115 protein-coding genes, 4 tRNA genes and 1 pseudogene (2 of these 120 only partly in view) are annotated in these 110,800 nt (G+C 68.5%); 34 read left to right on the top strand and 86 right to left on the bottom strand.

What is annotated here, in order from left to right:
• From ACZ7SW_RS24700 to eccCa, 5 genes are all read right to left on the bottom strand, one after another.
• On the bottom strand, positions 1-266 hold the 5' portion of the coding sequence (locus tag ACZ7SW_RS24700; RefSeq protein WP_406640596.1) for a WXG100 family type VII secretion target. Its footprint begins 25 nt before the window's first position; the window shows 266 of its 291 coding nt (coding positions 1-266); the start codon lies at positions 264-266; its stop codon lies beyond the left edge, outside the window.
• A gap of 62 nt (positions 267-328) precedes the next feature.
• A complete protein-coding gene (locus ACZ7SW_RS24695) occupies positions 329-652 on the bottom strand; it encodes a WXG100 family type VII secretion target (RefSeq protein WP_009072357.1) in 324 nt (107 codons plus the stop codon).
• 241 nt (positions 653-893) lie between these two features.
• Positions 894-1,253 (bottom strand): hypothetical protein, encoded by a 360-nt coding sequence (locus ACZ7SW_RS24690; protein ID WP_470232730.1) that lies wholly within the window; start codon positions 1,251-1,253, stop codon positions 894-896.
• 10 nt (positions 1,254-1,263) lie between these two features.
• Positions 1,264-3,282, bottom strand: coding sequence for a type VII secretion-associated protein (locus ACZ7SW_RS24685; protein ID WP_470232729.1), 2,019 nt, complete (start codon positions 3,280-3,282; stop codon positions 1,264-1,266).
• A gap of 40 nt (positions 3,283-3,322) precedes the next feature.
• The gene (gene eccCa / locus ACZ7SW_RS24680) at positions 3,323-7,339 is read right to left on the bottom strand and encodes a type VII secretion protein EccCa (protein ID WP_470232728.1); all 4,017 of its coding nucleotides are present in this window, start codon (positions 7,337-7,339) and stop codon (positions 3,323-3,325) included.
• A gap of 329 nt (positions 7,340-7,668) precedes the next feature.
• Here eccCa and eccD point away from each other — a divergent pair, with 329 nt between their 5' ends.
• Entirely contained in the window at positions 7,669-9,069 is a 1,401-nt protein-coding gene (gene eccD, locus ACZ7SW_RS24675) for a type VII secretion integral membrane protein EccD (RefSeq protein WP_470232727.1), read from the top strand.
• A gap of 8 nt (positions 9,070-9,077) precedes the next feature.
• Complete coding sequence (locus ACZ7SW_RS24670; protein ID WP_470232726.1) at positions 9,078-10,736, top strand: S8 family serine peptidase; 1,659 nt, start codon at positions 9,078-9,080, stop codon at positions 10,734-10,736.
• A 137-nt stretch (positions 10,737-10,873) separates the two neighbouring features.
• Here ACZ7SW_RS24670 and ACZ7SW_RS24665 read toward each other — a convergent pair whose 3' ends face one another.
• The 3 genes from ACZ7SW_RS24665 to eccB all read right to left on the bottom strand — a co-directional run bounded on the left by ACZ7SW_RS24665 (position 10,874) and on the right by eccB (position 13,959).
• Positions 10,874-11,932: a WXG100 family type VII secretion target gene (locus ACZ7SW_RS24665; RefSeq protein ID WP_470232725.1), complete on the bottom strand. Its 1,059-nt coding sequence runs from the start codon at positions 11,930-11,932 to the stop codon at positions 10,874-10,876.
• Positions 11,929-12,237, bottom strand: a complete 309-nt coding sequence (locus tag ACZ7SW_RS24660; protein ID WP_470232724.1) for a hypothetical protein — start codon at positions 12,235-12,237, stop codon at positions 11,929-11,931. Before ACZ7SW_RS24660 ends, ACZ7SW_RS24665 begins: the two co-directional genes overlap by 4 nt.
• 90 nt (positions 12,238-12,327) lie before the next feature.
• Positions 12,328-13,959: a type VII secretion protein EccB gene (gene eccB, locus ACZ7SW_RS24655; RefSeq protein WP_470232723.1), complete on the bottom strand. Its 1,632-nt coding sequence runs from the start codon at positions 13,957-13,959 to the stop codon at positions 12,328-12,330.
• 807 nt (positions 13,960-14,766) lie between these two features.
• Here eccB and eccE point away from each other — a divergent pair.
• Positions 14,767-15,999: a type VII secretion protein EccE gene (eccE, locus tag ACZ7SW_RS24650; protein WP_470232722.1), complete on the top strand. Its 1,233-nt coding sequence runs from the start codon at positions 14,767-14,769 to the stop codon at positions 15,997-15,999.
• On the top strand, positions 15,996-16,715 hold the full coding sequence (locus tag ACZ7SW_RS24645; RefSeq protein WP_470232721.1) for a hypothetical protein: 720 nt from the start codon (positions 15,996-15,998) through the stop codon (positions 16,713-16,715). Before eccE ends, ACZ7SW_RS24645 begins: the two co-directional genes overlap by 4 nt.
• A gap of 54 nt (positions 16,716-16,769) precedes the next feature.
• On the opposite strand, the gene ACZ7SW_RS24640 is transcribed toward ACZ7SW_RS24645, so the two are convergent.
• From ACZ7SW_RS24640 to ACZ7SW_RS24445, 40 genes are all read right to left on the bottom strand, one after another.
• The gene (locus ACZ7SW_RS24640) at positions 16,770-17,192 is read right to left on the bottom strand and encodes a type II toxin-antitoxin system death-on-curing family toxin (RefSeq protein ID WP_470232720.1); all 423 of its coding nucleotides are present in this window, start codon (positions 17,190-17,192) and stop codon (positions 16,770-16,772) included.
• Positions 17,189-17,392, bottom strand: a complete 204-nt coding sequence (locus tag ACZ7SW_RS24635) for a CopG family transcriptional regulator (RefSeq protein ID WP_470232719.1) — start codon at positions 17,390-17,392, stop codon at positions 17,189-17,191. Before ACZ7SW_RS24635 ends, ACZ7SW_RS24640 begins: the two co-directional genes overlap by 4 nt.
• Positions 17,393-17,451: 59 nt before the next feature.
• Positions 17,452-18,288 (bottom strand): tRNA pseudouridine(38-40) synthase TruA, encoded by an 837-nt coding sequence (gene truA, locus ACZ7SW_RS24630; protein WP_470232718.1) that lies wholly within the window; start codon positions 18,286-18,288, stop codon positions 17,452-17,454.
• 72 nt (positions 18,289-18,360) lie between these two features.
• Positions 18,361-18,888, bottom strand: a complete 528-nt coding sequence (gene rplQ / locus ACZ7SW_RS24625; RefSeq protein ID WP_470232717.1) for a 50S ribosomal protein L17 — start codon at positions 18,886-18,888, stop codon at positions 18,361-18,363.
• A 42-nt stretch (positions 18,889-18,930) separates the two neighbouring features.
• Positions 18,931-20,004 (bottom strand): DNA-directed RNA polymerase subunit alpha, encoded by a 1,074-nt coding sequence (locus ACZ7SW_RS24620; RefSeq protein WP_009072342.1) that lies wholly within the window; start codon positions 20,002-20,004, stop codon positions 18,931-18,933.
• 172 nt (positions 20,005-20,176) lie between these two features.
• Positions 20,177-20,782: a 30S ribosomal protein S4 gene (rpsD, locus tag ACZ7SW_RS24615; protein WP_470232716.1), complete on the bottom strand. Its 606-nt coding sequence runs from the start codon at positions 20,780-20,782 to the stop codon at positions 20,177-20,179.
• 23 nt (positions 20,783-20,805) lie between these two features.
• Positions 20,806-21,210 (bottom strand): 30S ribosomal protein S11, encoded by a 405-nt coding sequence (gene rpsK, locus ACZ7SW_RS24610; RefSeq protein ID WP_009072340.1) that lies wholly within the window; start codon positions 21,208-21,210, stop codon positions 20,806-20,808.
• A gap of 18 nt (positions 21,211-21,228) precedes the next feature.
• Positions 21,229-21,414 (bottom strand): hypothetical protein, encoded by a 186-nt coding sequence (locus tag ACZ7SW_RS24605; protein ID WP_470232715.1) that lies wholly within the window; start codon positions 21,412-21,414, stop codon positions 21,229-21,231.
• A complete protein-coding gene (gene rpsM, locus ACZ7SW_RS24600; protein WP_009072337.1) occupies positions 21,411-21,791 on the bottom strand; it encodes a 30S ribosomal protein S13 in 381 nt (126 codons plus the stop codon). The genes ACZ7SW_RS24605 and rpsM overlap by 4 nt, the downstream gene beginning before the upstream one ends.
• 197 nt (positions 21,792-21,988) lie before the next feature.
• Positions 21,989-22,102 (bottom strand): 50S ribosomal protein L36, encoded by a 114-nt coding sequence (gene rpmJ / locus ACZ7SW_RS24595; protein WP_004558882.1) that lies wholly within the window; start codon positions 22,100-22,102, stop codon positions 21,989-21,991.
• Between the two features lie 37 nt (positions 22,103-22,139).
• Entirely contained in the window at positions 22,140-22,361 is a 222-nt protein-coding gene (gene infA / locus ACZ7SW_RS24590) for a translation initiation factor IF-1 (protein WP_004558881.1), read from the bottom strand.
• 238 nt (positions 22,362-22,599) lie between these two features.
• Positions 22,600-23,376, bottom strand: coding sequence for a type I methionyl aminopeptidase (gene map, locus ACZ7SW_RS24585; protein WP_354748220.1), 777 nt, complete (start codon positions 23,374-23,376; stop codon positions 22,600-22,602).
• A gap of 44 nt (positions 23,377-23,420) precedes the next feature.
• Positions 23,421-23,975 carry an adenylate kinase gene (locus ACZ7SW_RS24580; protein ID WP_116202460.1) on the bottom strand — a complete coding sequence of 185 codons (555 nt, stop codon included), beginning with the start codon at positions 23,973-23,975 and terminating at the stop codon, positions 23,421-23,423.
• Positions 23,972-25,279, bottom strand: a complete 1,308-nt coding sequence (gene secY, locus ACZ7SW_RS24575) for a preprotein translocase subunit SecY (RefSeq protein WP_470232714.1) — start codon at positions 25,277-25,279, stop codon at positions 23,972-23,974. Before secY ends, ACZ7SW_RS24580 begins: the two co-directional genes overlap by 4 nt.
• A gap of 589 nt (positions 25,280-25,868) precedes the next feature.
• Entirely contained in the window at positions 25,869-26,315 is a 447-nt protein-coding gene (gene rplO, locus ACZ7SW_RS24570; protein WP_009072329.1) for a 50S ribosomal protein L15, read from the bottom strand.
• Positions 26,312-26,497, bottom strand: coding sequence for a 50S ribosomal protein L30 (rpmD, locus tag ACZ7SW_RS24565; protein ID WP_004558875.1), 186 nt, complete (start codon positions 26,495-26,497; stop codon positions 26,312-26,314). The genes rplO and rpmD overlap by 4 nt, the downstream gene beginning before the upstream one ends.
• Position 26,498: 1 nt before the next feature.
• The gene (rpsE, locus tag ACZ7SW_RS24560) at positions 26,499-27,146 is read right to left on the bottom strand and encodes a 30S ribosomal protein S5 (RefSeq protein WP_067583695.1); all 648 of its coding nucleotides are present in this window, start codon (positions 27,144-27,146) and stop codon (positions 26,499-26,501) included.
• 31 nt (positions 27,147-27,177) lie between these two features.
• Positions 27,178-27,579 carry a 50S ribosomal protein L18 gene (rplR, locus tag ACZ7SW_RS24555; RefSeq protein WP_116204588.1) on the bottom strand — a complete coding sequence of 134 codons (402 nt, stop codon included), beginning with the start codon at positions 27,577-27,579 and terminating at the stop codon, positions 27,178-27,180.
• The gene (gene rplF, locus ACZ7SW_RS24550; protein WP_470232713.1) at positions 27,579-28,118 is read right to left on the bottom strand and encodes a 50S ribosomal protein L6; all 540 of its coding nucleotides are present in this window, start codon (positions 28,116-28,118) and stop codon (positions 27,579-27,581) included. Before rplF ends, rplR begins: the two co-directional genes overlap by 1 nt.
• Before the next feature lie 16 nt (positions 28,119-28,134).
• Positions 28,135-28,533 carry a 30S ribosomal protein S8 gene (gene rpsH / locus ACZ7SW_RS24545; protein WP_116204586.1) on the bottom strand — a complete coding sequence of 133 codons (399 nt, stop codon included), beginning with the start codon at positions 28,531-28,533 and terminating at the stop codon, positions 28,135-28,137.
• A gap of 106 nt (positions 28,534-28,639) precedes the next feature.
• A complete protein-coding gene (locus ACZ7SW_RS24540) occupies positions 28,640-28,825 on the bottom strand; it encodes a type Z 30S ribosomal protein S14 (protein ID WP_020662790.1) in 186 nt (61 codons plus the stop codon).
• A gap of 4 nt (positions 28,826-28,829) precedes the next feature.
• Entirely contained in the window at positions 28,830-29,393 is a 564-nt protein-coding gene (rplE, locus tag ACZ7SW_RS24535) for a 50S ribosomal protein L5 (RefSeq protein WP_116204584.1), read from the bottom strand.
• 1 nt (position 29,394) lies between these two features.
• Positions 29,395-29,709, bottom strand: coding sequence for a 50S ribosomal protein L24 (gene rplX, locus ACZ7SW_RS24530; RefSeq protein WP_116204583.1), 315 nt, complete (start codon positions 29,707-29,709; stop codon positions 29,395-29,397).
• Positions 29,709-30,077 (bottom strand): 50S ribosomal protein L14, encoded by a 369-nt coding sequence (gene rplN / locus ACZ7SW_RS24525; protein WP_004558867.1) that lies wholly within the window; start codon positions 30,075-30,077, stop codon positions 29,709-29,711. The genes rplX and rplN overlap by 1 nt, the downstream gene beginning before the upstream one ends.
• A gap of 75 nt (positions 30,078-30,152) precedes the next feature.
• Complete coding sequence (gene rpsQ, locus ACZ7SW_RS24520) at positions 30,153-30,431, bottom strand: 30S ribosomal protein S17 (protein ID WP_116204582.1); 279 nt, start codon at positions 30,429-30,431, stop codon at positions 30,153-30,155.
• Entirely contained in the window at positions 30,428-30,673 is a 246-nt protein-coding gene (rpmC, locus tag ACZ7SW_RS24515) for a 50S ribosomal protein L29 (protein ID WP_009072314.1), read from the bottom strand. The genes rpsQ and rpmC overlap by 4 nt, the downstream gene beginning before the upstream one ends.
• Positions 30,673-31,089, bottom strand: coding sequence for a 50S ribosomal protein L16 (rplP, locus tag ACZ7SW_RS24510; protein ID WP_009072313.1), 417 nt, complete (start codon positions 31,087-31,089; stop codon positions 30,673-30,675). Before rplP ends, rpmC begins: the two co-directional genes overlap by 1 nt.
• A gap of 3 nt (positions 31,090-31,092) precedes the next feature.
• Entirely contained in the window at positions 31,093-31,935 is an 843-nt protein-coding gene (gene rpsC / locus ACZ7SW_RS24505; protein WP_470232712.1) for a 30S ribosomal protein S3, read from the bottom strand.
• On the bottom strand, positions 31,935-32,348 hold the full coding sequence (rplV, locus tag ACZ7SW_RS24500) for a 50S ribosomal protein L22 (RefSeq protein WP_378301024.1): 414 nt from the start codon (positions 32,346-32,348) through the stop codon (positions 31,935-31,937). The genes rpsC and rplV overlap by 1 nt, the downstream gene beginning before the upstream one ends.
• A gap of 28 nt (positions 32,349-32,376) precedes the next feature.
• On the bottom strand, positions 32,377-32,658 hold the full coding sequence (gene rpsS, locus ACZ7SW_RS24495; RefSeq protein ID WP_003102083.1) for a 30S ribosomal protein S19: 282 nt from the start codon (positions 32,656-32,658) through the stop codon (positions 32,377-32,379).
• Positions 32,659-32,676: 18 nt separating this feature from the next.
• Entirely contained in the window at positions 32,677-33,510 is an 834-nt protein-coding gene (rplB, locus tag ACZ7SW_RS24490) for a 50S ribosomal protein L2 (RefSeq protein ID WP_037816266.1), read from the bottom strand.
• 15 nt (positions 33,511-33,525) lie between these two features.
• The gene (gene rplW, locus ACZ7SW_RS24485) at positions 33,526-33,837 is read right to left on the bottom strand and encodes a 50S ribosomal protein L23 (protein ID WP_009072304.1); all 312 of its coding nucleotides are present in this window, start codon (positions 33,835-33,837) and stop codon (positions 33,526-33,528) included.
• Entirely contained in the window at positions 33,834-34,523 is a 690-nt protein-coding gene (rplD, locus tag ACZ7SW_RS24480) for a 50S ribosomal protein L4 (RefSeq protein WP_116204578.1), read from the bottom strand. Before rplD ends, rplW begins: the two co-directional genes overlap by 4 nt.
• 2 nt (positions 34,524-34,525) lie before the next feature.
• A complete protein-coding gene (gene rplC, locus ACZ7SW_RS24475) occupies positions 34,526-35,176 on the bottom strand; it encodes a 50S ribosomal protein L3 (protein WP_370932197.1) in 651 nt (216 codons plus the stop codon).
• Between the two features lie 30 nt (positions 35,177-35,206).
• Positions 35,207-35,512, bottom strand: coding sequence for a 30S ribosomal protein S10 (gene rpsJ, locus ACZ7SW_RS24470; protein WP_003102098.1), 306 nt, complete (start codon positions 35,510-35,512; stop codon positions 35,207-35,209).
• Between the two features lie 419 nt (positions 35,513-35,931).
• The gene (gene tuf / locus ACZ7SW_RS24465) at positions 35,932-37,125 is read right to left on the bottom strand and encodes an elongation factor Tu (protein WP_470232711.1); all 1,194 of its coding nucleotides are present in this window, start codon (positions 37,123-37,125) and stop codon (positions 35,932-35,934) included.
• A 129-nt stretch (positions 37,126-37,254) separates the two neighbouring features.
• On the bottom strand, positions 37,255-39,354 hold the full coding sequence (gene fusA, locus ACZ7SW_RS24460; protein WP_470232710.1) for an elongation factor G: 2,100 nt from the start codon (positions 39,352-39,354) through the stop codon (positions 37,255-37,257).
• A 63-nt stretch (positions 39,355-39,417) separates the two neighbouring features.
• Positions 39,418-39,888 carry a 30S ribosomal protein S7 gene (gene rpsG / locus ACZ7SW_RS24455; protein WP_007031033.1) on the bottom strand — a complete coding sequence of 157 codons (471 nt, stop codon included), beginning with the start codon at positions 39,886-39,888 and terminating at the stop codon, positions 39,418-39,420.
• The gene (rpsL, locus tag ACZ7SW_RS24450; RefSeq protein ID WP_003102113.1) at positions 39,888-40,262 is read right to left on the bottom strand and encodes a 30S ribosomal protein S12; all 375 of its coding nucleotides are present in this window, start codon (positions 40,260-40,262) and stop codon (positions 39,888-39,890) included. The genes rpsG and rpsL overlap by 1 nt, the downstream gene beginning before the upstream one ends.
• Positions 40,263-40,935: 673 nt before the next feature.
• Entirely contained in the window at positions 40,936-41,088 is a 153-nt protein-coding gene (locus ACZ7SW_RS24445) for a hypothetical protein (protein WP_344270092.1), read from the bottom strand.
• 74 nt (positions 41,089-41,162) lie between these two features.
• Between ACZ7SW_RS24445 and ACZ7SW_RS24440 the strand changes: the two genes are divergently transcribed.
• Entirely contained in the window at positions 41,163-41,651 is a 489-nt protein-coding gene (locus ACZ7SW_RS24440; RefSeq protein WP_470232709.1) for a GNAT family N-acetyltransferase, read from the top strand.
• Here ACZ7SW_RS24440 and ACZ7SW_RS24435 read toward each other — a convergent pair.
• The 5 genes from ACZ7SW_RS24435 to ACZ7SW_RS24415 all read right to left on the bottom strand — a co-directional run bounded on the left by ACZ7SW_RS24435 (position 41,644) and on the right by ACZ7SW_RS24415 (position 46,711).
• Positions 41,644-42,129, bottom strand: a complete 486-nt coding sequence (locus tag ACZ7SW_RS24435) for an MmpS family transport accessory protein (protein WP_470232708.1) — start codon at positions 42,127-42,129, stop codon at positions 41,644-41,646. The two genes, ACZ7SW_RS24440 and ACZ7SW_RS24435, sit on opposite strands and share 8 nt — an antisense overlap.
• Positions 42,130-42,193: 64 nt before the next feature.
• A complete protein-coding gene (locus ACZ7SW_RS24430) occupies positions 42,194-42,427 on the bottom strand; it encodes a hypothetical protein (RefSeq protein ID WP_470232707.1) in 234 nt (77 codons plus the stop codon).
• A 33-nt stretch (positions 42,428-42,460) separates the two neighbouring features.
• Entirely contained in the window at positions 42,461-42,946 is a 486-nt protein-coding gene (locus ACZ7SW_RS24425) for a hypothetical protein (protein ID WP_470232706.1), read from the bottom strand.
• Positions 42,947-42,986: 40 nt separating this feature from the next.
• On the bottom strand, positions 42,987-44,747 hold the full coding sequence (locus ACZ7SW_RS24420) for a hypothetical protein (RefSeq protein WP_470232705.1): 1,761 nt from the start codon (positions 44,745-44,747) through the stop codon (positions 42,987-42,989).
• Between the two features lie 101 nt (positions 44,748-44,848).
• Positions 44,849-46,711, bottom strand: a complete 1,863-nt coding sequence (locus tag ACZ7SW_RS24415; protein ID WP_470232704.1) for a hypothetical protein — start codon at positions 46,709-46,711, stop codon at positions 44,849-44,851.
• Between the two features lie 571 nt (positions 46,712-47,282).
• On the opposite strand from ACZ7SW_RS24415, the gene ACZ7SW_RS24410 reads away from it, so the two are divergent.
• The 4 genes from ACZ7SW_RS24410 (at position 47,283) to ACZ7SW_RS24395 (ending at position 50,966) form a co-directional block, all read left to right on the top strand.
• The gene (locus ACZ7SW_RS24410) at positions 47,283-48,782 is read left to right on the top strand and encodes a hypothetical protein (RefSeq protein WP_470232703.1); all 1,500 of its coding nucleotides are present in this window, start codon (positions 47,283-47,285) and stop codon (positions 48,780-48,782) included.
• 123 nt (positions 48,783-48,905) lie between these two features.
• The gene (locus ACZ7SW_RS24405; RefSeq protein ID WP_470232702.1) at positions 48,906-49,487 is read left to right on the top strand and encodes a YbaB/EbfC family nucleoid-associated protein; all 582 of its coding nucleotides are present in this window, start codon (positions 48,906-48,908) and stop codon (positions 49,485-49,487) included.
• Complete coding sequence (locus ACZ7SW_RS24400) at positions 49,484-49,804, top strand: hypothetical protein (RefSeq protein WP_470232701.1); 321 nt, start codon at positions 49,484-49,486, stop codon at positions 49,802-49,804. Before ACZ7SW_RS24405 ends, ACZ7SW_RS24400 begins: the two co-directional genes overlap by 4 nt.
• A 13-nt stretch (positions 49,805-49,817) precedes the next feature.
• Positions 49,818-50,966 carry a hypothetical protein gene (locus ACZ7SW_RS24395; RefSeq protein WP_470232700.1) on the top strand — a complete coding sequence of 383 codons (1,149 nt, stop codon included), beginning with the start codon at positions 49,818-49,820 and terminating at the stop codon, positions 50,964-50,966.
• Here ACZ7SW_RS24395 and ACZ7SW_RS24390 read toward each other — a convergent pair.
• The 3 genes from ACZ7SW_RS24390 to rpoB all read right to left on the bottom strand — a co-directional run bounded on the left by ACZ7SW_RS24390 (position 50,927) and on the right by rpoB (position 59,231).
• A complete protein-coding gene (locus tag ACZ7SW_RS24390) occupies positions 50,927-51,640 on the bottom strand; it encodes a hypothetical protein (protein ID WP_470232699.1) in 714 nt (237 codons plus the stop codon). The genes ACZ7SW_RS24395 and ACZ7SW_RS24390 overlap by 40 nt on opposite strands.
• Before the next feature lie 85 nt (positions 51,641-51,725).
• Complete coding sequence (locus ACZ7SW_RS24385; protein WP_470232698.1) at positions 51,726-55,637, bottom strand: DNA-directed RNA polymerase subunit beta'; 3,912 nt, start codon at positions 55,635-55,637, stop codon at positions 51,726-51,728.
• A 90-nt stretch (positions 55,638-55,727) separates the two neighbouring features.
• Positions 55,728-59,231 (bottom strand): DNA-directed RNA polymerase subunit beta, encoded by a 3,504-nt coding sequence (gene rpoB, locus ACZ7SW_RS24380; RefSeq protein ID WP_470232697.1) that lies wholly within the window; start codon positions 59,229-59,231, stop codon positions 55,728-55,730.
• A 720-nt stretch (positions 59,232-59,951) separates the two neighbouring features.
• On the opposite strand from rpoB, the gene aroQ reads away from it, so the two are divergent.
• Positions 59,952-60,398, top strand: a complete 447-nt coding sequence (aroQ, locus tag ACZ7SW_RS24375; RefSeq protein ID WP_470232696.1) for a gamma subclass chorismate mutase AroQ — start codon at positions 59,952-59,954, stop codon at positions 60,396-60,398.
• A gap of 57 nt (positions 60,399-60,455) precedes the next feature.
• Here aroQ and ACZ7SW_RS24370 read toward each other — a convergent pair whose 3' ends face one another.
• The 13 genes from ACZ7SW_RS24370 to rplJ all read right to left on the bottom strand — a co-directional run bounded on the left by ACZ7SW_RS24370 (position 60,456) and on the right by rplJ (position 73,456).
• Positions 60,456-61,529: a VirB8 family type IV secretion system protein gene (locus ACZ7SW_RS24370; RefSeq protein ID WP_470232695.1), complete on the bottom strand. Its 1,074-nt coding sequence runs from the start codon at positions 61,527-61,529 to the stop codon at positions 60,456-60,458.
• A gap of 26 nt (positions 61,530-61,555) precedes the next feature.
• Positions 61,556-62,164, bottom strand: a complete 609-nt coding sequence (locus tag ACZ7SW_RS24365; RefSeq protein ID WP_470232694.1) for a hypothetical protein — start codon at positions 62,162-62,164, stop codon at positions 61,556-61,558.
• Positions 62,165-62,200: 36 nt separating this feature from the next.
• Positions 62,201-63,463 carry an MCE family protein gene (locus ACZ7SW_RS24360; protein ID WP_470232693.1) on the bottom strand — a complete coding sequence of 421 codons (1,263 nt, stop codon included), beginning with the start codon at positions 63,461-63,463 and terminating at the stop codon, positions 62,201-62,203.
• Positions 63,463-64,683, bottom strand: coding sequence for an MCE family protein (locus tag ACZ7SW_RS24355; protein WP_470232859.1), 1,221 nt, complete (start codon positions 64,681-64,683; stop codon positions 63,463-63,465). Before ACZ7SW_RS24355 ends, ACZ7SW_RS24360 begins: the two co-directional genes overlap by 1 nt.
• Positions 64,684-64,693: 10 nt before the next feature.
• Positions 64,694-65,875: an MCE family protein gene (locus tag ACZ7SW_RS24350; protein WP_470232692.1), complete on the bottom strand. Its 1,182-nt coding sequence runs from the start codon at positions 65,873-65,875 to the stop codon at positions 64,694-64,696.
• Positions 65,872-66,858, bottom strand: coding sequence for an MCE family protein (locus ACZ7SW_RS24345; protein WP_470232691.1), 987 nt, complete (start codon positions 66,856-66,858; stop codon positions 65,872-65,874). Before ACZ7SW_RS24345 ends, ACZ7SW_RS24350 begins: the two co-directional genes overlap by 4 nt.
• Entirely contained in the window at positions 66,855-67,883 is a 1,029-nt protein-coding gene (locus tag ACZ7SW_RS24340) for an MCE family protein (RefSeq protein ID WP_470232690.1), read from the bottom strand. The genes ACZ7SW_RS24345 and ACZ7SW_RS24340 overlap by 4 nt, the downstream gene beginning before the upstream one ends.
• Positions 67,880-69,211, bottom strand: coding sequence for an MCE family protein (locus tag ACZ7SW_RS24335; protein WP_470232689.1), 1,332 nt, complete (start codon positions 69,209-69,211; stop codon positions 67,880-67,882). Before ACZ7SW_RS24335 ends, ACZ7SW_RS24340 begins: the two co-directional genes overlap by 4 nt.
• Positions 69,208-70,044: an MlaE family ABC transporter permease gene (locus ACZ7SW_RS24330; protein WP_037360186.1), complete on the bottom strand. Its 837-nt coding sequence runs from the start codon at positions 70,042-70,044 to the stop codon at positions 69,208-69,210. Before ACZ7SW_RS24330 ends, ACZ7SW_RS24335 begins: the two co-directional genes overlap by 4 nt.
• 2 nt (positions 70,045-70,046) lie before the next feature.
• Positions 70,047-70,799: an MlaE family ABC transporter permease gene (locus ACZ7SW_RS24325; RefSeq protein ID WP_051165981.1), complete on the bottom strand. Its 753-nt coding sequence runs from the start codon at positions 70,797-70,799 to the stop codon at positions 70,047-70,049.
• A 32-nt stretch (positions 70,800-70,831) separates the two neighbouring features.
• Entirely contained in the window at positions 70,832-72,010 is a 1,179-nt protein-coding gene (locus ACZ7SW_RS24320; RefSeq protein ID WP_470232688.1) for an ABC transporter ATP-binding protein, read from the bottom strand.
• Positions 72,011-72,465: 455 nt separating this feature from the next.
• Positions 72,466-72,852: a 50S ribosomal protein L7/L12 gene (gene rplL / locus ACZ7SW_RS24315; protein WP_354740573.1), complete on the bottom strand. Its 387-nt coding sequence runs from the start codon at positions 72,850-72,852 to the stop codon at positions 72,466-72,468.
• 49 nt (positions 72,853-72,901) lie between these two features.
• Positions 72,902-73,456, bottom strand: coding sequence for a 50S ribosomal protein L10 (gene rplJ, locus ACZ7SW_RS24310; protein ID WP_470232687.1), 555 nt, complete (start codon positions 73,454-73,456; stop codon positions 72,902-72,904).
• A 318-nt stretch (positions 73,457-73,774) separates the two neighbouring features.
• Between rplJ and ACZ7SW_RS24305 the strand changes: the two genes are divergently transcribed.
• On the top strand, positions 73,775-74,791 hold the full coding sequence (locus ACZ7SW_RS24305; protein ID WP_470232686.1) for a hypothetical protein: 1,017 nt from the start codon (positions 73,775-73,777) through the stop codon (positions 74,789-74,791).
• 3 nt (positions 74,792-74,794) lie between these two features.
• Here ACZ7SW_RS24305 and ACZ7SW_RS24300 read toward each other — a convergent pair whose 3' ends face one another.
• From ACZ7SW_RS24300 to ACZ7SW_RS24275, 6 genes are all read right to left on the bottom strand, one after another.
• The gene (locus ACZ7SW_RS24300) at positions 74,795-75,604 is read right to left on the bottom strand and encodes an alpha/beta fold hydrolase (RefSeq protein WP_470232685.1); all 810 of its coding nucleotides are present in this window, start codon (positions 75,602-75,604) and stop codon (positions 74,795-74,797) included.
• Between the two features lie 69 nt (positions 75,605-75,673).
• Positions 75,674-76,393: a 50S ribosomal protein L1 gene (rplA, locus tag ACZ7SW_RS24295; protein ID WP_020662835.1), complete on the bottom strand. Its 720-nt coding sequence runs from the start codon at positions 76,391-76,393 to the stop codon at positions 75,674-75,676.
• 100 nt (positions 76,394-76,493) lie between these two features.
• Complete coding sequence (gene rplK / locus ACZ7SW_RS24290) at positions 76,494-76,925, bottom strand: 50S ribosomal protein L11 (protein ID WP_037360170.1); 432 nt, start codon at positions 76,923-76,925, stop codon at positions 76,494-76,496.
• An 82-nt stretch (positions 76,926-77,007) separates the two neighbouring features.
• On the bottom strand, positions 77,008-77,841 hold the full coding sequence (gene nusG / locus ACZ7SW_RS24285; protein WP_470232684.1) for a transcription termination/antitermination protein NusG: 834 nt from the start codon (positions 77,839-77,841) through the stop codon (positions 77,008-77,010).
• Positions 77,842-77,916: 75 nt separating this feature from the next.
• Positions 77,917-78,351, bottom strand: coding sequence for a preprotein translocase subunit SecE (secE, locus tag ACZ7SW_RS24280; protein WP_182890308.1), 435 nt, complete (start codon positions 78,349-78,351; stop codon positions 77,917-77,919).
• 32 nt (positions 78,352-78,383) lie between these two features.
• Positions 78,384-78,456: transfer RNA gene (locus tag ACZ7SW_RS24275), tRNA-Trp, on the bottom strand.
• 567 nt (positions 78,457-79,023) lie between these two features.
• Here ACZ7SW_RS24275 and ACZ7SW_RS24270 point away from each other — a divergent pair.
• Together ACZ7SW_RS24270 and ACZ7SW_RS24265 are read left to right on the top strand one after the other, a co-directional pair.
• Entirely contained in the window at positions 79,024-79,926 is a 903-nt protein-coding gene (locus ACZ7SW_RS24270) for a TIGR03619 family F420-dependent LLM class oxidoreductase (protein ID WP_470232683.1), read from the top strand.
• A 50-nt stretch (positions 79,927-79,976) separates the two neighbouring features.
• Positions 79,977-80,885 (top strand): SGNH/GDSL hydrolase family protein, encoded by a 909-nt coding sequence (locus ACZ7SW_RS24265; protein ID WP_470232682.1) that lies wholly within the window; start codon positions 79,977-79,979, stop codon positions 80,883-80,885.
• Between the two features lie 51 nt (positions 80,886-80,936).
• On the opposite strand, the gene ACZ7SW_RS24260 is transcribed toward ACZ7SW_RS24265, so the two are convergent.
• The 6 genes from ACZ7SW_RS24260 to ACZ7SW_RS24235 all read right to left on the bottom strand — a co-directional run bounded on the left by ACZ7SW_RS24260 (position 80,937) and on the right by ACZ7SW_RS24235 (position 85,128).
• A complete protein-coding gene (locus tag ACZ7SW_RS24260; RefSeq protein ID WP_470232681.1) occupies positions 80,937-81,335 on the bottom strand; it encodes a MaoC family dehydratase in 399 nt (132 codons plus the stop codon).
• Complete coding sequence (locus tag ACZ7SW_RS24255; protein ID WP_470232680.1) at positions 81,332-81,781, bottom strand: MaoC family dehydratase N-terminal domain-containing protein; 450 nt, start codon at positions 81,779-81,781, stop codon at positions 81,332-81,334. The genes ACZ7SW_RS24260 and ACZ7SW_RS24255 overlap by 4 nt, the downstream gene beginning before the upstream one ends.
• A 126-nt stretch (positions 81,782-81,907) precedes the next feature.
• Complete coding sequence (rpmG, locus tag ACZ7SW_RS24250) at positions 81,908-82,072, bottom strand: 50S ribosomal protein L33 (RefSeq protein ID WP_005152047.1); 165 nt, start codon at positions 82,070-82,072, stop codon at positions 81,908-81,910.
• A gap of 49 nt (positions 82,073-82,121) precedes the next feature.
• Positions 82,122-82,194: transfer RNA gene (locus ACZ7SW_RS24245), tRNA-Met, on the bottom strand.
• Positions 82,195-82,353: 159 nt separating this feature from the next.
• Positions 82,354-82,426 (bottom strand) — tRNA-Thr (locus ACZ7SW_RS24240).
• 80 nt (positions 82,427-82,506) lie between these two features.
• Entirely contained in the window at positions 82,507-85,128 is a 2,622-nt protein-coding gene (locus ACZ7SW_RS24235; protein ID WP_470232679.1) for a putative bifunctional diguanylate cyclase/phosphodiesterase, read from the bottom strand.
• 249 nt (positions 85,129-85,377) lie between these two features.
• On the opposite strand from ACZ7SW_RS24235, the gene ACZ7SW_RS24230 reads away from it, so the two are divergent.
• The 4 genes from ACZ7SW_RS24230 to lon all read left to right on the top strand — a co-directional run bounded on the left by ACZ7SW_RS24230 (position 85,378) and on the right by lon (position 90,513).
• Positions 85,378-86,319, top strand: a complete 942-nt coding sequence (locus tag ACZ7SW_RS24230) for a GNAT family N-acetyltransferase (RefSeq protein ID WP_470232678.1) — start codon at positions 85,378-85,380, stop codon at positions 86,317-86,319.
• A 35-nt stretch (positions 86,320-86,354) separates the two neighbouring features.
• A complete protein-coding gene (locus ACZ7SW_RS24225; protein WP_470232677.1) occupies positions 86,355-87,203 on the top strand; it encodes an SAM-dependent methyltransferase in 849 nt (282 codons plus the stop codon).
• Positions 87,179-88,024, top strand: a complete 846-nt coding sequence (locus ACZ7SW_RS24220) for an SAM-dependent methyltransferase (RefSeq protein WP_470232676.1) — start codon at positions 87,179-87,181, stop codon at positions 88,022-88,024. The genes ACZ7SW_RS24225 and ACZ7SW_RS24220 overlap by 25 nt, the downstream gene beginning before the upstream one ends.
• A gap of 86 nt (positions 88,025-88,110) precedes the next feature.
• Complete coding sequence (gene lon / locus ACZ7SW_RS24215; protein WP_470232675.1) at positions 88,111-90,513, top strand: endopeptidase La; 2,403 nt, start codon at positions 88,111-88,113, stop codon at positions 90,511-90,513.
• Between the two features lie 198 nt (positions 90,514-90,711).
• Here lon and rfbA read toward each other — a convergent pair whose 3' ends face one another.
• Positions 90,712-91,593 (bottom strand): glucose-1-phosphate thymidylyltransferase RfbA, encoded by an 882-nt coding sequence (gene rfbA / locus ACZ7SW_RS24210; protein WP_470232674.1) that lies wholly within the window; start codon positions 91,591-91,593, stop codon positions 90,712-90,714.
• 74 nt (positions 91,594-91,667) lie between these two features.
• Entirely contained in the window at positions 91,668-92,816 is a 1,149-nt protein-coding gene (locus tag ACZ7SW_RS24205) for an exo-alpha-sialidase (protein ID WP_470232673.1), read from the bottom strand.
• A gap of 196 nt (positions 92,817-93,012) precedes the next feature.
• Here ACZ7SW_RS24205 and ACZ7SW_RS24200 point away from each other — a divergent pair, with 196 nt between their 5' ends.
• Positions 93,013-93,708 carry a hypothetical protein gene (locus ACZ7SW_RS24200; protein WP_470232672.1) on the top strand — a complete coding sequence of 232 codons (696 nt, stop codon included), beginning with the start codon at positions 93,013-93,015 and terminating at the stop codon, positions 93,706-93,708.
• 39 nt (positions 93,709-93,747) lie between these two features.
• Here ACZ7SW_RS24200 and ACZ7SW_RS24195 read toward each other — a convergent pair whose 3' ends face one another.
• Positions 93,748-94,239: a YajQ family cyclic di-GMP-binding protein gene (locus tag ACZ7SW_RS24195; RefSeq protein ID WP_470232671.1), complete on the bottom strand. Its 492-nt coding sequence runs from the start codon at positions 94,237-94,239 to the stop codon at positions 93,748-93,750.
• Between the two features lie 118 nt (positions 94,240-94,357).
• On the opposite strand from ACZ7SW_RS24195, the gene ACZ7SW_RS24190 reads away from it, so the two are divergent.
• Positions 94,358-94,439: transfer RNA gene (locus ACZ7SW_RS24190), tRNA-Tyr, on the top strand.
• A 131-nt stretch (positions 94,440-94,570) separates the two neighbouring features.
• Here the strand turns inward: ACZ7SW_RS24190 and ACZ7SW_RS24185 are convergent.
• Complete coding sequence (locus ACZ7SW_RS24185; protein ID WP_470232670.1) at positions 94,571-95,041, bottom strand: hypothetical protein; 471 nt, start codon at positions 95,039-95,041, stop codon at positions 94,571-94,573.
• Positions 95,042-95,196: 155 nt separating this feature from the next.
• On the opposite strand from ACZ7SW_RS24185, the gene ACZ7SW_RS24180 reads away from it, so the two are divergent.
• Together ACZ7SW_RS24180 and ACZ7SW_RS24175 are read left to right on the top strand one after the other, a co-directional pair.
• A complete protein-coding gene (locus tag ACZ7SW_RS24180; RefSeq protein ID WP_470232669.1) occupies positions 95,197-95,682 on the top strand; it encodes a VOC family protein in 486 nt (161 codons plus the stop codon).
• A gap of 20 nt (positions 95,683-95,702) precedes the next feature.
• A complete protein-coding gene (locus ACZ7SW_RS24175) occupies positions 95,703-96,497 on the top strand; it encodes a MerR family transcriptional regulator (RefSeq protein WP_470232668.1) in 795 nt (264 codons plus the stop codon).
• A 224-nt stretch (positions 96,498-96,721) separates the two neighbouring features.
• Here the strand turns inward: ACZ7SW_RS24175 and htpX are convergent, their stop codons facing one another.
• Positions 96,722-97,573 (bottom strand): zinc metalloprotease HtpX, encoded by an 852-nt coding sequence (htpX, locus tag ACZ7SW_RS24170; protein ID WP_470232667.1) that lies wholly within the window; start codon positions 97,571-97,573, stop codon positions 96,722-96,724.
• A gap of 147 nt (positions 97,574-97,720) precedes the next feature.
• Here htpX and ACZ7SW_RS24165 point away from each other — a divergent pair, with 147 nt between their 5' ends.
• The 13 genes and pseudogenes from ACZ7SW_RS24165 to ACZ7SW_RS24105 form a co-directional block, all read left to right on the top strand.
• Entirely contained in the window at positions 97,721-98,683 is a 963-nt protein-coding gene (locus tag ACZ7SW_RS24165) for a YncE family protein (protein WP_470232666.1), read from the top strand.
• 39 nt (positions 98,684-98,722) lie between these two features.
• Positions 98,723-99,494: pseudogene (locus ACZ7SW_RS24160) on the top strand (LLM class flavin-dependent oxidoreductase).
• Complete coding sequence (locus ACZ7SW_RS24155) at positions 99,491-100,363, top strand: LLM class F420-dependent oxidoreductase (protein ID WP_470232665.1); 873 nt, start codon at positions 99,491-99,493, stop codon at positions 100,361-100,363. Before ACZ7SW_RS24160 ends, ACZ7SW_RS24155 begins: the two are co-directional and overlap by 4 nt.
• A gap of 279 nt (positions 100,364-100,642) precedes the next feature.
• On the top strand, positions 100,643-101,881 hold the full coding sequence (locus ACZ7SW_RS24150; RefSeq protein WP_470232664.1) for a methyltransferase domain-containing protein: 1,239 nt from the start codon (positions 100,643-100,645) through the stop codon (positions 101,879-101,881).
• A complete protein-coding gene (locus tag ACZ7SW_RS24145; RefSeq protein WP_470232663.1) occupies positions 101,878-102,666 on the top strand; it encodes a sugar phosphate nucleotidyltransferase in 789 nt (262 codons plus the stop codon). Before ACZ7SW_RS24150 ends, ACZ7SW_RS24145 begins: the two co-directional genes overlap by 4 nt.
• Positions 102,663-103,307 (top strand): PIG-L deacetylase family protein, encoded by a 645-nt coding sequence (locus ACZ7SW_RS24140; RefSeq protein ID WP_470232662.1) that lies wholly within the window; start codon positions 102,663-102,665, stop codon positions 103,305-103,307. Before ACZ7SW_RS24145 ends, ACZ7SW_RS24140 begins: the two co-directional genes overlap by 4 nt.
• A gap of 4 nt (positions 103,308-103,311) precedes the next feature.
• A complete protein-coding gene (locus ACZ7SW_RS24135; protein WP_470232661.1) occupies positions 103,312-104,334 on the top strand; it encodes an NAD-dependent epimerase/dehydratase family protein in 1,023 nt (340 codons plus the stop codon).
• Positions 104,334-105,599, top strand: coding sequence for a DUF4910 domain-containing protein (locus tag ACZ7SW_RS24130; protein WP_470232660.1), 1,266 nt, complete (start codon positions 104,334-104,336; stop codon positions 105,597-105,599). Before ACZ7SW_RS24135 ends, ACZ7SW_RS24130 begins: the two co-directional genes overlap by 1 nt.
• 40 nt (positions 105,600-105,639) lie before the next feature.
• The gene (locus ACZ7SW_RS24125; protein WP_470232858.1) at positions 105,640-106,932 is read left to right on the top strand and encodes a hypothetical protein; all 1,293 of its coding nucleotides are present in this window, start codon (positions 105,640-105,642) and stop codon (positions 106,930-106,932) included.
• Entirely contained in the window at positions 106,929-107,882 is a 954-nt protein-coding gene (locus ACZ7SW_RS24120) for a glycosyltransferase family 2 protein (protein WP_470232659.1), read from the top strand. The genes ACZ7SW_RS24125 and ACZ7SW_RS24120 overlap by 4 nt, the downstream gene beginning before the upstream one ends.
• Positions 107,879-109,060, top strand: a complete 1,182-nt coding sequence (locus ACZ7SW_RS24115; RefSeq protein WP_470232658.1) for a polysaccharide pyruvyl transferase family protein — start codon at positions 107,879-107,881, stop codon at positions 109,058-109,060. The genes ACZ7SW_RS24120 and ACZ7SW_RS24115 overlap by 4 nt, the downstream gene beginning before the upstream one ends.
• Positions 109,057-109,596, top strand: a complete 540-nt coding sequence (locus ACZ7SW_RS24110; RefSeq protein WP_470232657.1) for a dTDP-4-dehydrorhamnose 3,5-epimerase family protein — start codon at positions 109,057-109,059, stop codon at positions 109,594-109,596. The genes ACZ7SW_RS24115 and ACZ7SW_RS24110 overlap by 4 nt, the downstream gene beginning before the upstream one ends.
• A gap of 6 nt (positions 109,597-109,602) precedes the next feature.
• A protein-coding gene (locus tag ACZ7SW_RS24105; RefSeq protein WP_470232656.1) for a glutamate-1-semialdehyde 2,1-aminomutase crosses the window boundary here: on the top strand, positions 109,603-110,800 show its 5' portion. The gene runs 113 nt beyond the window's last position; the window shows 1,198 of its 1,311 coding nt (coding positions 1-1,198); it begins with the start codon at positions 109,603-109,605; the stop codon falls past the right edge of the window.

Below are 110,800 nucleotides of genomic sequence, written 5' to 3'. Positions count from 1 at the left end.
TCCGTCGCCTGGTAGCCGTCCGCGATCTGCGGCAGCACGGCGGCGATCTGCGCCAGAAGCTGGGTGAACTCGTCGAACTTCTGGTCCCACTCGTTCTGCGCCTGGATGTACTGGTCCTTCGCTTCACCGGTCCAGCTGTGGGTCAGCGGGTTGAGGTCGCTCTTCAGGTTGTCGAAGAGCGTCTTCAGCTCGCCACCGGTGGAGGTGCAGTCCTCCGCGGCGCGGTGGATGGTACCCGGATCAACAACAATGCGGCCGTCAGGCATGTCGAACTCCTGTCAGAAGAATGAATGAGGAAAAAGCCGAATCTGAACGGAAAAGAACTGGATCAGCCGAGAACGCCGAAACCCTTGTTGAGCGAGTTGATGTGCTCGTGCTGCGCCGCCTCGCTCTTGGCGTAGGTGGAACCCGCTTCCTGGAGCAGCTCACCGATGCGGTGCAGCGCGTCGTTCAGGCCGCGACCGCAGTCGTCGAAGCGGCGCATGACGTTGTCGAAGGCACGCTGCGCGTCGCCTTCCCAGCCCGCGCGGGTCGCTTCGATGTTGGAGCGCAGGTCGCTCAGGTTCTTGTTCATCCGGCTGGTCGCGTCGACGACGCGCCCCTCTGCCGCGGTGAATTCCTTCGGATCCCCAGTGAAACCGCCAGCAGCCATGGGAGCTACCCCCTTCGTCAGTGGTTGTGCGCGCCGGCTGGTGTTTCCGGCACTGCACCTACGACGAAGACATTGCCAGTTCGGTTCACACTTGTCGCGACTTCTTCGCAAGTAGTTGCTTGCGGAAACGCCGGATCAGGGAACCGCGGGGCAACGGCCGGGTGAACGGTCTCCACGCACCCCGGAAAAAACCTTGTCCACCAGCGTGGTTAGCACACGCACAGCCGGTTCCCGGAATATTTCAGGAGTCCCGGCTCATGATTCGCGACTGCGAAAAGTCCTCGTCCTCTTCACTCGTCCGTGTCTGTTCGGGCGAAATCTGGGGACGAACGGGAACCGGCTCGGGAGCGGCGGGTTCCACCGGCATCGGCAATCCGCGGGCCGCGCGGAACCGGCGGGCGGCCCCGCGCAACGCGGACGGCGCGGGTTCCGCGGCTCCGGAAAGCCGTCGCCTGCCGAACTCCTTCAGCAGTTCCCGGTTTTCGCCGCGGCGCCGTTCGCTGCGCGCGAGCGCGGTGCCCGCGACCCGGCGCGAGAAGGTGACGGCGTCCTGGCCTGCTCGGGTGAATGCCGCTGGCGCGGATTCCGGTTCGGAGGCCACGGGAACTCCTTCAGCTGGTGATCTTCAACGTGCGCACCACCTGCTCGCACGCGGCGTCGACGCGCTGCTGCACCGCCGGCGATTGGTACTGGCAGCCGACGTGCACGCGGATCCGCCCCTGTACGAGCACATACCAGCGGACGGTAATCCGATCCGGTTTGCTCTCGACGTAGCCGATCACGCTCCGGCCACCGTAGGTCAGATCGGGGCGGAACGCAGTGTAGTTCGCGTTTCCGCTGACCCCGGATTGCAAAGAATCGACGAGCTTCTGCCGGTCCGCGGTCGCGTCGTAGTCCATGACGAACTCCTGCGCGAGCACGAGATCGTTGCCCCGCTCGGCGTCCTGCGGGTGCAGGATCACTTGCCGGTCCGCGACCTCGTCGGTGGTTTGGACCCAGTCGCTCGGCGCGACGAGGCTGAAGTCGTATTGGGAAAACGAGCGGCCCTGATCGGAGCCGTTCCCGCTGCTGACGAAGTACCCGACCCCGCCCGCGATCAGCGCCACGACCGCCACCACCGCGGCGATCAGCCACAGCCGGCGACGCTTCTTCTCCTTGCCGCCGGAACCGCTCGACGCCTCCGCGGCGGGCGCGGAGAATATTCCGTTCCCGGAACCGTTCTGCCCCAACGCGTTCTTGCCCGGTCCGGTCCGCAGTGGACTCGGGCCAGCGGGCGTTACCGCACCGAACGGCGCGCTTTGCGGTCCCCTGACCGGATCGGCGGGCGAGAACCCGCGCGGCGGCAATGGCTGCCCCGGACCGTTCCGCGCGTTCGGCACCGGCGGCAGGCCGCGCCGGGTCGGCGCGTCCCCGCGGACGATCTCGGTGCGATGCTCGGCTTGCCCCGGGATCGACGAACCGGGCACCACTCCGGTGCGGTCCGGTTCCAGCAGCACCGCGCGGAGCGCGCCGCGCGCGACGACCGTCTCCGGCTGGTCCAGGCTCGTCGGCACCACACCGGTGCGCTCGTGCACCAGCCGGGAGATCATCGGGATCCGGCTCGAACCGCCGACGAGGAAGATCGCCGCGAGCTGCTTCGGGCGCAGGCCCGAATCGGCGATCGCGGCACTGGTCAGCTCGACCACGCGGCCGAGCGGAGCCCCGATCAGCCGTTCCAAGTCCACTCGGGTCACGTGCGCGTCCGCGAACGGCGGCGGCAACGGGACATCGGTGTACGTATGCCGCGACAGCGTCTCTTTCGCACCGCGGACGTCCTGGCGCAGCACCCGGCGTCGCCGACGCTCAGCCAGCTCCCGGCCCTCGACCAGCTGCTGCCACGCCTGCGGATCCGTGCCGGACACCAGCGACCCGACGTGCTCCAGCAACGCCTGGTCGATGTCCGCCCCGCCGAAGCTCGGGTCGCCCCGAGTGGCCAGCACCTGGAACCCGCCCCGCTGCGGCGGCGCGCCCGGCACTCGCGCCGCGCGCGCGGCCTCCGGCGACCGCTGGACGACGCTGACGTCGACCGTCCCGCCGCCGAGATCAAGCACCGCCAGCGCGTCGCCAGGACGGCCGGAAAACTCGACCGTCCGATCGCCCGGCGAAGCTTCCGGGGCGAAGGTGGCCGCGTGGTACACCGCCGCGGCCACCGGTTCCGGCACCAGCGCCACCTCGCGCGCCAGCCTGCCCGCGGCCTGGCGCAGCAGCCGGGTGCGGATCGCGCCCCAGTCCGCCGGGTGGGTGAGCACCAGCAGGTCCACCTCGGCCTCGCCCGCGACGCGCCGCGCCTCCGCGACCGCCCGGTCCAGCACCGCGTGCACGACGTCGATGACCCGCAGCACCGAATCGCCGAGCAGCAGATCGCCCTCGTCGATCCGCCGCTTCGGATTCGGCTCGTACCGCGACGGGTCGACGGCCGCCTGCCGCTCGGCCTCCTGGCCGACGAACAGCGTGCCGTCGGACGCCGCGTACACCGCCGAGGACATCAGCGGATGCCCGTCGACCACCACGACCTGCGGCTCGCGGCCGTTGACCGACACGACGACGCAGGTGCTCGAGGTCCCGAAGTCGACCGCGACCCGCACCGTCACCGGGCACCCCTTCCGTCAACCGCGACGGCGCCCCGGCCGGTCAGTCGGGCTGGATCCACGACACCTGCACGAGCTGCTTCCCGTTCTTGCGGCTCAGCATGTTGCCCCGGCCCGGCGGCATGGCGCTCGGCCGGATGTTGCCGATCAGGTTGCCCTCGTCGCGCGAACCGTTCATCACCATGCCGGTGGCCGCCAGCTCCTTGAGCTTGCCGATGATCGGGTCGTACGCCGCCCGCGACGCACCACCGGTGCGCCGGACCACGATCAAGTGCAGGCCGACGTCCTTCGCCTGGGCGAGGAACTCCGAGAGCGGCTTGAGCGGGTTGGTGGACTGCGTCGCCACCAGGTCGTAGTCGTCGACGAGGATGAACAGCTCCGGACCGGTCCACCAGGACCGCGTCTTCAGCTGTTCCTGGGTGACGTCCGGACCCGGCAGCCGCCGCGTCATCGACCCGTGCACGTCCTGGACCATGCTGTCCAGCTGCGCCGAGGAAACGGCGTAGCCGAGCAGCGCGTCGCCCTCGAGGAACCCGAGCATCGTGCGCCGGTAGTCGACCAGCAGGATCACGGCCTCCTGCGGCGTGTAGCGCTCGGTGATGCCGCGCGCGATCTGCCGCAGCAGGTTCGTCTTGCCGGACTCGCCGTCGGCGAACGCGAAGAAGTGCGGATCCGCGTCGAAGTCCAGGTAGATCGGCTGCAGGTCTTCCTCGTTGACGCCGATCGGGACCAGCTTCGTGTCCCGCTTCTGGTCGATCCGCAGGACCTCTTCGTAGGTGATCATCTCCGGCAGCAGGCGCACCTGCGGGGCCACCCGGCCGCGCCACGCCCCGCGGATCTTCGCGACCGCGTCCGCGACGCCCGCCGCGACCGTCTCCGGATCGCTCGACCCGTCGATCCGCGGCAGGCCGGTCAGCAGGTGCAGCTTGTCGCGGGTGAGCCCGCGTCCCGGCCGCCCGGCCGGGACGTTGACCGCGATCCGGCGGTCCATTTCGGACTCCGTCGGGTCACCGAGGCGCAGCTCGAACCGCGTGCCGAGCATGTCCTTGATCGCCGGCCGGAGGTCGGCCCACCGGTTGGCCGAGATGATCACGTGCACGCCGTAGGCGAGACCCTGCGTGGCCAGCCGCGTGATCGACGTCTCCAGCTCCTCGAAGTCGTCGCGCAGCGCCCGCCAGTTGTCCACGATCAGGAACGCGTCGCCGAAGGCGTCCTGCTCCGGCGTGATCTCGCCGCGGCGCTTCCGGTTGCGGAACTCCGTCATCGAGTCGACGCCCAGCGCCCCGAACCGGCCTTCGCGCTCGGTCAGCAGCGTGGTCAGCTCGGCCACGATCCGCCGCGCCTTGTCCGGCTCGCGCCGGGCCACCGCGACCCCGCCGACGTGCGGAAGGTCGGCGAGACCGGAGAGGGTACCGCCACCGAGGTCGAGGCAGTAGAACTGCGCTTCCTCGGGGGTGTGGGTGAGCGCCATCGACATGATCAGCGTCCGGAGCATGGTCGACTTGCCCGACTGCGGACCGCCGGCGATGACGCCGTGGCCCTGCGCACCGGCGAAGTCCGCCCACAGCAGGTCGCGCCGCTGCTCGTACGGCCGGTCGACGATGCCCATCGGCACCTGCAGCCTGCCGTTGCCGAAGAACCCGACCGGGGAGAGGCCGCGGTCGTCGGTGGGGTTGAGGTTCGGCAGCATCGTGTCGAGCGAGTTCGGCTCGTTCAGCGGCGGCAGCCACACCTCGTGCGCCGGCGGGCCCTGCCCGACCAGGCGGCTGACGATGACATCCAGTTCGCTGGGCTCGACGGCCTCTTCGGACTCCTGCTTCTTCGGAGCCTCTTCCTCGAAGACCGGTTCCGGCTCGGGTTCCTTCGGCAGTTCCACGAAGTCCGGCACGAACAGCTGCGGCCGCTTGTCCGCGCGCACCACCGTGGCGGCCGGCCCGGCCGCCTTGATGCCCGCGGGCCGGTACGGGCCCGAGACGTAGGAAGCCTTGAACCGCACCAGGGTCGAGGTGTCGTACTTCAGGTAGCCGCCACCGGGGACCGACGGCAGTTCGAACGCGTCCGGCACGCCGATCGCCGCGCGGGACTCCGCCGCGGAGAACGTCTTGAGGCCGATCCGGTAGGACAGGTGCGAGTCGAGACCGCGCAGCTTGCCCTCTTCCAGCCGCTGCGACGCGAGAAGCATGTGCATCTGCAGCGACCGGCCCAGCCGGCCGATGGCGACGAACAGGTCGATGAAGTCGGGCTTCGCCGCCAGCAGTTCGGAGAACTCGTCACAGACGATGAACAGCGCGGGCAGCGGGTCGAGGTCGGCACCGTTTTCGCGGGCCTTCTCGTACTCCCAGACGTTCTTGAAGTTGCCGCCGTTCTTCAGCGCTTCCTGGCGGCGGTTCATCTCGCCCGCCAGTGCGTCCTTCATGCGGTCGACCAGCGTGACCTCGTCCGCGAGGTTGGTGATGACCGCGGACACGTGCGGGGCCTTGTCCAGCCCCAGGAACGTCGCGCCGCCCTTGAAGTCGACAAGGACGAAGTTCAGCGTGCTCGACGAGTGCGTGGCCAGCATGCCCAGCACCAGGGTGCGGAGGAACTCCGACTTACCGGAACCGGTCGCGCCGATGCACAGGCCGTGCGGGCCCATGCCCTCGGCCGCGGCTTCCTTGATGTCCAGCTCGACCGGCTGGCCGTACTCGCCGACGCCGAACGGGACGCGGTAGCGGTCGCGGATCGGCCGGGGCCGCCACGCCTGCTGGACGTCGAACGTCATCGGGTCGCCCGGGATGCCGAGCAGTTCCAGCAGCGACGGGTTGGACAGCAGCGGCTCTTCCTCGCTGACGTCCGTTCCGCCGCCCCCGCCGACGCGGTACGGCGCGATGAGCCGGGCCAGCGCCTCGACCTCGACGACGCTGAGCTTGTCCGGACGGCCGAACCATTCGACCCCGCCCGCGCTGCGCGCGCCGAGCCGGTCCTCCTCGACCACGAGCCGGAGGCCGCGCCGGGCGGCGAGGTTGCCGACCGAATCGGAAAGGTCGACCAGGGTGACGCCGACCAGGCCCTCCTCGAGGATGATCTGCTCCTCGCGGGTGACCTCGGCGTCGTCCACGATGATCACGATGTGCGGCTGGTCCGGGGCGGGCGTCGCGTTGCGGGAGAACCGCTGCCGGTCGCGCAGTTCCTCGTCCAGCCAGTCCTCGATCTGCTTGAGCGAGCCGGCCATCATGCGCAGCTGGCCGATGCCGTCGGACAGCGTGGGGTGCTGGGAGTGCGGGAGCCATTTCGCCCACTCCCACTCCTCCTTCGCCCGACCCGCGGTGGCGACCGCGATCATCACGTCGTCCGGGCTGTGGAAGGCGACCAGCTGGGCCAGCATCGCGCGGGTCAGCGCGCGGGTGCGGTGCCGCTCGCCCTGCATGCTGACCGCCGCGAACCCGCGGAGGGTGATCTGGGTGGGCAGGTCGGGCACGATCGAATGCGCGCGCACGAACCGGCGCAGCGCGAGGGTGGCGATCGGCTCCAGTTCGTCCACCGGGCCGGTCTGGGGCGGGACCAGCCGGGTGGCGAGGCGGTGCGAGCTGCGGCCGACGCGCAGGTGCAGGAAGTCCTGGTCGTTCTGCCTGCGCTCCCACATCCGGCGGCTGGCCGCCAGCGACCACAGCGACTGCGGGTCCGGGTGCACCCATTCGAGAGCGGCGCGCTGGTCGACCATCGCCTCGCGGGCGCGGTCGCGCATCTGGCCGAGATACCGCAGGTAGTCCTTGCGGTCCTCGTCCATCTCGGCCTTCTTCTGGCCACCGCCCTTGCCGCCGCCTCCGGCGAGCATGCCGACGGTGCCCATCAGCATCATGCCGCTCATCATGATCGTGGTCGGGTTTTTCGCGCCGCCCGCCGTGAACATGAAAACCATCATCCCGAGCGACGCGAAGATCATCACGCCCGGAATCGCCTTGGCGACAATGCTTCCCGGGATCGTGCGGGGCACCTCGGGCGGCGGCTCGAGATGCACCTCGCCGCCGGGCGGGCGCGGCGCGGCCAGCCGCGGCGACTTCTTGAACTGCAGCGTGCTCATCTCGAAGGACCCCTCTATTCCTGCTCGACGCCTGCACCCGGGTGCGCGGGACAACCTATCGAACGTCGCCCCGGAAATCCGGCCAACTCCAGGATCGGCATCTCGCACCCCCTCCGCGGGCCCCCGGCGGGGCCCGTCCTCCCAGTGCGCCCGAGTGTAAGGACCACCACCGACAGTTAACGGACCAGGCGGACGAACCCACTGGTCGGTCTGGCCTAAGCGGGCCGGTACGGGTATTTTCGCCGACGATTTGCGGACACGCGCTGAAACCTGTCCCCAGGTTCGGTATAAGTTCCCCCGGGAGCTGACTTTTCAGAGCGGGGGATCTAGTGGCAACGGGCACGACGGTATTCAGCAGGGTCACGGTGGTCGCACCGACGACACGCATCGACGTCGCGCTTCCGGCCGACGTGGCGGTGGCCGACCTGCTGCCCATGCTTCTGGAGATGGCCAAGGAGGTCACTCCGGACGGCGGGGCCCGGCACGGCGGGTGGGCGCTGGCCAAGCTCGGCGACGCGCCGCTCGACCCGAGCCGGACGCTCGCGTCCCTCGGCGTGGTCGACGGCGAGCTGCTGCAACTGCGCAAGCGGAACGAGAATCCGCCGCCGCCGATGTACGACGACGTGGTCGACGCCATCGCGGAGGCCGACCCGGACACCTTCCGTCCGTGGACGAAGGAGACCGCGCGCCGGTTCGGCCACGTCGCGGGCGGGCTAGCCCTGTTCTTCTCCGCGCTGGCGCTGTTCTTCAGCGGTTCCCTCTACGGCGGTTCCTCGCTCGGCCCGGCGATCGCGGGCGGCCTCGGCGCGATCGCCTGCGTCGCGGTCGGAGCCACGCTCGCCAAGGCCTACCAGGCCGAGGCCACCGGCGTGCTGATCGCGTCGGCGGGCGGTCTTCCGCTGGCTTTCGTGAGCGGGTTCTACATCGTGCCGGGGCTGTCCGTCCGGGCGAACCTGCTGCTCGGCGCGGTGCTGGTGCTGATCGTCTCGGCGGTCTGCATCCTCGTGGTCGGCGCGGGCATCCGGGTCTTCATCGCCACCGCCACCGCCGGCGTGTTCGGCTCGCTCGCCTTCCTCGTCGCGACGCTCGTGACCAACGCCGACACCTCGTCGGTCGCGGCGGGCACCGTCGCCGTCGCGCTGGGCTGCATCTCGTTCCTGCCGCGCGCCACCATCTGGCTCGCCAAGCTGCCGCTCCCCTACGTGCCGAGCACCGCCGAGGAGCTGAAGGAAGACACCGGCTTCCCGGACTACAAGGCGATCGAGCAGCGCACCGCGGTCGCGCACGACTACATGACCGGCCTGATGATCGGCTGCGGTGCCACCACGGCGGGCGCGGCGGTCCTCGCGGCCACCGCGCCGAACGTCTTCGGCGTCATCCTCGGCGTCGTCGCCACGCTGGTCCTGCTGCTGCGCGCCCGTGCCTACGCCAACGGCGCGCAGGCCATCGCGCTGCTCACCACCGGCATGGTCGCCGCGGCGGGCATCCTGCTCGGCTGGCTGTTCTTCTCCGCCACCGCCGAGCAGCGGCTGCTGTACGTCTTCGGCGCGCTGATCCTGATCGCCGCGGCCGCCCTCGTGGTCGGCGTGGTCTTCCCGGACCAGCGCTTCTCGCCGCCGCTGCGGCGCACGGTGGAGATCATCGAGGCGATCTGCATCGCTGTGGTGCTGCCGCTCGCTCTCGGCGTGATGGACCTCTACTCGACGCTGCGCCACCTCAACCTCAAGTGAGCCGCGCGATGGGCTCCCGGCGTTCCTTCCCCCGCAGGCTCGGCCTTCCCGGCCGCGCCGGGGTGGCGCTGTTCGCGGCCGGGCTCGGGCTGCTGTCCCCGTTCGCCGCCGCTCCGGCGTCGGCACAGACCGCGAACGCTCCCGCGGGCACCTGGGCCACTCCGCCGCCGCTGGGTCCCGGCGACGCGCCGCCCGCCGACGGCCACGGCCCGGACACCCCGTACAAGAAGAAAAACGACTGTGTGCAGCGCAGTCTCGGGCAGAACGTCGAGATCAAAGGTCGCCCGTGGGGCCAGGACTACCTGCAGCTGCCGAAGGCGCAGGAGATCGTCCGCGCGGCGACCGGATCGGTCGGCGGCGACCAGAAGGTCGCCGTCATCGACACCGGCGTCACGCCGCATCCGTGGTTCCAGGGCCGGGTGGAAAGCGGCGGGGACTACGTCGCGAAGCCGGACAACGGCGCTCCGGAAGGCCTGCAGGACTGCGACGGCCACGGCACCGAGGTCGCCGGGATCATCGCGGGCAACCCGCAGGACCCGAACGTCGGCTTCATCGGCGTGGCCCCGGACGCGCACATCGTGTCCTACCGGCAGCTGAGCGAGAACTACTCCAAGGACGACAGCCCGCAGCAGCCCTCGTCTCCCCCGGCGGGCGGGACCGGCCAGCCGCCCGCGGGCAGCAGCAACAGCCCGCATCCCCCGGCGGGCAGCAGCAACAGCCAGCTCCCCCCGTCCTCGGGCGGCGGCACCGGCAGCGGAAGCGGCACGTCGGCGCAGCAGGACAACAAGGGCGACAACCGGGATCTGGCGAAACAAGGCACCGCGGGCACGCTGAACACGCTCGCCCAGATCATCCGCGGCGTCGCCGACCGCGGCGGGATCGGCGTGATCAACATGTCGGTCGACCACTGCCGCGCCGGTACCGCGCCCGGCGACATCCAGGACGGCGAGCGCAAGGTCCAAGCCGCGGTGCACTACGCGGCCGAGCGCGACATCGTGGTCGTCGCGGCCGCGGGCAACGTCTCGGAAAACTGCCCGCAGAACGACCAGGCCGACCCGAACAAGCCGAAGTCGGTCGTCACGCCGCCGTGGTTCTCCGACGACGTGCTGTCCGTCGGGGCCATCCAGGAGGACGGCGGGGTCGCGCCGTTCAGCGTGCACGGCCCGTGGGTCGGCGTCGCCGCGCCGGGCACCAAGATCGTGTCGCTCGACCCGGCGGAGCACTCGTCCGGACTGGCGAACCTGACCATCGCGAACGGCAACCCGTCGCCGATCCAGGGCACCAGCTTCGCCGCGCCGTACGTGGCGGGCGTCGCCGCGCTGGTCCGCTCGATGTACCCGCACATGAACGCGCGCGACGTGGTCAAGCGGCTCAAGGCGACCGCGCAGCACCCGGCGGCTCCGGGCGGGCGGGACAACTTCCTCGGCTACGGCGTGATCGACCCGGTGGCAGCGCTCACCGCGAACCTCCCGGGCGACACCGGCAATCTCGCGCTGCCGAAGCCGGTGGTGCAGGAGGCCAAGCTGCCGCCCGCCGACGGCGTCAGCTCCACGCCGATGATCGTCGCGCTCGCCGGCACCGGCGGCGGGGTGGCGGCGCTGCTGATCACGCTGTTCGTGGTGCACACGATCCGGCGGAACCGGTCCGGGGCACCGCCTCCGCGATAACCCGGGCACGAAAGAGGGCCGCTCGCCGCGATCACCGCGGAGGGCGGCCCTCTTTGTTTGTCCACAATGGAGAGTGCCCGGTTCCGGGCACGGAAAAGGCCGCTCGCCGCGGAGATCGCGGCGAGCGGCCTTCCCGGTCATTTTCCGGGTTTCGGCGGCTTCCCGTCCTTCTCCGGCCGCCGCGCGGGCGGGTCCTGGCCGATCACCGGAGGAGTCACCTGCGCGGGCTCGCCGAAGATCTCGGACGTCTTCGCCGCCGTCCGCTGCCTCGGCTTGTGCTGCGAACTTCCGCCGCCACCGCCTCCGCCGCCCATTCCGGCGAAGCCCATCATCGGCATCATCGACGTGCCCGAGCCCTGATTCGCCGCCGCGGACTGCGGGGCCGGGGCGACCGGCTCGACCGGCGGGAGGCCCGCCTGGCCTTGCTCCAGCCGCGGATCGGCGGCGGTTTCCTTGCCGTGATGGGAAGTCTCCGCGGCGGACGGGCTCACCGAATCGTCCGAAGAGGACGCCGAAGAGGCCACTGTGGACTCCCCCGCCGCGGCGTCGGCCGACGGACTGGTCCCGGACGCGGCACCCGCCGGGGCGCTCGCGGGCCCGTCAGCGTCGTGCAGGCGGAACTGCTCCGCCGGATAGTGGTGCCGCAGCTCGATGCTCGACGGGCTCCCCGCCGGAGCGTCCACCCCGGCGCACAACCGGCCGAACTCGCGCAGCACGTCCTCCGCCGCCTCGTGCAAGGACTTCAGCGACTGCTCGGTCTCCCGCATCTGCGAACGCGCCCGCGAAGCGCCGCCGCTGGGCAGCATCGCCGATTCGGACAGCAGGTCAGCGGCGTCGACCAGCACCTCCTCCGCCGCGCCCGCGATCTTGCGCAGCGATTCGGTGAGCTGGTCGATCGAACCGGCGAGCGCGTCGAGCGCGTCCTCGGCCCCCTCGCTCGCGGCGCGAATTTCGCCTAGATAGGCGACAAACGCGTCCGCGTCGGGCCCGGACCACGACGCGTCGATCCGGCCGAGGTCCTCCGCGAGGTCGGTGGACACCCGGGCCGCCGTGCGGGCCGCGGCGCGCAGGCTCTCGGCCTCCGCGTCCAGTTCCTCCCAGCGGCCGGTGAGCGGCCGGTAGTAGGTGGCGACCGGATCGGTCACGCCCAGCTCGCGCGCGAGCTCGGTCACGTACGCCACAGACGGCTCCGTCACGAGATCCTCCCGGCGCGCTCGATCCGCTCGCCCGCGTCGGCGTCCCGCTCGGTGTGGCCGGTGGTGAGCTGCTCCAGCGCCGCGGTGACCGACCGCAGCGCGGCCACCCCGGCGGTGAGCTGGCCGCGCAACGCTTGCGAAGCCCGCGCGTACGACTCCGGCACGCCCAGGCGCGCGGCTAGCTCGCCGTACGCCTCGGCCGTAGTCGCTCCCGCGCCCACCTCGCCCGCGGCGGTCTCCAGTTCGTCGGCCGCCCGCGCGACTTTCGCCGCGTAGCCGCCGACGACCGCGCCGTCGATCCGCACGGCGCTTGTTCCCGGACTGCTTCCCGGCGCTGCCACGTTCGTCCCTCCGCTCACCCGGCTATGTCCGAGTGTGACGGACGGAACCCGCCGTCAGTTCCCGGCAGGTTGCTGCTGTCCGGCCGCCTGCGGTTTGTACGAGCCCGCGTTCGGGTCGATCGGCACCGAATCGAACTGCTTCATCACGTTCTGCACGTTCAGCGACGCCCCGGTCGGCAGCAGCCCGATGATCGACTCCGGGGCCGGCAGCCGGTTGTTCAGCCCCAGCTCGTCCGCGGTCGCCGCGTCCGGCACGCCGTAGCGGATGCCGCGGTCGGAGATCAGCTGGATCGGGCCCTTGCCGAAGGTCGCGCTCGATTCGGTGGCCGACTGCACCACCGCGCCGTACCCGGTCGGCATGTAGAACCCGGTGATCGGCACGCCGTTCGGGCCGGTGTTGCCGACGCTGATGATCTTCGAGGTGCCGTCGGCGTTCTTCTCCACCGGGATCTGCTTGTTGATGTAGACCGAGGTGTGCGCCTGGCTGTGGTCGGCGTTGAGGGTCCAGCCGAGGCACGCCACCGGCGAACCCTGCGTGGCGTCGAGAACGGTCGGGACGACCTGCGGGTAGTTGTCGACCTTCACGTAGCCGGAGTCGCCCTGCTGCAACACCTTGACGTTGTTGATCTTGTCGAGGCCCAGCGTCGGCGTGGTGGCCGTGCCGCCGCTCTTCGCCGTGCGGACGATGTCCGCGACCGCGGGCGACACCTTCTGGATGCCGTTCTTCGCGATGAGCCAGAACTCCTGCGCCCCGCCGGTCGGCTGGGTCGAGAAGACGTTGCCGACGGTCAGGCCGTCGAAGCTGCTCGAGGGCGTCGTGCCGTCGCCGTCCACCAGCGGCGGGGTCAGCTTGGTGACCTCCGGGATCGCGTTCAGGAGGGCCTGGGACACCTTGCGCGACTTCGACGGCAGCTGAAGCGCGGACCGCACCGGGTCGTTGGCCCCGGACGGGACCTCGGCGCGCACGGTGTTCGAGTTCGGCCGGCTCTGCGTCGCGGGCAGCCGGTAGATGAGGTACGTCTTGCCGTTGCCCGCGTCGCCGAGCAGCGCCTGCTTCTCCTGCAGTTCGCTGCCGAGCTTGTCGATGCCGGCGATCACGTCCGTGTTGGTCTTGTTCGCCGCGTCCTGCTGCGGCAGCGACGGGTCGAGCACGACCTCGTCGCAGACCGCCCAGTTGGGAGTGGTCCGCTGGTCCGCCGACGGCAGCAGCTGCGGACCGTCCGGGATGCCGGTGAGCTTCTCGCGCGGCATGTTCTTCAACTGTTCATCGGAGACGACAGTCGGGTTCTTCGCCTCGGCCGCCTGCGGCTGGCCGCCTTGGCCGCCCTGCTGTCCCTGGCCGCCCTGCTGCTTCTGCGCCATGAGGATCAGCCGCGCCGACGCGAGGTTGAACGTGGGGATCAGCCGTGCCGGATTCCCGGTGACGACATACACCGTGCCGGACTGCTCGCCGATCACGATGTTGTCCGACGACGGCACCGCGGGCGCGGGGCTCAACAGGCCCCACAGCACGAAAACGACGGCGCCCAGCACACCGAGGATCACGCCGACCGCGGTCGCGCGCCCGTGCGAGCGCATCGGGTCGTGCAACATCACCGCGTCGCGGCGGACCAGCGCGGACTGCATCCTGCGCAGGACGAACTTGTATGCCTGAACCTGAGACTTAGTCGTGGGTGTTGATGGCATTCTCGACCTACAGTCCTCCCCGTCGCGGTACGGTTCCGCAGGATAGCCGTACGGGGACCGTCTGGTGTGGGGTTTCTACCAACTCCGGTTAGGGTCAGGCATCCCGGGACCGGCTTTCCGGGTACGCAGCACTCACGAGGGGAAGAGAACGCGCGGATGTCCGTCAGCACGCCTCCACGTCCGCCTGGTCCGCAGGGACCGCCACCGCCTCCCGGGGGACGTCCCCCGGGTCCGCCGCAGCGGCCCGGCAGAACCGGCGGACCCGGTGCGGCTCCCGGCGGACCCGGCATGCCTCCTCGTACTCCCGTTCCCGGCGGGCCTGGCGGTCCCGGCGGACCTGGCGGCCCCGGACGGCCCGGCGGACCGGTCACTCCCGGACCCGGCGTTCCGAAGCCCGGCGCGCCTGGCCCCAAGCCTGGCGTCCCCGGCGGTCCCGCGGGTCCCGGCGGACCGGGCGGGCCTAAGCCTGGCCCTGGTGGACCGGGTGGTCCCGGCGGCCCTGGCGGACCTGGTGGCCCCACCGGCCCGCGCACTGGACGTCCTGGCGGCGGCGGACCCGGCGGTCCGCGTCCAGGCGGTCCCGGGGGCAATGGTCCCGGTGGTCCCGGTGGTCCCGGCGGCCCAGGCGGTCCCGGAGGCGGCGGCCCCGGTGGTCCGGGCGGCCCTGGCGGCGGCGGTCCCGGCGGACCGGGCGGTCCCGGAGGCGGCGGACCGGGTGGTCCCGGCGGCCCTGGAGGCCCGAGCGGCGGCGGCCCCGAAAACAGCGAACCCGCACCGACCGGTGGCGCCACGGCGACCGCACTCCGGATGGCCCCGCCCTCGCGGCGGCGTTCCGGCGGCATCTCGCTCGGCCCGCTGCCGGTGGTCAACCTCGTCGTGCTGGAAGTCGGCGTCGCGATCGGGCTCGTGCTGCTCGCGATCAACATGCAGCTCAAGTACGTCGCGATCGGCGTCGCGGCGTTCGGCCTGATCCTGGCGTTCCTGCGCGTCGGCGGACGCTGGTTCACCCAGTGGCTCTCGCTGACGCTGCGGTACCGGTTCCGCTCGCACGGCCGCGTCGCGACCCCTCCGCCGCCGACCAGCATCGAGGAACTCGCCGAGGAAAGCGCCGTAACCGGCCCGGAGGACGCGCGCGTCAGCCTGCTGCGGCTGGCGGTGCCGGACCTCGTGGTGGCGCACGCCGTCGACCACGAACGGCAGGAAGTCGGCATCGCCTGGAACGACGGCACCTGGACCGCGGTCCTGCTCGTCGAGCCGATGCCGGCGATGATCTCCCAAGCAGGCGGCGCGCCCAGCCTTCCGCTGTCCGCGCTCGCGCCGTGCCTGGAAGACCGCGGCGTGCTGCTGGACTCCATCCAGATGATCTGGCACAGCTACCCGGGTTCGGCCGCGATGCCCGCGGACGCCCCGGCGCTCAGCTCCTATCTCGAGGTGCTCGGCCCGCTGCCCGCGGCCGCCCGCCGGACCACGTGGATCGCGGTCCGGCTCGACCCGCGGCGCTGCCCCGAGGCGATCCGGGAACGCGGCGGCGGCGTCGTCGGCGCGCACCGCGCGATGATCGGTGCGCTGTCGCGGGTGCGCAACGCCCTGGAGTCCCAGGGCGTGCCGACGCGGCCGCTCGACCCGGACGAGTTGTTGCGCGCCAGCATCTCGGCGGCCGAGCTCACCGCGGTCGCCGGTTCGAACGAGAAGGTCAGCCTGCAGGAGAGCTGGACCGGCGTCACCGCGGCCGGCATCGGGCACTCCAGCTACGCGATCACCGGCTGGCCCAAGGGCAAGATCAGCGGCAGCCTCAACGGGCTCACCAGCGTGCGCGCGCTGTCCGCGACGGTCGCCATGGCGATCTCGCCGTCCGCCGACGAGGGCCGCATCGGCCTGCGCGGCGTGGTGCGGCTCAGCGCACGCAACCCGCGCGAGCTGGACGCGGCCGACCAGCGGCTGCAGAGCATCGCGGAGCGGCTGGACGTCGACCTGACCCCGTTGAAGGGCATGCAGATCTCGGCATTCTCCGCGACGCTGCCGATCGGAGGGACCGCATGAGCACGCGAGTTCGGGACGCTGGGCAGAACTCAGGTGTCGCCCCGGAATTCACGGTCGACCCGGCCATGCTCGACGCGATCAGCCCGTCCGGCGACCGCGGCGGCGTCGTCCTCGGCTCCGGCCTCAAGGGCGAACCGCTGACGGTGTCGGCACTGCGCTCGCAGCCGACCCGCATCGTGCTCGTCGGCGGCCTCTATCTGGCCCGCCAGGTCGCGATGCGCGCTTTGGCGACGGGTGCCTGGGTGGTCGTGGCCACCGGTCGTCCCGCGGCGTGGCAGGTGCTGCAGCAGGCGGCCGGAAGCCGCGACGGACGTCCGTCGCCGCTGGTGCAGATCCGCCGGCTCTCCCCGGTCGAACTGCCGCGCCCGTCCGAGGACGCCCCGCTGCTCGTGGTGACCGACGGCGGCCCGACCCCGCAGGACCTGTTCCCGCCCCGGTCGCCGTGGCAGACCACGGTGTACGTGCTGCCGTACCTGCACCCGCAGGCAGGCACCACGGCGAACGCGGCGGACCTCGTGCTGATGCAGCGGCTGCCCGCCGGACAGGCCGAACTGGCCGCCCGGATCTGGCGGCTGCCGCCGCAGATGATGCGCCAGCTGACCACGCTGAAGGACGACCAGGTCGTCGCGCTGGGCACGAACCTGTGGCGTCCGCTGCGGCTGGTCACGACGCAGAAGGAACAGCAACTGCTCGGCCCGGTTCGCCGGGGCGACTGAGAACCGCCAGAACAGCGAAGGCCTCCTTGCCGGAATCCCGGCAAGGAGGCCTTTTCACAGTTCGCGGTGTTCGGCAGCGGTCCAGCTCTTCATATTCGGCGGGACATTGATGTCCCTGGCCCACTCCGCCAAGCGCTCAGCCACCGATTGGTACGGCAAAGTCCCGGTCGCGGTCGCGATCACCAGGTCGTACGCGTCGTCCTCCGGCGCGTCCAGGTCGAAGCCGTTGAGCCCGTAGAAGACGTACACCGACATCCAGCCCAGCCGCTTGTTCCCGTCGATCAGCGGGTGGTTGCGGACGATCGATTCCAGCAGCACCGCGGCTTTCTCATGCAGATCCGGATACGCGTCCTGCCCCATCAGCGAGGACTGCGGCCGGTGCGCCGCCGCGTCGAGCAAGCCCAGATCGCGCACCCGGGGCACCCCGAGATCGGCGGACAGCGCGAGCAGATCGTCGAGCGTCAGGTAGTCGATCACTGCGCGAGGCGATCAAGCAGGGAGGCGTAGCGGGCCCGGCCGTCGCTGGAAAGGTCGCGCACCCGGTCGTCCCGGACCCGGCGGGCAGCGGCGTCCGCGATCGCCCGCACCACCGCTTCGTGCTTGCTCACCCCGTCCGCCTCGGCAAGCAACGCGAGCGCACGCTCCAACTCGTCGTTCAACCGCAAAGTCATCGCCATGAGGTTCATGATACCACTTTGGTATCATGAATGGGCGGCTCTTTCAGCTGGTCCGGCGGCTAAAGCTCGGTCGACGACCGCACATTCCGCGTCTGCTCCGCCCGCGCGGCCAGCAGCTCGTCCGGCGGGTAATCCACCGCCGTCAACGTCAATCCGTGCGCCGGGGCTACCGCGCTGTCCCGCGCCCCGCTCGCCAAAACCTCGCCAGGCCAATCGGTTCCGCGCCGGCCGTCCCCCACGAGCAGCAACACCCCGACCAGGCTGCGGACCATCGAATGGCAGAACGCGTCCGCACTGACCCGGACTTCCAGCAGATGCTCGTCGATCCGGCTCCACTCCAGCCGCTGCAGCTCGCGGATCGTCGTGCCGCCCTCGCGTTGTTTGCAGTACGCGGCGAAGTCCTGCAGCCCCAACAGAGACCGGGCGGCGGCGTTCATCCGCTCTGTCGACAGTGGACGGCCCCACGCCAGAGTGTCGTTGCGGCGCAACGGATCGACGCCCCACGGCGCATCCGAGACGCGATAACGGTAGTGCCGGCGGATGGCCGAGAACCGGGCGTCGAAACCCGTCGGGGCCACGCTCGCGTGCAAAACCCGCGCATCGGCGGGCAGAAGCTTGTTCCAGCGGCCGCGCATCCGTGTCAGATCCGGGATTCCCTGTTCGTCCACCGGGATCCGGCCCGGCGCACCAGGTGCGAACGGGACGACGTCGACGTGCACGACCTGCCCCGTCGCGTGCACTCCGGCGTCCGTGCGGCCCGCGACGACCACGGACTTCGGCACCGACTCCCCCGGCGGCTGGCGGTGCAGCGCCTGCTCCAGCTCAGCCTGCACGGTGCGGCGGCCGGGCTGACGGGCCCAGCCGGAGAAATCCGTGCCGTCGTAACTCACGTCCAAGCGCAGACGAACGAGCCCGCCCTCCCCGTGGGGAGCGGCGGGCTCGTCCGATGCAGACAGTGCCGGCAGGACTCAGTCCTTCTTGGCGTCGGCGTCGCCCTCGGAGGCAGCGGCCTCGTCAGCGGCCGGAGCCTCTTCGGTCGCGGCGGGAGCCTCAGCGGCTTCCTCGACGACCGGAGCGGCGGCGACCTCGTCCTTGGCGAACTTGGTGCCGCGGGCCCGCTCGGCCTCAGAGGTCACGGTCTTCTCCGAGACCAGTTCGATGACGGCCATGGCGGCGTTGTCGCCCTTGCGCGGCATCGTCTTGGTGATGCGGGTGTAACCGCCGGCGCGCTCCGCGAAGTGCGGACCGATCTCGGCGAACAGCTTGTGCACGACGTCCTTGTCCCGGACGACCTTCTGCACCAGGCGACGGTTGTGCAGGTCGCCCCGCTTCGCCTTGGTGATCAGCTTCTCAGCCAGCGGGCGGACCCGCTTGGCCTTGGCCTCGGTCGTCGTGATCTTGCCGTGCTCGAACAGCTGAGTGGCCAGGTTGGCCAGGATCAGCCGCTCGTGCGCGGCAGACCCGCCGAGCCGGGCTCCCTTGGTAGGGGTGGGCATGACTTTCTCCTAGTTCAGCTCACAGCGTCCGGGCACGAGGCCTCAGAGCTGCTCGGTCTCTGCGTAGTCCTGGCCATCGTCGTGGCCGTCGTCCGAAATCCCGCCGCCGATGCCGGCGACCCCTTCCGACCAGCCTTCGCCGTCGTAGCTGGTGGCAGCCGCGGACGGGTCGAACCCGGGCGGGCTGTCCTTCAGCGCGAGGCCGAGGCCGACGAGCTTCAGCTTGACCTCGTCGATCGACTTGGCGCCGAAGTTGCGGATGTCGAGAAGGTCCGCCTCGCTGCGCGAGACCAGCTCGCCAACGGTGTGGATGCCTTCGCGCTTCAGGCAGTTGTACGACCGGACGGTGAGGTCCAGGTCCTCGATCGGCATCGCGTAGGCGGCGATGGTGTCCGCCTCCTGCGGCGACGGGCCGATCTCGATGCCCTCGGCGTCGACGTTCAGCTCGCGAGCGAGACCGAACAGCTCCACCAGCGTCTTGCCGGCCGAGGCCACCGCGTCGCGCGCGGTGATCGACGGCTTGGTCTCGACGTCCAGGATCAGCTTGTCGAAGTCGGTGCGCTGCTCGACACGGGTGGCCTCGACCTTGTAGGTCACCTTCAGCACCGGCGAGTAGATCGAGTCGACCGGGATCCGGCCGATCTCCGCGCCCGCCTGCTTGTTCTGCAGGGCCGGAACGTAACCGCGGCCGCGCTCGACGACGAGCTCGATCTCGAGCTTGCCCTTGCCGTTCAGCGACGCGATGTGCAGATCCGGGTTGTGCACGGTGACGCCCGCGGGCGGCACGATGTCGGCAGCCGTGACCTCACCCGGGCCCTGCTTGCGCAGGTACATGGTGACCGGCTCGTCCTCTTCCGAGGACACGACCAGTTCCTTCAGGTTCAGGATGATGTCGGTGACGTCTTCCTTCACCCCGGGAACGGTGGTGAATTCGTGCAGCACGCCGTCGATGCGGATGCTCGTCACGGCCGCGCCCGGGATGGACGACAGCAGCGTGCGACGCAGCGAGTTGCCGAGCGTGTAGCCGAAGCCGGGCTCCAGCGGTTCGATGGTGAACCGGGAGCGGGTCTCGTTGACCGTCTCTTCGCCAAGAGCCGGCCGCTGGGAAATCAGCATTTCTTAGTTTCCTTTCCAGACGACGCCCGCCATATGACGTCGAAGGGATGGCGTGGCGGCGGCGCACTCTGGGCGCCGCCGCCCGGTAGCCGATCGCAGAGACCGGCTACTGAATCCTCTGGGGCCGAGCCCCAGACCCGAGCCGGGGGCGAGCCCCCTGGACCCCCAAAAACTACTTGGAGTAAAGCTCGACGATCAGCTGTTCCTGAACCGGAACGTCGATCTGCGCGCGCTCCGGCAGCTGGTGGACCAGCACGCGGAGGTTCGACGGGACGACCTGCAGCCACGCCGGAACCGGACGCTCGCCGAAGGACTCCTTGGCCGCGACGAAGGGCAGCATGCCCATCGACTTCGGCTTGACGTCGATGATGTCCCACTTGCTGACCTGGTAGGACGGCACGTTGACCTTGACGCCGTTGACCAGGAAGTGGCCGTGGCTCACCAGCTGCCGCGCCTGACGGCGGGTGCGGGCGATGCCGGCGCGGTAGATCACGTTGTCCAGCCGGGACTCGAGGATCTGCAGCAGGTTCTCACCGGTCTTGCCCGGACGCCGGACGGCTTCCTTGTAGTACCGGACGAACTGGCGCTCGAGAACGCCGTAGGTGTAGCGAGCCTTCTGCTTCTCCTGCGACTGCAGGAGGTACTCGGACTCCTTGATGCGCCCGCGGCCGTGCTGGCCCGGCGGGTAGGGGCGACGTTCGAACGCCTGGTCGCCGCCGATGAGGTCAACCTTGAGGCGACGCGAAATACGCGTCGCGGGGCCGGTGTAACGAGCCATTTCTTAGTACTCCTCCCCGTTCCTCAGACCCGGCGCCGCTTGGGCGGGCGGCAGCCGTTGTGAGGCTGCGGGGTCACGTCCTGGATGGTGCCGACCTCGAGGCCGGCCGCCTGCAGCGAGCGGATCGCCGTCTCGCGGCCCGAACCCGGGCCCTTCACGAAAACGTCGACCTTCTTCATGCCGTGTTCCGCGGCCTTGCGGGCAGCGTTCTCGGCGGCCATCTGCGCGGCGAACGGAGTCGACTTGCGCGAGCCCTTGAAGCCCACGTGGCCGCTCGACGCCCACGCGATCACGGCGCCGGTCGGGTCCGTGATCGAGACGATGGTGTTGTTGAAGGTGCTCTTGATGTGCGCGTGACCGTGCGCGACATTCTTCTTTTCCTTGCGGCGGACCTTTTTGGCCCCCGCAGTGCGGCTCTTGGGTGGCATGTTCTGAGGGTTCTCCTGTTAACGCGCGTTCTCTTGGTGAGCGGCGACCGCTTCCTGCTGCCCGCGCCGGATGATGGATCCGGCGTCGGTGTAGAGGTTCCGCAGCGCCATCGGGCGGGCGTAGAGCGCCTTGGGCGAGACACAAGCCGCGGAGCGACGGACGGAACCGCCCATGCGCACGACCTTCTTGCCCTGGGTGCTCACTTCTTGCCAGCCTTCTTCTTGCCGGCGACCGTCTTCTTCGGGCCCTTGCGGGTGCGGGCGTTGGTCTTGGTGCGCTGACCGCGCACCGGCAGACCGCGACGCCAGCGCAGACCCTGGTAGGTCCCGATCTCGATCTTGCGCCGGATGTCGGCGTTCACCTCACGGCGAAGGTCACCCTCGACCTTGAAGTTTTCGTCGATGTAGTCCTTCAGCTTGACGAGGTCTTCGTCGCTGAGGTCCTTGACGCGGGTGTCGGCGTTCAGCTCGGCAGCAGCGATCATCTGCTTCGAGCGGGTACGGCCGATCCCGTAGATGTAAGTCAGCGCGATCTCCAACCGCTTCTCGCGGGGGAGGTCCACGCCAGCGAGTCGTGCCACTGGTGCTCCTTTATCGAGTTTGTCTTCAGGTCTGCTCCCCGTCCGGTTCCGGAACCGACTCGCCTGTCGTGCCCGTGGCTCGCGCCGCGGGTGTCCCGGCCCCGGCCTGAAGTCCGGGGGTGCGCCGGACCGCTCGCGCGGTCCGGCAGGCACGGGGAGGTTGGGTTGCCGTCAAGCGGCCTGCTGCAGTGCGGTGGTCAGCCCTGACGCTGCTTGTGACGCAGGTTCTCGCAGATCACCATGATCCGGCCGTGACGGCGGATCACCTTGCACTTGTCGCAGATCTTCTTGACGCTCGGCTGAACCTTCACGTCTTCCTGCTTCCTGCTCTGCTCGGCTCTGGCGTGATCACTTGTAGCGGTAGACGATGCGACCACGGGAGAGGTCGTAGGGCGAAAGCTCCACGACAACCCTGTCTTCGGGCAGGATGCGGATGTAGTGCTGCCGCATCTTGCCGCTGATGTGTGCCAGGACCTTGTGGCCGTTCTCCAACTCGACGCGGAACATCGCGTTGGGGAGCGGCTCGACCACGCGGCCTTCGACCTCGATGGCCCCGTCTTTCTTAGCCATGTCCTCCGCAATCCCTGATGCACGCCTGTTGTGCACAGCGTGATCGGCTTTGAGCTCGAGTCCTTGCTTACTGGGTGGCGCTCGGCCACACTCGGCCCCGGGTCCATGAGGTTCGCGAGAATTCACGAGCATGCTGGAACCGGCGCATGAGCGCGCCGACTTGACAGTGTACGCAACCCGTGCGATGGCTCGGCGACCGGGGTGCAGGTCGACCCGTGTGAGTGGCGGCGCGGGCCGCTCAGGACTCCTCGGGAAGGGTGAGCACCCAGGGACCGTCCTCGGTGATCGCGACGGTGTGCTCCCAGTGCGCGGCCCGGGAACCGTCGATGGTGACGACCGTCCAGCCGTCTTCCAGCTCAAGGGTTTCGCCGCTGCCGCCGGTCAGCATGGGCTCGACCGCGAGCGCCATGCCGGGCTTGAGCCGCGGGCCCTTGCCGGGTTTGCCGACGTTCGGCAGGAACGGCTCCATGTGCATCTCGCGGCCGATGCCGTGGCCGCCGTACTCGAGGATCATCCCGTATTCGCGGCCGTCGTCCCGGCTCGCCTTTTCGGCGGCGGTCTGCACGGCGAACGAGATGTCGGTGAGCCGGGAGCCCGCGCGGACGGCTTCGATGCCCGCCCACATGGCGCGTTCGGTGGCCGCGGACAGCTCGTGGTCCTTTTCGCTGACCTCGCCGATCTCCAGCGTCACCGCGGAGTCGCCGTGCCAGCCGTCGAGGATCGCACCGCAGTCGACCGAGATCAGGTCGCCCTCGGCGAGCACCTGCTTGCTGGACGGGATGCCGTGCACGATCTGCTCGTTCACCGACGCGCAGATCGACGCCGGGAACCCGTGGTAGCCCTTGAACGAGGGCACCGCGCCGGCGTCGCGGATCGTCTGCTCGGCCAGTTCGTCGAGCTCGGCCGTGCTGACCCCGGCCCGCGCGAGTTCGCGCACGGCGGCCAGGGTGCGGGCGACGACAAGTCCGGCCGCCCGCATGGCCTCGAGCTCGCCGCGGGTCTTGACCTCGATCATGCGCCCGCGGCGGAGCACTTGCAGAACACGCAATCCTCCGAGATTCACGTGCGGTCGCGCAGCGCTTTCAGCACGCGGTCCGAGATCTCCTGCACCTCGCCGACGCCGTCGACCTTCACCAGGATGTCGGCGTAGTACTCCAGCAGCGGCGCGGTCTCCGACACGTACACCTGCTGGCGACGGCGGATCACGTCTTCGGTGTCGTCCGAGCGGCCGCGCGACATGAGGCGGCCGACGACGACGTCCTCGGCCACGTCGAGCTGGATGACCGCGTCGAGCTTGCTGTCGGCCTCGCTCAGCATCTCGCCGAGGACCTCGGCCTGCTTGGTGTTGCGCGGGAACCCGTCGAGCAGGAAGCCCGCCTTCGCGTCCGGTTCGGCCAGCCGCTCGCGGACCATCTCGTTGGTCACCGAGTCCGGCACGAGTTCGCCCGAGTCCAGGTACCGCTTGGCCTCCTGGCCGAGCGGGGTCTCCTGGCCCACGTGCGCCCGGAACAGGTCGCCCGTCGAGATGTGCGGGATCCGCAGCTGCTCGGACAGGGCCACCGCCTGCGTGCCTTTGCCCGCGCCGGGCGGGCCGACGAGAACCAGTCGCGTCACTTCAAGAACCCTTCGTAGTTGCGCTGCATCAGCTGGCTTTCGATCTGCTTCACGGTGTCGAGGCCAACCCCGACCATGATCAGCACAGCCGTGCCACCGAACGGGAAGTTCTGGTTGTTCCCGCTGCCGGTGAGGGACAGGAAGAAGTTCGGGAGGATCGCGATGATGCCCAGGTACAGCGAGCCGGGGAGCGTGATCCGGCCCAGCACGAAGCTGAGGTACTCGGCGGTGGGACGCCCGGGCCGGATGCCCGGGATGAAGCCGCCGAACTTCTTCATCTCTTCCGCACGCTCGTCCACGTTGAACGTGATCGTGATGTAGAAGTAGGTGAAGAAGATGATCAACAGGAAGTAGAGCAGGATGTGCACCCAGCTGCTCTGGTTGACCAGGTAGTTCTGGATGAAGGACTGCCAGCCCGAGTTGCTCTGCGGGTCGCCGATCAGCTGGCTGAGCAGCTGCGGCAGGTACAGCAGCGACGAGGCGAAGATGACCGGGATGACACCGGCCTGGTTCACCTTGATCGGCAGGTAGGTCGAGGTCCCGCCGTACATCCGGCGGCCGACCATGCGCTTGGCGTACTGCACCGGGATCCGGCGCTGGCCCTGCTCGACGAAGATGACGCTGGCGATGATCACCAGACCGAACGCGAGGACCACGACCAGCGCGACGCCGCCGCCGTTGCTGATGATGTTGGCGCCCTCGGCCGGGATGCGGGCCGCGATGTTCAGGAAGATCAGCACCGACATGCCGTTGCCGACGCCGCGCTCGGTGATGAGCTCGCCCAGCCACATCATCACCGCGGTGCCCGCGGTCATGGTGACCACGATCAGCGTCAGCGAGTAGACGCTGTTGTCCGGGATGATCGGCTGCGAGCAGCCCTGGAACAGGGTGCCGCGGTCAGCGAGCGCGACCACGCCGGTGGCCTGCAGGATCGCCAGCGCGATCGTGAGGTACCGGGTGTACTGGGTCAGCTTGTTCTGGCCGGACTGGCCTTCCTTCTTCAGCTCCTCGAACCGAGGGATGACCACGGTGAGCAGCTGAATGATGATGCTCGCGGTGATGTAGGGCATGATGCCCGTCGCGAACAGCGACAGCTGCAGCAGCGCACCCCCGCTGAAGAGGTTGAGCAGCTGGTACACGCCCTGCTGATCGGCCTGTGCGGTACAGGCCTGCACGGCGGCGAACGAGACCCCCGGAGCCGGGATGGTTGCACCGATCCGGTAGACCGCGACGATGGCTAGCGTGAACAGGATCTTCTTGCGTAGATCCGGCGTCGCGAGAGCCGAGCGGAATGCGCTGAGCACGCGGGGGACCTCCTCGGCGTCGTCGGTCGTCCCAACCGACGATCGGCTTGGCCGGTACGAGACCGGCGGGATGTCTGACTCACTGGCAAGCCAGGAACGCTTCAGGGCAAACAGGCCCGGAAGCGTGCCGCCGACTCTAACAGCTTCGCATGGGCCGCCCGCAGCGCCTGTGCGTTTTACGTCTCAGCGCGAGCCAGCCCGCCGACGAAGAGCCGCAGGTAGGGCCGCCCGGAGCAGAGATGATCACCTGTTCGGCCCGCGCCATTCGGCGGTCTTTGGCTCAACAGCACGGAAACCACACCAGCCACAGCACCGGCTAGCGGCTCCGTGAGGGCCACCTTCACAGCCCCTGATTCCCTCAGGGTTCCCCTCACAGCCCTAAAACCGGCACCCACGCCCCCAAGCCATCGAGGCACCCAGCCCCTCCCCCGCACCCCGATACGAAGCCTCCCTGCACAATCAGCTTCGGGGTGCCCCACGCAAGATCGGGGCGCAATGTCGCCGCCAGGCGACGAGCCGCCCCCAAGACCACAAACAAAACGGGCCCGCCCGGCAAAGCCGGACGGGCCCGTTCTAAAACGCAAGCAGATCAGCTAACGGTGGCCGAACCACCAGCAGCCTCGATCTTCTCCTTGGCGGAACCGGAGAACGCGTGCGCGGTCAGCTCGAGCTTGACCCCGTTCAGGTCCCCGTTGCCGAGCACCTTCACGAGCTTGCCCTTGCGAACGAGACCGTTAGCAGCCAACTCCTCCGGCCCGACCTTGCCACCATCGGCGAACACGCGGGCGATGTCGCCCACGTTCACCGGCTGGTACTCGGTGCGGAACCGGTTCTTGAACCCACGCAGCTTCGGCAGCCGCATGTGGATGGGCATCTGCCCACCCTCGAACCCGGCGGGCACGTTCTTCCGGGCCTTGGTGCCCTTCGTACCGCGACCCGCGGTCTTGCCCTTCGAACCCTCACCACGGCCGACGCGGATCTTGTCGCGCTTGGCGCCAGGAGCCGGACGAAGGTGGTGGATCTTGATGGCGGTCATGCCTGGACCTCCTCGACCTCCACCAGGTGGCGGACGGTGTGGATCAGGCCGCGCACCTGGGGGGTGTCCTCACGCACGACGCTCTGGCGGATCTTGCGCAGCCCGAGGGTGCGCAGCGACTCGCGGTGAGCGTGCTTCGTGCCGATCTTGCTCTTGACCTGAGTGACCTTGAGCTGAGCCATGTCAGACCCCCTGGCCGGCACGCTGACGCAGCATCCGGGCCGGGGCGACGTCCTCGAGCGGCAGACCGCGGCGAGCGGCCACCTCCTCCGGACGCTGCAGCCCCTTCAGGGCCGCCACGGTCGCGTGCACGATGTTGATGGCGTTGTCGGAGCCGAGCGACTTCGACAGCACGTCGTGGACGCCCGCGCACTCCAGCACCGCGCGCACCGGGCCACCGGCGATAACACCGGTACCGGCGGAGGCGGGACGGAGCAGCACGACACCGGCGGCTTCCTCACCCTGGATCGGGTGCGGAATGGTGCCGGCGACGCGCGGAACGCGGAAGAAGTTCTTCTTCGCTTCCTCGACGCCCTTGGCGATGGCCGCGGGAACTTCCTTGGCCTTGCCGTAGCCGACGCCGACCTGACCGTCGCCGTCGCCGACGACCACCAGGGCGGTGAAGCTGAAGCGACGACCGCCCTTGACGACCTTGGCGACGCGGTTGATCGTCACGACCTTCTCAAGGTGCGGGGTCTTGTCCTGGCCGGCCCCGCCACGGCCGCCGTCGCGCCGGTCCCGGCCGCCACCACGACGGTCGTTGCGGTCGTTGCCGCCCTGACCGCCCGGTCCGCCCTGGCCGCCGCCGAATTGCCGTGTACGTCCCGGCATCAGGCTTTCCTTCCATTCACGAGCATGTGCATCAGAACTTCAACCCCGCCTCACGGGCGGCGTCGGCAAGCGCGGCGATGCGGCCGTGGTAGGCGTTGCCGCCACGGTCGAACACCACTGCCTCGATGCCGGCGTCCTTGGCGCGCGAAGCGACCAGTTCGCCGACCTTCGCGGCCTTGGCCTTCTTGTCGCCCTCGAACGACCGGAGGTCGGTTTCGAGGGTGGACGCCGACGCCAGGGTGTGACCGGCGAGGTCGTCGATCACCTGCACGGTGATGTGCCGCGAGGACCGCTTGACGACCATGCGCGGACGCACCGGCGTCCCGCTGATCTTCTTGCGGAGGCGGAAGTGCCGACGGGTCTTGGCGACGCGGCGGCGGGTCGAGATGTCCTTGCCGACCGGCTTGCGCTTCGTGGTAGTCGTGTCGCTCATCACTTACCCGTCTTTCCGACCTTGCGGCGGATCTTCTCACCCTCGTAGCGCAGGCCCTTGCCCTTGTACGGGTCCGGGCGGCGCAGCTTGCGGATGACCGCGGCGGTCTGGCCGACCTTCTGCTTGTCGATGCCGGACACCGAGAACCGGGTCGGCGACTCCACCTTGAAGGTGATGCCTTCCGGCGCCTCGATCTTGACCGGGTGGCTGTAGCCGAGGGCGAACTCGAGGTCCGATCCCTTGGCCTGCACACGGTAACCGACGCCGTGGATTTCGAGCTTCTTCTCGTAGCCCTCGGTCACGCCCACCACGAGGTTGTTCACCAGCGTGCGGGTGAGACCGTGCAGAGCCCGGCTCGTGCGCTCGTCGTCCGGACGCTTCACCAGCAGCGTGCCGTTTTCGTCGCGCTCGACGACGATCGGCTCGGCGACGGTGTGCTCCAGGGTGCCCTTGGGCCCCTTGACCTTGACGTTCTGGCCGTCGATGGTCACCTCGACCCCGGAGGGGACGGCGACCGGCAGCTTTCCGATGCGTGACATGTCTGTGCCCCCTTCCTTACCAGACGTAGGCGAGGACTTCGCCGCCCACGTTGTTGCGCTTGGCCTGACGGTCGGTCTGGAGTCCGCCGGACGTCGAGATGATCGCGACGCCGAGGCCACCGAGAACGGACGGCAGTTCGGTCGATTTTGCGTAGACCCGCAGACCCGGCTTGGAGACGCGGCGAAGGCCGGCGATGCTCCGCTCGCGGTTGGGGCCGTACTTCAGCTCGACGATGAGGTTCTTGTGCTTCTCGCCCGGCTCGTCGCGGTAGCTCGCGATGTAGCCCTCGCGCTTGAGGATCTCGGCGATGTTCGCCTTGATCTTCGAGTGCGGAAGCACGACCTCGTCGTGGTACGCCGAGTTCGCGTTGCGCAGACGGGTCAAGAAGTCTGCGATCGGGTCGGTCATCGTCATGGTGACCTGTCAACCTTTCTCGCCTGGTTCCCCGCCTCGCCCGGCCGGAGAGGTCTCCGGCCGGCGCGGCGGGGCCTGTGGCGAACTGGGAATAGAGTTTCGAGCCTTACCAGCTGGACTTGTGGACACCGGGCAGTTCGCCCGCGTGCGCCATCTCCCGGAGGCAGATCCGGCACAGGCCGAACTTGCGGTACACCGAGTGCGGACGCCCGCACCGGTTGCAACGGGTGTAGGCACGCACCGCGAACTTCGGCTTCTTCGAAGCCTTGCTGACTAGCGCTTTCTTGGCCATCGGCTCAGTTCTCCTTGAACGGGAAACCGAGCTTGCGCAGCAGCGCCCGGCCCTCGTCGTCGGTGGTGGCGGTCGTGACGACGGTGACGTCCATGCCGCGCGGGCGGTCGATGTCGTCCGGGTTGATCTCGTGGAACATCGACTGCTCGTTGAGACCGAACGTGTAGTTGCCGTTGCCGTCGAACTGCTTGGGCGAAAGCCCGCGGAAGTCGCGGATACGGGGCAGCGCGATGGTCAGCAGCCGGTCGAGGAACTCCCACATCCGGTCGCCGCGCAGCGTGACGCGCGCACCGATCGGCTGGCCCTCGCGCAGCTTGAACTGCGCGATCGACTTGCGGGCCTTGCGGACTTCCGGCTTCTGCCCGGTGATCAGGGCGAGGTCGCGGACCGCGCCGTCGATCAGCTTGCTGTCCCGGGCGGCGTCCCCGACACCCATGTTCACGACGATCTTCACGACGCCGGGAATCTGGTGCACGTTGGGGATGGAGAACTCCTTCTGGAGCTCGCCCTTGATCTCTTCGCGGTACCGGGTCTTCAGACGCGGCACGATCTTCTCTGCGGTGGTCATGTCAGATGTCCTTGCCGTTCCGGCGCGAGACCCGGACCTTCTTGCCGTCCTCGCCGATGCGGTAGCCCACCCGGGTCGGCTTGCCGTCCGCGTCCACGACCATCACGTTCGACACGTGGATGGGCGCTTCCTGCGTCACGATGCCGCCGGACTGGGCGCCGCGCTGGGTCTGGGTGATCCGGGTGTGCTTCTTGATCCGGTTGACACCCTCGACCAGCACGCGCTCCCGCTCCGGGTAGGCCTGAATGACCTTGCCCTTCGCGCCCTTGTCCTTGCCGGCGATGACGACGACCGTGTCGCCCTTCTTCACCTTCATCACAGCACCTCCGGCGCGAGCGAAATGATCTTCATGAACTTTCGGTCGCGCAGCTCGCGGCCCACCGGGCCGAAGATGCGGGTGCCCCGGGGCTCGTTGTCGTTCTTGATGAGCACGGCGGCGTTCTCGTCGAACCGGATGTAGGAACCGTCCGGACGACGGCGCTCCTTCACCGTGCGGACGATGACGGCCTTGACGACATCGCCCTTCTTCACCCCGGCGGCCGGGATGGCGTCCTTCACGGTGGCGACGATGATGTCGCCGATGCCGGCGTAGCGCCGCCCGGACCCGCCGAGAACGCGGATGCAAAGGATTTCCTTCGCGCCCGTGTTGTCGGCAACCCGAAGCCGCGACTCCTGCTGGATCACGTCAACTCCTGTATGTCGCGCTGGTTCTCGCTGTCGCGAGCCTTGCGGAACCAAGGACTCCCAAAAGAGCCCTGCTTACTTGGCCTTCTCCACGACCTGCACCAGACGCCAGCGCTTGGTCGCCGACAGCGGCCGGGTCTCCATCAGCGTGACCCGGTCGCCCACGCCCGCCTCGTTGTTCTCGTCGTGCACCTTGACCTTGGTGGTGCTGCGGAGAACCTTCGAGTAGCGCGGGTGCTTCTTGCGGTCCTCGAGCTCGACCACGATCGTCTTGTCCATCTTGTCCGAGACGACGTAACCCTCGCGGACCTTGCGGTAGTTCCGGGCGGTCTTCTCGGTGGCAGCCTCGCTCATGCGGCACCTTCACTTTCGGCGTCGGGCGCCACGGACAGGCCGAGCTCGCGCTCGCGCATGACCGTGTAGATCCGCGCGATGTCCGTGCGGACGGTGCGCAGCCGACGGTTGTTGTCCAGCTGCCCGGTCGCCATCTGGAAGCGGAGGTTGAAGAGCTCCTCCTTGTATTCCTTCAGACGCAGCACGAGCTCTTCGGCGGTGAGCTCACGCAGCTCGGATGCCTGTGCGGCTCCGTTAGCCATCAGAACTCACCTTCCCGGGTCACGATGCGGCACTTCATGGGCAGCTTGTGGATCGCGCGGCGGAGCGCCTCGCGGGCGGTCTCCTCGTTCGGGAAGCTGATCTCGAACATCACGCGACCCGGCTTCACGTTGGCGATCCACCACTCGGGCGAACCCTTACCGGAACCCATGCGGGTTTCCGCCGGCTTCTTGGTCAGCGGGCGGTCCGGGTAGATCGTGGTCCACACCTTGCCGCCGCGCTTGATGTGACGGGTCATGGCGATACGAGCGGACTCGATCTGCCGGTTCGTCACGTAGCTGTGCTCAAGCGCCTGGATGCCGTACTCGCCGAAGTTGACCTTGGTACCGCCCTTGGCGGCGCCGTGGCGCTTCGGGGAGTGCTGCTTGCGGTGCTTGACCCTGCGCGGGATGAGCACGTCTCAGCCCTCCGTCTTTTCTGCGGTCTCAGCGGCCGGGGCCTCAGTCGCGGTGTCGCTCTTCGCGGCAGCGGCGGCGCGGCCGGCCTCGGTCGAGGTCGGGGTCGTGCCCGAGGCGCCGGAACGGCGCGGACGGGACGGCCGGTCGCCACGGTCGCGGCGCGGCGCGCGGTCCGCGGCCGACGCGGCGGCGTCGCGCTCGGCGCGCGCCTTCAGTCCGCCGACCAGCTCGCCCTTGTAGATCCACACCTTCACGCCGATGCGGCCGAACGTCGTCTTGGCCTCGAAGAAGCCGTAGTCGATGTCGGCGCGCAGCGTGTGCAGCGGGACCCGGCCGTCGCGGTAGTGCTCGGAACGGGACATCTCGGCACCGCCGAGACGACCGCCGCACTGCACGCGGATGCCCTTGACCTGCGGCGAGCGCATGGAGGTCTGGATCGCCTTGCGCATCGCGCGGCGGAACGCCACGCGGTTGCTCAGCTGCTCCGCGACACCCTGGGCGACCAGCTGCGCGTCGGCCTCGGGGTTCTTCACCTCGAGGATGTTCAGCTGGACCTGCTTCTTGGTCAGCTTCTCCAGCGCGCCGCGGATCCGGTCGGCCTCCGCGCCGCGGCGGCCGATGACGATGCCCGGCCGGGCGGTGTGGATGTCGACGCGGACACGGTCACGGGTGCGCTCGATCTCGACCTTGGAGATGCCGGCGCGCTCCATGCCGGTGGAGAGCAGCTTGCGGATCTTGACGTCCTCGGCCACGTACTCCGCGTACTGCTTGTCGGCGTACCAGCGCGACTTCCAGTCAGTGGTGATACCCAGGCGGAAGCCGTGCGGGTTGATCTTCTGGCCCACTACCGGCCACCTGCCTTCTTGTTGCTCTTCTTCTCCGCAGGCCGCGACTCGACCACCACGGTGATGTGGCTGGTGCGCTTGCGGATCCGGTACGCACGGCCCTGGGCCCGCGGACGGATGCGCTTGAGGGTCGGGCCCTCGTCGGCGGTCGCGGACTTGATCCAGAGCGACTCCGGGTCCAGCTGGAGGTTGTTCTCGGCGTTGGCCGCCGCGCTGGCGATGACCTTCGCGAGCGGCGTGCTGGCCGCCTGCGGCGCGAACCGGAGCACGGCCAAGGCCTCGCTGACGCTACGACCCTTGACGAGCTCGATCACCCGGCGCACCTTCATCGGCGAGTCCCGGACGAAACGAGCCCGCGCGACGGCCGAGGGCAGCTCTTCGGCTGCGGCCGTGGCGTTTGACTGGGCGTTCATCTGCTTCCCTTAACTTTCTCTGGCCCGCTCAGCGGCGGCGCGACTTGCGGTCGTCCTTGATGTGGCCCTTGAAGGTCCGCGTCGGGGCGAACTCGCCCAGCTTGTGACCCACCATCGCCTCGGTGACGAACACCGGGACGTGCTTGCGGCCGTCGTGCACCGCGATCGTGTGACCCAGGAAGTCCGGGATGATCGTGGAGCGCCGCGACCAAGTCTTGATCACGGTCTTCTTGCCCGATTCGTTGAGAGCGTCCACCTTCTTGAGCAGGTGGTCGTCCACGAACGGGCCCTTCTTAAGGCTGCGTGGCATGTGCTTCTACCTCCCTGCTCAGCGCTTCTTGCCGGTACGCCGGCGGCGGACGATCAATTTGTCGGACGGCTTGCTCTTGCGAGTGCGGCCTTCGGGCTTGCCGTTCGGGTTCACCGGGTGGCGACCACCGGACGTCTTGCCCTCGCCACCGCCGTGCGGGTGGTCGACCGGGTTCATCACGACACCACGGACAGTCGGGCGCTTGCCGCGCCAGCGGTTGCGGCCCGCCTTGCCCCAGTTGATGTTCGAGTGCTCCGAGTTGCCGACCTCGCCGACGGTCGCGCGGTTGCGCACGTCCACGTTGCGGATCTCGCCCGAGGGGAGACGCAGCTGGGCGTAGGGACCGTCCTTGGCGACGAGCTGCACGCGGGCGCCGGCGGACCGGGCCATCTTCGCGCCGCCGCCGGGGCGGAGCTCGATCGCGTGGATCACGGTGCCGACCGGGATGTTGCGCAGCGGCAGGTTGTTGCCCGGCTTGATGTCGGCGCGGGGGCCGTTCTCAACCGTGTCGCCCTGCTTCAGCTTCTCCGGCGCGATGATGTAGCGCTTCTCGCCGTCGGCGTAGTGCAGCAGCGCGATGCGCGCGGTGCGGTTGGGGTCGTACTCGATGTGCGCGACCTTGGCCGGCACGCCGTCCTTGTCGTGACGACGGAAGTCGATCACGCGGTAGGCGCGCTTGTGGCCACCGCCCTTGTGCCGGGTGGTGATCTTGCCCGAAGCGTTGCGGCCGCCGGTCTTGCTCAGCGGGCGCAGCAGCGACTTCTCCGGCGTGGACCGGGTGATCTCGGCGAAGTCCGAGACGCTCGAACCGCGACGACCCGGGGTCGTCGGCTTGTACTTGCGGATGCCCATTGTCAGCTCAGTCCTTTACGCGGTGGGTCCGCCGAAGATCTCGATCGCCTTGCTCTCAGGCGAAAGAGTCACGATGGCGCGCTTGGTGTCCTTGCGCTTGCCGAAGCCGGTACGAGTCCGCTTCCGCTTGCCCTGGCGGTTGGCCGTGTTGACGCTGACGACCTTCACGCCGAACACCTTCTCGACCGCGATCTTGATCTGGGTCTTGTTGGCGTCCGGACGGACGATGAACGTGTACTTGTGGTCCTCGAGCAGTCCGTAGGACTTCTCGGAGATCACCGGCGCGAGCAGGATGTCGCGGGGGTCCGGAATGGCGACCGAGCTCACTTCTCGTCACTCCCTTCCGAAACCTCGCTCGAACGCGCGAGGGCCTTGACGACCTTCCCGCGGACGGGGCCTGCCACGAACGCGTCGTAGGCGGCCTTGGTGAACACGACGTCGTCGTTGACCAGGACGTCGTAGGTGTTGAGCTGGTCAGCCCAGATCAGGTGCACGTACGGCAGGTTCCGCGCGGACACCCAGGCGAGCTCCTCGTCGCGGTGCAGGACCACGAGAACGCGCTTGGCCTGGGTCGCGGCGGCGATCGCCGTCTTGGCGGTCTTGGTCGACGGCTTCTCGCCGGTGACCAGTTCCGTCAGGACGTGCAGCTGGCCGGCGCGAGCCCGGTCGGAGAGGGCGCCACGCAGAGCGGCGGCCTTCATCTTCTTCGGGGTGCGCTGGGTGTAGTCGCGCGGCGTGGGGCCGTGCACGACGCCACCGCCGGCGAACTGCGGCGCGCGGGTCGAACCCTGGCGGGCGCGACCGGTGCCCTTCTGCCGGTACGGCTTCTTGCCGCCACCGGAGACCTCACCGCGGGTCTTCGTGTCGTGCGTGCCCTGGCGCGCGGCGGCCAGCTGGCCCACCACGACCTGGTGCATCAGCGCGACGTTGGCCTGCACGTCGAAGATCTCCCCGGGGAGCTCGACGGTGCCGTCGGCTTTACCGGCCGGAGTCTTCAGCTCGACGTTCGTCATCGTCAGTTTCCACCCTTCGCGGCACTGCGCACGAACAGCAGGCCGCCCTTGGGACCGGGCACCGCGCCCTTGATCAGCAGCAGGCCGTCCTCGGCACGCACCGCGTGCACGGTCAGGCCCTGCGTGGTGACCCGGTCGCTACCCATCCGGCCCGCCATCCGCAGGCCCTTGAACACGCGGCCGGGCGTGGCGCAGCCGCCGATGGAACCCGGCTTGCGGTGCACGGCCTGCGCGCCGTGGCTCGCGCCCTGGCCCTTGAAGCCGTGGCGCTTCATGACACCCGCGTAGCCCTTGCCCTTGCTGGTACCGGTCACGTCGACCGAAGTGCCGGCCTCGAACACCTCGGCGGTGATCTCCTGGCCGACCTCGTAGGTCTCGGCGTCGGTGGTGCGCAGCTCGGCGACGTGCCGGCGCGGGGTCACGCCCGCCTTGTCGAAGTGGCCGGTGCGCGGCTTGTTCACCTTGCGCGGGTCGATCGCGCCGAACGCCAGCTGCACGGCCGCGTAGCCGTCTTTGTCGGTGGTCCGGACCTGGGTCACCACGTTCGGACCGGCCTTGACGACAGTGACCGGGACGACCCGGTTCTGCTCGTCGAAGACCTGGGTCATGCCGAGCTTGGTGCCCAGGATGCCCTTCATTTGCCTGTCAGACATGAGTTCTTATCTCCGCCGCTCGCCCAACGCTTACTGGATGTTGACGTCGACGCTCGCCGGGAGGTCGATGCGCATGAGCGCGTCGACCGTCTTCGGCGTCGGGTCGAGGATGTCGATCAGACGCTTGTGCGTGCGCATCTCGAAGTGCTCGCGCGAGTCCTTGTACTTGTGCGGCGAGCGGATGACGCAGTAAACGTTCTTCTCGGTAGGCAGCGGCACCGGCCCGACAACACGGGCGCCGGTGCGCGTGACCGTTTCCACGATCTTGCGCGCCGAGGTGTCGATCGCCTCGTGGTCGTAGGCCTTGAGCCGGATGCGGATCTTCTGTCCCGCCATGGTGGCTGCGTTCCTTGTCGTCTCGTGCCGCTTTGTCTCGTCAACCTGGGCCGGAGCCCGGGTTTCAGCAGTTCAACGGCCCTGTCCCCGGTCCACGCGGTCGGGCGTGTCGCGCCCGCCGCACAGACGGATCCCTAAGGATCGTCGTCTTGCCTGGTCTTCCTCTTACGTGAGGAGGCCGCGGGCCGACCTGGTCTGAACAAGCACCGCGGTCGTCCCCACTGGCCTTTGCCCGCTAGCCTCACCCGAAGGAAGAGCTCCACGGACCGTGGCCGCTCATACCAGGGCGGCCGGAACCCAGTCGATTGAAAACCGATAAGGATTCGGCCGCCCCAGGACGAGCAACCTGAATAGTGTCGCACACGTGAGTTGACGCCCTGAACTCGGGGGTGTATTGACCCGAATTCAGGGCGCCGACGTCACTTGTTGATCTTGGTAACCTGGCCCGCGCCGACGGTCCGGCCACCCTCGCGGATGGCGAAGCGCAGACCCTCGTCCATGGCGACCGGCTGGATCAGCACAACGCTGATGTCCGTGTTGTCGCCCGGCATGACCATCTCGGTGCCCTCGGGGAGGGTCACGACGCCGGTCACGTCCGTGGTGCGGAAGTAGAACTGCGGGCGGTAGTTGTTGAAGAACGGCGTGTGCCGGCCGCCCTCGTCCTTGGACAGGATGTAGACCCGGCCCTCGAACTCGGTGTGCGGGGTGGTGGTGCCCGGCTTCACGACGACCTGGCCGCGCTCGACGTCCTCGCGCTTGATGCCGCGCAGCAGGAGGCCGACGTTGTCGCCCGCCTGGCCCGTGTCGAGCAGCTTGCGGAACATCTCGACACCGGTGACGGTGGTCTTGGTCGACTTCTCGCGGATGCCGACGATCTCGACCTCTTCGTTCACGTTGACCACGCCACGCTCGACGCGGCCGGTCACGACGGTGCCGCGGCCGGTGATCGTGAAGACGTCCTCGATCGGCATCAGGAACGGCTTGTCGAGCTCGCGGACCGGGTCCGGCACGTTGTCGTCGACGGCGTGCATGAGCTCGAGGACCGCCTGGCCCCACTTCTCGTCGCCCTCGAGAGCCTTGAGGCCGGAGACGCGCACGACCGGCGCGTCGTCGCCCGGGAACTCCTGCGAGGACAGCAGCTCGCGGACCTCCAGCTCGACGAGCTCGAGGATCTCCTCGTCGTCGACCATGTCGGCCTTGTTCAGCGCCACGACGATGTAGGGCACGCCGACCTGGCGGGCCAGCAGCACGTGCTCGCGGGTCTGCGGCATCGGGCCGTCGGTCGCCGCGACCACCAGGATCGCGCCGTCCATCTGCGCGGCACCGGTGATCATGTTCTTGATGTAGTCGGCGTGACCGGGGGCGTCCACGTGCGCGTAGTGACGCTTCTCGGTCTGGTACTCGACGTGCGAGATGTTGATCGTGATGCCGCGCTGCTTCTCTTCCGGCGCGTTGTCGATCTGGTCGAACGCACGGGCCTCGTTCAGCTCCGGGTACGCGTCGTGCAGAACCTTGGTGATCGCCGCGGTCAGCGTGGTCTTGCCGTGGTCGACGTGACCGATGGTGCCGATGTTGACGTGCGGCTTGCTCCGCTCGAACTTCGCCTTCGCCACTGGAATGTCCTCCTGGACTGATTTCGCGTTGTGCTCGTGGGGCAGCGTGGCTGCTGCCCCACGAATGTTCCTTCGTCGTTGCTGCGGACGTTCAGGAGAGTTCCTTAATGCCCGCGCGCGGTGGGGGAGTTACTCCCCCGTCGCCTTCGCGATGATTTCCTTCGCGACGTTCGCGGGAACCTCGGCGTAGGAGTCGAACACCATGGAGTAGTTCGCCCGGCCCTGGGTACGGGACCGCAGGTCGCCGACGTAGCCGAACATCTCCGACAGCGGGACCAGTGCCTTCACGACACGGGTACCGGCGCGCTCCTCCATGGCCTGGATCTGGCCACGGCGGGAGTTGAGGTCGCCGATCACGTCACCCATGTAGTCCTCGGGAGTCGTGACCTCGACGGCCATCATCGGCTCGAGGATGACCGGGCCGGCCTTCTTCGCGGCTTCCTTCATCGCCATGGAACCGGCGATCTTGAACGCCATCTCGGAAGAGTCGACCTCGTGGTACGCGCCATCCAACAAGGTGAACTTCAACCCGACGAGCGGGTAGCCGGCCAGCACGCCGTACTGCATGGCGTCCTGTGCGCCCGCGTCGACCGACGGGATGTACTCCCGCGGCACGCGGCCACCGGTGACCTTGTTGTCGAACTCGTAGAGAGCACCGTCGGTGCGCTCGAGCGGCTCCAGCTTCACGATGACCTTCGCGAACTGGCCGGAACCACCGGTCTGCTTCTTGTGGACGTAGTCGAGCTTGTCCACGGTCTTCTTGATGGTCTCGCGGTAGGCGACCTGCGGCTTGCCGATGTTCGCCTCGACCTTGTAGTCGGACTTCATCCGGTTGACCAGCACCTCGAGGTGCAGCTCGCCCATGCCCGCGATGATCGTCTGACCGGTGTCCTCGTCCAGGTTGACCTGGAACGTGGGGTCTTCCTCGGCCAGCTTCTGGATCGCCAGGGAGAGCTTCTCCTGGTCGGCCTTGGTCTTCGGCTCGATGGCCACCTTGATGACCGGGTCCGGGAAGGTCATGGACTCGAGCACGACCGGGTTCTGCGCGTCGGCGAGGGTGTCACCAGTGGTGGTGTCCTTCAGGCCGATGACCGCGTAGATGTGGCCGGCCAGGGCCTCGTCGACCGGGTTCTCCTTGTTGGAGTGCATCTGGAAGATCTTCCCGATGCGCTCCTTGCGCTCCTTGGTCGCGTTGACGACCTGGGCGCCGGAGGCGACCTTGCCCGAGTAGACCCGGATGTAGGTCAGCTTGCCGAAGAACGGGTGCGCGGCGATCTTGAACGCGAGCGCGGAGAACGGCTCCTCGGTCGTCGCGTGCCGGGTGACCGGGGTCTCGCCGTCCGGCAGCAGACCCTCGACCGGCGGCACGTCCAGCGGCGACGGCAGGTAGTCGATGACCGCGTCCAGCATCGGCTGCACGCCCTTGTTCTTGAACGCGGAGCCGGCGAGCACCGGGAACGCCTCGCGGGTGACGACCAGGTGGCGGATGCCGCCCTTGATCTCGTCCTGGGTCAGCTCCTCGCCCTCGAGGAACTTCTCCATCAGCGCGTCGTCGGTCTCGGCGACGGCCTCGATCAGCTTCTCGCGGTACTCGGCCGCGCGGTCGGCCAGCTCGGCCGGGATGTCCTCGACGGAGTAGTCGTCGCCCTTCTGCACCTCGCCGCGCCAGACCAGGGCCTTCATCCGGACCAGGTCGATGACGCCCTCGAAGTCGTTCTCCGCGCCGATCGGCAGCTGGATGGCCAGCGGCCGGACGCCGAGACGGTCCGAGATGGTCTGCAGGGTGTAGTAGTAGTCCGCACCCAGCTTGTCCATCTTGTTGACGAAGCAGATGCGCGGGACGTCGTACTTGTCCGCCTGCCGCCAGACCTGCTCGGACTGCGGCTCGACGCCTTCCTTGCCGTCGAAGACGGCGACCGCGCCGTCGAGCACCCGCAGGTTGCGCTCCACCTCGACGGTGAAGTCGACGTGCCCGGGGGTGTCGATCAGGTTGATCTGGTAGTCGTTCCAGAAGGTGGTGGTCGCAGCCGAGGTGATGGTGATGCCCCGCTTCTGCTCCTCCTCCATCCAGTCCATCGTGGCGGCGCCGTCGTGGACTTCGCCGAGCTTGTAGTTGATCCCGGTGTAGAACAGGATCCGCTCGGTGGTGGTGGTCTTACCGGCGTCGATGTGCGCCATGATGCCGATGTTGCGGACCTTGTTGAGGTCGGTCAGCACTTCACGTGCCACGAGAATGTTCCCCTGTCTCGAACGTGGGGCCCGGCATGGCTTCTATCGGCAGCCGGGCGGTCATCACCAGCGGTAGTGCGCGAAGGCCTTGTTCGACTCGGCCATCTTGTGCGTGTCTTCGCGACGCTTGACGCTGGCGCCAAGGCCGTTGCTCGCGTCCAGCAGCTCGTTCTGCAGCCGCTCGATCATCGTCTTCTCGCGGCGGGCCTGCGAGAAGGAGACCAGCCAGCGCAGCGCCAGCGTGGTGGAGCGGCCGGGCTTGACCTCGATCGGCACCTGGTAGGTGGCGCCACCGACGCGGCGGCTCTTCACCTCGATGGTGGGCTTCACGTTGTCGAGCGCGCGCTTCAGCGTGACGACCGGGTCGGTGCCGGTCTTCTCGCGAGCGCCTTCGAGAGCGCCGTAGACAATGCGCTCGGCCAGGGACCGCTTGCCGTCCTTCAGCACCTTGTTCACCAGCTGGGTGACCAGCGGGGAGGCGTAGACGGGGTCGGAGATCAGCGGCCGCTTCGGCGCCGGACCCTTGCGAGGCATTAGCTCTTCTCCTTCTTCGCGCCGTACCGGCTGCGCGCCTGCTTACGGTTCTTCACACCCTGGGTGTCGAGCGAACCGCGGATGATCTTGTAGCGAACACCCGGCAGGTCCTTAACCCGGCCACCGCGCACGAGCACCATGGAGTGCTCCTGCAGGTTGTGGCCTTCGCCCGGGATGTACGCGGTGACCTCGATACCGCTGGTCAGCTTCACACGAGCAACCTTGCGCAGGGCCGAGTTCGGCTTCTTGGGAGTCGTGGTGTACACGCGGGTGCACACGCCACGACGCTGCGGGCTCCCCTTGAGGGCCGCGGTCTTCTGCTTGGCAGCCTTGTCCTGGCGGCCCTTGCGGACCAGCTGCTGGATCGTGGGCAATGGACCAGCTTCCTGTCGTGATCTTGCTTCTTCGTGTCTTCACCGGTCCCCGCGGTCGGGCGTGTCGGCCCGCGTCACGGTCTCTCGACCGGTAACTTCCCGGAGGGATTTTCCGTCGGAACCCCACGTGGCGAGGCTGGTGAACCGGGTGCAAAAGCACCCCGCTCATGCCCAACGGCACGCGGAGCGGCCCGACGCCTGCCGGGCACGGTCTCCAAAGATACCCGTCCACTCGCGGAGCGGTCCGGGCGGGGGGTCGCTACGGTCGCCGACCGGTCATCGTAACCCCAGATCGGGGCCTTGGGACGGCGCCGCGCGGGACTTCCCGAGAGGGGAGAACGCCGGTCTCCGGGACGCTATTCCCGGGCGGGTTCCCGCGGTCAGAGCGCACTCGGGTTCGCATGGCGGGACGCGGCGACCAATGAATGGACCCGTGCCGGGCACGATCGCGCCCCGGCTTCGCCGTCGGCTCCCGGCATGACGGACGGGACTCGAGACGGCGTTAAGAACGCGAGAGAAATTCTTCCGCGGCAAGAAGAAGAGCCGCTGGGTGTTCCACAATGGACCGCGCCCGGGGTGACAATCACCTCACCGGAGACGGTGCCCGCCTCAGGGCTGGGCGGGAGCCGCGAACCCGGCCCGGCGGCGTGCACCCGCCGGGCCGGGCCGCGGGTCAGTCCTCGTCCGGCTTCGCGTGGTCGGGCTTGCCCGGGTTGGGGTCGCGCGACAGATCGATCAGCGGGTGCACTCCAGCCCCCTCCGGCGCGGCATGGCTGCCGCCGGTCTTCTTGTCCCCCGGCTGGTCGACCTTCTCGCTGCCGTCCATGTCGCCTCCTCGTTCGGTTCCCCTGCCGGTCTGCACGGTACCTGCCGGGGAAATCGGTGGACGGACTCCCCAAGATGAGGGACGTGGACTGGAAGATCAGCGAAATCCCGGCCGAACACCCCGACGCGACGGCGATCCTGCGCGAGTACATGGACGAACTGGCGTCGCGGTATCACGGCCGTCCGGCCACGCCCGCCGAGGTGGACGCGGCGCTGGCCGACGAGCCCAGCGACGGCCTCGTCTCGCCGACGGGAGCGTTCCTGATGGCCTATCGAGACGGAAAACCAGCCGGTTGTGCAGGAGTCCGGATGGTCGAGCCGGGCCTGAGCGCGTTGACGAAGGTGTACGTGCGCCCGGAGCATCGCGGGCACGGCGGCGGCAAGCTGATCGTCACAGCGGCCGAAGAGGCGGCGAAGCGACTGGGTTCGGCCCGGATGCGGCTCGACACCCGGGACGATCTGGTCGAGGCACGAGCGCTGTACGCGTCGATGGGCTACGCGGAGATCGAGGCGTTCAACGACGACCAGTACGCCGAGCACTGGTTCTCCAAAGACCTCAGCTGAGCCGTCCCGCACAGCTGGCGACCTCGCCGTCCGCGGCCTTCGCGGACCGCGCCAGCACGCCGTTCACCGACACCCGGCATTCGACCGGGCCGCTCGACTGGCCCATCAGCTGCACGGTCGGCGGGACGGCTGTCTTCGGCCAGGTCAGGGTCTTGCTCCAGGGCAAGGGCACCGACAGCTCCTGGTGCACCAGGCCGAGGCCGTTGTCGTCGTAGACCACGGTGGCGGTGCCGGAGCCGGCGAGCTCGTAGGTGATCTGCCGGCTGGACGGAGCGGGTGCGGCCGGTGCGGTGGACGTCGTCGGGGGCAGGGTGCGGGTCACCGTGCGGTCTGGGGCGCGCTGCGGCACTGAGGTCGTGGGCGCGGAGACGGCCGCCGGAGCGGGCGCGGGGTCGTCGCCGAGGATCACTACTACCGCGGCGACGGCGACCACTGCTATCCCGGCGATCGCGAGCCGGCCGATCAGTTGTCTGTCCATGTTCCTTCTTTCCGGGACCGCCGGCGGTTCCCGGGGACGAGGGGAACCACCGGCGGAGACGGGGTCAGCCGGGCAGGATCCGGCCGGGGACGCCGTTCAGCGACTGGATCAGGCCCAGCACCGGGACGCCCAGCGGCGCGAACGTCCAGATGTTGTTCAGGTTCGACGTGTCCGGCTCGTCGACGACGGTGACACCGGGCTGGTCCTGCGCGGCGGCCAGCGCGGGCGCGGCGGCGCCGAGCACCGCGGCTCCGGCGAGCGCGGTGGCGGCGATGGCTCGGACGACGGTCTTTTTCACGGGCTTCTCCTTCTGTGCTCAGGAAACGACGGCTCAGGAAACGGCGGTGACGAGGTGGAACACCGGCGCGAGGAGCTGGGCCGGGGCCGGGGTGGTCGGGCCGAGGAGACTGCCCGCGTCGAGACCGGGAACGACCCAGACCGACGGGCCGCCGCCGGTCGGTGCGCCCGGGACGCCGGGCAGGCCCGGGGCGGACAGGTTCGGCAGGGACGGCAGCGAGGGCAGGCCGCCGGTCGGGAGGGACGGCAGGCCACCAGTCGGAAGGGACGGCAGCCCGCCCGTCGGGAGCGAGGGCGAACCGCCGGTCGGCAACGAAGGCAGGCCAGCGGGCAGACCAGCGACCGACTGACCAGCAGCCGACTGACCAGCGGAGGACTGACCCGCAGCCGATGGACCCGCGGCGGGCTGACCGGCGGCGGACGTCTCCGGGGTGGCGGCATTGGCCACTCCCCCGGCGAATCCGGCGAACGCCCCGGCCGCGGCGAGCGGCAGCAGGATCCGGGCGGCAATGCGTTTCATCAGGGTTTTCCTTTCTTCGGGGAACTGCGGGGAACTGCGGTCAGCGGAGCGCGCCGCTGATCGGGACGATGGTTCCGTCGGGGATCCACTGCCCGGCGTAGTCGCGCGCGGCCTGCATGCCGGGCGCGTGCGGTTCGTTCGGGTACATCGGCATCGCGTTGACCTGCGCGGCCGCGAACAGCTGCACCTCGCCGTTCACCGCTGTCCACTGTGGACCAAGCCAGGTCCGGAAACCGCCTAGCGACGGGCTTTCCCCGCCGAAGCTGTTGCCGACGGCCACCGCGTAGCTCACCGCGAGCTGGTCGCGCGGGTCGAAGCGCAGTGGCAAAGCCGCGCTGGCCACGGTGTTCACGATGGGCCCGTTGAGCAGCCACGGCGCGAGGTACAGGCCGAACTGATGGGTCGGTTTGAGCCGCTGCGATTCGGCGGCGCGGCTCATCGCGAGGTACCCGTCGCTCCAGCCGGAGACGACCACCAGCGCGGTGTCCGCCGCGGCGTCCGGGCGCACCGGCAGACCGACGCGCGCGGCGGTTTCGCGGACGAGCTGCGCGGCCCGCACCCCACGCGGCGATTTGTCTTCGACCAACGTGATCGCCGACGGCTTCCGTGAGGCGAGAAACTCGACCAGCTTCACCAGCGAACCGCGGTCCTCCGGTGACAGCGCTTCTGCCGGACAGCTGGTGAGCACGTCGCGTTTCGCCGCCACCAGACCGCCGAGTGCGGCTTCCGCGCATTCCGGTGCGTCGGCGTCCGAAACCGATGGGCCCGCTTCGTTACCCGCGTCGACGTCGACCGTGGTGGTCGCGTCGCCCTTGTGCACCACGAGAGTGCTGCGTCCGGCCGGAAGGTCGACCTCGGCCCAGCTGCCTTCCGCGCCGGCCCGCGTCGCCGCCGTGGTTACGATCCCGCCCTCGACGCCAGCGGACAGATCCGTGCCCGCGCTCGCCGGGAAGTGCACGAGATTGCGCCCGGGCCGGTGTGGACTGACCAGCACCGGCACGGTCGCGCCGCCGACTGTCGCGTCGGCCAGCACCGGCACTCCGGGGACTGGCAACGGTCCGGGCTGCGGCACCGCGGCAAGCGCACTCCACGCGACGAAACCAAGCGCAACACCGGCGACGCCGTAACGGTAACCGCGAGTGGAAGCGTTGCGAGAAAACAAGATCGCCGCCACTACGGTCACTGCTGCGGGCAGCAGGACCACCACGATCAGCGAGATGCCGAAGAGCGTTTCGTACAGCCGTCGGTCAAAGGCGACCCCGGAGATGCCGAGCTGCACGACGCCCGCGAGCGTCAACAGTCCGGCGAGACTGACCGAAAGCGGACCAACGCGCAACGGCGTCGGGCGCCATTGCTCCACCGGCACCCACGCCGACAGCAGCGTCACGCCGAACCACAGCGCGGCCGCGGCGACGTACACGGTGTCGATGGCGAAGGAGATCCCCGAGCCGTCGACGGAGGTTTCCAGCACCACGAGCACGACCAGCGCGAGCGAAGCCCAACGACCCACCGAAGGCCACCGCAGCAGCACCGGCACCGCCAGCGCGAGCACGACGTGGACGATCAGTGCGACCAGGTTGACCTCGACCGTCGCCGCCGACACCGCGGCCAGCACCGCCGAACCCACACCCAGCACGCCGGTGGCGAGCCACAGCTTGCGCGGCAGCGGACCGACGAGCGGACGCAAAATCCCGGTACCGGCGAGGAACGCCGTCGCCAGCAGCAGTATCAGCCGCAGCACCAGCGCGGCACTGTCCACACCGGACGATCCGGTGGCGACCGGAGTGACGTGGTGATCCATGGAGACCTTCCGGACTTGTCCTCGGGGCCGGTGCCGTGAAGGGCCCCTTGGGGGAATCTGATTCCCCCAAGGAGTCCTTCACGGCACGCGTCCAGCGGGAGTTACTTCACGTTCTGGTCGGCGACCACGAACAGTTCGGAGTGCGGCTTGGCGTTGCCGAAGTCCCCGTGCGGCCACGACTTCCGGTTGAAGTTGAGACCGACCTGCCCGGTGAACTCGTCGCGGAAGTTCTGATCGACCGCGACCTTCCCGTCCGGCGACAGGTTCAGCAGGTTGACCTTGTGGTCACCGTCCAAACCGGACCGTGCGACGAAGTAGTTCGACACCGCGATGTGCTGCGGCTGCGTGGTTTCGTGGTAGAAACCGTCCTCGCCGAGCGCGAAGTTGTCGTACGCGCCCCAGTGCGGACCAGCCCCGGGCACGCCCGGGTTGATCGGCGCGGAGCCGACCACGGTCGGCAGGTCTCCCCCGCCGCCCTGCTGCGCCTTCTCCAAGGTGTCGACGCGGCCCTTGATGTCCTCGACCTTGTCGCCCGCCGCGACCAGCTTCTGGATGTCGAGCACGTACACGCCGCCGGTGGTGCCGGGGTCGTCCGGGCCGAGCGCGCCCTTCTGCCTGCCCTGCACCGCGTGGTACAGGAACCGGTCGTCCGGGCTGGTCTGCAGCCAGCCGCCGTTGGAGCTGGCCCCGTTGGAGTCGTTCTGCGCGTAGATCGGCTTGCCCGCGGTGCCGTCGTCGAACACCTCGATCCAGTGCGGATCCTTCGCCGTGATGTCCGGCGTGTAGAAGATCGCGCCGCCCTGCATCGTCTCGGCGAACGCGCCCTTGTGCCCGGGCTGGTTCGTCACCGTGGTCTCCATGACCGCGCGGCTTTCCGAGTGCAGCGGGTCCGCCGGGTTCGCCCGCGGGCCGTCCTGCAGGTAGGACACCGCCTTCAGCTTCGGGTGATTGCGGTCGGAGATGTCCCAGGTGCGGATCGTCGGACGGCGCAGATACGGCGACGGCTGCTTCACCGGGTCGAGGATGATGTTGCGCGGTTCGGCGTAGTCACTGGTGACGAGAGTGTTGAGATCCTCGCGCGCCTGAACGCCGTGCGGGTTCGCGCAGGACGGTTTGCCCAGCTGCGGCAGGTTGTCGCACAGCTTCGCGTTGTCGCCCTGCGGGGTCGCCGCCGGATTCTGCGACAGCACCTGCGCGTTCTGGTCGAAGTGCACGACCTCGCCCGGGCTACCGGCGAAGCCGTTGCCGATCTGCGTGGAACCGTCCTGATACGCGTACGGACCGGGCACGACCGGACCGCCCATGTAAGTGCCGTACGCGGTGCCGTCCTTCAACACCCAGTACGCGTCCGGCACAGACCCACCGAGCGTCTGCGTCGGCAGGCTGATGCCCTTGAGTTTCAACTGTGGCAACGCACTGACGTCGAACGCGTACGTCGCCGCGGCGAACAACGCGCCAGCGTAGATCGTGTCGCCCTTGTGCCACACGTACTGCATATGGTGCGGCTCGTTCTCGACGAGCGGCCCGACTGTCGCGGTGTTCACCACCTTGCCGTACGTCGGCGAGCCCTGCGTCGCGTCGATCACCGCGAGGAAATCGGGGCCGGGCAAGGCATTCTTGATTTTTCCGAGGCCGCCGCCGAGCGAACCCGGCAGGTTTTTGACGTCCTTCACCGCGGTGTCGGCGATGTTCTCGTCGCCCGCCCAGACCAGCAGCCACTTCTTCGGCGTGCCGTCGGCGGAACGCGCTTGCGCGGCAAGATCTTTGCTGACCAGGTGGTTCTGCACCCAGTACTGCTTGCCGTCGGACGCGGTTTTGGCGTCGGTGACCACTTGGACGTCGGCGTAGGCGCTGGTGGTGGACCCGGTATAGGTCACCGCGCCGATCGCGAGCGCGACCGCGCCGGCGACGGTCAGCGCTTTCCGCCATCGGGGCGGGGCGCCCGAGGAGGAGCTGAATCGCATTGTGTCTCCCTGTTTGTGTTCCCGTGAAGCGCCCGCGAAGGCACTTCTTTCCCCGTTCCGCGGGCAGCACGAAACCCACCCGGAACGAGGAAAGCGTTTATCCCCTCGGGCCTGCGAAACCCGTTGCGGGGCAAGAGAAATCAGCCAGCCAAGCGCGGCCGGGAGAAAAGGTCAGGAATTCCTACACAGCGCGCTGGCCTGCTGGCGCAGATCAACGTGCAGGCGCCACACCAGGGCAACCGGAAAGGACATGCGCGAAATACTCTGGCGAACCGCACGCACTGTCAATGCGGTGATCAATCGTGGGAACGTCGACCGAAGGGGTGAATATCCCACGAACTGGGCCGACTTGCCCGGCCCTGCGCGCGCGACCGCCGAGAGCGGCGGCGCTGACCTGCGATGCTCCGTTCGGCCCAAACTATGTACGGCGCTTCAGAGTCCAGGGCGGCGCCGTTCGCCCGATATGTTCGTTACCTTTTCGTGACCATGTGCCGGGAACTTCCGCCCGCTGGGCAACGACGGCACCACGACCCGACGGCGCGAACCGGACCGAAACGGCATAATCCGCTCAATGGCAGACCCGTTCCCCTGGTACATCGCTGTCGGCTACCTGACCGCGTTCGTGCTGCTCTGGATCGCGGGCCGGACCGAGGGCGGCGGCACGGTCACCTCGGCGATCAGCAACATCGCCTGCGGCCTGGCCTTCCTCGGCACGACCCTGACCTGGTTCGCGGTCAGCATGGACGTGCGCGCGCCGCTGGCGGTGTGGATCGCGTTGCCGGTGGCCTTCATCGCCTTCGTGCTCTGGCAATCCGCGCGGCAGCGTGGCCGGCTGCGTCGCCTCGGCACCACCGAAGCGGCAACGTTCGGAGTCCTTCCCCAGCATGGGCGCACCGTGGCGTTCGACCGACAGGACGGCCTGTCGCCGCGCCGGCTGGTCGAACTCGAACACCAAGGGCATCGGCTGCTCGGCGTCGAGTACCCGCTCACTGATCGCGGTTCCGCGGCCGACCGCGTCGCTGATCGCATCGGCGGCATCTACACGATGACCGAAGTCCGGGTCCCGGACAGCCCGGCGCTGCGGATCACCCCGCGCGTCGGAGCGTTCGAACCGGATCACGCCACCCCGTTCGAAGACGCCCGGATCACCCGGATCCAGGTCGGCACGCCGAAAACCCGCGAAGAGCTGGAAAAGGTCGCGGTGGACCCGGAATTCGACCGGCGGTTCGAGGTCACGACCGAGGATCCGGAGTTCGCCGCCAAGGTGCTCACCCCGGAAGTGCGCGAGCTGATCCTCGACGATTTATGGTTCCGAGTCCACGAAGTCGTGTTCGACCGCGACGCCCTCTGGACCGTGGAAGCGGACGGGCTGAACGAAGACCGATTGCTCGGCAACGCCCGCCACCTCGCGATCTTCGCCGCGGCCGTAGCGCCGAACCTCTGGCGGGACACCGAGTTCTCCCGCGTGACCGCCCGTGCCGAAACCGGCTACGACCTGTGGTTCGGGCAGCACCGCGGCTTCGTGCGGAACCGGGTGAACCGCTACCGCGAAGCGATGGACCGGCAGCCGCTCGCGCCGACGACGGTGCTGACGCGCTCGCTGCTCGCCGGGGCCATGGTGGTGGGCGGTCTGCTGCCGATCGCCAACAGCGTGGCCGCGGCCGCCGGTCTCGCCACCGAGGTCCAGCTCACCGTCGTCGATTCCACCCCTGGCGATCCCGGTCGTTCCTGCGGGCTCAACCGCACCCAGATCTGCGACAGCCAATCCCCCGCGGTCCGCGGGACGTATCAGGACGACGGCCGGACCCGAGAAGTCCTTACGACCTGGCACCTCGGCCACCTGCCGGACCGCGGCGACGTCGTCCCGGTGCGGATCGGGCCGATCTGGTGGCACCCGGTGTTCCAGAGCAACGACGCCGTCGCGCTGACCATCCTGGCCGCTTTGGTCCCGGTCGCGCTGGGGCTGCTGTTCTTCAAGATGATCTTCCGGCCGAAAGCGCCGCGCCGGGTCCGCGTCCTGCGCGAGAGCCGGGAATCCCGGCAGGTCGACGTCGGACGACCCCCGTCCTGAGCACGCCCGGTTTGCTGACCTGCGGTGATCATCCGCCCCGGATTCCGCACTCTTGAAGCACGAAGGCGACAGAAGCGGCATAATCCCCGGCATCAGTGAGGTGCAGGGGAAGGTGTGACCGCCGTGTCCGAAGAGATGGACCGACTCGTCGCGGAGTTCGAGAAGTTCCAGACGAAGCTCAAACAGGCCGAGGCGCAGTTCGCGAAGGTCGGCGACATGCAGGAGGAACTGAGCGCGCTCGAAGCTCAGGTGATGTCGCCGGACCGGTCGGTCACCGTGGTCGCGGGCCCCAGCGGTTCGGTCAAGGACCTCCGGCTCTCCCCGGACGCGCTCCGCCAGCAGCCGGACCAGCTGGCGTCCACGATCCTGGCGACGCTGCACCAGGCCGTCGCCGAATCCGCGCGCAAGCAGGCCGGGATCGTCGACGAGCACGTGGGCACGGCCTTCGGGCTGAACGTGTCCGAACAAGTTCTCGAAGCACAAGCCGCGGGCATGGGAACCACGGTGGAGGAATTGGAGTCCAACCTCCCGGAGGCGCAGCCGCAGCGGCCGGCGACGCCGGTTCGCGACGAGGAGGACTTCGCGAACAACGACCTGCTTCGCACCCAGCAGCAGCCGGCGCAGGCCGCTCCGCCGCCGCCTTCCGCTTCGGCGGGCGACCAGTTCCTCAAGAACTTGTTCAACGACGAGGAGGACCACCGATGACCCACAGCGTCGTCACGACCGCCATCACGAAGTACTCGACCGGACTCGACAACTACAAGAGCGAGGCGGGCAAGTTCGGCAACCTCGTGGGCCAGGCAGACGTGGGCGACAAATCGTGGGGCCTGATCGGGCTGGTCGCCAAGCAGACCTACACGGGCAAACTCGAAGAACTCAAGCAGCTGCTCGAGGCCATGAAGAGCGGCGTCGAGGTGTTTCAGGAAAAGCTCGGCAAAGCCGCGGAGATCTACGACGGGCACGAGAAGGACACCGTCATGACCTTCGGCAAGTTCGACGCGAAGATCGACGGACCGCTCTGAGCGAGGGGAACTCATGGGACAGGACAGCGTCGCCGACGGCGTAAAGATCAAGCACGAAGACGGGTTCGGCCACGACGCGCTCGAAGCGGCCAAGAAGACGCCGTTCGTGGGCAAGGGCGTCAACACGATCTCCGGTGCCATCGACAACTACGGCGACGCCAAGAGCTTCGGCGACTTCGCCTCCGCCAGCGGACAGCTGGTGCAGGACGGCGCCGGCTTCGTCGCGGGCGCGGCGGTCGACCTCGCGAGCTTCGCGCTCGACCCGGTCGGCTGGCTGGTCAGCAACGGCCTGAACATGCTGATCGAACTGATCCAGCCGCTGCAGGACGCCCTGCACTTCGTCACCGGCGACGGTCCCGCCCTCAAGGAAGCCTCCGGCAACTTCGTCGAGATCGGCAAGGGCTTCGTCACCCTGGCCGACAACTTCGTCAAGGAAGGCGACGAGGCGCTCAAGGACTGGCAGGGCGAGGGCGGCGACGCCGCGAAGAAGGCGCTCGCCCAGTTCTCCGAGGGCATCAAGGGCATCGGCTCCAGCGCGGGCGCGGTCGCCGAGACCCTGCAGATGTGGTCGATGGTCATGACCGTCATCGAAGAGGTCGTCAAGGCCCTGATCTCCGAACTGGTCAGCTGGCTCATCTACCTGTGGCTGCCCGCGCTCGCCGCCTCCGTCGTCAGCCTCGGCTCGTCGGTCGCCGCCGCGATGACAGCCTCGGTCGCCCGCGTGGCCAGCACGGTCAGCCGGGTCACCAGCCACCTCGGCAAACTCGGCCAGCTGATCGAGAAGTTCCTGACGTTCCTCGCCAAATGGGCCGACGAGATGATCAAACAGGGCTCGAAACTCACGCCGTCCGGGGCCCGGATCACCCCCGGCACGGAAAAGGCGATCGACGGCGCGTTCGCCGCCGCCTCCGGAACCAGGGCGAGCGCCTTCGGCACCGCGACGGTCGACGCGCTGAAGAACGCGCCGGGCGAGGCGATCAAGCAGGTCATCGGCGTGAACCCGAGCGACCTGAGCAAGGGCTCGTCCTACGTCGGCAAGGGTGCGTTCGACTTCGTCGACAAGACGATCAGCAACACCCGGGACATCACCAAGTCCGAGGGCGCGAGCGACGAGGCCGGGGATCACACGGCGAAGGAAACCAAGGAAAACCTGGACATGTAAGGGGAACGGGCGCGGCTGGGACCCCCGGCCGCGCCCGGAGCGGTCAGAGCCGGTGCCCGCAATCCGCGCAGAACACCGCTCCCGCCTTGGCTTCCTTGCCGCATTCTCCACAATGGACAGTCGGGGCCAGTGAACTCCCGCACCCCGTGCAGAACTTCCCGCCGTTCACCTTCAGGCCGCAGTCCGGGCAGGTGAGTTTCGCGCGGGTGCCCAGGTCCTTGGTCCAGTTCTTCTCGCGCGCCTGGTCCCAGATCTGGTCCCGCTGCGCCGCCGCCTGCGCGAGAGATCTCCTCCGCCACGATCGGCGAACAGCGCAGGCACTGGCCGATTTCCTCGTTCCAGCACTGATCCGCGCACATCCAGTCGCCGCAGCCGCGGCACTGGCGAAAGCGCGGGGTGATCTCCTCGACCGCCGCGGTCAGCGCCCGGTCCTTCGCCGACGAGTTCGTCGCGCGGTCGTATTTCCACTGGTCCGCGGAGCTGCTCAGCTGCTGCAGCGTCCCGCCGAAGAACGAGCCCACCGCGCGCAACATGCCGCGCCCGGTCTCCATCGCGTCCCGCTGGAACGCCGAGCGGTACCCGTTTCCGCAGCGCTCGCAACGGAACTCGAACTGGTAGCCCTTGCGTTGGAGAGATCCGAGAAGTTGTCCGTGAACGCCCGCGACGTCAGCCACGCGCGCGAATGTAAGCCATCGGAGCACCGCGACGAAAAGCCCCCGGTCACGAGGACCGGGGGCTTTTCGTTCAGCTACGCGAGGTTCAGCGGAAGTCGCGACCGAAGTCGTAGTCGTCCAGCGGAACCGCGGCGCCGGTGCCCGAACCGAACACGTCCGGGGTGTAGTAACCGTCGTCGTAGGACGGGATCGCGTACGCCGCGACCCGCGCCTCCTCGGTCGGCTGCACCTGGATGTTCCGGTACTTGTTGATGCCAGTACCGGCCGGGATGAGCTTACCGATGATGACGTTCTCCTTGAGGCCCACGAGCTTGTCGCTGCGGCCGTTGATGGCCGCGTCGGTCAGGACTCGCGTGGTCTCCTGGAACGAAGCCGCCGACAGCCACGAGTCCGTGGTCAGCGACGCCTTCGTGATGCCCATCAGCACCGGACGGCCCGAAGCCGGCTCGCCGCCCTCGGCGACCGAGGCCCGGTTCGTCGCCTCGAACTTCGTCCGCTCGGGCAGTTCGCCCGGCAGGAAGTCCGTGGCACCGGAGTCGATGATCGTCACGCGGCGCAGCATCTGCCGCACGATGACCTCGATGTGCTTGTCGTGGATCGACACACCCTGCGCCCGGTACACCTTCTGGACCTCGTCCGTGAGGTGCATCTGCGCTTCGCGCGGGCCCATGACGCGCAGGACCTCGTGCGGGTCCGGCGTGCCCTCGAGCAGCTGCTGGCCGACGTGGACGTGGTCGCCGTCGCCCAGCGGGCCGTTCGGGGTGTTCGCGAGCCGCTGCCGCTTGGACAGCTTGTCGAAGACGATCTCCTCCGACCCGTCGTCCGGGATCAGGGTGATCTTCCAGAACCGCTCGCTCTCCTCGATCCGCACGCGGCCGTCGACGTCCGCGATCGGAGCCTTGCCCTTCGGCACCCGAGCCTCGAAAAGCTCGGTGACACGGGGCAGACCGGTCGTGATGTCGTCACCGGCGACACCACCCTGGTGGAACGTACGCATCGTCAGCTGCGTGCCCGGCTCACCGATCGACTGGGCGGCGACAATGCCGACCGCCTCGCCGACGTCGACGAGCTCGCCCGTCGCCATCGAACGGCCGTAGCAGGTCGCGCACACACCGACGGCCGACTCGCAGGTCAGCACCGAGCGGACCTTCACCTTGGTGATGCCGCTGGAGATGAGCTTGTCCAGCGCCGGGTCGCCGATGTCGTCGCCCGCGTTCAGCACGACGTTGCCCTTGGCGTCCACCGCGTCCGTCGCGAGGTTCCGCGCGTACACGCTGGTCTCGACGTGCTGGTCGCGCACGACCTTGCCGTCGCCGAGGTCCTCGCCGATCGGCATCATGATGCCGCGCGTGGTGCCGCAGTCGACCTCGCGGACGATGACGTCCTGCGAGACGTCCACCAGACGACGGGTCAGGTAACCCGAGTCGGCGGTACGCAGCGCCGTGTCCGCCAGACCCTTCCGGGCGCCGTGCGTGGCGATGAAGTACTCCGCCACCGACAGGCCTTCACGGAAGTTCGCCTTGATCGGACGCGGGATGTACTCACCCTTCGGGTTCGACACCAGACCACGCATCCCGGCCAGCGAACGGACCTGCGTCATGTTTCCGGCGGCGCCCGACTTCACGATCATGGCGATCGGGTTGTCGTCCGGCAGCGCCGTCTCCATGATCTTGTGGACCTCTTCGGTCGCCTGCGTCCACACCTTGACGAGCTCGTTGTTGCGCTCGGCGTGGGACAGCTGACCGCGCTGGTAGCGCTTCTCGACCTGGTCGGCCTTGCCCTCGTACTCGTCGAGAATGGCCTTCTTGCCGACCGGGGTCAGCACGTCCGAGATCGCGACCGTGACGCCCGAGCGGGTCGCCCAGTAGAAACCGGCGTCCTTGAGCTTGTCCAGCGTCTGCGCGACCTGCGTCATCGAGTACCGCTCGGCGAGGTCGTTCACGATGGCCGCCTGCCGCTTCTTCGGCATCGGCTCGTTGATGAACGGGTAGTCCGCCGGAAGCAGGTCGTTGAACAGCACGCGGCCCAGCGTCGTCTCGGCCAGCCACGCCTTGCCCGGCTCCCAGCCCTTCTCCGCGAGCGCCGCCTCGTCGGCCTTCGCCGGCTGCCGGTCGATGACGCGGATCTTGACCGGGGCGTGCAGGCTCAGCGCCTTGCGGTCGAACGCCATGATCGCCTCGGCGGGCGAGGAGTACGCGTTGCCCGCGCCCTCGGCGTTCTCGTTCAGCCGGGTCAGGTGGAACAGACCGGTGACCATGTCCAGCCGCGGCATGGCCAGCGGACGGCCCGACGCCGGCGACAGGATGTTGTTCGCCGACAGCATCAGGATCCGGGCCTCGGCCTGCGCCTCGGCCGACAGCGGCAGGTGCACCGCCATCTGGTCACCGTCGAAGTCCGCGTTGAACGCTTCGCAGACCAGCGGGTGCAGCTGGATGGCCTTGCCCTCGACCAGCTGCGGTTCGAAGGCCTGGATGCCGAGGCGGTGCAGGGTCGGCGCACGGTTCAGCATCACCGGGTGGCCGGTGATGACCTCTTCGAGCACGTCCCACACCTGCGGCCGCGAGCGCTCCACCATCCGCTTGGCGGACTTGATGTTCTGCGCGTGGTTCAGGTCGACCAGCCGCTTCATGACGAACGGCTTGAACAGCTCGAGCGCCATGTCCTTCGGCAGACCGCACTGGTGCAGCTTCAGCTGCGGACCGACGATGATGACCGAACGGCCGGAGTAGTCGACACGCTTGCCCAGCAGGTTCTGGCGGAACCGGCCCTGCTTGCCCTTCAGCAGGTCGGACAGCGACTTCAGCGGCCGGTTGCCCGGGCCGGTGACCGGACGCCCGCGACGGCCGTTGTCGAACAGCGCGTCGACGGCCTCCTGCAGCATCCGCTTCTCGTTGTTGACGATGATCTCGGGCGCGCCGAGGTCGATCAGCCGCTTGAGCCGGTTGTTCCGGTTGATCACGCGGCGGTACAGGTCGTTCAGGTCCGACGTGGCGAACCGGCCACCGTCGAGCTGCACCATCGGGCGCAGGTCCGGCGGGATGACCGGGACGGCGTCGAGCACCATGCCGCGCGGGTCGTTGCCGGTCGCCTGGAACGCGGCGACGACCTTGAGCCGCTTCAGCGCGCGGAGCTTCTTCTGCCCCTTGCCGTTGCGGATGGTGTCGCGCAGGTTGTCGGCCTCCGCGGCGACGTCGAACTCGGTCGCCAGCTTCTGGATCGCCTCGGCGCCCATGCCGCCGGTGAAGTACTCGCCGTACCGGTCGATCAGCTCGCGGTAGAGCAGCTCGTCGGCGATCAGCTGACGCGGCTCGAGCTTCGTGAAGGTCGTCCAGACCTCCTCGAGACGGTCCAGCTCGCGGCCGGCGCGGTCGCGCAGCTGGCGCATCTCGCGTTCGCCGCCCTCCTTGACCTTGCGGCGCACGTCGGACTTCGCGCCCTCCGCCTCCAGCTCGGCCAGGTCGGCTTCCAGCTTCTGCGCGCGGGCCTCGATGTCGGCGTCGCGCTTCGTCTCGAGGTTCTTGCGCTCGACGCCGATCTCGTTCTCGAGGGTCGGCAGGTCGTTGTGCCGCAGCTCGGTGTTCACGCCGGTGATGACGTAAGCCGCGAAGTAGATGATCTTCTCGAGGTCCTTGGGCGCCAGGTCAAGCAGGTAGCCAAGGCGCGACGGAACGCCCTTGAAGTACCAGATGTGGGTGACCGGCGCGGCCAGCTCGATGTGGCCCATCCGCTCACGGCGCACCTTGGCGCGAGTGACCTCGACGCCGCAGCGCTCGCAGATGATGCCCTTGAACCGGACGCGCTTGTACTTGCCGCAGTAGCACTCCCAGTCCCGGGTCGGACCGAAGATCTTCTCGCAGAAGAGCCCGTCCTTCTCCGGCTTGAGGGTCCGGTAGTTGATGGTCTCCGGCTTCTTGACCTCGCCGAAGGACCACTGACGGATGTCGTCGGCGGTGGCGAGGCCAATCCGGAGCTCATCGAAAAAGTTGACGTCCAGCACGTCTAGATCCCCTTGGGGTTGATTCGGCTAGAGGAGGGGTCGGCGGTGGAGCCGGGATCCGCGGGAGGCAGATCCCGGCTCGACACCGAATCAGTGCACGACGTCGTCCACCGAGGGCGACTCGTTGCGGGACAGGTTGATGCCGAGGTTCGCCGCGGCGCGCTCGAGGTCCTCGTCGTCGGAGTCGCGCATCTCGATCGCCGCGCCGTCGCTGGAGAGCACCTCGACGTTGAGGCACAGCGACTGGAGCTCCTTGAGGAGCACCTTGAACGACTCCGGGATGCCCGGCTCGGGGATGTTCTCCCCCTTCACGATCGCCTCGTACACCTTGACGCGGCCGACCACGTCGTCCGACTTGATCGTGAGCAGTTCCTGCAGCGTGTAGGCCGCGCCGTAGGCCTGCATCGCCCAGCACTCCATCTCGCCGAAGCGCTGGCCGCCGAACTGCGCCTTACCGCCCAGCGGCTGCTGGGTGATCATCGAGTACGGGCCGGTGGAGCGGGCGTGGATCTTGTCGTCGACCAGGTGGTGCAGCTTCAGGATGTACATGTAGCCGACCGCGACCGGGTACGGGTACGGCTCGCCGGAGCGGCCGTCGAGGAGCGTGGCCTTGCCGTTCTCCTTGACCATCCGCTCGCCGTCGCGGTTCGGCTTGGTCGCGCTGAGCAGACCGGTGAGCTCCTCTTCCTTCGCGCCGTCGAACACCGGGGTCGCGGTGTTCGTGTTCGGCGCGACGTCGTAGAGCTCCTCGGACAGGTTCTTCGCCCAGTCCGGGTTGCCCTCGATCGTCCAGCCCTGCGAGGCCAGCCAGCCGAGGTGCAGCTCGAGGATCTGGCCGATGTTCATCCGTCGCGGAACACCGTGGGTGTTCAGGATGATGTCGACCGGGGTGCCGTCCTCCATGAACGGCATGTCCTCGACCGGCAGGATCTTGCCGATGACACCCTTGTTGCCGTGCCGGCCGGCGAGCTTGTCGCCCGGCTGGATCTTGCGCTTCTGGGCCACGTAGACGCGGACCAGCTCGTTGACGCCCGGGGGCAGCTCGTCGTCGTCCTCGCGGGAGAACACGCGGATGCCGATGACCTTGCCGGTCTCGCCGTGCGGCACCTTCAGCGAGGTGTCGCGGACCTCGCGGGCCTTCTCGCCGAAGATCGCGCGGAGCAGGCGCTCCTCCGGGGTCAGCTCGGTCTCGCCCTTCGGCGTGACCTTTCCGACCAGGATGTCGCCGTCGCGGACCTCAGCTCCGATCCGGATGATGCCGCGCTCGTCGAGGTCGGCCAGGACCTCCTCGGAGACGTTCGGGATGTCCCGGGTGATCTCCTCGGCGCCCAGCTTGGTGTCGCGGGCGTCGATCTCGTGCTCCTCGATGTGGATCGACGTCAGCACGTCGTCCTGCACCAGGCGCTCGGAGAGGATGATCGCGTCCTCGTAGTTGTGGCCCTCCCACGGCATGACCGCGACGAGGAGGTTCTTGCCGAGCGCCATCTCACCGTTCTCGGTGGACGGGCCGTCGGCGATGACCTGGCCCTGCTCGACCCGGTCGCCCTCGTTGACGATCGGCCGGTGGTTGAAGCACGTGCCGTGGTTGGAGCGGCGGAACTTGTACAGTCCGTAGCTCTTCCGCGTGCCGTCGTCGTGCATGATCGTGATGATGTCCGCGGACAGCTCCTCGACCACGCCCGCCTGCTCGGCGACCAGGACGTCCCCGGCGTCGACCGCGGCGCGCAGCTCCACGCCGGTGCCCACGTACGGAGCCTGGTTGCGCAGCAGCGGAACGGCCTGGCGCTGCATGTTCGCGCCCATCAGCGCGCGGTTCGCGTCGTCGTGCTCCAGGAACGGGATCATCGCGGTGGCGACGGAGACCATCTGCCGCGGCGACACGTCCATGTAGTCGATCTCGAGCGGGTCGATCAACTCGACCTCGCCGCCCTTGCGGCGACCCAGGACCTTGTCCTCTTCGAAGTGCCCGTCGTCGGTCAGCGGCGCGTTGGCCTGCGCCTTGACGTAGCGGTCTTCCTCGTCCGCGGTCAGGTAGTCGACCTGGTCGGTGACCTGGCCCTCGACGACCTTGCGGTACGGCGTCTCGATGAAGCCGAACGGGTTGACCCGCGCGTAGGAGCACAGCGAGCCGATCAGGCCGATGTTCGGGCCTTCCGGCGTCTCGATCGGGCACATCCGGCCGTAGTGCGACGGGTGGACGTCGCGGACCTCCATGCCGGCGCGCTCGCGGGACAGACCGCCCGGGCCGAGGGCCGAAAGACGACGCTTGTGCGTCAGGCCCGACAGCGGGTTGTTCTGGTCCATGAACTGCGACAGCTGCGAGGTGCCGAAGAACTCCTTGATCGCCGCGCCGATCGGGCGGATGTTGATCAGGGTCTGCGGCGTGATCGCCTCGACGTCCTGCGTGGTCATGCGCTCGCGCACGACGCGCTCGGTGCGGGAGAGGCCGACCCGGATCTGGTTCTGGATCAGCTCGCCGACGGTGCGCAGGCGGCGGTTGCCGAAGTGGTCGATGTCGTCGGTCTCGACCGGCACCTCGACGCCGGCGACACTGGTCATCTTGTCCTCGCCGGCGTGCAGCCGGACCAGGTACTCGATGGCCGAGACGATGTCCTCTTCGGTCAGCGTGCCGGTCTCGTACGGGGTGTCGAGGCCCAGCTTCTTGTTGACCTTGTAGCGGCCGACCTTGGCCAGGTCGTAGCGCTTCGGCTTGAAGAACAGGTTCTCCAGCAGCGTCTGCGCGCTCTCCTTCGTGGGCGGTTCGCCCGGGCGCAGCTTGCGGTAGATGTCGAGCAGCGCCTCGTCGGTGCCAGCGGTGTGGTCCTTCTCGAGGGTGGCCAGCAGCGTCTCGGAGAACGAGAAGCGCTCGCGGATCGCCTCGGTGGACCAGCCGAGCGCCTTCAGCAGCACGGTGACCGGCTGGCGGCGCTTGCGGTCGATGCGGACGCCGACGGTGTCGCGCTTGTCCACGTCGAACTCGAGCCACGCGCCGCGGCTCGGGATCACGCGCACGCTGAAGACGTCCTTGTCGGTCGTCTTGTCGACACTGCTGTCGAAGTACACACCCGGAGAACGCACCAGCTGGGACACGACGACCCGCTCGGTGCCGTTGATGATGAAGGTGCCCTTGTCGGTCATCACCGGGAAGTCGCCCAGGAAGACCGTCTGGCTCTTGATCTCGCCAGTGTTGTTGTTGACGAACTCGGCGGTGACGAACAGCGGGGCCGCGTACGTCATGTCCTTGTCCTTGCACTCCTCGATCGAGGCCTTGACCTCGTCGAAGCGCGGAGCGGAGAAGGAAAGGGACATCGAGCCCGAGAAGTCCTCGATCGGCGAGATCTCGTTGAGGACCTCTTCCAGACCGCCGACCGGGTTTTCTTCGCCTTCGTTGACGCGGCGCTCGAACCACGCCTCGTTGCCGGTGAACCACTGGAACGACTGGATCTGGACGTCAAGCAGGTTCGGGGTGGAGAGTGGCTCGCGGATCTTCGCGAAGGAGACCCGCTTGGGCGCTCCGGGGATTCCCGTGGCCTGCGCGCGGGATTCAGCCGAGGTGGTCGCAGCAGTGGCCTGGTTCGCGGGAGAGACTGCCAAGATGCGTCCTTCCGGGGACAATGAGCGGTGAGCAGCCGCGATGGCAACAAGCTGTCGCGGACTGTCAGGGGTGCCGTGTGCCCACTATCCTAACTACCGGCTCCGGGCAGCCTGAAAGAGGGCAGCGCAAAGAAACAGTCTAGCCCCGATGGCGCGGTCTGTCCAGGGGGCACTCCCGACGGGGCCCAGCCTGCATCGCGTCACCTTGGGGCAGTGCGTCTCCCTGAGCCTCACTGCGACCTTCCGGCTCCCGGTTCGCCCGGGTTTTCGCGCCCCTCCCGCAAGGTTCGCGTTCCCCGGCCGTGACCGTTGGCAGTAAGCGTGAACCCACGCGGCGATTGAGTCAAGATGCCGCGCGGCGGTCCCGCCGGTTGGCGCAGCGTCGAAGCGGGACAGCACAGGGTGACCGATCCGGGCGCCGCCGGAGTTACCGCCGGGTACCCGGGGGCAGCGGCGCAGGTCGGCCCGGCCGAGACGCAGGCAGGCGGCCCGCGCGCAGGTGCGATGACCGTTTTCCGCGTGGTGCGGCGGGCGCGGGATGGATCACATTCCGCGAGCGGTCGTGCGCCGAGCGGCATCGCCGGATAGGGGAACTTCGGGCAGCTCGAACGCGAATTCCGGGTCCCCCGGGCAGGGGTTGCGCGCGGCGAGCGCGGCGGTTGGCGGCGGCGCGGTCCCGGTGATCAACTGGGCGGGGCCGAACTCCCGGAGGTGCGCACGATGCCGGAACCCGACGCCTCGCTTTCCGCGCTGGTCCTGCGCAGACTGGCGATCAGCGAGCAGGTCGCCGCCGCGAAGTTCGGGGCCGGGCGGCCGGTCGACGATCCCGTCCGCGAGCAGCGGGAGCTGGCCCGCGTCCGGGCGCTGGCCCGCGAAATCGGCCTCGACCCGGGTCTCGCCGCCGGAGTGCTCTCCGACCAGATCGCCGCCAGCAAGCAGGTCCAGCACCGGCTCTACGCGCACTGGACCGAGCATCCCGGCGACCGGCCCGAGGGCGGACCCGACCTGTCCGTGCTGCGCGCCGAGCTGGACGGGCTCACAGTCGCTCTCCTGGACCAGCTGGCCGCGACCGGCCCGGAACCCCTGACGCCGCCGGAAACCCCGGACGAGCTGAAGCAGGAGCCGCTCCGGACGGCTTTCCGGTCCCTGACCCGGCGACGCTCGTGACAACGGCCCGCCCCCGGAGCTTCCGGGAACGGGCCGTGACGTCTGCCTAGGACTGTCTTACTTGGACGGCGGGGCCGAGGCCGGTGCGGACGGCGCGGGAGCGCCGGCGGCCGGTGCGGCGGCCTTGTAGGTGTCCATGTCGGTGATCTTCCAGGTGTCGCCCTGCAGCTGGGCGTCCACGTGCATCTGCGCCGTGCCGGCGGCGGTCTGCTTGGTGTCCGCGCGCGTCGACGTCTGGTCGATGAACAGCATCACCCGGGCCAGATCGCCGTTCAGCCGGATCACCGCGCTGCGGGTGACCTTGCAGGTCACGACCACCTTCTGCTGCGGCGCGAGCTTCTTGACCTGGCCCATCAGCGCGTTGTAGCTCGTCTTGACCTGATCGGTCGCGAGCAGCTGGTTGGCCGCGTCCTCGGTCTTCTTGATGTTGTTGAAGTCGTAGGAGAACAGCGTCTCGACCGCCTTCGAGACCTGGTCCTTCACCTGCGCGGTCTTCGCCACGTCGAGCACCGCGCGGTTGCTCGTCGAATCGGCCGCGTCGGAGCCCTTGACCTGGAAGATGACCGCCGCGGCGACCAGCGCCAGTCCGACCACCAGCAGCAGCGCTACCCGCACGGTGTTGCGGCTGACCACGGACCGCTGGGCCGGGAGCTCAGCGTCCTCGTCGTCTTTGGCCCGTGCCTTGGTCTCGGCTTCCTCGACGTCCGAGGGCTTCGCCGAACCGGTGTCCCGCTTCTTCCGGCGCGGGCTCGGCCGGGCCGGTTCCTCGTCGACCGTCTCGCCGGTGAGCGCGTCGACCTCTTCGGCCGGAGCGTCCTTGCTGACCCCGGCGACCTCGGCTTCCCCGGCTTCCGGTTCAGCGGCTTCGACGGTGTCTTCCCCGACCGCGGCGGGCTCGGACTCCGCGGGCTCAGTATCCGGCTCGGCCGGGCGCACCAGCCCGCCGCGCGGGATCCGCAGTTCCTGGGTCACCTCGGCCGGATCCGCGTCGGGGAGCGGCCGCGGCCGGGGGCGCGGCTTGGGCGAGGCCGCCGGCTCCGCCGGGTCCGACGGCTTGCGCAGCCCGGCGACCTTCGGCCTGCGGGCCGGTGGCGTGCTGCTGCGCGGTGGCTGGCGACGGGAGGGGGGCACTGCGGAACTCCGATCTGCGGGTGAAGCTACTGGCCGGCGGCGACGAGCGGCACTTGGTCGATCCCGGACAGCTTCCAGTCGCCGCCGACCCGGGTCATCTGGACCTCGAGCCGCAGCGCCTTGGTGGCGTTCTTGCCGCCTGCCGAGGTGTCCGTGCTGATCGCGGCCAGGAAGCTGGCCTTGCCGTCGTGATCGTTGAGCTCCTCGACCGCGATGTCCTGGATCGTGGTGGTGACCTTGACCTTCTGGTCGGTCAGCGCCTTCGAGTAGTTCGGCTGGGCCTGCGCGATCTGCTTGGCCATGTCGTCGCTGGAGACCGACTTCTGCTTGGCGAAGTAGTCGTCGAGGTGCTGGTAGTCGACCTGGGTGTAGGCCAGCACCGCGGCGGAACCGTCCTTGAGCACGTCGTCGCGAGCCGAGGCCAGGTCCCGGTCGCCGTCCAGCTCCGCGACCAGCCACATGATCCCGAACACAATCGCCACCACCAGCGCGGCGAGGGCGAACGCCCCGGACCCGAGCAGCCAGACGCGCGGCGATCCGGGAAGCGTCCACTTTTCCTGCGCCGCCACCGCCGTTGCCGGTTCGGGCGTATCAGCGGTCACCTCTTCCTCGGCGACCGCGTGCTCGGCACTCATAACACTCCAGAGTAGGTAACAGTCATCAAATCCCGGTCAGCCGACCCCGAGCAGCGCGCCGAGGCTGTTCAGCGAGACCCCGGGGCTGCCGACGACACCGGGCACCTGCGAGTCGCGCATCTCCTGCAGTTCCTGCGCCGGCCGGTTCTGGTTGGCCGCGATGTCCTGCTGCGACGGCTGCACCGGCACGCCGTTGTAGGGCGCGTTCTGGGAACCCCGGACGTTGATCGGGCTGCCCTTCGGCTCGGCGCAGTAGGCCTTGTCGGCCTCCGGACGGTACGAGGTGTCCGAGCCCGGACGGTACTGGCTGTAGGGCAGATAGCCCTTCGTGCACGACGGCGGGTTGAACAGGTTCAGCACCAGGCCGAGGTGCGCGGTCCCGTCGCCGGGGGCCACCGACGGCGCGGCGGCCGCCAGTGCCGGATAGGTCACCAGGCCCTGTTCGAGGCCGTCCAGCCGGGTCACGGTCAGGTTGGCCGTCGTCAGCAGGTTCGCGGTCAGCGCGCCGAGACCGGGCCCGGTGTCCTTGACCACCTGGCTGATCTGGGTCGCCACCTGCGGGGTGACGCCGATCAGCTTGCGCAGGTCGCCGTCGGAGTTCTTGAGCGTCCCGCTGAGCTGGTTGAGGCTCTTGGAGAAGGACGCGAAGTTCGACGCCTCGTCGTTCTGCGTGTCCAGCACCTTGCCGCCGGCCTGCAGCAGCTGCACGGTCTGCGGCAGGTACTGCTGCGCGGTGGTGGTGAAGCTGCGCGCGGTGTCCATCAGTTTCTGCAGGTCGCCGCCGGTGCCGCGGAAGGCGTCGTAGGACTCGTCGACGACCTTGCGCAGCGCGTCGGTCGGCACCGAGGCCGACAGCGAGTCGAGGTCGCCGAGCAGCCGGTCGGTGCTGACCGGGGTGCTCGTGCGCGCGGCCGGGATCACCGAGCCGCCCGCGAGGTAGGGGCCCTGGTCGTTCTTCGGCCGCAGATCGACGTACTGCTCGCCGACCGCGGACCGGTTGGCGATCACCGCGTCGAGGTCGGACGGCACGCGCGGGGCCGACGGGTCGATGTTCAGGTCGGCTTCGAGCCCGGTCTGGGTCAGCCGCAGCTGCCCGACGCGGCCGACGTTGAAGCCCCGGTAGGTCACCTCGGCGTTGGTGAAGATCCCGCCGGATTCGTTGAGCTGCAGCTTCACCGTGTAGCCGCTGCTGCCGAACACCGTGCCGAGGCCGGCGAAGCGGATCAGCGCGTACACGATCGCCACGACCGAGATGATCGCGAACAGCACCAGCTGGATTTTCGTCCTGCGCAGCAACATCAGCCAGCACCTCCGGAAAGCACCCCGAACAGGCCGGACAACCCGCCTTGCGCCGGCTGTCCGCCGCCCTGGCCACCGGTCGAGGACGGGGCCTGTTGCTGCGGCGCGGGCTGGCTGCCCGGGAACGACAACGGCGGCGGCTGGTTCGCCGGCGTGCCCTCGACGCCGCCGGTCAGCCCGGGAACCGGGAGCAACCCGTTCAGCCCGTTCTGCCTGCTGCGGCCGAGGTTGTCGATGACGTTCTTCAGGTTCAGGTCGACCTTGGCGAACAGGTTGAAGTAGTCGCCCTTGACGTCGTTGTAGGCCTGGTCGGTGAACGGATAGGTCAGCAGGATCTCCAGCGCCTTCGGCAGGTCGCTGCCCGCCTCGCCGAGCTTCTGCAGCGTCGGCGTGAGCGCCTTCAGGTCGGCCACCAGGTCCGCCTTGCTCTTGTTCACCGTGTCGGTCGCGACGCCGGAGAGGTTGTTGAGCGCGTTCAGCATGGTCACCAGCTGGCCGCGCTGCTGCTCCAGCACCCCGAGCCCGGGCCCGAGGTTGTCGACCGCGCCGACCAGCTTGTCCTTCTGGTCCCGCAGGGTCATGGACAGCCGGTTCAGCCCGTCGAGCGCGCGGGTGATGTTGGCCGACTGGTTGTCGAGGTTGGTGACCAGCTCGTTCGCGTTGGCCAGCAGCGCCTTGATGTCCGGCTCACGGCCGGCGGTGGCGTTGTTGAGTTCCTTGGTGATCGTGTTGAGCTGCTCCACGCCGCCGCCGTTGAGCAGCAGGGACAGCGCGCCGAGCACCTCCTCGACCTGGACGTCGCGGCCGGTGCGCGCGAGCGGGATGGTCGCCCCGTTCGCCAGCTGCCCGGTCGCCTCGGTGCCGCCCGGCGAGGCCAGCTCCACGTACTTCTCGCCGAGCAGGCTCGACTGCTTCACGTTGGCCATCGCGTTGGCCGGCAGCTTGACGTCGCCGTTGACCTCGACGGTCACCTCGGCGTGCCAGCCGTCCGGCGTCAGCCCGATCGCCTTGACCTGCCCGACCGGCACCTCGTTGACCTTCACCCCGGACTGCGGGACGAGGTCGAGCACGTCCTTGAACTGGATCTTCAGCGTGTACGGGTGGCTGCCGAGGTCGGCCCCGCCGGGAAGCGGGACGTCGTAGACGCCGTTGAACGCGCAGCCGCTCAGCACGAGCGCGGTCACCGTGGTGAGCGCCCCGCCCGCGGCGAACTTCGTCAGTCGCTTCACGTCAGCTCCCCTGCGTCCCGTAGACCTGGCCCTGCAGCGGGAGCGGCAGCGGCGGCATCTGGCCGTTCTGCATCGCCTGGAGCACCTGCGCGGTGGACGGGAGCGGAACCACGCCGTCGACCACCTTCGCGATGCCGTCGCAGGCGTTGCCGAGCAGCTGCTTGGTCACCGAGGTCTGCTTGAGCAGGCTGCAGACCATCACCAGCGGCGGCGCGGTCAGCTCGTTGAGGTTCGGCCGCGCGTCGAGCGTGCCGGACGAGCCGTTGTAGACGCCGACGATGTTGGACAGCGCGACCGGCGCGACGTCGAGGATCTCGGCGAGCGAGCTGCGCTGGTCCACCAGCACCTTGGTCACGCTGGCCAGTTTGTCCACATTGGACTTCAACCGGCCGCGGTTGCGTTCGATGAAGCCCTGCACCGACTGCAGCGTGGTGCCGAGCTGCTGCACGGTCTGGGCGAGATTGTCCTTCTCCCCGGCCAGGAATCCGCTCACGTCGGCGAGCTGGCTCTCGAACTGGCGCACCTGTCCGTCGCTGTTGGCGAGCGACTGGGAGAACTTGCCGAGGTTCTGCACCGTCTGGAAGAGATCGTCCTTGTTGCCCGCCAGCGTGCCGGAGGCCTGCCCGAGCTTGGTGATCGTGTCGTGCAGCGCCTTGCCGTTGCCGTCGAGGTTGTTCGCCGCGGTGTTCAGCAGGTCCGAGAGCGAGCCGTTCTTGTTGGCCCCGTTCGGTCCCAGCGTCTCGCTGACCTTCGCCAGGCTTGCGGCGAGCTGGTCGACCTCCAGCGGCACCTCGGTGCGGTCGAGGCCGATCGTCGCGCCGTCGGAGATCCGCGGGCCGCCGGTGTAGGCCGGGGCGAGCTGGATGTAGCGGTCGCTGACCAGCGACGGGGCCACGATGAGCGCCTTGGCGTCGGCGGGCACCGCGACCGAGCGGTCGTATTCGAGGTCGACCCGGACCTGGTTGCCCATCGGCTGGATCTTGGTCACCGTGCCCATGTCCACGCCGAGCATCCGGACGCTGTTGCCCTCGTAGAGGCCGACAGCACCGGCGAAGTACGCGGTCAGATGGTTGCGGCCGGCGTCCTTGAGGGTCCACCAGAGCGCGCCCGCGACCACGAGCGCGAGGACGATCGCGATCGTGAAGCCGCGGGTGAGCGACTGGCCGAAGCGGGTGTCGGTCATTTGGAGTTGCACCCCTCCGGATTGAGCGGGCCTACCGAGGGAAGCACCAGGCCGCAGATGTAGTTGTCGAACCAGTGCCCGGTGCCGATCGTGTTGTTGAAGACCCGGATGAACGGGGCGAACTTCTGGATCCCCTGCGCCAGCGAGTCCTGGTTGCGCTGCAGCATCGACGTGAGCTGGTCGAGCTGGGTGAGCACCGGGTTCAGCTGGCCGTCGTTGTCGTCGACCAGGCCCTGCAACTGCGTCGAAAGCCGCTTCGAACCGTCGAGCAGCGTCTTGATCGCCTGCTCGCGCTTGCCGATCTCGTCCAGCAGCTGGTTGCCGTCGGTGATCAGCTTCTGCACCTCGGCGTCGCGGTCGACCAGCGTCTGCGACACCTGGCGCGTGTTGGCCAGCAGGTTCGCCAGCTGCGAATCGCGCTTGGCGATCGTGTCCGACAGCTTCGACAGCCCGGACAGCGCGCCCTTCACGTCCTGCGGGGTGTTCGAGAACGTCTGGGTGATCGCCTCGAAGCTCTTCGACAGCTGGTTCGTGTCGATCGCGTCGACCGTCTGCGACAGGCCGCGGAACGCGTCGAGCACGTCATACGGCGACATCGTGCGGTCGCGCGGGATCGGCGCGCCGGGGTCGAGGTTGCCGTTGCCCTGCGGGTCGAGCGCGAGGTACTTCTGGCCGAGCAGCGTCTTGATCTTGATCGCCGCCGTGGTCTTGTCGCCCATCCAGGCGTCCTTGACCTTGAACGACACCTTGACCGACGCGCCGTCCAGCTTGATGTCGGACACCTTGCCGACCTTCACGCCGGCGATCCGCACGTCGTTGTCCTTCTGCAGCCCGGCCGCTTCGGAGAAGTCCGCGCTGTAGGTGGTGCCGCCGCCGATCACCGGCAGGTCCTCGGAGTTCATCGCGGCGACGAGGCCGAGCGCCATGACCGCGATGCCGACCAGCGCGATCGGGATCGGATTGCGTTTCTGGAAGGACTTCATCCCTTGCACCTGTCCCGGTTCGTCGGCAAGAGCGTGAAGTTCGTGTTCGGCAGCAGCGGCGGCGCGCCGACCGTCCCCGTCATCTCGCACGCGTAGAAGTTGAACCACGAGCCGTAGTCGGCGGTGCGGGTGAGCGCGCTGACCTTCTTCGGCATGAACTGGATGAAGTGCTCGACGAGCGGTTCGTTCTGGTTCAGGTTCGTGGTGAGCTTGCCAAGAGCGGCGATGTCGTCCTTCAGCGGAGCCCGCGCGTCGGTCAGCAGCCCGGCGGTCGTGGTGGCCAGGTTGCCCAGCCCCTCGATCGCGTCGCCGATCGGCTTGCGGTCCGCGGCGAGTCCGGACACCAGCTGCTGCAGCTTCACGATCAGGTCGTTGAGCTGCGGGGTGTGCTGGTTGACCGTGTCGAGAACCGAGTTGAGGTTGTCGATGACCTCGCCGATCACCTGGTCCTTGTTCGCGATCGTGGTGGCCAGCGAGGCGGTGTGCGAAAGCAGGCTCTGCACCGTGCCGCCCTCGCCCTGCAGGACCTGGATGACCTCGTACGACAGCTTGTTCACGTCGCTCGGGTTCAGCGCGGTGAACAGCGGCTTGAAGCCGTTGAACAGTTCGGTCAGGTCCAGCGCGGGCGTGGTGCGCTCGAGCGGGATGGAATCGCCCGGCTTGAGCGTCGCGCCGCTGGTGTCGTCGCCCTCGCCGAGGGAGACGTAGCGCTGGCCGACCAGGTTACGGAACTTGATCTGCGCGGTGACGCCCGCCGGGAGCTTGCGTCCCGAGTCGACCTCGAAGTCCACCTGCGCCTGGCGCTTGTCGACGATCTTCACGTCCTTGACCTGGCCGACGCGGACGCCCGCGATGCGCACGTCGTCGTTCGGCAGCAGGAGCGTGGCGTCGGTGAACCGCGCGGAGTAGGCGCTGGTGCTGGTGGTGTTGATGTTCGCGATGCTGATGCCGAGCACGGTCGTGAACAGCACCGTGACCACCACGAAGATGGTCAGCTTGATCAGCGGTGCGGCGAGTCCCCTCACTTGACCGTCACCTCCGTGCCCCGGTAGAGCGGGCCGACGAGCAGCGAACCCCAGCCGGGGAACTGGCCCTGCGAAATCCCCATCTCCGGGCTGACCAGCGCGGCGAGGAAGTTGTTCTCCGCCGCGGTGTTGACCGGGTTGCCGCCCGGGGATCCGCCGCCGTTGGCCCCGACCGCGTCCGCCTTGAAGTTGGCCGGGTTCAGGCCCTCGCCGACGGTCTTCGGAGCCGCGCCCTGTTTGGTGCCGTCCTTGAACGGACCGTCCGGCGGCTGCTGCGGGAACGGGTCCGGCGCGGGGTTGAGGTCGTAGCAGCGCGGACCGCGCTTGTCCTCGAACCTCGGTTCCTCGCCCGGCTTGTACGGCCCGCGGTTCACGACGACCTCGATGGTGGCGTTCAGGCCGGGCTTGCCGTTGTACTTGCCCAGCGCCGCGTCCGCGACCGGCACGACCTTCGCCATCTGCTTCAGCACGCACGGGTATTCCGGCGAGTACTTGGCGAGCAGTTCGGCGGTCGGGCGCGCGGTGCTGGCGAGGCTGATGAGGTTCTGCGAGTTCGCTTCCAGGAAGGACTGCAGGTCCTGCGACGCCGTGGTGAGGTTGCCGTAGAGGCTCGACAGGTTCCCCTGCTCGGCCACCACGGTGCGGGTGGTCGTGCTCAGGTTGTCCAGGCTCTGCACCAGATCCGGCGTCGCGTTGCTCAGGTGGCCGGAGAACTCCGCGAGCGCCCGCAGGTTGTGCTGCAGTTCCGGCTCGTGCGGGTTCAGGTCGCCGATGTACTGGCCGAGCTGCGAAAGCGTCTCGCCGAGCGGTTTGCCCCGGCCCTGCAACGCGGTCGAGATCGCGGTGAGCGTGCTGGACAGCTTCTGCGGCTGGACCGCCTGCAGCACCGGCATCAGGTGCTCCAGCGCCTGCTCCAGTTCGATCGCGCTCGACGTCCGGTCCTGGGTGATCACGTCGCCCTGGGAAAGCGTCTTGCCCGACGGGTCCTTCGGAATCTCCAGCGACACATAACGTTCGCCGAACAACGTCTTCGGCAGGAATCGCGCGGAAACGTTCTGCGGAATCAGCTTCACCGACTCCGGGTCCATCGCCAGCGTCAGTTCCGCGCCGTTGTCGGTGGCCTTGATGTCCTCCACCGAACCGACGATCAAACCGCGGACCTTCACGTCCGACTGCTTGAGCAATTGGTTGCCGATGCTGCCCGCGTCGAGCTTCACGGTGACGAACTTGCTGAACGCCTTGTCGTACATCGCGATGCTGAGCGCGATCCCGCCGACGAGCACCGCCACCAGCAGCAGGCCGAGCAACCTGCGCCGTAGTGTGGTCATCCCGCAATCCTCACCGTGACGTCGGTTCCCCAAATCGCGAAACCGATGAAGAAGTTCACGACCGAAACCGTGACGATGGAAAGCCGCACCGCGCGGCCGACGGCCACGCCCACCCCGGCGGGCCCGCCGCTGGCCCGGTACCCGAAGTAGCAGTGCGAAAGAATGATCAAAACGCTGAAGATCAGCACCTTGATGAACGAATAGAGCACGTCTTGCGGTGGTAGGAACAGGTCGAAGTAATGGTCGTAGGTACCCGCGGATTGTCCGTAGATATAGATAACGACCAGCCGCGAGGCGAGGTACGAGCTCAGCAGGCCGATCACGTACAGCGGGATCACGGCCACGAACCCGGCGATGATCCGCGTGGTCACCAGGTACGGGAGGCTCGGCACGCCCATCACCTCGAGCGCGTCGATCTCCTCGGAGATCCGCATCGCGCCGAGCTGCGCGGTGAAGCCCGCGCCGACCGTCGCCGACAGCGCGAGCCCGGCCACCAGCGGCGCGATCTCGCGGGTGTTGAAGAACGCGGTGAGGAAGCCGGTGAAGGCCGAGGTGCCGATCGAGTTCAGCGCCGAGTAGCCCTGCAGGCCGACGAGGACACCGGTGAACAGCGTCAGGCCGACCATCACGCCGACCGTGCCGCCGATGACCGCGAGCGAGCCGGAGCCGAAGCTCACCTCGGCCAGCAGCCGCAGCACTTCCTTGGTGTAGCGGCGAAGCGTGCGCGGCGTCCACAGCAGAGCCCGGCCGTAGAACGACATCTGGTCGCCGAGCGTGTCCAGGGTCTCCAGCGGGCGGTTGGCGATCCGCTTCGCCCCCGAAAGGAACGTCATGGTCAGTCCAGCTTTCCGGGCACGAGCTGCAGGTAGATCAGCGTGATCACGAAGTTCACGACGAAAAGCAGCAGGAACGTGATGACCACCGACTGGTTCACCGCGTCGCCGACGCCCTTCGGGCCGCCGCTCGGGTGCAGGCCGCGATAAGCCGCCACGACAGCGGCGATGAAGCCGAAGATCAGCGCCTTAATCTCGCCGACCCAGAGGTCGGGCAGCTGCGCGAGCGCGGAGAAGCTGGACAAGTAGGCACCGGGGGTGCCGCCCTGGAGCACGACGTTGAAGAAGTAGCCGCCGAGCACGCCGATGACGCTGACCATGCCGTTGAGCAGGAGCGCGACGAGCATCATGGCGAGCGTGCGGGGCACGATCAGGCGCTGGACCGCGGAGACGCCCAGCACCTCCATCGCGTCGATCTCCTCGCGGATGGTCCGCGCGCCGATATCGGCGCAGACCGCGCTGCCGCCCGCGCCGGCCACCAGCAGCGCGGTGACCAGCGGACTGGCCTGCTGCACGGTCGCCAGCACCGAACCGGCACCGGTGTAGGACTGCGCGCCGAGCTGGCGGGCGAGCGCGCCGAACTGCAGCGAGATGACCGCGCCGAAGGGGATCGCGACGAGCGCGGTCGGCAGGATCGTCACGCTCGCGACGAACCAGGCCTGCTGGATGAACTCGCGGAACTGGAACGGGCGCTGGAAGATGCCGCGGATGATGTCGAGGCCGAGCGCGAACAGGTTCCCGGTCTCCCGCAGCATTCCGTAGCCGGGGATCTTGGCCGAGGTGGTGGTCACGCGCCACCCTGCCCGTGCCGGGGCGACCGGCGGTCCGCGCCCGGAATGCGCGCGACCTGGTCGGCGGGAAGCTGTCCCTGGTGCTGGTTCGGCACCGGACCCGGTGCGCTGACCGGCGGCAGCTGCTGGGTCTGTTCGGGGCCCGCCTGGTGGTGGAACGCGCCGGGGTTGGGCCGCACGTTGTAGTGCCGCTGCTGCTCGGGCGTGAGGGATTCGATGATCCCCTCCTGGGCCGCCGCCGGAAGCGTGTGCAGGATCCGCATCACGCGGTCCATCCGGCGCTTGGCCCCGCCGCGCTCCGGCACGCCCGGGCTGACCTGCATCTGCGGCACGACGCCGCGCACGTCCTCGTTGAGCACGTCGCCGTGGCCCGCCTCGGCCTCGGCCTGCTCGCGGGCCATCTGGGCGCTGTCCTTCTCCTCGGACATGCCGATCGGGCCGAGCTTGCGGCCGTTGAGGAACTGCTCGACCACCGGTTCGTCGCTGGTCAGCAGCACCTCGCGCGGGCCGAACATGACGAGTTCCTTGCGGAACAGCATGCCGAGATTGTCCGGCACCGTGCGGGCGAGGTTGATGTTGTGCGACACGATCAGGAATGTCGCGTCGATCTGGGCGTTGACGTCCAGGAAGAGCTGCGAGATGTAGGTCGTGCGGACCGGGTCGAGACCGGAGTCCGGCTCGTCGACCAGGATGATCTCCGGGTCGAGCACGAGGGCGCGGGCGAGGCCGGCGCGCTTGCGCATACCGCCGGAGATCTCGCCGGGGAGCTTCTTGTCCGCACCGGCCAGACCGGTGATCTCGAGCTTGTCGAGCACGATCCGGCGGATCTCGGTCTCGGACTTCTTCGTGTGCTCCCGCAGCGGGAAGGCGACGTTGTCGAAGAGGTTCATCGAGCCGAACAGCGCGCCGTCCTGGAACAGGACGCCGAAGAGCTTCCGGATCTCGTACAGCTTGTGCTCGGAGCAGGTGACGATGTCGACGCCGTTGATGACGCAGCGTCCGCGGTCCGGCTTGAGCAGTCCGATCATCGACTTCAGGAACACGGACTTGCCGGTTCCGGACGGGCCGAGCATCGCCGAGACCTCGCCGGGAGGCAGGGTCAGCGTCACGTCCCGCCAGATGGTCTGCTTTCCGAAGGACTTCGTCAGACCTTCGATGACCACCTCGGCACCCATCGCACCTCCAGGAGCTGTTCCGCGTCGTCGCGCACCGCCGCCCCGTCACCGCTGGCAGCGGCGGAGCTCGCGCGGCGAACTCCGCTTCAACCAGGTGCAACGAGCTGAGCGCGAACAGGTTACTCACCAGTTTTGTTCTCTGGCCAGCCCCCGTGCACACCTCACGCGACGGGGATCCAGTACGGCGACCGCTGGCAGCACGGTAGTGCACGTCACGTTCGGGCGCAGATCCAGATGGCCGACCGGCGCTCACCCTGACGGGTTAACCGGCGGAAACGCGGCAAACAGGGGGTGACCCGTGACCGTCGCGTGACCGATTTGTTCGCCTGAACGAGGGCACTCCCGGTCCGGGTCGGCGACTGTGCGTCTTTTTGTCCCCGGACAGCAAAAAGGGCGGGCACCCGTGTCGGGTGTCCGCCCCTTTCGAGGTGAAGCAGGCGCTCGCGCGCCCGGGATCACTTGATGGAGATCTTGGCGCCAGCGGCCTCGAGCTTCTCCTTGGCGGCCTCGGCGGCCTCCTTGTCGACCTTCTCCAGGAGCGCCTTCGGAGCGGCCTCGACCAGCTCCTTGGCCTCCTTCAGGCCCAGACCGGAGACGACCTCGCGGACGACCTTGATGACCTGGATCTTCTTGTCGCCGGCCGAGTCGAGGACGACGTCGAACTCGTCCTGCTCCGCGGCGGCCTCGGCGGGCGCGGCACCCGGGGCGGCCGCGACAACGGCGGCCGGGGCGGCGGCGGTGACGTCGAAGACCTCTTCGAACTCCTTCACGAAGTCCGACAGCTCGAGGAGGGTCAGCTCCTTGAAGGCGTCGATCAGCTCGGCGGTGCTCAGCTTCGCCATGATGGCTTCCTCTCAGAAAAACGAACTAAAACGTTCGGGGTGGGGTGGTTCAGCTCTCGGCGGGTGCTTCGGCTGCTTCGGTACCGGTGGCGTTGCGATGCTTCTCCTCCAGCGCGGCAGCCAGGCGGGCAACCTGGGACGCCGGCGCCTGGAACAGCGCGGCGGCCTGGGAAAGCTTCGCCTTGAACGCGCCCGCCGCCTTGGAGAGCAGCACCTCACGGCTGTCGAGATCAGCGATCTTGGAGATCTCGTCCACGGACAGCGCGCGGCCGTCCATGTAGCCGCCCTTGATGACAAGCGCGTTGTTGTCCTTCGCGAAGTCGCGAAGTGCCTTCGCGGCGTCGACTGCCTCGCCCTGCACGAAGGCGATCGCGGTCGGGCCGACGAACAGGTCCTCGACGCCCTCGAGACCAGCGTCCTCGGCGGCACGCTTGACGAGGGTGTTCTTCGCGACCCGGTACTTGGCACTGGTGCCGAGAGCGCGGCGCAGCTGGGACAGCTGAGTCACGGAGAGGCCGGTGTACTGGGTAACGACGGTGGCCGAGCTGCTGCGGAAGCTCTCCGCGATCTCGGCGACGGCCGCCACCTTGTCGGGCTTCGCCATGGTCGCCTCCTCTCTTGGCTAGTGTCACCACTGGCTCAAGCGGAGGCGCCCTAGAACGACAAAAACGCCCACGCGCAGCAGACGCGGGGCGTTGCCCAGTCTCGCGACCGGGGTGAAAGCCTCGTTCCTCCTGCGCAGGCCGTCCGCCGTACTGCGGAACCTTCGCTCCCCGGAGATCCGGAGAAAACCAGCGGTCTTTGGTAGAACCGTCGACCAGCATACGGGAGGGCTTCGCGGCGTTCGCGGGCACCCCCTGGCTGAGCTGCGAGAACCGGGGCAGTCTCGGGAAATCGCGGCGGAGCGGGCATCATTGGTGACGTGGCGGAACAGCGTGATCACGGAAAGCCGGAAGACGGTCCGGGCGGATCCTCGGCGCAGCCGCCCGCACTGCCGCCCGCACTGCCGCCCGCACTGCCTCAGCCCGGCGGGGCCGAGGTCGCACCGCGAACGCCCGCTCCGCCTGCCGCGAACGAGCCGCGGTCTGCCGCGCCGAATCTCCCGCAGCCGAGCGGTTCGGGCGAGCCCCAGCTGGATCCCGAGCAACTGCGCCAGTTCCAGGAATTCCAGCGATTCCAGGAGTATCTGCGGTTCACCCAGTCCCAGCAGGGCACCGAACCGGCCCCGCAACCGGACGCGGGCCTGGTCCCCGTCGGCAACCGCCAGCCACAGCCGCTCGCCGGCGGTCAACCGCCAGCCCCGCCGAACCAGCCGGGCGCGCTGACCGCGTACGAGGAGCCGCCACGCAACCGCCGCCCGGTGCCGCGCTGGGTGAAGCGGCTTGGCGGGAAGATCCTGGGCTGGGTGATCGCCCTGGTCATCCTTGGCATCCTGATCAACTGGGGCTACCACCAGATCTTCCCCAGCGACGACGGCAAAACCTCAGCCCAGATCGCCGCCGAGGGCGGCGGGCTCTATCACACGAACCACGTGTATTCGAAGAGTCCGTACGAAGCCGTCCGGATGGTCTATCAAAACGTCGCCCAGAACGTGGTCAAGGATGCCTGCGGCAGGTTCCAAGCCGACGGCGGGAAGGACATCCAGAGCAAGTTCGCCCAGGACGTCGGCCAGCCCGACTGCCGCGCGGCCGTCGAGGCGCTGCACGCGAAGGTCACCAGCGTGCGGGCTTACGGGGAGAACTCGATCCCCTCATATCTCTCTGGACAGCCGCAGTCCGGCACCCTCACGATCGACTCCTGCCAGTTCGCCATCAGCGGCGGCCCGGCACTGGGAGTGTTCCAGGTGACCCAGGTCGAAATGGGGCAATGGCTGATCACCGGCCACTCGCCCGGCCCGGAGAAGTGCGGGCCGCCGACGGCGACCTCCACCCCAGGCTGACCGTCAGGCAGGCGAACTGATCGGCAACCGGGTCTCCCCCGTGTCCGAGTACGCGAAGAAATCCACCAACGACGCCGCGAACGCCGGGTGTGCCACCGCTTCCATGTGGTTCCCCGGGACCCGCACCAGTCGCGCGCCCGCGATGCCCGCGGCGAGGCGTTCCGGCTGCGTCGCGAGTTCGTCCGACTCCCCGGCCAGGATCAGCGTCGCCGCCGACAGGTTCGTCAGCCGCATCGGGCCGTGCGGGGTCGCGTGCATGACCGCGGCCAGCGCCTCGACGTCCGCGCCCGCGCGGCGGGCCAGCCGGCGGAACGGGCGCGCCGCCGACGGCACTTCCGACCGGTCCTCGGCCAGCAGCCCGGCCGCGATCTGGCTCCGGTTGACCACCCGGGCGTCCACTCCGCCGAAGTCCACGATTCCCGCCCCGACCCCGCCGACCGCGAGGCAGCGGACGCGCCGGTCACGCGTAGCCACCAGCAGCGAGACGATCGCGCCCATCGAATAGCCCGCCAAGCAGACCTCTTCGAGGCCGAGTTCGTCGAACAGCGCGGTCAGGTCCGCGGCCATGATGTCCTCGCCGTAGGCCGCCGGGTCGTGCGGCTTCTCCGACTCGCCGTGCCCGCGCGCGTCCAGCGCGATCACCGTGAAGCCCGCCTTGACCAGCGCGTCCACGACCCCGGGGTTGACCCAGTTCACCTGGGAGTCGGCGGCGAAACCGTGGTGCAGCACGACGGGCCGCCGGTGCCGTCCGTCGCCCTCCCAGACGGTGTAGCTCAGCTGGAGCCCGTCGGGGGCGAGGAACGTCGTTGGCATAGGTCCATGAGACACGAAAAAAGGGTGGTCACGCACGAAGCGTGACCACCCTTTCGCGTGATGTGCGACTCAGACCGCCGAGTCCTCGGCGAGGAGGTTGCGGGTCCGCGCCGGGTCGACCGGGATGCCCGGGCCCATCGTCGTGGTGAAGGTGATCTTCTTGACGTAGCGGCCCTTCGCCGACGACGGCTTGGCGCGCAGGATCTCGTCCAGCGCGGCCGCGTAGTTCTCCACCAGCTTCTCGGTGTCGAACGACGCCTTGCCGATCACCAGGTGCAGGTTCGCCTGCTTGTCGACGCGGAAGTTGATCTTGCCGCCCTTGATGTCCTTCACGGCCTTCTCGACCGCGGGGGTCACCGTGCCGGTCTTCGGGTTCGGCATGAGGCCGCGCGGGCCGAGGATGCGGGCGATGCGGCCCACCTTGGCCATCTGGTCCGGCGTCGCGATCGCGGCGTCGAAGTCGAGCCAGCCACCCTGGATGCGCTCGATCAGTTCGTCGGTACCGACCGCGTCCGCGCCGGCGGCTTCGGCCTCAGCGGCCTTGTCGCCGACGGCGAAAACGATGACACGGGCGGTCTTACCGGTGCCGTGCGGCAGGTTCACGGTGCCGCGGACCATCTGGTCGGCCTTGCGCGGGTCGACCCCGAGACGCATCGCGACCTCGACGGTCGCGTCCATCTTCGTCTTGGAGGTCTCCTTCGCCAGCTTCGCGGCCTCGAGCGGCGCGTACAGCCGCGCCTTGTCGATCAGCTCGCTGGCCTGACGGTAGGCCTTGCTGTGCTTGGTCATGCTTCTGTCCTTAGTAAGTCAGTGGATCAGTGTGGTTTTGCAGAGCCAGCACCTGGCTCTCCCACTCGTGCTCAACTGCCGCGACTCCGTCGCGGCGGCATTACTCGACCGTGATGCCCATCGAGCGAGCAGTGCCGGCGATGATCTTCGCGGCCTGGTCGATGTCGTGCGCGTTGAGGTCGGTCTCCTTGGTCTTCGCGATCTCGCGGACCTGGTCCCAGGTGACCTTGGCGACCTTGGTCTTGTGCGGCTCGCCGGAGCCCTTCTCCACGCCCGCGGCCTTGAGCAGCAGCTTGGCGGCCGGCGGCGTCTTCAGCTTGAAGTCGAACGACCGGTCCTCGTAGACGGAGATCTCGACCGGGACGACGTCCCCGCGCTGCGACTCGGTCGCGGCGTTGTAGGCCTTGCAGAACTCCATGATGTTGACGCCGTGCTGACCCAGCGCCGGGCCGACCGGCGGCGCGGGGTTGGCCGCACCCGCCTTGATCTGCAGCTTGATGATCGCCGCAAGCTTCTTCTTCTTGGGTGGCATTACCTTGTGTCCTTCTTAACTGACGTGAGTCCCCCGCACACCTGCCAGTACGCGGGGACTGCCGACCGGGATGGCCCGGCCGTCAGATCTTGGAGACCTGGCTGAACGAGAGCTCGACCGGGGTCTCCCGGCCGAAGATCGACACCAGGACCTTCAGCTTCTGCCCGTCGACGTTGACCTCGGAGATCGTGGCGGGCAGCGTGGCGAACGGGCCGTCCATGACGGTGACCGACTCGCCGACCTCGAAGTCGACCTCGACGGTGGGCCCGCCGGACGTGGCGGCCGCGGCGGACTCGCCGCCCTTGGCTGCCTTGGCCGGGGCTTCCTTCTCGACCTGCGGGGCGAGGAACTTCAGCACCTCGTCCACGGTCAGCGGCGACGGCCGCGAGGTGGCCCCGACGAACCCGGTGACGCCCGGGGTGTTGCGCACCGCGCTCCACGACTGGTCGTTGAGATCCATCCGGACCAGGATGTAGCCGGGCAGCACCTTGCGCTGCACCTGCTTGCGCTGGCCGTTCTTGATCTCGGTGACCTCTTCGGTCGGAACCTCGATCTGGAAGATGTAGTCCTCGACGTCCAGGGTCTGGGTACGCGTCTCGAGGTTGGTCTTGACCTTGTTCTCGTAACCGGCGTACGAGTGCACGACGTACCACTCGCCCGGCGCGGCCTTGAGCTCGGCGCGCAGCGCGGCGACCGGGTCGTCCGCCTCGGGGGCGGGCTCGGTCACGTCGGCCTCGGCGTCGTCGGCCGAATCCTCGGCGACGTCGGACTCGTCGGTGGCGGCGGCGACCTCGTCCTCGGCGACGGGCACCTCGACGGACTCGGCGGACTCCTCGTCGCCGGGTGCCGTCTGCACCTGCTCGTCGGAAAGCTCGGTCAGGTCGCGACCGGCTTCGGTGCCGTTGTCGGAGGTCACGTTCCGTCCTCTCAGTTGATCACTTGCCGGGCCGGACCGGGGCCCGGCCAGCGCGGTGGCGCGCCCTTTCGGGCGTCAGCCGAAGACCAGCCCGACCAGCTCCTTGAAGCCGAGATCGAGGCCGCTCACGAGGGCCACCATGAACACCACGAACACCAGCACGACCGCGGTGTAGGTGACCATCTGCTTGCGGTTGGGCCAGATGACCTTGCGCAGTTCGGCCCAGACCTCGCGGATGAACCGCGTGAACCGGGCGAACACCGAGGCCTTCTTCGCCTTCCGGTCCCGCTTGGGGGTCGGCGCGCCCTTGGCGTCGGCGGGCTTCGCGACCTTGTCGCCCGCCTTGCCGGACGGACGGGTCGAGCCCGGCCGTGCCTCGGACTTGCCTGCCGGCCGAGCGGAAGCGCGGCGTTCGCGCCGAGCCGCGGCGGACACCGGGCGGGATTCGACTCCGGGCCGCTTGCCCGAATCGTCCTGCTCGTGCTCGCCGCTGGCGTCGCTGTCGCTCACGACCACTCCTCCGCTCCACCAGTTCCCGTACGCAGGGGTGACAGGACTTGAACCTGCAACCTGCGGTTTTGGAGACCGCTGCTCTGCCAATTGAGCTACACCCCTGTGGAGCCCGGTCACCCTGGCTCCGGAGGACGCATTCCATCGTCCCCACCATCCGGCGGGGATGACCGTAGTGCGTTCCGAGTTCCGAAGTCTACGGCAAGCCGGATGTTGCCTTGCAACCCAGCCCCCTCGAGCCCCCGCGACGGTCTCGCGGCACCCCGGAGACGGCCGTTCCGGACCCATCGGACAGCACCCCAGAACACGCGGCGAAGATCACCCGATCGTGCCAATATAAGCCCGTGCCCGGTAATCCGATTAATCGCAAAGCCGCCGACGACCCGCCCTCCGCCGGCCGGACCGCCCGGCTTCGCGACCACCCCGGATTCCAGGCGAGGCAAGCGAAATCGCCGAAGCCGCCGCATATTTCCCCACCAGGAAGCCAAGACCAACCCGATCAGAGATGATCTTCTTTACCCCCCAAGCAACCCAAGACCGCGAGATCGCGCCGATTTCTGGACTGAGCGATTCACTCGGCCCCCAGGCCGAGCGAATCGGGAGGGAAGAAATCGGCCTCCCGGCGATCTCGCCGCCACGGCGGAGCCGTGGCAATCGAACACAGGAGAACCGGTGACCGCTTTACGACTTGGGCTCGCGCTGCCGCAGTACGGCAAGCTCGCCGACCCCTCCGCCATCGCCGGCTTCGCCACCGAAGCCGAGCGCATCGGCTTCGCCTCGCTGTGGGTCGGCGACCGGGTCCTGACTCCAGTCGCCCCCAAGACCTATTACCCGTCCGGAACACCCGAACGGCCGTATCCGCCGGAGTTCGTCCGCTTCGTCGACCCTCTCCTGGCGCTCACCATCGCCGCGAACTCGACCGAGACCGCGCGGCTGGGGTCGAGCACCCTCAACGGCCCGCTCTACTCGCCGGTGCTGCTGGCGCGCTCCCTGACGTCGCTGGACCTGCTGTCCGGCGGCCGGCTCGACGTCGGGCTCGGGCTCAGCTGGCTCCGCGACGAGTACATCGCCGCCGGGGTGCCGTGGGAGCACCGCGGCGCGCGGCTGGCCGAACTGGTCCAGGTGCTGCGGACGCTGTGGACCGCGGATCCGGCCGGGCACCAGAGCGAACGCTGGGACATCCCGGACTCGCTGATCGGCCTGCGTCCGATGCAGCAGCCGGGTCCGCCGGTGCTGCTGGGCGGGGCGTCGGACGCGGCGCTGCGGCGCGTCGGCCGGATCGCCGACGGCTGGCTGCCCGCCGGGCTGCCGATCCCGATGCTGCGCCAGAAGTGGGCGGTGGTGGTCGAATCCGCGGAGAAGGCGGGCCGGGATCCGGAGTCGCTGCGCCGGGTGCTGCGGATCAACCCGACGCCGGGTTCGGCCATCGCGACCATCGGGGACGTCGCAGCTCAGCTGAAGGCCGCCGAAGCGGACGGCATCACCGAAGCGCTGGTCGATCTGCACTATGTGGCCGAAACCGTCCCGCACGCGCTGGAGCTGGCCGGCGAACTGCACGGTGCTGTCTTTGAGTGATCACCCGTAAGCGGGTCGTCGGCGAGGGGCGGGACCGGTAGAACGGTCAGGTGGGGGCTAACAAGAGCGGTGGATGCGGGTTGCTCGTCCTCGTTGTCGTGGGGGCGCTGCTCGCCGTCGGCTACTACAAGTCGAAGCACGACTCGTCGGCCGCACCGCCCTCCGGCGCGGACACCGGCGGCGGCAGCGGCCGGTACGTCGCGCTCGGGGACTCGTACACGTCGGCACCGCGCACCGGGAAGCAGTCGGGTTCGCCGGCCGGATGCGCGCGCTCGGACAACAACTATCCGCACCTGGTGTCCGCGAAGCTGAAGCCGGCGAAGTTCGTGGACGTCAGCTGCAGCGGCGCGACCACGGACGACTTGACCGACACCCAGTCGACGCGCAATGGCTCGAACCCGCCGCAGTTCAATTCGGTCACCGCGGACACGACGCTCGTCACCCTCGGCATCGGCGGCAACGATGTGGGCTTCATCTCACTGGCGCAGACCTGCGTGACCGCCCACGAGAACGCCTCGCCGTGCAAAGACCGGCTCACCGCGGGCGGCAAGGACCAGCTGGCCGACCGCATCAGCGAAGCCGCGAAGAACGTCGGCAGCGCGCTCGATCAGATCCGCAAGAAGGCCCCGAAGGCGCGGGTGGTGGTCGTCGGCTACCCGACGGTCCTCCCGGACGGGGACGGCTGCTGGCCAGTCCTGCCGTTGGGCTCCGGCGATGTGGCGTACCTGCGGGACGCGCTCGGGAAGCTCAACGACGCGCTGTCGGACCAGGCCAAGTCCCACGACGCCGGTTTCGCGGACACGGCCGAGCCCAGCAAGGGCCACGACGTCTGCGCGAACTCGGATGTCAAGTGGGTCGAGGGCGTGGTTCCGACGTCCTCCGCCGCGGCGCTGCACCCGAACGCGCGGGGCGAGGCCGGGATGGCTGGAGTGGTGGAATCGGTGCTGGGGGTGCACTGACGCACGCCCTAAGCGGCGTTGAGGCAGCCCCCCAACGCCGCACCGGAGCGATCAGGGGCGGACGAGAGCCTGCGGTTTCCCCAGCACGGTCTTCCCCTCGAACTTGACCGTCAGGTCGATCCGGGCCAGGCCCTCGTCGGTCAGGGCACCGACCTTGCCGGTCACCTCGACCAGTGCGCCCTCGTCGTTGTCCGGCACCACGACCGGGCGGGTGAAGCGCGTGCTGAAGTCCACGAGGCGGGCCGGGTCGCCGAGCCAGTCAGTGACGATGCGGCCGGACAGGGCCATCGTGAGCATGCCGTGCGCGATCACGTCCGGGAGGCCGACCTTGGTCGCGAAGTTCTCGTTCCAGTGGATCGGGTTGAAGTCGAGCGAGGCCCCGGCGTAGCGGACCAGCTGGGAGCGGGTGATGCGGACCTCCAGCGGAGGCAGTTCGTCGCCGACGTTCACGCTTCCGCCCCCCGAACCACGAGCTGCGCCCGCGTCGTGCACACGAGTTTGCCGTCCGCGTCGGTGATTTCCGCGCGGAGGTTGATGAAGTCGTTGCCCGCCCTCGCCATGATCGCCTCGATCCTGGCCGAGATTTCCAGCTCGTCGCCGGCGTGCACCGGGCGCTCGTAGCGGAAGCCCTGGTCGCCGTGGACCATCCGCGAGTAGTCGAGCCCGAGCGCGGGGTCGGTCACGATGCCGTTGATCTTCGGCAGGTTGAGGATGGTGAGGAAGGTGGGCGGCGCGAGCACGTCCGGGTGGCCGGCCGCGCGGGCCGCCTCCGGGTCCCGGTACACCGGGTTCGGGTCCTCGATCGCGTCGGCGAACTCGCGGATCTTCTCCCGGCTCACGAAGTACTTGCTGTCCGACGGGTACTCCCGCCCGGTGAACGACTGGTCCAAAGGCACGCGAAGAAGGCTAACCGAACACCGGCGCCGTCCCGCGCGGGTGCCAGAACTGGCCAGTAGACAGCGAAAAGCCGCCCCGGACGAGTGCCGGGACGGCTTTTCGAAGCTGGTAAAAGACCGCCTGCGTCAGCGGGTCTCTTTGTGAGTCCGGTGCGTACCGCAGTTCGGGCAGAACTTCTTCATCTCCAGGCGATCCGGGTTGTTGCGCCGGTTCTTCTTGGTGATGTAGTTGCGGTGCTTGCACTCCTCGCACGCCAGCGTGATCTTGGGTCGCACGTCGGTGGCAGCCACAGCGTTTCCTTCTCTCTCAGATCCGGGGGCCAGCCCCGTCGTTACCGCGTAGCGGTGGCCGGACTTGAACCGGCGACACAGCGATTATGAGCCGCTTGCTCTGCCAACTGAGCTACACCGCCCCACACAGACACCCACCCCGCCCCACCAAGTCAAGGTGACCCGGCCTTGGGGTCCAGGGGGCAAGCCCCCTGGCGGGGGTCTGGGGGTTCGACCCCCAGATGGACGCCGCGAAGCGAGCCACGTCTGCGTTTTCCGCAGACATAGCTCGCCTACTCGCGAGCCCCTTTACGGAATCGAACCGTAGACCTTCTCCTTACCATGGAGACGCTCTGCCGACTGAGCTAAAGGGGCCTGCCTCTTCGCGAGGACTTGGAAAGATTAGCAAGGGGCTTCACCCGGCCGTGCAACCGGGGTCGGTTTATCGCAAAACCTCAGGTCAGCAGGGTCAGCACGGTCTCCGAGTGCCGCCCGGGCGAGCGCGCCGTGCGGGCCTGCAGCCACGCCTCCAGGCGGTCCTCCGGCAGCGGCCGCGAGATCAGATAACCCTGGGCGACGTCACATCCCATCGCCTCGAGCTGATCGCGCGCCACGTCCTCTTCGACGCCTTCCGCCACCACCGTCAGGCCCAGCGAGTGTCCGAGCTCGACGATCGACCGCACCACCGCGAGGTCACCGAGATCCGTCCCCATGCCGAGCACGAAGCTCTTGTCGATCTTGACCTGGTCCACTGGCAGCTGACGCAGGTACGCGAGCGACGAGTAGCCAGTGCCGAAGTCGTCCACCGCCAGCACGATGCCCAGCGAATGCAGCTCACGCAGGATCGGCAGCGCCTTCTGCGGGTCGGACATCACGCCGGACTCGGTCAGCTCGAACGTCAGCAGCTCCGGCGGCACGTCGAAGCGCTCCAGTTCGCGCTGGACCTTCGCCGGGAAGTCGTCGTCGGACAGATTCCGCACCGAGAGGTTCACCGCCGCGGAGATGCGCAGGCCCTCGTCGAGCCACTTGCGCACGCGCTTCAGCGATTCCTCCAGCACGAACGACGTCAGCACGCCGATCAGGCCGGCCGCCTCGATCGCGGGCACGAACTCGTCCGGGCCGAGCCGGCCGAACTCCGGGTGCACCCAGCGCACGAGTGCCTCGACGCCTTGCACCTGCCGGTTCGGCAGCGTCACCTTCGGCTGGTAGTGCACGGAGACGTGGCCGTCTTCCAGCGACTGCCGGAACTGCGTGACCATCTGGAAACGGCGCAGGAAGATCTGTCCCATGCTCGGCACGTAGCCGCGCACTTCCTCGCCGCCGCGGGTGGCGCGGACGGCGACGTCGGCACGCTGCAGGAGACCGTCGACGTCGACCTCACCGGCGTCGTCCACCGAGCTGGCGTAGCCGATCATCGCGTTGGCCTCGACCGAAAGCCGGTCCACTGGATACGGCTCGGACAGCTGCACTCGCAGCCGTTCGGCGGCCCGGTGCGCGTCTTCGATCGTGCAGTCCACGAGCAGCGCGGCGAAGGACGCGCCTTCGAGCCGGGCGAGCGGGACGTCCGGGCCGAGTGCGCCGCGGATGCGGGTGCCCGCGGCGACGACCATCCGGTCCGCCCACGAGTAGCCGAGCGCGTCGCTGACCGTGGAGAAGACGTCGAGGTCGATCCGCAGCACCACGACCTCCGCCGATTCGCGCAGCGGATCCCGCGAGACCTGCTGGAAACCCGGTCGGTTCAGGTGCCCGGTGAGCGGGTCGTGGTAGGCGTCGTGGCGGAGCGTGGCGAGCAGCCGCCGGTTGTCGAGCGACGTCGCGAGGTGGCTGGCCATCGTGCCGAGCAGCTGGACGTCGTACTTGCCGAAGCCGCGCCAGCGCGACAGCCGGTCGTGCGCTTCGACGACGCCGAGCAGCCGGTTCGCGCTGCGCAGCGGCACCACGAGCGCTTCCTGCGCACTGCGTTCCAGCAGCGCCGCACGGACGTCCGGGTTGGCCTCGGTGATGCGGAAGTGCCGCACGTGCGCGCCGGGCAGGCGCAGCAGCGGATCGTCATGGGCCGGGTCCAACGGCGGAAGTTCGTTGCCCGCGACCACGACGCGCATCGGATCGTCGGGCTCGAGCCGCAGCCGGAGCACGACGCGTCCGGCGGCCAGCTGGTCCTTGATCCGCTCGGCGATCGTGGCCCATTCGCGCACGTCGACCCCGCCCACCAGTTCCTCGGCGCGGCTCGCCGGACGAGCCGCGGCCTGCTGGCCGGACCTCGCGACCATCAGGCTGACGTCGGAAAGCGCTTCCATGTCCCGTTGCTCGCGAAGCAGATCGGAGTAAGCCCAGTACAGCGCGGTCAGGCCGAGGAACACCGCCAGCACCAGCGGCCAGGCCTGCGGGGTGCTCGCGATGACGAGATAGCCGGTGAGACCGACCGAGGCGTTGACGAACCCGACCACGAGGATGCGGCCGGTCAGCCGGATCGCGGTGCTCACGCGCATCCGGCGGCGCAGCACGCGCACGGCGGCCAGCGCGAGCAGCGTGCTGACCAGCGGCGCGGTGAGCGTCCCGGCGAGCGCGGCGACCCACGGCATGGTCGGCCCGCCGCCCATGGCCAGGTGCACCAGTCCGGCGACGGCGAACGCGCCGGTGATTTCGAGCAGGAACGCGCCCGCGTTGTAGAGGACCCGGCCGGCGACCTTGCGGGCCAGCAGCGTGCCGATGCCCGCCACGAGATGCGCGGCGAGCACCACTTCGAACGGGGCGACGAAGAAACCGATTACCAGCGGGATCTCGGTGAATGAGATGGTCCACGAAATGCCGCTGCGGACGTCGACGTTGATGCCGAGCTGTTCGGCGAGCAGGAACGCGACCGCGAGCACCGGGCCGATCCACCAGAGCTTGGCCGACCCGTGGAACGGCAGCCAGGCAGCGACGGCCAAGGCCGCGAGCAGGCCGAGACCCAGCACGACGAAGGTGTAGACGCGGAAGCGGCTCTCGTCGGTGCGGCCCTCGGCCGGTGCGGAGCCAGCACCTCCCGAGCCCATCGCCTCCGGCGCGGTTCCGGGGTGGGCGTTGCTGTCCGGCATCCGACCTTCCTTCCCGGCTGCCCGGTCGCGCTCGTCCGTGACGTCAGGTGTGGGCGAGGGCGCCACCTTACCCCGTAGGGCGTACCGACGTCCCTTTCGAGACAGTAGGAGATCACCCCAGGGTTAACAATGGGCGTTCTTCTCTGACCTGCGTGGACCAAGGAGTGAAACTCCCGGTTCGCCCCGGAACCCTCGAGCCGGGGAGTGTTCTGGGGGTCTTTTCCGGTCCGGTCGGCGGACAATGGCGGCATGCACAACGACGTGACAGCCACTGGCCATGCGGCGCGCATCGCCACGGTGGACGCGCTGCTTCCCGCGCCGCTCCCCTTCGAGGTCGGAGGGGATTCCGCCTTGCTTACCGCCGAGGTCGGCGACACCACCGCGGCCGGTCTGACGACCTGCACCGGACTCGGCCCGGACAGCCCGCGCTCGATGTGGCGGGCACTCGTCGAGCACCGGCTGGAGGTCCAGCTCGCCGGTCCCGATCCGGCCGCCGGGCTCGACGCTTTGCTCACTCGATGGGATGAACACCTGGGGTCCCTCGCCCGAGTGGGGGATACGGAGTGCGCCGCGGTGCTCTCCCGGCCCAGCCGCGACACCGCCGGGGCCACCGAACTCCTCCGGCACGGCTTCGCCCCGATGGGCGTGCTCGCGGTCCGCCCGGCACAGCGGATGGCCGCCGGACCCGACGCGACGCCCGGCGTCTGCATCCGGCACGCGACGCCGGACGACCTCTCCACCGCGGTCGCGCTGCAGCTGGAACTGCAGCGTTACGACGCGCAGTTCGGCCGGATCACGCTCCGTCCCGGCGTCGAGGAGCTGATCACCAAGGAACTGCTCCGCCACCTCGAACGGCCCGAGCCGCAGGTATGGATCGCGGAGCTGTACGGCCAGCCGCTCGGCATGGTCGTGCTGCAGATGCCCGACGAGACCGGCTGGATCCGGCACCGGGTGGCCGCTTCTCGCGTGGGTTACCTGTCGTCGCTGGCGGTTTCCGAGACGGCTCGGTCATCCGGTGTCGGCACCGCGCTGGCCACGCACGCGCACCAGGTCTTCGACGAGGCGGGCGCGGATGTCGTGCTGCTGCACCACGCCGTGGCGAATCCTCGGTCGACGCCGTTCTGGTACGCGCAGGGTTACCGGCCGCTGTGGACTGGCTGGCAGCGCCGGCCGGCGGTGCGTTCTCGCTAGTCTGGCGGTTGCCAGGCCATTCGAGGGGAGTCCCAGTGACCGAAAAACCCGACGCTGCACCGAAAGCGCCGGAAGGCGTCGATGTCGAGAAACCCTCGGCCGCGCGCGTCTACGACTGGTACCTGGGCGGCAAGCAGAACTGGGCGGTGGACCGGGAATTCGGCCGCAAGGTCGAGAAGATGTGGTCGCTCGCCCGGCCCGGCGCGAAGCAGAACCGCGAGTTCATGAACCGCGTGGTGCGAGCCGCGCTGGACGCGGGCATCCGCCAGTTCCTCGACCTCGGCTCCGGCGTGCCGACCGCGGGCAACGTGCACGAGGTGGTCGAGGCCGCGCTCGGGGACGACGACGAGGCCACCGTGGTTTACGTCGATTACGAGCCGGTGGCCGTGGCGCACGCGACGCTGATCCTCGAGGACGAGGCGGCCACCGACTGGGCAAGCATCGTCCAGGCGGACATGCGCGACCCGAGGGCGGTGCTGAACGACCCGCGCACCCGCGAGCTGATCGATTTCGACAAGCCGGTCTGCGTGATGCTGATGGCGGTGCTGCATTTCGTTGGCCCGGACGACGATCCGGACGCCATCGTGCGCGCCTATCGGGACAAGCTCGTGTCCGGCAGCTGGCTGGCGATCTCGCAGATGAGCGAGGGCGACGGCAGCGGTCCGGCGCTGGAGGGGCTGCGCTGGTTCGTCGAGCAGTACCGCAAGACGAGCAACCCGATGTGGCTGCGCGACCGCGAGGAGATCGAGCCGTTCTTCGGCGGCTGGCCGCTGCTGGAGCCGGGGATCACGCACCTGCCGGACTGGCGGCCGGAGCGCGAGCTGAACGCCGTCGAGGCGGAGGCCCGCCCGTTCGCCTGGTGCGCCGTGGCGCGCAAGCCGTGACCGCGCCGGACGCGCCGCAGGGCGTGGACGTCGACAAGCCGTCCGCCGCCCGGATCTACGACTGGTACCTCGGCGGCACCCAGAACTGGGCGGTGGACCGGGAATTCGGCCGCCGCGTCGAGAAGGTGTGGCCGCTGATCCGGCCGATGTCGCGGGAGAACCGGGCGTTCATGAACCGGGTCGTGCGGGCCGCGCTGGACGCGGGGATCCGGCAGTTCGTCGATCTCGGGTCGGGCGTTCCGACGGCGGGCAACGTGCACGAGATCGTGCGTGATCGGCTGCCCGCGACGGTCGTGTACGTCGACTACGAGCCGGTCGCGGCGGCCCATTCGCGAGTGATCCTCGAAGACGAGGACGCGACCGAGTGGGCCGGGATCGTGGAGCGCGACATCCGCGATCCGGACGCGATCCTCGCCGACGAGGTCACCCAGGAGCTGATCGACTGGTCGCGGCCGGTGTGCCTGCTGATGATCACCGTGCTGCACTTCCTCGGCCCTGGCGACCGGCCGGACGAGCTGGTCGCCACCTACCGCGACCAGCTCGCGCCCGGCTCGTGGCTGGCCGTCACGCACGCCACCTGCCGGGACGACGCGCCGCCGGAGCGGGCCGCCGAGGTCCGCCGGTTCGTTGACGCGTACCGGGACACGTCGAACCCGGCGTACCTGCGTTCGGAGGAGGAGATCCTGCCGTTCTTCGGCGGCTGGCCGCTGCTGGAGCCGGGGATGAGCGCGCTGCCGGACTGGCGGCCGGACGAGCCGGTGTCGGAGTTCGCCGCGGAGGTCCGCCCGTTCGGCTGGGGTGCCGTCGCGGTGAAGCCCTGACTTCTCTCCCAGCGAACACTCCCTGGGAAACAAACCCGCCCTTCGGAGAGTTGAGCACATCAGACTCAACTATTCGAGGAGTGCACATGACCGACCCCCGCCTCCTGCCCGTCCTCCCGCTCGATGGCGACGTCGTGCTGCCCGGCATGGTGGTCCCGCTCGACCTCGGCGACGCGGAGACCCGGGCCGCAGTGGAGTCCGCACAGGCCAAGACCCCCGCGACCGCGTCGTTCCCCGGGATCCGCTCGGGCGCGGCGAGCAAGGCCGAAGTCCTGCTCGTCCCGCGCGTGCACGGCGAGTACGCCGAACTGGGCACCGTCGCGACCGTCGAACGGATCGGCCGCGTTCCCGGCGGCAAGTCCGCGGTGCTGTTGCGCGGCACCTCGCGTGCTTCCGTCGGCCGGATCGCCGACGGTCCCGGCGCGGCCCGCTGGGTGCACGCCGACGCCGCCGACGAAACCTCCGACGACCGCACCGCGCAGCTCGCCGCGGAATACAAGGCCGTGGTCATCTCCGTGCTGCAGCAACGCGGCGGCTGGCAGATGATCGACGCCGTCCAGCAGGTCGAGGATCCGTCCGCGATCGCCGACCTGGCCGGCAACGCGCCGTACCTGTCCACGGACCAGAAGCTGGAACTGCTGAGCGCGCTCGACGTCAGCGCCCGGCTGGAGAAGGCCCTCGAGTGGAGCCGGGATTACCTGGCCGAACTGGAGGTCACCGAGACCATCCGCAAGGACGTCGCCGACGGGATGGAGAAGCAGCAGAAGGAATTCCTGCTGCGCCGCCAGCTCGAAGCGATCCGCAAGGAACTGGGCGAACTCGACGGCACCGCGGCCGACGACGACTACCGCGCCCGGGTGGAAGCGGCCGATCTGCCGGACGAGGTGCGCAAAGCCGCGCTGGCCGAGGTCGACAAGCTGGAGCGGACGTCCGAGCAGTCGCCGGAAGGCGGCTGGATCCGGACCTGGCTCGACACGGTGCTGGAGCTGCCGTGGAAGGAGCGGACCGAGGACGTCTACGACATCGCCGCCGCGCGGGCCGTGCTCGACGCGGACCACGCGGGCCTGGACGACGTCAAGGAACGGATCATCGAGTACTTGGCCGTGCGCAAGCGTCGCGCGGAATCGGGCCTCGGCCCGGTCGGCGGACGGCGTTCCGGCGCCGTGCTGGCGCTCGCCGGTCCTCCCGGGGTCGGCAAGACGTCGCTGGGCGAGTCGGTCGCGAAGGCGATGGGACGCAAGTTCGTGCGCGTCGCGCTGGGCGGCATCCGGGACGAGGCGGAAATCCGCGGCCACCGGCGCACGTACGTCGGCGCGCTGCCGGGGCGGATCGTGCGGGCCATCAAGGAAGCCGGCTCGATGAACCCGGTGGTGTTGCTCGACGAGATCGACAAGGTCGGAGCGGACTACCGCGGCGACCCGACGGCCGCGCTGCTCGAAGTGCTGGACCCGGAACAAAACCACACGTTCCGCGACCACTACCTCGAGGTCGAGCTGGATCTGTCCGATGTGGTCTTCCTCGCGACGGCCAACGCACTGGAGACCATCCCCGGCCCGCTGCTGGACCGGATGGAACTGGTGACGCTGGACGGCTACACCGAGCACGAGAAGGTCACTATCGCGCGGGATCACCTGCTGCCGCGCGAACTTGAGCGAGCCGGTCTGGCGTCCGGCGACGTGGTGCTGACCGACGACGCGTTCAGCCGGATCGCCGCCGAGTACACCCGTGAGGCCGGGGTGCGCGACGCGAACCGGACGATCGCGAAGGTGCTGCGGAAGATCGCTACGAAGGTGGCTTTGGGTTCTGCCTCGCTGCCGCTTTCGGTGTCCGCTTCGGACCTGGAGACCTACCTCGGCCGGCCGCGGCACGTGCCGGAGTCCTCGCTCCCGACGGCGACCCAGCGGACGTCTTTGCCAGGCGTGGCAACGGGTTTGGCGGTCACCGGCGCTGGCGGGGACGTACTGTACATCGAGGCGTCGCTGGCCGATCCGGAGAGCGGGGCTTCGGGCCTGCAGCTGACCGGACAGCTGGGTGACGTGATGAAGGAGTCGGTGCAGATCGCGCTGTCGTACCTGCGTTCGCACGGCGCGGAGCTGGAATTGCCGGTGGGAGACCTGCGAGAGCGGGGAATCCACGTGCACGTCCCGGCGGGCGCGGTGCCGAAGGACGGCCCTTCGGCGGGCGTCACGATGACGACCGCACTGGCCTCGCTGCTGTCGGGCCGGGTGGTCCGGGCCGAGGTGGCGATGACCGGGGAGGTTTCGCTGACCGGGCGGGTGCTGCCGATCGGCGGGGTGAAGCAGAAGCTGCTGGCCGCGCACCGGGCGGGGATGAAGACGGTGATCATCCCGCAGCGAAACGAGCCGGATCTGGACGATGTGCCCGCGGAGGTGTTGTCACAGCTGGAGGTGCACGCGGTGGCTAACGTGCGGGAGGTGCTGGAGTTGGCTTTGACGCCAGCGTCTTCGGAGGTTCGGCAGGCGGCTTGATCGTAGGTCCGCGAAGGGCTCCTTGAAGGAATCTGATTCCTTCAAGGAGCCCTTTACGGACTTCCAGGGCGAACTTCCCCTTCGGAACCGCAGCGAACTTGCTCTGTCCAATTTGGACATGATGCTCGCCGCGTTCCACGGGGATTTCTCGGGATCCTCGGCCTCGTGCAGGTCCGGGTATTCCCCCTCCAGAAGGAATCAGCCCTGCGCCCCCGCGAGCGTGGCCACGTTCATCACGTATTCGCCATACCCCGACTTGGCCAGCTTGGTCCCCAGCGCATGACATTCGTCCGCGCTGATGAAGCCCATCTTCAGCGCGACCTCTTCCAGGCACGCGATCCGCACGCCGGTCCGGTGTTCCAGCACCTGGACGAACTGCCCGGCCTCCAGCAGCGAATCGTGCGTGCCGGTGTCGAGCCACGCGAAGCCGCGGCTCAGTTCGATCAGTTTGGCGCGGTCGCGGCGCAGGTAGGAGAGGTTGACGTCGGTGATCTCCAGTTCGCCGCGCGCCGAGGGCTTCAGGTTGCGGGAGATGTCGACGACCTCGTTGTCGTAGAAGTACAGCCCGGTGATCGCGTTGTTCGACCGCGGTTTCTCCGGTTTTTCCTCGATGGACAGCAGGGTGCCGTTTTCGTCGACCTCGCCGACGCCGTAGCGCTCGGGGTCCTTCACCTGGTAGCCGAACAGGACGCAGCCGTCGAGGTCGGTCGCCGCGGTGCGCAGGGTCGTGGAGAAACCCTGGCCGTAGAAGATGTTGTCGCCGAGCACCAGCGCGACCGAATCGTCGCCGACGAAGTCCGCGCCGATCACGAACGCTTCGGCGAGACCGTTCGGGCTCGGCTGTTCCGCGAACGAGAACGACAGGCCGAATTGGCTGCCGTCGCCGAGCAGGCGGCGGAAGTTCGGCAGGTCGGCCGGCGTCGAGATGATCAGGATCTCCCGGATCCCGGCCAGCATCAGCACCGAGATCGGGTAGTAGATCATCGGTTTGTCGTAGACCGGCAGCAGCTGCTTCGACACGGCCTGCGTGATCGGATGCAGACGGGTTCCGCTGCCCCCGGCGAGCACGATGCCCTTCACAGCCCCTCCTCACGTGCGGTGGTGGTGTTCACCGTACCGAGTGAGCGTCGAGGCCGTCTGGGACTTCGCTCAACTCAGAACGCCGGCCCCTTGCCGAAATACGCCTGGCAGCCGTTCGCGTACTCGGTGGCGATCTCCAGCACGTTCTTGCCGCCGTCGACCGGCAGCACCGTGGACGAATAGTTGGGGCAGTAGTTGTTGTAGATGCCGGTGATGTGCACCGGCGCGGGGAGTTCGTACCAGTTCCCGGCGCCGAAGTTGTCGTTGGCCAGCAGCGTCTGCCCGTTTCCGGCGACCGGCGTGCCGTCGGCCCGCGTGTAGATCTGGCCGACCATCACCAGCCGCACGCCGTTGGGGCCGCCGGGGAACAGGGTGGTGGTCTGGGCGTGCTGGAAGTAGTTGCCGCTGGCGGTGTTCACGCGGGTGCCGGGGTCGGCCGGGTCGCCCCAGTTCGCGCCGTCGGCGGAGATTTTGTAATACGGATCGCAGTAGCGGTCGCGGTAGTTGCAGATCTCGTAGCCGAACCAGTACCGCCCGTCGGGCAGCCTGCGGATGATCGGCATCCCCGGACGCACCCGGGACGGTCCGATGGCCATCGTGAGCTGCTTGGTTCCCCAGTTGATCCCGTCGGTCGAGGCGACGCGGTTGAGCACCTGGCCGTACTTCGGCGCCTGCGTCTCGTCGGCGTAGTGCAGCCAGAGCGTGCCGCCGGCGTCCATGGTGAACTCCGGCTCCCAGATGCCGTCGTGGTTGTGCGAGAGCGCGGCTTCGGACAGGTACCGCCAGTTGCGGCCGCCGTCGCGGCTGGCCCACACCTTGATCCCCATCCGGCGCTGCGGGCCCGAGTCCTGCCGGTAGGTCGCCGCCCAGAGCAGCGTGCCCGCGCGCATCCGGCCGACCCGCTGCGGCAGTTCGTAGAGGGTTCCGCAGCATTGGCCGAACTTGGCGTCGGGGTCGCGGATCTCGCTGATCCGGTGGAAGCTCGCGCCCTCGTCGGTGCTTTCGAGGATCGGCGCGAACCGGCCGTTGCCGTCCTCGCTGGTCAGCGCCGCGATGATGTTTCCGCGACCGAACGGCGAGTACTCCAGCCGCACCAGCCGCGGATACGAGCCGAAACCGGGTACGAGCAGCTTCTTGCCCGCCGCTTCCGCGACCGGCGCGAGCGCGGTCACGAGGACCGCCAGCGAGGTGAGGAAGGCAAGCACGGGCGTCCTGCGGCGCATCCAGGAACTCCTCTCGACCAGACAGGCGATTACACCACGTGGTCGCCTCGACACCATCGATTTCGCCTGGTCACCCGCGTGAGTCCACCCCTTCGAGGAGGTCGCTGGGCTGTTCAGGGCACCCGCTCCGTAACGACCGGGCGGAGGGTGACGAAAGATCATCGGGAGGCCCCGTCGGGGCACACTAGGGGGAACCATGCGCCGCACTGTCGGGCGTCTCGCCGCGGTCTGCGCGGCGGTGGCGCTCACCGCGTCGTGCTCGCTGCAGCCGACCGGCGTCGGGGCGATCGCGCGCCAGCTGCCGGACGAGCCCAGCCACGTCCCCGCGCCGGTGCTCCCGCCGCCGCCCCCGAAGCCCAAACTGGCCGAGGCTCCGACCGAAACCCACCAGGGCAAAAACAACGCGACTGTGCCGCTTACCTGGCCGTCCGGGGTATCGGGCTTCCTCACGTTCGACTGTCCGAAGTGCACCGGGCATATCGCCGTGACGACGGACGGTTCGGAAAGCCTGCTGGTCAACGACGGGGACGCCTACCACGGGACGTCCTGGTTCAACGTCTCCCCCGGCGGCAAATCGGTGCACACGCTGACGGTCGAGGCGAAGGGCTCGTGGACCGCGACGATCACCGACTACCGCGGCCTGCCGGTCGTCGAACCGGGCAAGCCGTACAACGGCCACGGGGACGCGGTCCTGGCGGTGCCCCCGGGTCAGGTCTGGGGGAAGTTCTTCACGGGTTCGAAGGGCTCGAACGGAGTCTGGGTCCTGGCCGACGGGTATCCGCATCTGGTGGTGAACCACATCGGCGAGACCACTGGGGAGTTCCCGCTTACCGGACCCACGTATGTGGCGGTGGAGACGTACGAGGCGGATTGGACCTTTACCGCCTGGTGATGCGGACGTCCGGTGCTCCGGACGTCCGCATCACCGAGCTCACCGGTAGTTGGTGAACTGCAGAGCGATCTCGAAGTCCTTGCCCTTCAGCAAGGAGATCACGTCCTGCAGCTGGTCCTTCTTCTTGCCCGACACCCGCAGCTGGTCGCCCTGGATCTGGGCCTGTACGCCCTTCGGGCCCTCGTCGCGGATGAACTTCGCGATCTGCTTCGCCTTGTCCGACGCGATGCCCTGCAGGATCTTGCCGTTGATCTTGTAAATTTTGCCGGAGATCGCGGGCTCGCCCGCCTCGAAGGCCTTCAGCGAGATGTTCCGCTTGATCAGCTTCTCCTTGAAGACCTCCACCGCCGCGAGGGCGCGCTCTTCGGTCTCCGACTCGATCGCGATGGCTTCCTCGCCGGACCAGCTGATGCCGGTTCCGGTGCCGCGGAAGTCGAACCGCGTGCCCAGTTCCTTGCTGGCCTGGTTGAGCGCGTTGTCCACCTCCTGGCGGTCGACCTTGCTCACCACGTCGAAAGAGGGATCCGCCACGTGTCCTCACACCTTGTCTCAGCTCGTCAGGGACCCCCAGCGTAGCGCCGGGGCATCCCGGTTGACCGGCCGTCCGGACCGTTGGGTATCCTTCTTCCCGTCCGGTTCGCCCGGCCATGGCAGGTTACCCAAGCGGCCAAAGGGATCTGACTGTAAATCAGACGGCTCAGCCTTCGGGGGTTCGAATCCCTCACCTGCCACACCAGCCAAACCACCCCCGTGACCAGTACGAACCGGTCACGGGGGTGATTTTGTGTCGAGGCACTTCGCGTAGACCCGCAGCAGCCCAGACCCCGGCCGTCGAACCGTGCGGTCCCTAGGTGCTCTTGCGCTAGCAGGCGAACTTGGTCGCGTCGCTCGTCTGTTTGCAGTGCGCGCCGAACGCGTCCCGCGTGGCCGCCAGGCTGTCCTTGCCCTGGTTGATGTCGCTCGTCATCGAGGTGAAGTCGCCGGAGGAGCAGGCGGCTATCGCTGCGCGGAAGTTCTTCTCGGCGCTGTCCATGGGTTGCTTCAGGACATCGGGCCACGTGGCCGTGTCGGTTTCCAGCCGGGTCTCGTCACCCTGGGCCGCTGTGCAGTCACCGGGCGAGAGTTGCGTCGTTGCCGGGTCGAAGGTCCACAGCAGACTGAACGAGGGTCCCGGCGGCGAGCCGAACCCCGCGTCCGTCTGGTATTGGACGAAGTCCACTGAACCTCCGGCGGAGTTTCCGTCGCCGGGCTGACCGCCGCCGCATCCCGTGAGCACGACGGACATCGACGCTCCGGAGAGAATGGCCGTCCTCAGCCTGATAGATCGAGTCATGATGACCCTCCTTGCCTGGCGACGTCGAAGCCGAAATGCTCTGGCAGTCGTCGAAGGCTCTGCACCTATGTCGGAGAAACCCGCTCGACCGCTACGGAAGTGCGCCGGGATCCGGGCTTGACCCTCCTGCGGCAGGAGGCTGCACGCTCGTCGGCATGAACGAATTTCGCGGCCCGGTTCCGATGCCCGCCTTCGACGCGGTGTCTCCGGGCAACTATCTCGGCTTCTACGGGATGCCGATGTTTCCCAACGTGCCCACCGCCGACCTCGAAGCTTCCACGGACTTCTGGCTTCGCGGGCTCGGTTTCGACAACCTTTTCACCCTGCCCGGCCAGCTCGTGCATCTGCGGCGCTGGGCGTTTCAGGACGTGCTGCTCAAGCCGGGCACGCCTGCCGGCAAGTCCGAGGTCAGCATCAGTTTCTCTTGTGTGCTCAGCGAACTCGACGAAATCGCCAAGCGGTGCGAGGAAATCACGCCGGGCTGCACGAGCGGGCCGGTGCTGCAGCCGTGGAACTCGCGGGAGCTGACGGTCGTCACGCCGGAAGGCACGAACGTCGTGATGACCGCGGCGCAGCCGATCGACCCGAACAGCGCACTGGCGGACGAGCTGCGGGCCTCGGGGATCGACGTCCCACGGTAGTGAACTGCGACACTGAGGTCGTGATCGAGCAAGACGGCCTCACTGTCGGACGCACGGCGACGCTCATCGGCGTGAGTGTCAAAACGCTGCACCACTGGGACGCAGTCGGCCTGGTGCGCCCAAGCGGGCGCACCAGTGCCGGCTACCGGGTGTACTCCGCTGAGGACATCGCGCGGCTGCATCGGGTACTCGTTTACCGAGAACTCGGCTTCCCACTGTCGGAAATCGGCCGGCTCATCGACGACCCGACCGCAGACGCGCACGCCCATCTGACCCGCCAGCGGCGCGAACTGCGAGAGCGGATCGCGCGGCTGGAACACATGGTGTCCGCAGTCGACCGGATGGCGGCAGCCACCCGTGGTGGGATGCAGCTGACAGCCGAGGAACAGGTCGAGATCTTCGGGTCCGACTGGAACCCGGAGTGGGTAGACGAGGCCGCGGAGCGCTGGGGCGACACGAAGCAATGGGCGGAGTACCGCGAGCGAACCACCGACCTGACCCCACAGGACTGGCAGGAAGCCGCAGCCGAACACGAGACGCTCCACGCAGACCTGGCCACAGCACGACGAGCCGGAGTCGAGCCAGGCTCAGCGGAGGCGAACACCCTCGCCGAACGACACCGGGCGACGCTGTCGCGATACTTCGACTGCACACATTCGATGCAAGTCTGCATCGGCCGGAAATTCGTAGAAGAGACCGGCTACACAGAACACTACGACGCATTGGCCCCAGGCCTGGCAAGCTGGCTACGAGACGTAATTTTCGCCAACGCACAAGCCCACGGAGTAAACCCAGAAACAGCCACCTGGGAGTAACCACACCGCACCAACACACCCAACAAGCGGTGCACCCAGCCCCTCCCCCGCACCCCGATACGAAGCCTCCCTGCGGTCTGGGGTTGCTTGTCAAGGCATCTTTCCCGCCTTGACAAGCAACCCCAGACTGTCAGCACAATCAAGCTTCGGGGTGCCCCACCGCAAGCACCGGACGCAATGTCGCCGCCAGGCGACGAGCCCCCCTCGCCCCCCAGGCGATGAACTCAACGCCCCCGCAGAGCCATCTCCTCCAACCGCCGAATCCGATCCTCAATCGGCGGATGCGTAGAAAACATCCGGCTCAACCCAGCCCCCGGACGGAACGGGTTCGCGATCATCAAATGCGACTGCGAAACCACAGCAGGCTCCGGAGCCAACGGCGCAGCCCGAGTCCCCCGCTCCAACTTCCGCAACGCCGAAGCCAACGCCAACGGATCCCCCGTCAACTCCGCCCCAGAAGCATCCGCCTGATACTCCCGAGACCGGCTCACCGCCATCTTCACCACCCCAGCCGCGATCGGCCCGATCAGGACCAGCAGCAGCGACATGAACGGATTGCCCTCGCGATCATTCCCGCCGAAGAAGAACGCGATATTCGCCAGCACGCTGACCACACTCGCCAGCGCCCCCGCGACGCACGAGATCAAAATGTCCCGGTTGTACACGTGCGACAGCTCATGCCCGAGCACCGCCCGCAACTCACGCTCGTCGAGCAACTCCAGGATCCCAGTGGTGCAGCACACAGCGGCATGCTGCGGATTACGCCCAGTCGCGAAGGCATTCGGCGCGGCGGTCGGGCTCACGTACAGCGACGGCATCGGCTGCCGCGCGGACGTCGCCAGTTCTCGCACGATCCGGTACATCGCGGGCTGCTCGACCTCCGAGACCGGCCGCGCGTGCATCGCGCGCAGGGCCATTTTCTCGGAGTTGAAGTAGGCGTAGGCGTTCATCCCTAGCGCCACGATCAGGCCGATCACCAGGGCCCCTCGGCCGAACAATCCGCTGATCCCGACGATGATCGCCGAGAGCAGACCGAGCAGTATCGCCGTCTTCAGCCCGTTGTGGTGCTTGTGCACGCGTGCTCGCCTCCGTCCGCTCTGGCAGGTGCCGCGAAGTGGATTACTCACTGGAAACAACGCGATCGGGGGACCCGAAGTTCCTTCGCATGATCCTTGTCCGAGTTAGGGTCAGCGGGCAACCCAACCGACCGGGGCAGGTGAGCGATGCACGGTTCCCAGTTATCTCGGCGAGGGCTGTTTACGCTGGTCAGCGCCGGTGCGGCGGCACTGCTCGGCGGTAGCGCGGCGGCCGCCGGACGGGTCAGCACGGTGCAGGTCGGCGGGACGCTTTCGGCGATCGCGGTGAGTCCGGTCACCGGGCTGGTTTACGCGGCTGACCAGGCGTCCGGCGCGGTCCTGGTCCTCGATCCGGACGCGGGACGGGTCGTGTCCGCGCTCGCGGTGGGCGGGGAGCCGAGCGACGTCGTGGTGGGCACCGACCGGATCTACGTCGCCAATCCGCCGGGCGGCACTGTGCTCGCCTTCGACAGCCAGACGCACCGGTTGCTGAGCGTCGTCAGCGCGGGGGCGGGCGCGTCGGCGCTCGCGATCGATCCCCAGGTCAACCTCGTGTACGCGGTGAGCGGCAAGACCGGCACGTTCGCGGTGCTCGACAGCATCAGTCTCACTCAGCAGGACCTGCTGCCCGCGCCGAAACCGGGTCTCGCCGGGATCGCACTCGACCACGGCCGGCGGCGCGCCTATTGCACCAGCCCGAACACGAACTCGGTCGAGATCTGCGACCTCGACGCGGGGGCGTTCACCGCCAGCGTTCCGGTGGGCGCCTCCCCGACCGGGATCGGCGTCCACGAACTGAGCGGCGCGGTGTTCGTGGCGAATTCGGCGATCCACCATCTGTCTATTGTGGACGGACCGGCGAAGGCGCAGGTGAAGACCGTGCTGTTGCGCAGCGAGGCGTCGTCGCTCGCGGTGCATCAGGGCAGCGACGTCGTGTACACCAACGGCGGGCAAAATGGACTGTCTCGTGTGGACGGACGGACGGAAACCCTTACCGGGGAGCTCGGTCTCGGCGTGAACCCGGGCGACGTGGCGGTGGATCAGCGCACGCGCACGGTATATGTGACCGATCCCCTGCACGGCACGATCACCGTCGTGCGCGATTTCTGACCGCACGCATGAAGTTACTCCAGGTATACGGTGTCGGGTATGGAACTTGGCCTCCAGGTCCCCGACTTCACGTTGCCGGGAGGAACCGGCGCGCTCGGCGCGGAACTGGCCGAAGCGGTGCGGGCGGCGGACGCCGCCGGGTTCGCTTGCCTCGCGGTCATGGACCACTTCTTCCAGATTCCCAGCGTCGGCCCGAGCGATCGCCCGATGCTTGAGGCGTACACCACGCTCGGCTATTTCGCCGCGCATACCCAGCGCGCGAAACTGTTCACCTACGTCACTGGCGCGATTTACCGGCATCCCGGTCTGCTCGCGAAGGCGGTCACCACGCTCGACGTGCTGTCCGGCGGACGGGCCATGCTCGGCATCGGGGCCGGGTGGAACGAGGAAGAGGCCCGCGGGCTCGGTTTTCCGTTTCCGTCCACTTCGGAACCACAACCCGAGATCGCGCTGGTTTCTGGACTGAGCGATTTCGACGGCCCCCCGGGCCGGCGAAATCGGGAGGGAAGAAACCAGCTCCCCGGCGATCTCGGCGCCCCGGCGAAGCCGGGGCAATCAAACACAGCTCGACGTGCTCAAGCGGCACTGCGAAACCGAGGGCCGCGACTACGCCGAGATCACCAAGACCGTTTACCACTACCTGGACATCGGCCCGTCCGGGGAGAAAACCGGCGAATTTCTCGCCGAGGCGCGCAGGTTGCGCCGGCTCGGCGTGCAGGCCGTGATCGGTCCGCTTCCCGGCGGGCCCGACCGAAAGAGGATCGAGATTTTCGCGCAAGACATCATTCCGGCGGTTAAGGAGTTGGCATGAAACTCGGGTTGCATCTCGCTCAGCAGACGTGGCCGAACGGCCCGGCGGCGCTCGGTGCGGACCTGGCGCGGGTGGCCCGGACCGCGGACGAGGCCGGGTTCGAATATCTGTCGGTGATGGACCATTTCTTCCAGATTTCCAGCTACGGTCCGCCGGAGCACGAGATGCTGGAGGCCTGGACGACGCTCGGCTTCCTGGCCGCGCACACCGAACGGGTCAAACTGCTCACTCTCGTCACCGGCGTCATTTACCGGCACCCGGGTCTGCTCGCGAAAGCGGCGACGACGCTCGACGTGCTGTCCGGCGGGCGGGCGATCCTCGGCATCGGGGCCGGGTGGAACGAGGAGGAGTCCCGCGCGCTCGGGTTCCGGTTCCCGCCGATGAAGGAACGGTTCGAGCAACTCGAGGACGCGCTCCGGTACGTGCACCAGATGTGGGCCGAGGGTGACGAACCCTTTACCGGCACGCACGTCAGCGGTGAGCGGTTGCTCAACAGCCCGCAGCCGATCCAGCGTCCGCACCCGCCGATCCTCATCGGGGGCAGCGGTGAGAAGAAGACCCTGCGGTTCGTCGCGCAGTACGGCGACATCTGCAATTTGCTGCCCAACGCGGACCTTCCGCGCAAACTGGAGGTTCTGCAACAGCACTGCGCGGACGTCGGCCGCGACTACTCCGAGATCACGAAAACCGCTTCGCTGCGCCTGGACACCGGTGAAAACGGTGAGAAAACCGGGCAACTGCTGGATGAACTGGGCCGGCTGTCAGAACTCGGGTTCAGCGTCGCGACCGGCTGGGCGCACGGTGTTCCGGACCCGGCGGTGCTCGAGCGGTTCGCCACCGAGGTGATCCCGGCGGCCGAAAAGCTGTGAGCCGCTGACGAACGGGTGACGGCTGCGCCATCCGGTGCTGGGCCGCCACCCGTTCGTCTCAGCACCTCGCGGCATTTCGCCGCCGACAGAAGTCTTTTTCCAGGCCCGTCGACCAGGGAAACGCACCGGTGCGCCGTCGGCACCGCACCGGCTGCCGGGAAACTTTGGTCTCGGTTCCGAATCGACTCCGGTGAGCTTCCCGGCGCGCTGTAACGACGGCCGGGTGCGGATCGACCTGCCCTACGCAGATCGCGCACCTGAGTCGGAGGAGCCTGGTACATGACCACATGTCGACTCTGCGGTTCGGAAAGAACCGCCAGCGTGGTCGACCTCGGCGCGACCCCGCCGTGCGAACGGTTCCTGACCGCCGCGCAGCTGGCCGAACCCGAACCGACTTTCCCGCTGCATCTCGAAGTGTGCACGGAATGCTGGCTCGCGCAGCTCCCGCCGTTGCTCGACCCGGCCGACACTTTCACCGATTACGCGTATTTCTCGTCTTTTTCCACCTCGTGGGTCGAGCACGCCAAACGGTTCACCGACGACGCCGTCGAGCGGCTCGGGCTGACCGACCGTTCTTTCGTCGTGGAGGTCGCCAGCAACGACGGATACCTCCTGAAGCACGTTGTGGAACGCGGAATCCGTTGTCTCGGCGTGGAACCCTCGGTCAACGTCGGGCAAGCCGCGCGGGAGGCCGGGGTGCCGACGCACACCGCGTTCCTCTCCGAGGACACCGGACGGGAGGTGCGTGCCGAACACGGCCCGGCGAACCTGGTCGTGGCGAACAACGTCTACGCGCACATTCCGGACATCCGCGGGTTCACCCACGGGCTGCGCGCGCTCGTCGCGAACGACGGCTGGGTGTCGATCGAGGTGCAGCACCTGCTCACGCTGATCGAAAAGAACCAGTACGACACGATCTACCACGAGCATTTCCAGTACTACACCGTCGAATCCGCTCGGCGGGCGCTGGCGGGCGGCGGGCTGACCGTGGTCGACGTCGAACTCCTGCCCACCCACGGCGGGTCGATCCGGCTCTGGGCGCGGCCCGCGGAGGCCGCCGGGGAGCCGAGCGCCCGGATGGTCGACGTGCTGGCCAGGGAGAAGGCGGCCGGGCTGCACGAGCTGTCCGGGTACACCGAATTCGCCGACCGGGTCACCCGCGTCCGGCTCGAATTGCTCGAATTTCTCCTCGCCGCCCGGAAAGCCGGGAAAACGACTGTCGGGTACGGCGCGCCCGGCAAGGGCAACACCCTGCTGAACCACTGCGGCATCCGACCGGACCTGCTGGCCTACACGGTGGACCGCAATCCGTACAAACACGGCCGGTTCACGCCGGGCACCCGGATCCCGGTCGTGGAACCGGACCGGATCGCGGCCGACCGGCCGGACTATGTGCTCGTCCTGCCCTGGAACCTGCGGGACGAGCTGACCGAGCAGCTTTCCTACGTCGGCGCGTGGGGCGGCAAGCTCGTCTTCCCGATTCCGCGCCTGGAAATCGTCGAGGTGGCAGTGAAGTGAAGGTCGTTCTGTTCTGCGGCGGCTACGGAATGCGGATGCGCAGCAGCGAGGCGTCCGACGTGCCCAAGCCGATGGCGATGGTCGGGCCACGCCCGCTGATCTGGCACGTGATGCGCTACTACGCGCATTTCGGGCACACCGAGTTCGTGCTGTGCCTCGGCTACGGCGCGCACCACATCAAGGACTTCTTCCTGAACTACCAGGAAACGACGTCCAACGATTTCGTGCTGCGCGGCGGGAAGCCGGAACTGCTGTCCACCGACATCGCCGACTGGACGATCTCCTTCGTGCAGACCGGCATCGAATCGCCGATCGGCGAACGGCTCCGCCGGGTGCGCGACTATCTCGACGGCGACGAGATGTTCCTCGCCAACTACGCCGACGTGCTCACTGACGCGCCGTTGGACAACATCGTCGAGCGCTTCAGCAACAGCGACGCGGGCGCTTCGATGCTCGTCGTGCCGCCGCAGTCGTCGTTCCACTGCGTCGAGATGGACGAGGGCGGCCGGATCGGCGCGATCACGCCGGTCAGCGAACTCCCGTTGTGGGAGAACGGCGGCTATTTCGTGCTGCGGCAGGAGGTTTTCGACCATATCCCGGAGAACGGCGATCTGGTCGCCGACGGCTGCGGCGAACTCGCCAAGCGTGGCCGGCTGCTCGCCTATCCCTACCGCGGGTTCTGGAAGCCGACCGACACGGTCAAGGAACGTTACGCGCTCGACGCCGCTTACACGCACGGCGACCGGCCGTGGGCGTTGTGGGAACACGAAAAGGTGCACGCGTGATCCGCCTCGGCGCCGAGTTGAAGAGCATCGTCGTGCTCGGCGCGCATTGCGACGACATCGCCATCGGCGCGGGCGGCACGCTGCTCGAGATCTGCGCACAGCGTCCCGGGCTTCAGGTCGACGCCCTGGTGCTGTCCGGCGGCGGCACCGACCGGGAGACCGAGGAACGCGCCGCGCTGGCCGCGTTCTGTCCGGGTGCCGAGCTGAACGTCACGGTGCTCAAACTGCCCGACGGACGCCTCCCCTCACATTGGGAAGAAGCCAAGAACGCGTTGGAAGACCTCCGCCGCCGCACCGATCCGGACGTCGTGTTCGCGCCCCGCACCATCGACGCGCACCAGGACCACCGCGGGCTCGCCCAGCTCGTGCCCACCGTGTTCCGCGGTCATCTGACGCTGGGCTACGAGATCGTCAAATGGGACGGGGACCTCGGACGGCTGCCCGCCTACGCGCCGCTCTCGGACGACGTCATGCAGCGCAAGATCGAACTGCTGCACGAGCATTACGGCTCTCAGCAGCACCGGCCGTGGTACGACCGCGAGGCTTTCCTCGGCCTCGCGCGGATTCGCGGAATCGAATGCCAAGAACGCTATGCCGAGGCGTTCGAGGCGAACAAACTCGTCATCGACCTAAGGGGCTGAAGGCATGCGCGTGCTGCTCACGGGGCACACGGGATATCTGGGCACGGTGATGGCACCGGTGCTCGCCGCGGCGCGACACGAGGTCATCGGCCTCGACTCGGGCTTGTTCGCCGCTTGTGTGCTCGGCCCGGCCCCGCACGATCCGGTCGGGCTGGCCGTAGACCTGCGGGACGTGAAAGCCGAGCATCTGCAGGGTTTCGACGCGGTGATCCACCTCGCCGCGCTGTCCAACGACCCGCTCGGCTCGCTCGCGCCCCAGCTGACCTACGACATCAACCACCACGCGTCGGTCAAGCTCGCGAAACTCGCGAAGGAGGCCGGGGTTTCCCGGTTCCTTTACGCCTCGACCTGCTCTGTCTACGGCGCTTCCGGCAACAGTGGTCTCGTCGACGAGAACGCGCCGCTGAGGCCGGCCACGCCGTACGCGGAGTCGAAAGTCCGCGTGGAAGCCGAGGTTTCGGACCTCGCCGACGACCACTTCACCCCGGTGTACATGCGCAACGCCACCGCGTTCGGCTTCTCCCCGCGGCTGCGCGCCGACATCGTGCTGAACAACCTGGTCGGCCACGCCTACCTGTCCGGCGAGGTCCTCGTGCTCTCCGACGGCACGCCGTGGCGGCCGCTGGTGCACGCCGACGACATCGCCCACGCCTTCACCGCCGCCCTCGAAGCGCCGCGCGAAGCCGTGCACAACAAGGCGTTCAACATCGGCACCGAGCGCAACAACGTGACGGTCGCCGAGATCGCCGAAGAGGTCGTCGCGGTGGTGCCCGGCGCCAAACTGCGGATCACCGGCGAGGCCGGGGCCGATCCGCGTTCATACCGTGTCGATTTCTCCCGGTTCCGCGAGGCAATCCCGTCCTTCGACTGCAAGTGGGGCGTGAAAGACGGTGCGCTGCAACTGTTCGACGCCTACCGCCGCAACAGCCTGACCAAGGAGCAGTTCGAGCGCCGCTTCACCCGGCTGAACTGGTTGAGCGACCGGCAGGCCGCCGGCGCGGTCGACGCCACCCTGCGGCACGCCTGATGCGCACGGGGCCCGAGATGCACGCTCTGGTGGAACGGATGTACCCGTTCTGCCGGAGCATCACCGGCGACGGTGTACGGCAGACCCTTGCCGTCATCGGCGAGCACCTCCCGCTCGACCGGTACGAGGTGCCCAGCGGCACCGAGGTGCTGGACTGGACCGTGCCGCCGGAGTGGAACATCCGCGACGCGTTCGTCGCGAATTCCTCCGGCAGGCGGGTGATCGACTTCCGGAAGTCGAACCTGCACGTGGTCGGCTACAGCGTCCCGGTCGACCGGGTCGTCAGCCTCACCGAACTGCGCACGCACCTGCACACGCTGCCCGAGCAGCCGTCGTTGATCCCGTACCGCACCAGTTACTACTCGCCCACCTGGGGTTTCTGCCTCGCGCAGGACGTTCTCGACACGCTGCCCGACGGTGACTACCACGTCAAAATCGACTCGACACTCGCCGACGGCCACCTCACCTACGCCGAGCACGTCGTGCCGGGCGAGGTGGCCGACGAGGTGCTCGTCTCGTGCCACCTCTGCCATCCGTCGCTGGCCAACGACAATCTCGCCGGCATCGCGGTCGCCGTCGCGCTCGCGCAGGCGCTGGCCGAGGAAAAGCCGTACTACACCTGCCGATTCCTGTTCATGCCCGGCACGATCGGCGCGATCACCTGGCTGGCGCGCAATTCCGAGCGCATCGAGCAGGTCAAGCACGGCGTGGTGCTGGCCTGCGCGGGCGACCGGGGTTCGCTGACTTACAAGCGCAGCCGGCGCGGGGACGCCGACATCGACCGCGTCTTCGCGCACATCCTCAAGGACAAACCGCACGAGATCCGCGATTTCTCGCCGTACGGCTACGACGAGCGCCAGTTCTGCTCCCCCGGCTTCAACCTCGGCGTCGGCTCGCTCACGCGCACGCCGTACGCGGGCTACCCGGAGTACCACACCTCGGCGGACAACGCGTCCTTCGTCGACCCGGACTCGATGGCCGACACCCTCGACACGCTGCGGACGGCGTTTTCCGTGCTGGACCGCAACCGCCGCTACGTGAACCTCAGCCCGTACGGCGAACCGCAGCTCGGCAAGCGCGGGCTGTACGACTCGCTCGGCGGGCGCAGCGACGCGAAGGAAGCCCAGCTGGCCATGCTGTGGGTGCTCAGCCTCTCCGACGGCGACCACAGCCTCCTCGACATCGCCGAACGGGCGGACCTGCCGTTCGGTGCCGTAGCCGCGGCGGCCGTTGCCCTTCAGGCCGCCGGACTGCTGAAGGAGTGAGGCCGTGCCGTCGATCCTGCGTTCGCGAGCCGTCCGCGCGATGGCGGGACGGCTCAGCTGGGGCCTCGGGGACCAGGCCGTTTCGAGCCTGACCAACTTCGTGGTCGGCCTGTACGTCGCGCGCTCGCTCGGCGCGACGGCGTTCGGCCTGTTCAGCATCGCGTGGGTGACCTACGGCGTCATGCTCAACATCTCGCGCGGGATCGCCACCGACCCGCTGATGGTGCGCTTCTCCGGCGTCGCCAGGGCGAGCTGGCGGACCGCGGTGGGCCAGGCGGTCGGGACCGCGTTGCTGGTCGGGGTCGCCTCCGGGGTCGTCAGTGTCCTTTTCGGACTCGCGGTCGGCGGTTCGCTCGGCGCCGCGTTCGTCGCGCTCGGGGTGGTGCTGCCGTTCCTGCTCGTCCAGGACGCCTGGCGGTTCGGGTTCTTCGCGCAGGGCACCGGGCACAAGGCGTTCCTCAACGACGGAATCCAGGCCGTCGCGTTGTTCCCGGCGCTGGTTTTGGCCGCGCGCTACGACACCGTGGTCGCGTTCCTGCTGGCCTGGGGCTGTTCCGCCGGGGTCGCGGCAGCGTTCGGCTGGGTGCAGACGAGTGTGCTGCCGCGGCTCGGCGGGGTGCGTGCGTGGCTGCGGGACCATCGCGACCTGGGTGTGCGCTACCTCGTGGAGAACGTCAGCAACAGCGGTTCGTCGCAGCTGCGCGCGTACGGACTGGGTGCGATTTCCGGGCTGGCCGCGGTCGGTACGGTGCGCGGCGCGGAACAGCTGCTCGGGCCGTTTCTCGCGCTGCTCATGGGACTTTCCCTCGTCACTGTCGCCGAGGGGGCGCGGGTGCTCCGGCAGTCGCCGCATCGGCTGTGGCATTTCTGCGTGGTGCTCGGTGCCGCGCAGGCCGCGGCCGCGCTGGTGTGGGGCCTCGGGTTGTGGCTTTTCATCCCCGACGACGCCGGCCGGTTCGTGCTCGGTTCGTTGTGGGACAGCTCGTCGCTGCTGGTCCCGGCGGTCACGATGGCGGTCGTCGGCGCGAGCTTCACCACCGGCGCGACGGCCGGGCTGCGCGCGCTCGGGATGGCGCGGCGGAGCTTGCGGTCGCAGCTGATCTCGTCCGCGTGTTACGTCGTGTTCGGCCTGATCGGGGCCGTGCTCGGCGGTGCGGCCGGCTCGGAGTGGGGCGTCGCGGCCGCCACACTCACCGGTTCGGCCGTGTGGTGGTGGCAGCTGCGCAGCGCGCTTCGCGACCACTTCGCCGCGGCTGTCGAGTTCCCCGCCGCGTCAGGTTCATTCAGCCAAGCAGAACTCCATTCGGCTTCCGAGGAGATGAAACCGGCATGAGCACGGTGCCCCGGCTGACCATCGGTCTGCCCGTCTACAACGGAGAGGAATTCCTCAGCGAAGCACTCGACGCGCTGCTCGGGCAGACTTACGAGGACTTCGAACTGATCATCTCCGACAACGCGTCGCAGGACGGCACGGAAGAGATCGCCCGGAAGTACGCGCAGGAGGACTCGCGGATCCGGTATCTGCGCCAGCCGCGCAACATCGGCGCGACCCCGAACCACAACATCCTGCTCGACCAGGCGCGCGGCGAGCTGTTCAAATGGGCGTCGCACGACGATCTGTACGGCCGGGAGCTGCTGGCGAAATGCGTCGAAGCGCTCGACGCGCGGCCGGAGATGATCCTCGCGCACTCGCACCAGGCGATCATCGACGAGCACGGCGCGGTGACGGTGCCGCTGGACTACCGGCACCGGACGGATGCGCCGCGGCCGTCGGTGCGGTTCAAGAGCCTGCTGTTCGAGCCCGGCGGCGACGATTTCTACGGCGTGATGCGCACGGCCGTGCTGCGTCGGGTCACCCCGATGGGCAGCTACCACCACGCGGACCGCACCTACGTGGCCGAGATCGCCCTGCACGGCCCGTTCTATCAGGTGCCTGAGCTGCTGTACTTCCGCCGCGACCACCCGGACCGGGCGGAGCGCGCGAACCCGAGCAAGCGCTCCCGGTGCGCGAACCTCGATCCGAAGCGCGGCAACGCACTCCTGAACCCGACCGCGCGGCTGCTCGCCGAGTACGTCTGGGGTTTCGTGCACGGAATCCGCTCCGCGCCGCTGTCGTCCGGCGAACGTCGTGCCTGCTACCTAGCGCTCGCGGAATGGTTCGCCAGCCGGGCCCGGCCCGGCGGAGGCGGGGAACGCGTCGAGGACCGGGCTCCGGTGCACGCGGCCGAACTCGACCTCACTGTCGACCGCGTGGTCGCCGGACGCGAACGGCGGGCCCCGTGACTGTTCGGGTCGGGGTCTTCGGACTGCTCGGTTCAGGCAACCTCGGCAATGACGGCTCGCTGGAGGCGGTACTCGCCTTTTTGCGAGCCGAACATCCGTACGCGAAGGTGTCCGCGTTCTGTGGTGGGGCGGACACCATCCGTGCGCGATACGGGATCCCCGCGGTGCGGTTGAACTGGTACAGCGGCGAATACCGGCACGCGTCCGGGCTGCGGTCGATCGCGGCCAAAGCCCTGGGGAAGATCGTCGACGTCGTCCGCACGGCCTGGTGGGTCCGGCGGCAGAACGTGGTGATCGTTCCCGGCATGGGCGTGCTGGAGGCGACGCTTCCGTTGCGGCCGTGGGGATTTCCGTACGCGCTCTTCCTTCTTTCGTTGTGCGGGCGGCTGGGTCGGACGAAGGTCGCGCTGGTCAGTGTGGGCGCCGACCGGATCCGGGTGCCGGCCACGCGGTTTCTGGTGCGGTACGCGACCCAGCTCGCGACGTATCGGTCCTTCCGCGATGAACTCTCGCGTTCGGCGATGGCCGACATGGGGGTGCCGGTCATTGACGATCGCGTTTATCCCGATCTCGCCTTCGCCTTGCCGACACCGGCCGCGGTCGAGGACCCGCGTGCGGTCGGCGTCGGTGTGATGGCCTACTACGGCGGCAACGACGATCGTGCGCGCGGCGACGAGATTTACCGGGCGTATGTGGACGCGATGACCGAGTTCGTGCGGTATCTGGTCGGCCAGGAGCGGCCGGTCCGGCTCTTCATCGGCGACCGGATCGACCTCGAAGTGGTGGACGAGATCGTCGAAACGGTCGACTCGCCGCTGCTCTCCGCGGCCGTCCCGGGCACCCTCGACGAGCTGATGCGCTCGATGGCCGAAGTGGGCACCGTCGTGGGCACTCGGTACCACAATGTGTTGTGCGCGTTGAAGGTCGGGAAGCCGACGGTCGCGATCGGATACGCGAAGAAGAACGACGTCCTGATGGCCGAAATGGGACTCGGCGAGTTTTGCCAGGAGGCCCGCGCGGTCGACGTGCCGCGGCTGATCGGGCAGTTCGAGGAATTGCAGCGGCGGGCGCTGGAGCTGAAAGCGGAACTCGCCGCCCGCAACGAAGAATGCAATCAGCGGTTGAAGGACCAGTTCGCCCTGTTGTCGAGGACGCTCATTCCCGCGGAGGTGTCGTGAAAGCCGTTCCCGTACCGTCGATTTCCGGTGTGTGGCTGTTTCGGCCGACGCCGCACCGAGACGATCGCGGCTTCTTCTCGCGGACCTTCGACGCCGAGGTCGCCCGGTCGGCCGGCATCGATCCGGACGGGTTCGCGCAGGACAGCGTGTCCCGTTCGGTGCGCGGCGTGGTGCGCGGGATGCACCTGCGCTCCGGGGCGGGCGAGGCGAAACTGGTGCGTTGCTCGTTCGGCGAGGTGTTCGACGTCGTGGTCGACTTGCGGCCGGGATCGCCGACTTTTCGTTCCATGGAAACGTTTCACCTCTCCGGCGACACCCAGGAGAGCATCTATATCCCGGCCGGATGCGCACACGGTTTCCAGGCGCTGAGCGACCTCGCCGACGTGTCGTACCGGATCGACCGCGCGCACGACCCGTCCGAGGACGTCGCCATCGCGCACGACGACCCGGAGCTCGCCATCCCGTGGCCGCTGCCCGCGGCATTGCTGTCCGAACGCGACGCGTCGGCGCCAACGCTCGCCGATGCCTTGAGGTGACCCGTCATGGACCTGCCACTCTCCCGAATCGCGAACGAACGCCTGCACCGCGCCATTCCCGGCGGTGCGCACACCTACGCCAAAGGCGAGGATCAATACCCCGAACATCTCGCCCCGGTCATCTCGCACGGCCGCGGCGCGTACGTCTGGGACGTCGATGGCAACCACTACCTCGAGTACGGCTCCGGCCTGCGCGCGGTCAGCCTCGGCCACGCGCATCCACGCGTGACCGCCGCCGTGCGCGACGTGCTGGAGCGGGGCAACAACTTCGTCCGTCCGTCCATTGTGGAGCTTGAAGCGGCGGAACAGTTCCTGGCGACGGTGCCGACCGCGGACATGGTGAAGTTCGCGAAGAACGGCTCCGACGCGACGACCGCCGCCGTCCGGCTCGCCCGCGCCGCCACCGGACGGCCGTTGGTCGCCCAATGCGCCGACCACGCGTTCTTCTCCACCGACGACTGGTTCATCGGCACCACCCCGATGTCCGCCGGCATTCCCGCCGCGACGATGGCGATGACCGTGCCCTTCCCGTACGGCGACCTCCCGGCGACCGAGCAGGTGCTGCGCCAGTTCAGCGGGCAGGTGGCGTGCCTGATTCTGGAGGCCACCAAGGGCGTCGACCCGCCGGACGGCTATCTCGCCGGACTGCTCGACCTCGCGCATCGATACGGCGCGCTGGTGATTTTCGACGAGATGATCACCGGGTTCCGGTATTCCGAGCACGGCGCGCAGGGCCTGTACGGCGTGACGCCGGATCTCTCGACGTTCGGCAAAGCGCTCGGCAACGGCTTCGCGGTCTCCGCGCTGGCCGGTCGGCGCGAGTTGATGGAACTGGGCGGCCTGCGCGATTCGCGGGACCGAGTGTTCCTGCTGTCGACGACGCACGGCGCGGAGACGCCGTCGCTGGCCGCGGCGATGGCGGTGATGGACGCCTACGAGACGGAGGACGTGACGGCTCGGCTGCACGCACTCGGGGCCCGACTGGCCGCTGGCGTGACCGAGGTGGCGACCGCGCACGGGATCGGCGAGCAGGTGCTGGTACGGGGACGGTACAGCAACCTGGTGTTCGCGACCCTCGACGCGGATGGTCAGCCGTCGCAGGAGTATCGGACGCTGTTTATGCGGTGCCTGCTGGAGAACGGGGTGCTGGCTCCGTCCTTTGTGGTCAGTGCGGCGATGACGGAGGAGGACATCGACCGAACGG

It is taken from the genome of Amycolatopsis sp. NPDC114484 (assembly GCF_055633755.1).
This window is presented reverse-complemented; position numbering and strand designations above follow the sequence as displayed.

Excerpts from the sequence above, each read along its gene's own strand:
- ACZ7SW_RS24200 (WP_470232672.1), top strand. The coding sequence starts at position 93,013 with ATGCGCCGCACTGTCGGGCGTCTCGCCGCGGTCTGCGCGGCGGTGGCG.
- ACZ7SW_RS24230 (WP_470232678.1), top strand. The coding sequence starts at position 85,378 with ATGCACAACGACGTGACAGCCACTGGCCATGCGGCGCGCATCGCCACG.
- ACZ7SW_RS24185 (WP_470232670.1), bottom strand. The coding sequence starts at position 95,041 with ATGACTCGATCTATCAGGCTGAGGACGGCCATTCTCTCCGGAGCGTCG.
- rpsE (WP_067583695.1), bottom strand. The coding sequence starts at position 27,146 with ATGCCGGGACGTACACGGCAATTCGGCGGCGGCCAGGGCGGACCGGGC.
- ACZ7SW_RS24620 (WP_009072342.1), bottom strand. The coding sequence starts at position 20,004 with ATGCTGATTTCCCAGCGGCCGGCTCTTGGCGAAGAGACGGTCAACGAG.
- rpsD (WP_470232716.1), bottom strand. The coding sequence starts at position 20,782 with ATGGCTCGTTACACCGGCCCCGCGACGCGTATTTCGCGTCGCCTCAAG.
- rpmC (WP_009072314.1), bottom strand. The coding sequence starts at position 30,673 with ATGGCTAACGGAGCCGCACAGGCATCCGAGCTGCGTGAGCTCACCGCC.
- ACZ7SW_RS24235 (WP_470232679.1), bottom strand. The coding sequence starts at position 85,128 with ATGCCGGACAGCAACGCCCACCCCGGAACCGCGCCGGAGGCGATGGGC.
- ACZ7SW_RS24165 (WP_470232666.1), top strand. The coding sequence starts at position 97,721 with ATGCACGGTTCCCAGTTATCTCGGCGAGGGCTGTTTACGCTGGTCAGC.
- rplF (WP_470232713.1), bottom strand. The coding sequence starts at position 28,118 with ATGTCACGCATCGGAAAGCTGCCGGTCGCCGTCCCCTCCGGGGTCGAG.
- rplL (WP_354740573.1), bottom strand. The coding sequence starts at position 72,852 with ATGGCGAAGCTGAGCACCGCCGAGCTGATCGACGCCTTCAAGGAGCTG.
- rplA (WP_020662835.1), bottom strand. The coding sequence starts at position 76,393 with ATGACCAAGCACAGCAAGGCCTACCGTCAGGCCAGCGAGCTGATCGAC.
- ACZ7SW_RS24135 (WP_470232661.1), top strand. The coding sequence starts at position 103,312 with ATGCGCGTGCTGCTCACGGGGCACACGGGATATCTGGGCACGGTGATG.
- ACZ7SW_RS24150 (WP_470232664.1), top strand. The coding sequence starts at position 100,643 with ATGACCACATGTCGACTCTGCGGTTCGGAAAGAACCGCCAGCGTGGTC.
- ACZ7SW_RS24350 (WP_470232692.1), bottom strand. The coding sequence starts at position 65,875 with ATGACCGACACCCGCTTCGGCCAGTCGCTCACCCGCGGCTTCACGATC.
- infA (WP_004558881.1), bottom strand. The coding sequence starts at position 22,361 with ATGGCTAAGAAAGACGGGGCCATCGAGGTCGAAGGCCGCGTGGTCGAG.
- ACZ7SW_RS24325 (WP_051165981.1), bottom strand. The coding sequence starts at position 70,799 with ATGCTGCGGGAGACCGGGAACCTGTTCGCGCTCGGCCTCGACATCATC.
- ACZ7SW_RS24445 (WP_344270092.1), bottom strand. The coding sequence starts at position 41,088 with ATGGACGGCAGCGAGAAGGTCGACCAGCCGGGGGACAAGAAGACCGGC.
- aroQ (WP_470232696.1), top strand. The coding sequence starts at position 59,952 with ATGCCGGAACCCGACGCCTCGCTTTCCGCGCTGGTCCTGCGCAGACTG.
- map (WP_354748220.1), bottom strand. The coding sequence starts at position 23,376 with ATGATCGAGGTCAAGACCCGCGGCGAGCTCGAGGCCATGCGGGCGGCC.
- rpsK (WP_009072340.1), bottom strand. The coding sequence starts at position 21,210 with ATGCCACCCAAGAGCCGCACTGCGGGGGCCAAAAAGGTCCGCCGCAAG.
- eccCa (WP_470232728.1), bottom strand. The coding sequence starts at position 7,339 with ATGAGCACGCTGCAGTTCAAGAAGTCGCCGCGGCTGGCCGCGCCGCGC.
- eccE (WP_470232722.1), top strand. The coding sequence starts at position 14,767 with ATGGCCCCGCCCTCGCGGCGGCGTTCCGGCGGCATCTCGCTCGGCCCG.
- rpsG (WP_007031033.1), bottom strand. The coding sequence starts at position 39,888 with ATGCCTCGCAAGGGTCCGGCGCCGAAGCGGCCGCTGATCTCCGACCCC.
- ACZ7SW_RS24645 (WP_470232721.1), top strand. The coding sequence starts at position 15,996 with ATGAGCACGCGAGTTCGGGACGCTGGGCAGAACTCAGGTGTCGCCCCG.
- rplE (WP_116204584.1), bottom strand. The coding sequence starts at position 29,393 with ATGACCACCGCAGAGAAGATCGTGCCGCGTCTGAAGACCCGGTACCGC.
- ACZ7SW_RS24300 (WP_470232685.1), bottom strand. The coding sequence starts at position 75,604 with ATGCCAACGACGTTCCTCGCCCCCGACGGGCTCCAGCTGAGCTACACC.
- ACZ7SW_RS24180 (WP_470232669.1), top strand. The coding sequence starts at position 95,197 with ATGAACGAATTTCGCGGCCCGGTTCCGATGCCCGCCTTCGACGCGGTG.
- rpsQ (WP_116204582.1), bottom strand. The coding sequence starts at position 30,431 with ATGAGCGAGGCTGCCACCGAGAAGACCGCCCGGAACTACCGCAAGGTC.
- rplC (WP_370932197.1), bottom strand. The coding sequence starts at position 35,176 with ATGTCTGACAGGCAAATGAAGGGCATCCTGGGCACCAAGCTCGGCATG.
- ACZ7SW_RS24155 (WP_470232665.1), top strand. The coding sequence starts at position 99,491 with ATGAAACTCGGGTTGCATCTCGCTCAGCAGACGTGGCCGAACGGCCCG.
- ACZ7SW_RS24120 (WP_470232659.1), top strand. The coding sequence starts at position 106,929 with ATGAGCACGGTGCCCCGGCTGACCATCGGTCTGCCCGTCTACAACGGA.
- ACZ7SW_RS24335 (WP_470232689.1), bottom strand. The coding sequence starts at position 69,211 with ATGACCACACTACGGCGCAGGTTGCTCGGCCTGCTGCTGGTGGCGGTG.
- ACZ7SW_RS24320 (WP_470232688.1), bottom strand. The coding sequence starts at position 72,010 with ATGGGTGCCGAGGTGGTCATCGAAGGTCTGACGAAGTCCTTCGGAAAG.
- rplV (WP_378301024.1), bottom strand. The coding sequence starts at position 32,348 with ATGAACGCCCAGTCAAACGCCACGGCCGCAGCCGAAGAGCTGCCCTCG.
- rplO (WP_009072329.1), bottom strand. The coding sequence starts at position 26,315 with ATGACCGCCATCAAGATCCACCACCTTCGTCCGGCTCCTGGCGCCAAG.
- rplK (WP_037360170.1), bottom strand. The coding sequence starts at position 76,925 with ATGCCACCCAAGAAGAAGAAGCTTGCGGCGATCATCAAGCTGCAGATC.
- lon (WP_470232675.1), top strand. The coding sequence starts at position 88,111 with ATGACCGACCCCCGCCTCCTGCCCGTCCTCCCGCTCGATGGCGACGTC.
- ACZ7SW_RS24670 (WP_470232726.1), top strand. The coding sequence starts at position 9,078 with ATGGGCTCCCGGCGTTCCTTCCCCCGCAGGCTCGGCCTTCCCGGCCGC.
- rplJ (WP_470232687.1), bottom strand. The coding sequence starts at position 73,456 with ATGGCGAAGCCCGACAAGGTGGCGGCCGTCGCCGAGATCGCGGAGAGC.
- rplB (WP_037816266.1), bottom strand. The coding sequence starts at position 33,510 with ATGGGCATCCGCAAGTACAAGCCGACGACCCCGGGTCGTCGCGGTTCG.
- ACZ7SW_RS24395 (WP_470232700.1), top strand. The coding sequence starts at position 49,818 with ATGGGACAGGACAGCGTCGCCGACGGCGTAAAGATCAAGCACGAAGAC.
- ACZ7SW_RS24435 (WP_470232708.1), bottom strand. The coding sequence starts at position 42,129 with ATGGACAGACAACTGATCGGCCGGCTCGCGATCGCCGGGATAGCAGTG.
- rpsH (WP_116204586.1), bottom strand. The coding sequence starts at position 28,533 with ATGACGATGACCGACCCGATCGCAGACTTCTTGACCCGTCTGCGCAAC.
- ACZ7SW_RS24125 (WP_470232858.1), top strand. The coding sequence starts at position 105,640 with ATGGCGGGACGGCTCAGCTGGGGCCTCGGGGACCAGGCCGTTTCGAGC.
- rplX (WP_116204583.1), bottom strand. The coding sequence starts at position 29,709 with ATGAAGGTGAAGAAGGGCGACACGGTCGTCGTCATCGCCGGCAAGGAC.
- rpsS (WP_003102083.1), bottom strand. The coding sequence starts at position 32,658 with ATGCCACGCAGCCTTAAGAAGGGCCCGTTCGTGGACGACCACCTGCTC.
- ACZ7SW_RS24425 (WP_470232706.1), bottom strand. The coding sequence starts at position 42,946 with ATGAAACGCATTGCCGCCCGGATCCTGCTGCCGCTCGCCGCGGCCGGG.
- eccB (WP_470232723.1), bottom strand. The coding sequence starts at position 13,959 with ATGCCATCAACACCCACGACTAAGTCTCAGGTTCAGGCATACAAGTTC.
- ACZ7SW_RS24540 (WP_020662790.1), bottom strand. The coding sequence starts at position 28,825 with ATGGCCAAGAAAGCGCTAGTCAGCAAGGCTTCGAAGAAGCCGAAGTTC.
- rpmD (WP_004558875.1), bottom strand. The coding sequence starts at position 26,497 with ATGGCTCAGCTCAAGGTCACTCAGGTCAAGAGCAAGATCGGCACGAAG.
- ACZ7SW_RS24695 (WP_009072357.1), bottom strand. The coding sequence starts at position 652 with ATGGCTGCTGGCGGTTTCACTGGGGATCCGAAGGAATTCACCGCGGCA.
- ACZ7SW_RS24635 (WP_470232719.1), bottom strand. The coding sequence starts at position 17,392 with ATGGCGATGACTTTGCGGTTGAACGACGAGTTGGAGCGTGCGCTCGCG.
- ACZ7SW_RS24330 (WP_037360186.1), bottom strand. The coding sequence starts at position 70,044 with ATGACGTTCCTTTCGGGGGCGAAGCGGATCGCCAACCGCCCGCTGGAG.
- ACZ7SW_RS24415 (WP_470232704.1), bottom strand. The coding sequence starts at position 46,711 with ATGCGATTCAGCTCCTCCTCGGGCGCCCCGCCCCGATGGCGGAAAGCG.
- rplD (WP_116204578.1), bottom strand. The coding sequence starts at position 34,523 with ATGACGAACGTCGAGCTGAAGACTCCGGCCGGTAAAGCCGACGGCACC.
- ACZ7SW_RS24420 (WP_470232705.1), bottom strand. The coding sequence starts at position 44,747 with ATGGATCACCACGTCACTCCGGTCGCCACCGGATCGTCCGGTGTGGAC.
- rplR (WP_116204588.1), bottom strand. The coding sequence starts at position 27,579 with ATGAGCGACACGACTACCACGAAGCGCAAGCCGGTCGGCAAGGACATC.
- rplQ (WP_470232717.1), bottom strand. The coding sequence starts at position 18,888 with ATGCCCACCCCTACCAAGGGAGCCCGGCTCGGCGGGTCTGCCGCGCAC.
- ACZ7SW_RS24130 (WP_470232660.1), top strand. The coding sequence starts at position 104,334 with ATGCGCACGGGGCCCGAGATGCACGCTCTGGTGGAACGGATGTACCCG.
- rpsJ (WP_003102098.1), bottom strand. The coding sequence starts at position 35,512 with ATGGCGGGACAGAAGATCCGCATCCGGCTCAAGGCCTACGACCACGAG.
- ACZ7SW_RS24365 (WP_470232694.1), bottom strand. The coding sequence starts at position 62,164 with ATGAGTGCCGAGCACGCGGTCGCCGAGGAAGAGGTGACCGCTGATACG.
- ACZ7SW_RS24400 (WP_470232701.1), top strand. The coding sequence starts at position 49,484 with ATGACCCACAGCGTCGTCACGACCGCCATCACGAAGTACTCGACCGGA.
- ACZ7SW_RS24360 (WP_470232693.1), bottom strand. The coding sequence starts at position 63,463 with ATGTTGCTGCGCAGGACGAAAATCCAGCTGGTGCTGTTCGCGATCATC.
- ACZ7SW_RS24205 (WP_470232673.1), bottom strand. The coding sequence starts at position 92,816 with ATGCGCCGCAGGACGCCCGTGCTTGCCTTCCTCACCTCGCTGGCGGTC.
- ACZ7SW_RS24345 (WP_470232691.1), bottom strand. The coding sequence starts at position 66,858 with ATGAAGTCCTTCCAGAAACGCAATCCGATCCCGATCGCGCTGGTCGGC.
- ACZ7SW_RS24440 (WP_470232709.1), top strand. The coding sequence starts at position 41,163 with ATGAGGGACGTGGACTGGAAGATCAGCGAAATCCCGGCCGAACACCCC.
- ACZ7SW_RS24410 (WP_470232703.1), top strand. The coding sequence starts at position 47,283 with ATGGCAGACCCGTTCCCCTGGTACATCGCTGTCGGCTACCTGACCGCG.